The sequence below is a fragment of the Zhengella sp. genome, assembly GCF_041397485.1.
Lineage (GTDB): Bacteria > Pseudomonadota > Alphaproteobacteria > Rhizobiales > Rhizobiaceae > Zhengella.
Genome location: NZ_JAWKWO010000003.1, coordinates 498,106 through 600,438, shown reverse-complemented (window position 1 = coordinate 600,438; position 102,333 = coordinate 498,106). Strand labels below are relative to the sequence as shown.

Here is a 102,333-nt window from a genome sequence, read left to right as displayed (position 1 = left end):
TGTGGGAAGCGAACAGGCGAAGCTGGCCGGTCGTGCGCCCCCGCTCGCCGTTGAGACGGGCTGCCGGCAGGCCGGTTTCCTGCGTCCCGATTTCCGTGATGGCCGCGCCGCGCGCCTCGATCTCGTCGGCGATGGCGTTGAGGAAGGCGGCGCGCTCTTCACGCGTCGAATAGCCGTAGGACCAGAAGGCCTCTTCAGCCGCCTTTGCCGCGCGATCGACCAGATCGGGCGTGCCCACGGCGAAGTCATGCGCCGGCCCGTGCGCCGGCTCCGAGGTGAACGTGGTTTCAGTGGCGACCCAGTCGCCGGCAACGAGATGTTTGCCTGTCAGCATATGAAATTTTCCCTGTCTTTGCGTGTCACGCATCGAGGCGGAATTCGGCATCCGCCATGCCATTGAAATGTCCGTCGACGAGATAGGTGAAACCCGCTCCCGGATCCGCGGCGCGCTTCGCCTCGGAATAACCCTGCCAGGCTGTCGTCACAAGCAGGCGATCGAAATCCGTCCCCACGAAGCACGGACAGCTCGTCTGGCCGGCCGGCAATTCGTAGGTTGCGACCAGGCTGCCGTCGGGCGCGAAACCCGAAACCGAGCCGCCGCCCCAGGCCGCGTTCCACATTACCCCGTCGCCATCCATGACCGAGCCGTCGAACCAGCCCCCCAGCGGCAGGTCAGCGCCGGAGAGGAACAGTTCCGGCGCGCCCCGCGGCAGGCCGGTGGCCGGATCGAGCGCGACGCGCCAGACCTTGTTGGCCCCCGTATCGGCGAAATGGCCCACCGTGCCGTCGCGCGAAAAGCAGATGGAATTGGGAATCGAGATCCCGTCCCAGAGCTTTTGCACCTCGCGCCCGTCCGACCAGTAGATCGCGCCGGCCGCCCGTTCGGCCGTCTTGCTCATGGTGCCGATCCACAACCGGCCGGAAGGATGCACCCGCCCGTCATTGGAGCGGTTGGCGGGTTTGTCGGCCTCCAGTGCGACCAGCAGGCCGAGTGCGCCCGACGCCATGTCGCGCACATAGAGCCCGTCCTCCATGGCCAGCATCTGGCGGCCGCCGTCGATACGCGCGACCACCGATCCCATGCGCGGCAAGCAATGGGTGACCGTCTGCCCGGTGGCGAACCGGTGCTCGTGCAGCTTGCATCCGACAATGTCCAACCAGTAGGCGGTGTCGCGGGCGCGGTCGTAATGTGGCCCCTCGCCCAGTTCGCAACAGTCCGATGTCAGCTTCACCGTATTCGCCTTGACGATGGTCATCCTGGTTCCCCGCTTCGCGTCACTTGCCCCACTTGAGCGCGAGAATGTCGAGATCGCGCGCCAGATGCAGCAGGCGCTCGCGCGTGCGCGCCGACATCGGCTTGAGCGGATGGCGGACATGGTCCGAGCCGATCACCCCGCCCTCCTTCATCACCACCTTGGCGGCACGAAGCCCGCATTGCCGGTTCTCGTGGTTGATGAGCGGCAGGCAGCGCGTCCAGTGTTCAAGCGCCGCGTCGAGGTTGCCCGCCAGGTGTTCCGTGACGATCGGCTTGATCCTGTCGGGGAACATGGCCGAGGTCATCGTGCCCGTGCAGCCGGCATCCAGATCCGCCAGCAGCGTCACCGCTTCCTCGCCGTCGAACGGCCCGACGATGTGCTCGCCGCCCGCCTCGATCAACGCCGCCAGCTTGTCGGCGGCAAACGGCACCTCGATCTTGAAATAGGAAACGTTTTCCAGCTCGCGGGCCATGCGCACCAGCAGGTCGACCGGCAGGGGCGCGCCCGAAAGCGGCGCATCCTGCACCATGATGGGAATGGAGATCGCATCGCTGACCGCTTGGAAATGCTCATGGATTCCCTGCGGAGACGGGACCAGGCCGACGCCGTGATAAGGCGGCATCATCATCACCATGGCCGCGCCCATGGCCTGCGCGTCGCGTGCCCTGCGAACCACGATATCCGTGTAGAAATGGCTGATCGTCACGATCACCGGCACGCGGCCGGCCGCATGCTCCAGGCTCGCCTTCATGACGGTGGCGCGTTCCTCATCGGACAACAGGAACTGCTCGGAATAGTTGGCCAGGATGCAGATCGCGTCGACGCCCTGGTCGATCATGCAGTCGATGACCCGCTTCATGCCCTCGATATCGAGGCTTCCGTCGTCGTGAAAGGGTGTGGGCGCAACCGGGAGAATGCCGGAAAGCGGGGTTTTCATCTGTCATGTCCTTTCTGGATGAAGGTGCCGCCAGCGCATCGACGGCAGCAAGGGACTGGTCGCCAGGCGGTTCTGCCGGCAGGGAAGGCTCATCGCACCGCACCGTCATAGGCGGCGACAATGGCCCGCGCCCGTTCGCCAACGGTCGCGGCATCGTCGCCCGGCGAATAGAGCGCGGTTCCCAAGCCGAAACCGGCCGCACCGGCCGCCAGCCAGTCGCCGAAATTGTCCGCCGATGCGCCACCGACCGCGAAGACCTCGACATCGGGCGGCAGCACCGCCTTGATCGCCTTCAGCCCAGCCGGCCCGGCAAGCGAGGCAGGGAACAGCTTGATCGCTTTTGCGCCCGCGTGGATCGCGGCAAAGCATTCCGTCGGCGTGAAGGCGCCCGGCATGGAAACCATGCCATGTTCCAGCGTCCGCGCGATCACCGGCGCTTCGCAATTGGGCGAGACGACGAGCCGCCCGCCCGCCTCGCGCACATGGTCCACCTGCTCGCGCGTCAGCACGGTTCCCGCGCCGATCAGGGCCCTGTCGCCAAAGGCATCGGCCAGCCGCGCGATGCTGTTGAGCGGCCCGGGTGAGTTGAGCGGCACTTCGATCATGGCGATGCCGGCCTCGACCAGCGCCGCGCCGATCCCGGTAGCCTGCTCGGGGCGAACGCCCCTCAGGATCGCAACAAGCTTGCGCATCAGCCCATGCCCTCATCAAGCCCGGCCCGAACGGCTGCAAGGCCGGCCAGCGTCAGCGCCTCGCCATCTTCCGGCACGGCTGTCGCGCCGGCAATGTCCATCGCCGCCGCATAACGGGCAACGAGCCGGCCGGCACCGACCACATGAACGGTACCGGCCTTCCAGTAGTCACGCATCGCGGCGAGTTCCGCGCCGATCAGCAGACCGGAAAGGCGAGCCCGGCATACCGCCGGTGAGACGCCGTCGAGCAGGGCCGAAGCGCGGACCGAGAACAGGGCCGCCGTCAGGCTTCCCGGCGCGGCGATCATCTCGTCAACGGCGGCGGCGAAGGCATCGTCGTCATGCCTGTCCCCGCCCAGGGAATGGCGCAGAACGGATCGTTCGGCCATCAAGGCATGGATTTCACCGGTCATGACGGTCGAGAACGCCGTCACCCGGCCGTTGGCCAGCCGCACCCATTTGCTGTGCGTGCCCGGCATGCAGACGATGCCGTCGCTGACCCCGATGGCGGAAACGAGTCCCGCCAGTTGCGTTTCCTCGCCGCGCATCACGTCCGCCGGATCATCCTGGCAAATGCCGGGTATGATCTTCACCATGAGCCGGCTGTCGCGCGTGGGCACGGCAGTCAGCCCCGTTGCGCCGGCAGGCCGGCACGGCGCCCTGCGATAATCGGCCTCGCGCCAGCCCTGGCGCGCCCCCGCCATGCCGCATACGATCACCGGCACCGGCATGTCGCGCCCGCCGAGCCAGCCCCCGGCAAGGCGAAGCAGCGCCGCCTCGTAGGCATCCGGCCCGGAAAGCGTGCCCATGCCGTCGGCTGACGCAACGCGGTCCAGCACACGGCCTTTCGCGTCCAGCGCCCAGACCCGCAGCGAACTGGTGCCCCAGTCCACCCCGATCCAGTCCAGATCCCCGATGGCGCCTGTCTGTGCCATTGTCCTCACTCGAAAAAGGGTTCGACGGTCACGCGCCGGCCAAGCAGGAAGGCATCGGCCACATGCGCCATCGGCGAGAGATCCATGTCGATGCCGCCGGAACGCACCAGCGCCGCCATCCTGGCATAAAGCCGGGCATATTCACCGCCCAGCAGCGGATTGCTCCCATCGTCAGTTTCCTCAAGCACCGCCGATGAAGCCTGGAGATTGCCGTCGATGGCAAGCTTTGCCCCGCCTTCCGACAGGACCAGCGAGCCCTGGTCCGTTTCGACCTCCATGGTCCAGATCTGCTCGCCCTCCTGCCTGAAATCGAGTTCCGCCGTCACTGTTCCATCGGGATGGTGAAATGCTACATTTGCCGCAATCGGCGTCTCGCAATTTTCCGGAAAGAACAGCTCGCCGCCCGTCACATGGATCGGCTTGTCCAGGATCTCCGTGACGATGGAGAGCGCATTGATGCCCGGATCGAACACGCCGAGCCCGCCCGCCTGCCAGATCCATGCCTGGCCCGGATGCCACCGCCGCACATCCTCTTTCCAGATGACCTTGAGGCTTTTCAGCCGCTTGCCCTTCAGCCACGCCTTGGCAGGCGCCACCATGGCCGCTTCGCGCGAATGCCAGGTGGCATAGATCGAGACAGAGGCCTCGCGCGCCATGGCTTCCAGCACATGCGCTTCCGACAGCGACGCGCCCGGCGGCTTTTCCAGCATCACGTTTCGCCCGGCCCTGATCGCCTGCGCCGCATAGGCAAAACGCGGCACCGGCGGAAGGCAGAGCGACACCGTGCCAATGTCCGGACGCTCTTCCAGCAGGCGCCCGAAATCACGATAGGACGGCACACCGTCGACCTCGCCTTCCCGCGAGAAGGTTGCCGCCAGTTCCCACTCCGGCGAGGCCGCGATCATCGGCACATGCTGGTCGCGGGCGATCTTGCCGACGCCCAGGAGGGCGATCTTCATGCTCATGCGAATTTCCCTTGCAATTCGGCACCGCTCCGCCGGACCCGCCAGCGGCGCGTTCCCGTCAGCCCTGTTTCTGCTTGTTGTAGACGTCGAAGATGACGGCTGCGAGCAGCACGAGGCCCTTGATCATCTGCTGGTAATCGATACCGATGCCCATGATCGACATGCCGTTGTTGAGCACGCCCATCAGGAAGGCGCCCACCACCGCGCCGATGATCGTTCCCACACCGCCGGACATGGAAGCCCCGCCGATGAAAACGGCCGCGATCACGTCCAGTTCCAGTGCGAAACCGGCCTTCGGCGTTGCGGTGTTCAAGCGCGCCGCGAAGACGAGGCCGGCAATGGCCGCCAGAACACCCATGTTGACAAAGGCCAGGAAGGTCAGCCGCTCGGTTTTGATGCCCGAAAGCTTGGCCGCCTTCTCGTTGCCGCCCAGCGCGTAGACCCGCCGCCCGATCACCGTCTTTTCCGTGATGAAGGCATAGATGATCGTCAGCACGCCCATGGTGAGCAGCACGTTCGGCAGGCCCCGGAAGGTCGACAGCTTGTACATGATGAAGATCAGCGCGAACGCGACGATGGCATTGCGCGCGATGAAGAAGCTGCGCGGTTCGTCCTCGATGCCGTAAGCCTTGTTGCGCGCGCGCTGGCGCATGCCCAGCCACAGGATCACCGCGACGATGGCGGCGCCGGAAAACAGTGCCAGCACATTGACCTTGCGGGCATCGAAAATTCCCGCCAGCGTCTCGCCCAGTCCCGCCGGGAAGATGTCCGGAACGAAGCCGTTGGCGATCACCTGGAATTCCCGCGGGAAGGGGCCGACCGACTGGCCCTCCAGAAGCCAGAGCGACAGCCCGCGAAAGACCAGCATGCCCGCCAGCGTCACGATGAAGGAGGGGATTTTCCAATAGGCCACCCAATAGCCCTGGGCCGCGCCGATGAGTCCGCCCGCAACGATGCAGGTGATGATCGTGACCGACACCGGCTGATCGAAATTGACGATCATCACCGCCGCCAGCGCGCCGATGAAGCCCATCACCGAGCCGACCGACAGGTCGATATTGCCCGACACGATGACGATCAGCATGCCGAGCGCCATGATGACGATGTAGGAGTTCTGCAGCAGCAGGTTCGTGATGTTCACCGGCCGCAGCAGCGTGCCGTCCGTCACGATCTGGAAGAACACCATGATGGCGATGAGCGCGAAGAGCAGTCCGTATTCGCGCATGTGCCTGACGAGATAGGCGCCGATACCCGGGGGCTTGCCCTTCGCCATGCCAGTCTCGCCGCCGGATTCGTGAACCGCGTCCATTTCAAACTGCCTCCCGTTCTTCCGTGACGATGAGCGACATGATACGCTCCTGGCTGGCCTCCGCGGTGCTCAGTTCGCCCACGAATTCGCCCTCGTTCATGACATAGATGCGGTCGCACATGCCCAGCATTTCCGGCATTTCCGACGAGATCATCAGCACACCCTTGCCCTGCGCCGACAGCTCGTTGATGATGCTGTAGATCTCGAATTTGGCGCCGACATCGATGCCGCGCGTCGGCTCGTCGAGGATCAGCACGTCCGGTTCCGCGAACAGCCATTTCGACAGCACGACCTTCTGCTGGTTGCCGCCCGAAAGGTTGACCACCTTCTGGAAGACCGACGGCGTGCGGATGTTCATCGCGCCGCGATATTTCTCCGCGACCCGCGTTTCGGACGATTCCGAGATGACGCCGTTGCTCGAGACCGCCGGCAGGTTGGTCAGCGTGATGTTGCGCTGGATGGTCTCGTCGAGCACGAGGCCGAGCGACTTGCGGTCCTCGGTGACATAGGCAAGGCCCGCGGAGATCGCCCGGTCCACCCTCGAAACGTCCACGGGCTTGCCGCGGATCAGCACATCGCCGGAAATGTTGCGCCCGTAGGAGCGCCCGAAAACGCTCATCGCAAGTTCGGTGCGTCCGGCGCCCATCAGCCCTGCGATCCCCACCACTTCCCCTGCCCTCACGGTCAGGCCGACATCGCGGATCACCTGCCGGTCGGCATGTTCGGGATGCCAGACATTCCAGTTGCGCACTTCGAAGATCACGTCACCGGCGCGGCGCTCGCGCTCGGGGTAGCGATGCGCCATGTCGCGTCCCACCATGTCGCGCACGATTCGGTCCTCGGTGATCGCCTCGCGCCGGGCGTCCAGCGTCGAGATCGTCGAGCCGTCGCGGATCACGGTGACCCGGTCGGCGATGCGGCGCACCTCGTTCAGCTTGTGACTGATGATGATCGAGGTGACGCCCTGCGTCTTGAGTTCGAGCAGAAGGTCGAGCAGCGCCTGGCTGTCGCTTTCCGACAATGCCGCCGTCGGTTCGTCGAGGATCAGCAGCCGCACGTCCTTCGACAGGGCCTTGGCGATTTCGACGAGCTGCTGCTTGCCCACGCCCAGCTTGTCCACCAGCGTGCCCGGGGCCTCGGCCAGTCCCACTTTCCGGAGCAGCGCCTCGGTGCGCCGGAAGGTCTCGCGCCAGTCGATCAGGCCGCCAGCGGCGCGCTCGTTGCCCAGAAACAGGTTTTCGGCGATCGAGAGCAGCGGCACCAGCGCCAGTTCCTGGTGAATGATGATGATGCCGACATTCTCGCTGTCGGCAATGCCGGAAAAGGCGGCGACCGTGCCGTCATAGACGATGTCGCCCTCATAGGAGCCGGCCGGATAGACCCCCGACAGGACCTTCATGAGGGTGGATTTGCCGGCCCCGTTCTCGCCGACAAGCGCGTGGATTTCGCCTTCCTCGACGGTGAGGTTCACCGTGTCCAGCGCCTTGACGCCGGGAAAGGTCTTGGTGATCGACCGCATTTCGAGCAGCGTCGCCATGGTTCAAGCCCCGGTTTGTGGAGGATGCCGCAAGACGGCAACCCGCGCAGGAGACCCCCGCGCGGGCGCTTCATGCCTTCAGGCAGAAGCCGTCACTTGATCTGGTCCATGGTGTAGTAACCGGAATCGATCAGGATCTTCTCCCAGTTCGACTTGTCGACCGCCACCGGCTCCAGCAGGTAGGAGGGAACCACCTTGACGCCGTTGTCATAGGTCGACGTGTCGTTGATTTCCGGCTCGCTGCCCTGCAGCAGGGCATCCACCATGCCCACGGTCACGCGGGCCAGTTCGCGGGTGTCCTTGAAGATCGTGGAATACTGCTCGCCCGCCAGGATCGACTTGACCGAAGGCACTTCCGCATCCTGGCCGGTCACGATCGGCATCTTGAGGTCGCCGGAGCCGTAGCCCACGCCCTTGAGCGAGGACAGGATGCCGATGGAGAGGCCGTCATAGGGTGAAAGCACGCCATGCACCTGCTTGTCGGTGTAGTTGGCCGACAGCAGGTTGTCCATGCGCGCCTGCGCCACCGCGCCATCCCAGCGCAGTGTGCCGACCGTATCCATGCCCGTCTGGCCCGAGGGAATGGCCACATCGCCGGAATCGATCATCGGCTGCAGCACGCTCATCGCGCCGTTGTAGAAGAAATAGGCGTTGTTGTCGTCCGGCGAGCCGCCGAACAGTTCCACGTTCCATGGCTTGGTGTCGGGGAAGCGTTCCTTCAGCCCCTCGACCAGCGAGGTGGCCTGCTGCACGCCAACCTTGAAATTGTCGAACGTGGCATAATAGTCGACATTCCCGCTGTCGCGGATGAGGCGGTCATAGGCGATGACCTTGATGCCCGAGGCGGCCGCGTTCTCCAGCGCATTGGAAAGCGTCGTGCCGTCGATGGCCGCAATCACCAGCACATCGACGCCCTTGGTGATCATGTTCTCGATCTGGGCGAGCTGGTTGGGAATGTCGTCTTCGGCATACTGGAGATCGGTTTCGTAGCCGGCCTCCTGGAATTGCTTGACCATCGAATCGCCGTCGGAAATCCAGCGCGCCGATGACTTCGTCGGCATCGCGATGCCTACGGTACCCTTGTCCTGCGCCATGGCCGGGCCGGCCAGCACGCTGGCGCCGACGACAAGCGACGCCATGACGGAAATCAGTTTCCTCATCGAATTCCTCCCGAGAGAACGGCGCGCGCCGCCGTTGGTATGGGGTCAGCCATGCGCGCCATGTTGGCGGACCGTTTCGATCCGGCAGGCAGGTTAAGGACCGTACCGCTTGCATTTCAATTGCACAGATTGACAATCTGCATACCAATCCCGATAAGCAGTTGAATGCAAAATCTCGTCAACCGCCTTCAGATCCGCGATTTCCGCCTTGTCCGGGCCATTGCCGAAACCGGCCAGCTCGCGCTCGCCGCCGAACAGCTCGGCATGACACAGCCTGCCGCCTCGCGGCTTCTCGCGGCCATTGAGCGCACCATGGGCGCGCCTGCCTTCCTTCGCCATCCGAAGGGCATGTCCGTGACGCCCATGGGCGAAATCCTCGCCCGCAATGCGGTCACCCTGCTCAACGGCATGGAACAGACGGCCCGTGAAGTGGAGGCGGTGGGGGCTGGCCGCGCCGGCACCATCCGCGTCGGCTCCGTCACCGGCGGTGCCGTGGCCCATGTGGTGCCCGCCATCCAGCAACTCAAGCGCGATGCCGACCGCGCCGACATCCATATCGATGTGGCGCCGAGCGACGTCCTGATCGACGGCCTGTTGCGCGGCGACTACGATTTCGTTCTCTCGCGTGTGCCCCCCGGCACCGATGCCCGCCAGTTCATCGTCCGCCGTGGCCGGGTCGAGGTCATTCACTTCATGATTCGTCGCGGCCATCCGCTTCACCGGGCAAGAACGGTGACCCTCGATGCGCTGGAGGGCTATGAATGGGTCATCCAGGCGCCGCACACTCCCATGCGCCAGGCCGTCGAAGAGGCCTTCATCGCCAAGGGCATTTCCCTGCCGCGCGAGATCGTCAATTCCACCTCGCTGCTGGTGATGATCGCCTACCTGGCCTCCACCGATGCCATCGCCCCGGTTTCGCGGGAAGTGGCCGATCTCATCGGCGCCGGCGGTGCGGCCAGCGGCTTCGCACGCCTCGAACCGGACGAGCCGATCATCGTCAATCCCTATCACCTGATCGCACGCAAGAATCACGCGCCGAGCCCGCTTGCGGCCCGGCTCTGGGATCTCATTCGCGCGGGACTGGCCGGGGAGACCGGGGAAGCCGCCTATCCCGTCGAGGCCGCCGGCTGAGACGAGCCGGCGCCACCGTGCGTGCCCCGTCTTGGAAACCGGCGCGATTGCGGCTATGCCGTCGAGACGCTGCCGCCTTGGCCGCGAACAGGAAACCCGGCAACGAAAGGCACGCTCCTTGTCCAGGCTCGTCTACATTCTCAACGGTCCCAACCTGAACCTGCTCGGCAAGCGCCAGCCCGAGATCTATGGCCGCGAGACACTGGCCGATGTCGAGGCGCGCTGCCGCGATGTCGCCTCGTCGTTCGGCCTGGAGATCCGCCTGCTGCAATCCAATGCCGAGCATCAGATCATCGACTGGATCCACGAGGCCCGCGAACAGGCAGGCGGTATCATCATCAATCCGGCGGCCTTCACGCACACCTCCGTGGCCATTCTGGATGCGCTGAACGCCTTCGAGGGTCCGGTGATCGAGATCCATATTTCCCAGGTTCACAAGCGCGAAGCCTTCCGCCACCACTCCTATGTCTCGCACCGCGCCGATGCGGTCATGGCAGGCTTCGGCGTCGAGGGCTACGAACTGGCGGTGCGCCGCATGGGCACGCTGCTCGGCTGACCGGCGGCCGGAAACGAGCGAACACCATGGTCATTTCAGGACATACCCGCTTTCTCGCCCATCTCGGCGTGCCGACCGAAAGCTTCAAGGCGCCGATGATCTACAATCCGTGGTTCGAATCCCGTGACATCGACGCCGTGGTCGTACCCATGGGCTGCGAAGCGGAGGATTTCGCCGCCTTCCTCCCGCTCGTCTTCCGCATGCGCAACATCGCAGGCGCGCTCATCACCATGCCGCACAAGATGTCCGTGGTCGATCTGCTGGACGAGGCAAGCACGACGGTGAAGGTGTGCGGCTCCTGCAACGCCGTGCGCCGCAACGCGGACGGGCGTCTCATCGGCGACATGTTCGATGGCGAGGGCTTCGTGCGCGGCATGCGCGCCAAGGGCCGCGTCATCAAGGGCATGTCAGCGCTCGTCGTCGGCTCGGGCGGCGTCGGCTCCGCCATTGCGGCATCGCTGGCAAAGGCAGGCGCCGCGCGGCTCTGCCTCCTTGATACACGCCAGGACAGCGCGAACCGGCTCGCCGCCAGCCTGAAGGCGCATTATCCCGCCCTCGACGTCGCCACCGGCTCCGGCGATCCGGCCGGCCACGACATCGTCGTCAATGCCACCCCACTGGGCATGAACGAGGGCGATCCGCTTCCGGTGGACATGGACAGGGTCGCGCCGTCCACCTTCGTCGGCGAAGTGGTGATGAAGCAGGAGGAAACGCCCTTTCTGGCCGCCGCCCGCGCCCGCGGCTGCATGACCCAGGTCGGAACCGACATGCTGTTCGAGCAAATCCCGGCCTATCTGGAGTTCTTCGGCTTTCCCGCGGCCACGGCCGCCGAACTGCGCGCCGTCGCCACCATCCGCTACTGACGCGCAAGGCGGCCGCAGCGCAAGACGCGTACGGTTTCGCCTTTTCGCCACTGGACATCCCGGCCGGCGGATCGCAACATCCCTGCCAAAACGCCAATCGAGACCGGGTACGACCGGTCCGGTCCAGACGGGAGGCAGACCCATGAACCAGATCGACACGCAACCGGGTGAAGCAGCACGGCCCTTCGGCGCACCGCTTGGCGGCATTTCCCATGTCATCGGCCCGGTCGATGAACCGCTCTGGGAAAAGACGATCCCGCAGGTGCTGGCCGAGACGGTTGCCCGGTTTCCCGATCGCGAAGCGGCCATATTTCGCGCCCAGGGCATCCGCCGCACCTGGTCGCAATTTGCCGAAGAGGTCGATCGCCTTGCCGCCGCCTTGCTGGCGCTCGGCCTTGAGAAAGGCGACCGTGTCGGGGTCTGGTCGCCCAATCGCCATGAATGGGTGCTGACGCAATTCGCCACCGCGCGCATCGGCCTCATCCTCGTCAACATCAATCCGGCCTACCGTCTCTCGGAGCTGGAATTCGCGCTCAACAAGGTCGGCTGCAAGGCACTGGTCACGGCCGAGCGCTTCAAGACATCCGACTATATCGGAATGCTCCGCACGCTTGCCCCGGAACTGGCGGCGAGCGAGCCGGGCGGGCTTCAGGCGAAGAACCTGCCGCACCTTAAATGGGTCATCGCCATGGCCGACGACGCCGGCCCCGGCATCCTGCCCTTTCCCCGCCTGATGGCGATGGGCGGGGCGGCCGAGGCGGCGCGCCTCGATGGCATCACCGCGACGCTGGCGCCGAACGATCCCATCAACATCCAGTTCACCTCCGGCACCACTGGCGCACCGAAGGGCGCGACGCTCACCCATCGCAACATCGTCAACAATGCCCGTTTCGTCACCGGCCGGATCAATCTGACCGAAGCTGACCGGCTGTGCATTCCGGTACCGCTCTACCATTGCTTCGGCATGGTCATGGGCGTTCTGGGCTGCGTGGCTTACGGTGCGGCCATGATCTTCCCCGGCGAGGGCTTCGAAGCCGAACCGACGCTCGATGCGCTGGAAGCGGAAAAATGCACCGCCTGCTATGGCGTGCCGACCATGTTCATCGCCATGCTGGAATCGCTGAAGGCAAAGCCGCGCGATCTTTCCGCCATGCGAACCGGCGTCATGGCCGGCGCGCCCTGCCCCGAACAGGTGATGCGCCGCGTCAATGCCGACATGAACATGCCGGAAGTCACCATCTGCTACGGCATGACCGAAACCTCGCCGGTTTCCTTCCAGAGCTTCGTCGACGATCCGACCGACAAGCGCTGCGCCACCGTCGGCCGCATCCATCCGCATCTCGAAGTCAGGATCGTCAACGAGAGCGGCGAGACCCTGCCCGTCGGCGAACAGGGTGAACTGTGCACGAAGGGCTATTCCGTCATGCTCGGCTACTGGGACGAACCGGAGCGCACGGCCGAATCGATCCGCGACGGCTGGATGCATACCGGCGACCTCGCCCGCATTGACGCGGAAGGCTTCTGCACGATCACGGGCCGCGTCAAGGACATGATCATCCGTGGCGGCGAGAACATCTATCCCCGCGAGATCGAGGAATTCCTTTTCCGCCACCCCAAGGTGAGCGCGGTACAGGTTTTCGGCGTGCCGGACGAGAAATATGGCGAAATCGTCTGCGCCTGGATCATTCCGGCACCCGGCGAGACCATCGAGCCGGAGGCGATCAGGGCCTACTGCCAGGGCCAGATCGCCCATTACAAGATCCCCGCCCATGTCCGTATCGTGGAAGAATTGCCCATGACGATCACGGGCAAACCGCAGAAATTCATCATGCGCGACCAGATGACGGACATGCTGGCAAAAGACGGCTGAATCGCCTGCTGCCCGAACAGCTTGTTCCAGGTGAGAATACCGGGCCGGTTTCTGCCTGTTTTTCATGCACTGTCATGCGGCATTTGCATGGCTGATGTGCAGAAACCCTTCTTGTTGCAGCGCAGCAAAAGCGCTATCTCCGCGCCATCAACGAGAAGGAAGAAATCCCATGCTCATGAAACGGATTACATCGCTGTTCACCACCGCTCGCGCCCGCTCCACACAGGAAGCGTGGCTCGCCCAATCGGGTTCCCTGGCGGAACTGGAACGGCGTCAGCGCGAAATCCTGCGCGCTCGCTTTTCCGGCTGGTAAGCCGGACAGGCCAGAAATTCAGCCATGCGATTGACGCATGGCTGCAATGCACAATCAGCTATTGTTGCAATGCACAACAATAAGCATATTCAGCACAACGAAGCGGCGGCGACAAGTCGAAGTTTCAGCCTTCTCCTCCGGCCAATCCTCCTCCCATGGCCGGTGAGACCAGACGGCCCATCCTCCTCCCAGGGCCGTGTGCGAAAAGCGGCGTCAGCGAACCTCCTCCCTCGCTGGCGCCGTTTTCGTTTGTCCTCACCACTCCCGACCTCGTGAAAAAGAAACGCCCTGCGCTCTTGCCAAGGCGCGGTCCGCGCCTGACACTTCTGCGGTCGATGACCGGAGATTTTGCATGTTTGGCCCCTCGCGCCCGTTCGTTGCCCTGACCCCGTTCCTTCCCCTGGCCCCGTTCCTTGCCCTGGCAATGTCCGTGCTGGCGCTCGCGCCCGCCAATGCCGGCTATGTCGACGACCGATCCACGCCGGAGCGGCTCGTCGAAAGCCTGTACAACGCGCTCTCAAACCGGGAATACGCGCGGGCATGGTCCTATTTCGAAACCAAGCCGTCGCCGGATTTCGACACCTATGTCGCCGGCTTCGAAGGCACAGGGGCCGTCGATGTGCGCACCGGACCTGCCGAAGCCGATGCGGCCGCCGGCACCACCCGCTGGCATGTGCCCGTCGCCATCCGCGCCATCGGCACGGATGGCAGCGAAACGGTTTTCTCCGGCTGTTATGTCGCCCGTCTGGCCAACCCGCAGATCCAGGGCGAGCCCTACCGGCCAATGGCCTTCGAGGGTGCGCGCCTGGCCGTCGCGGATGCGCCTTTCGAAGAAGCCGTTCCGGCCACCTGTGGCATTGGCGAACCGCCCGACGCCGCCCGGCAGCGGCTGGAAGCGGTGCGCAAGCGGTTCGAAGCCGAATGGGCCGGCGCGTGCGACATGGCGGCGTCACAAGACGGACCGCAAGTCTGGCCGATCGAATACAACCACATCAGCGATGCGGCCGACGCACCCAGGCGGCGCGCCTGGCTCTATGGCTTCACCTGCCGCCACGCTGCCTACAACATCGTCGATGTCTTCTATCTGCGGGACGAGACAGAGGGGCTGCGCGCGCTTGCCTTCGCGGAACCGGAACTCGACATCCGCTACCTCGATGCCGGGTCCGCCGAACTCGATTCCATGCAGGTCATCGGCTACAAGGCCGTCACGCAACTCATCAACGCGCAATACGATCCGCAAACGCTCTCGATCACGTCCTTTGCCAAATGGCGCGGCCTGGGCGATGCCTGGTCATCAGGGAAATGGATCTTCCGTGACGGCGACTTCACGCTGGTCCGCTACGAGGTGGACCCGACGATGGACGAAGCGGATGACGGAATCCTTGTTTTCGACAAGGATTCCGCACCCTGATTCAGAATCTTCGCAACCGGCTACAACCTTTTGCAGGGATTCGCGAATTCACTCTCCGAAACCTTCGCCGGAATGGCGCGGCTCCAGCCGTATGAGGCGTGAATCGAGCACGGCCGCCTGCCGGTGAACCACCGCCTTCTGGTAGTCCGGGTTCTTCACCATGTCCACGAAGGCCTGAACGGACGGGTATTCTGCGATGAAACAGATATCCCAGCGCTCCTCGGCCGGGCCGATCAGCATCAATTCGAACGCCCCGCTCCACGCGATGCGGCCGCCGACACCCCGGAAGATCGGCCCGCTTTCCCGGCCATAGGCGGCATAGGCTTCTGCCCCCGTTGCCGCGCGGCCATCGGGATAGGCGGCCTCGTCGCGCAGGCGCACGAGGTTGAGCATGTGAATCGGACCCTCCCGGTCCATGCGGCGGAATTCGCCAAAGGTTTCGCGCGCAGGGTCGATATGGCCCGTCATGTCATGTCCTCCCGGGGATCAGTTGTTCAGCATCCAGTTCAGTGTTTCCCGCCAGTCCGTCATGCGGATGGGCGTGCCATGCGTACCCGTTTCGAAACGCACGAAGCGGGCCGGATAGTCCGGTGCCGTCTTCAGGATCGAGCGGAAAAAGGCTTCCTGGCGTTCGACGGGAAAGACCGTGTCGCGGCTGCCATGTCCGAAAAGAACCGGCACACGCGCGCGAAAGGCCGCACTGCCCGTGAACGCATCGTCCCACATGGAGCCCAGCAACATCATCCCGCCCATGCGGCGAACCACCTCGCCGTCGCGGGCCAGCCGCCAGCACAATTGCCCGCCCATGGAACCGCAGGCAAGAAAAACGCGCGCGCCCGGCGAGGCCTGGAGATAGTGGTCTGCCAGCGCCTTGACCTCTGCCGCGCCGCGGCTCTCGAAATCGGAAAGATCGAGGGAAAGATAAAGCCCGCCGGCCGCTGTCACCAGGTTCTGGACCCGGTTGAAATTGCCGCCGAACGTGTAGTCGGCAACGCCCTGGATGCGGGTGCCGCCCTGCCCGTGCAGGTAGATGACGACCAGGCTTGCCTTGCTGCGCCGCCCGGCCGCGACATGGGCAATCGACAGCCCCCCGGTCTTGAGCACGAGATCGGCCCGCTGGCTGGCGAAGGAAAGAGAGACATACTCGTCCTTCACCCGCCGTTCGGGGACCGCGTCGCGCCCGTTGATATCACGCATCTCCCGGTAATCGACAATGCGATAGGCCGGCGGCGCGCTGCCCTCCAGCAATGCCGGATAGGCAAACAGCCGGTCCTTGTGTGGCGCGAGTTCCAGCGCGCCGGCCGGAAGAACGGAAGCAAGGCACAGGACAGTGGCAAGGAAGGCAGCGCGAACCATGGCGGCATGTTGAACCAAAGGCGATTGCCGATGCAACACCCCCGCGCCGCTGTTTCCGCTGCAAGCGCCATTCCCGAACTCATTGCCGCCCCTTCGTCGTCCAGCCTTCATCGGCCCACGACGAGCCGCCCCCGGCCTTGCCGTTCAAACGACCTTTGCCTTCCGTCGACGCAGTGGTGACCGGATCGGTTGCCGCCGCCTGGGTGCCGAGGCCCATCTGCATCAGGCGAAGCTCCATCTTCAACCGCTCCACTTCCAGCGCATAGAGCTGCGAGCAGTCGAGGCGCTTGGGGCTGCGGCTCAGCGGAATGACGATCCGCCCATAGGCCGATGCCGTGGAACCGCCCGCCCCCGACGACTTCGGCGTACCGATGACGCCGACATCGAGATAGGCGCCATTTCCCGACACCGCCGAGCGGCAGGTCGTTCCGTCCGCCGCGCGCACCTCGTCCGCCCCTTGCGGAAGCTGCACACCCGGCAGGTTGAAGCCCTGGATGTTCTGAGAGATGTAATTGACGTCATCGGCCCATGCGGGCTGCACGCAAAGCGCAAGCAGCCCCGTGGCCGCGCTTGTCAAAGCCGTTTGCCAAGAAATTTTCCGCATATTTGTGCCTTGATGGTTGTGGTCTGCCCCGGAAAAGGAACGGATTCGGTACAGATCCGGACCTTGCGTTGCGCCTCGCCGTCGAACGGCACCATCACGGTGACCGGACGGGCAAACCGCGAACCGAGGGTGAAGACGGAAGGCGACGCTATCGCACCCTCGATCTCCCTGAAGTTCTGGTCATAGACCTTCACCTCGATACGGATCCGGTGCTGGTAAGGGTTCGCCGGATAGACACGCACAGCGAAGGAGTCGGTGAAACTCTGAACTTCGGCGCGCATCGGCGACATGGATTGGGCTGCGGCCGCGCACGGCAACAGCGCCAGCGCGAAGACGCCGGTCAACAGTCTGGATGTGGTCATGATTGTCCTCGATCCTGTTCGGGCGTCTTCGCCCCGGTCAGACGCTTACTCGCAGCGCAACACGACGACCGCGCGATAATTGCCGGCCTCGTAGTTTCCGGACGGCAGTGTGGCGGTCAGGTCGACATTGACATTCGTCGTGCCGTTGGCCAGTCGCGTCGCCGTGGACCCGGTAACATTGGCGGCCGTGTTCGCGCCCGACAGGTCATATTCGGAGGCGAACGTCGCCGACGAAGCGGAAGCAGGCGCCGTCGACCAGGCCGTTGGCGCTTCGGCGGTCACCGAATAGGAATTGCCGGTCACCAGCAGCGCAGCCCGGCCCGAGGTGCCGCCCGCCTCTTTCGAGCTCAACACGGTATAGGCGGAATTCGGCGTGATCGTACCGCCGGAGCCGACCGTGATGACACAGGTATCGACAATCGTACCGTTGAACGGAACATCGCCGGACGCCGCGAAAGACTGGACAGGTGCCAGAACCGCTGCAGCAACGAGAATTTTCTGGAAAGACTTCATTTTATACTCCTTTGACAGCCCTTGCGGGCATCCCGGTATGCCGGGATTGTTGACGGCATAGGAGTCGGCGCCATGAATCGGGCCCGGCTTGTCGCCGGACGTCTTCACTTTACCTGTAACCCTGCCTGCACGAAGCCGTAGTGCCGGCAGGCTTAACAAAGCCTTGTAATTCATGGTAAATAAAAGATTTACGCAGCCAGAAGAACTTTATGCTTTGTGTTTTGTTAATGTATTTCCAAAGTTCATTTAACAGAAATCGTGGATTGAACACCACCGGCGGCCGCCAGTGCTTCCGGCGTATCGACATCCGTCAGTGCCGCCGCGCCCAGATCCACGTCCCTCACCTCCAGTCCGTAAGCCTCGATCAGGTGCCGCGCGCCGGTATCGCCTTCCAGCAGCGGCACACGCGCCACCACCCGCGCCGGCAGGATGACCGGATTGCCGCGCTGTCCGCCATGGGCGGCGCGAACCACCTGCCCGCCATCATGCGCCTTCGCAAGCGCACGGATTTCCGCCGGCCCGATCCCCGGCATGTCGCCCAGCAGGATCATGACGCTTGCATCGTCCTGCGCCCGCCCGGCCAGCCCGGCTTTCAGCGATGACGCCATGCCCGTTGCGTGGTCGCGATTGTGCACGATGCGGACATCCAGCCCTTCCAGCGCCGCCGCGATGCGTTCCGCCTCGTGGCCGGTGACAACGCTCACGCTGCGCAACGCGCCCGATTCAAGGGCCGCCCGCACGGTGCGCCGGATCAGGGGCTCCCCATCGAAGACCGAAAGCAGCTTGTTGGATGGCCCCATGCGCCGCGACTGGCCGGCGGCGAGCACGACTCCGTCAATCGCCGGCACCTCCGGCGAACGCGCGCGCTCGCGCGGCTGCGGTCGGCTGGCAATTTCCATCAGCAGCCCCCCGACACCCATCCCGGCAATGATCCGGTCGGTCACCGGCAGGCCGGCCATCAGCCGGTCGAGCACCCAGTCGAAGCCATTTTCCTTCGGACTGCGCGCACAGCCCGGTGCGCCGATGACCGGCGTATCGCCGATCCAGCCCAGAACCAGCAGGTTGCCGGGATCGACCGGCATCCCGGCCCGCTCCACACGCCCGCCCGCCATGCGGATTGCTGCGGGAATGACGTCGTCGAAATCGGCCATCGCCGAAGCCCCGAAGACGATGAGAAGGTCATGGTCGCGCTTCAGGTCGCCGAGCGCCTGCGCGACCGCTCCGGCATCGTGCGCACAACGCAATTCACGGCCCAGACGCGAGCCGGAGCGTGCCAGCCGGCCCGCCGTCAGGCCAGCCGTCTTGGCAAGCACCGACGTCTTGACCGTCGGCAGTTCCGTCTGGACCAGGCCCGCAAGACGCGGCGTGTAGCCGTGAACGGAGAAGACGCTTTCACCGGATGCAACGGCTTCCGCCGCTTCCAGATGCTGCCGGGAAACCGCGAACGGAATCATCTTCACCGTCGCCACCATCTGGCCTTCACGAACGGCTGCATGGTCGGGAACGGTGGCGAGCGTGATGGCCGGGTCGATCCGGTTGATCGCGTCCACCAGCGCACGGGAGACGGTGAAGACACCGTCATGGTCGGCATGGATGTTCACCCGGCCTGTTGCAGGCGGGCGCGGCGTGCAGCCGCCGATGCGCAAGGCGCCGGCGAGGCGGGCAGCCGCTTCGTCCTCTCCGGTGTCGCCGGCGGCAAGTTGAGCGGCGATCACGGTTCCGATCCCCGCCCGCGTCAGCACCGCCTGGATTTCCGCATCGATGACCGTGCCCTTGCGCAGCCGCTTGTCACCGGCCTGAATGCCATGAGCCAGCACCGCGCCCCGGGCCTGCGCGACGGCAAGCGGACCGAACTTCACGCCGCTTCCCCCTTGGGCGCACGCGGCGCGGCCAGTCCCCTGGTCCGCAGCGCGCGGATGATCTGGGCAAGGACGGCAACCGCGATTTCCGCCGGACTGGCTGCCCCGATATCGAGTCCGATGGGTGCGGCGATCCGGTTGATCTGTTCTTCCGGGAAACCGCCCTGCGTCAGCCGTTCGACACGCCGGGCATGCGTCTTCCGGCTGCCGAGCGCACCGATATAGAAGCAATCGGCCTTCAGGGCCGCTTCCAGCGCCGGATCGTCGATCTTGGGATCGTGCGTCACAGCCGCCACTGCCGTCCAGGCGTCGAACGGCCGCTCCGGCAGCACGTTCTGCGGCCAGTCGGCATGCAGCGTCACGCCCTCGAAGCGCTCCGGGCTGGCAAAGGCGGTACGCGGGTCGATGATCTCGATGTCGAAACCGGCGATCTTCGCCATGGGGGCCAGCGCCTGCGAGATATGGACGGCACCAATCACCACGATGCGCGCCGGTGGCAGATGGACGTTGATGAAGAATTCCGCCCCGTCGGCCGTCACCATGCCCGATTTCCCCGACCGGAAGGCCCTGGCCAGGGCCTCGCCGAGTTCACCGCCCACCGGATCGCCCTCATGCACGATCCGGTCGCGCCCGTCGGCGATCGACGTCACCAGCGCCACGGCCTGCCGGGCCCGCCGCGCGGCATTCAGTTTCTTCAGGTTCAACGGATCCATGATGCGTCAGCCCAGCCGTTCCACATAAACACGGATGCGCCCGCCGCAGGAAAGGCCCACCCGCCAGGCCGTCTCGTCGGCCACGCCGAATTCCAGCATGCGCGGCTCGCCGCTCTCAAGGATGTCCATCGCCTCGGCGACAACCGCCCCTTCAACGCAGCCCCCGGACACCGATCCCTCGAAATCGGCATCCTCGTTGATGACGAGATGGCTGCCGACGGGGCGCGGCGCCGAACCCCATGTTTCCATCACCGTGGCAATGGCCACGGCCTTGCCGTCCTTCATCCAGTTTTCCGCGATGATCAGCGGATCGCGGGCTTCGTCCAGTACCGTCGTTTCGCTCATCAGGAGGCCCTCCCCGGCCCTATCCCGCAGCCACCTGCTCCACTGCCTGGAGCCAGCGCCGCGGATCGGCATCGCGCGTCCCTGCCGACCCGAGGCTGGCCACGAGATCGCCAAGGGCTTCAAGGTTGTGCACCGCGCGGAATTCGTCAACATGCGGAAGCATGGCCTTCACGCCGCGCGCGCGCGCCTCGAACCCGTCGAAGCGCAGCAGCGGGTTGAGCCAGACCAGCCGGCGGCACGACTTGTGCAGCCGCTCCATCTCCGTTTCCAGGCTGCCGATCTCGTCGCGCTCCAGCCCGTCGGTGATCAGCAGGACCACCGCGCCCTGCGAAAGCACCCGGCGCGACCACAGCCGGTTGAACGTGTGCAGCGCCTCGCCGATCCGGGTACCGCCGGACCAGTCCTTCACCAGATCGGAACATTCCGCCAGCGCCTCGTCAGGATCGCGATAGCGCATCGAGCGTGTCAGGTTGGTCAGGCGGGTCCCGAAAACGAAGGTGTGTACCTTGCGCCGCCTGGCTGTCAGCGCATGCATGAAATGCAGGAAGATGCGCGTGTACTGGCTCATCGAGCCGGAAATGTCGGCCAGCACCACCAGCGGCGGATGCACCTCCCGCGGCGAGCGGAACTTCGGCAGGATGAAATCCCCGCCCGTGCGCATGGCCGCGCGCATGGTCGCCCGCGGATCGTGCCGCCGTCCCCGCGCATCGGGCCGGAAGCGCCGCGTCTTGACCATGTCGAAGGGCATGTGCAGCGTCATCAGCGCCTGGCGTGCCTCATCCAGTTCCTTTGCCGTCATCTGGGCAAAGTCCTTCTGGCGCAGCACCTCGTTGCCTGAAAAGGTGAAACGGGCATCCACCTCGATTTCCGGCTGCTCCTGCAACGGACGGTCCTTCTCGCGGCCTTCGAACATGGCCTGCGAAACGCGGCTTTCGCCCGGTCGCTGCTTTTCCGGCTCACGGTTGGGCGCCGCCTGCGGCGAGAACATCGCGATCATCTTCTCGATCAGCTCGCGCGAGCGCCAGTAGAGCCGGAATGCCTCGTCGAAAACCGGCCGGTCCTCACGCCGCTTCACGAAGACCGCATGCAGCGTCCAGTAGAAATCATCGCGCGAACCGATGCCCGCCGCCTCCACCGCGGCGATGGCCTCCACGATGGAGGCCGGGCCGACGCGCATGCCGGCCTTGCGCAGCGTGCGCGCGAAATAGACGATATTGTCGGCGATCCGCCCGTCCGGCTTGGCGGCATTCGGCAGTCTCTTCTCGGCGGGGGCTTCGCTCATGGCATCATTCCGCGCTGGAAAGTTCCTGCTTGACCTCCTTGAGGATGCGATGGCCTTCGCCCTGCTGGATGCGCGCGATGTCGTCCTGGTATTTCAGGAGAACCCCGATCGTATCGGACACCGTTTCCGGGTCGAGCGCCACCTTGTCCAGCTCGGTCAGCGCCGAGGCCCAGTCGATGGTCTCCGCCACGCCCGGCACCTTGAACAGGTCCATCTCGCGCAGCTTCTGGATGAAGGCGACCACCTCGGCCGAAAGCCGCTGGTTGGCGCCGGGCGCCTTGCGGGCGACGATTTCCAGTTCCCGCTCGGCTGTCGGATAATCGACCCAATGATAGAGGCAGCGCCGCTTCAGCGCATCGTGGATCTCGCGTGTGCGGTTGGTCGTGATGATGACGATGGGCGGTTCGGCGGCCTTGATCGTGCCCAGTTCCGGCACGGTGACCTGGTAGTCCGACAGGATTTCCAGCAGGAAGGCCTCGAAGGCCTCGTCGGTGCGGTCCAGTTCGTCGATCAGGAAAACCGGCGCGCCGTTGATGCCCTGCTCCAGCGCCTGCAGCACCGGCCGGCGGATCAGGTGCTTTTCGGAGAAGACGTTCTTCTCCATCGCGTCGCGGTCGGTTTCGCCCGCCGCTTCGTCCATCCGGATTTCGATCATCTGGGCGGCATAGTTCCACTCATAGACCGCCGAGGAGACGTCGAGCCCTTCATAGCATTGCAGCCGGATGAGATCGCGTCCCAGCGCGCCGGCCAGAACCTTGGCGATCTCGGTCTTGCCGACGCCCGCCTCGCCTTCCAGGAAAAGCGGCCGCTTCATGCGCAGGGCGAGAAACAGCACGGTCGCCAGCGCGCGGTCGGCCACGTAGTTCTGGCTCTGGAGCAGGTCCAGCGTTTCGTCGATGGATTGTGGCTGCGTGGGCGCCTTCATGACCCTCCTCCCAGGGGGTTCGGCCGCAAGCGCATCAGGCGCGGTACGACCTGTTGAAATAGATGAGCGGATCGAGACTATCGCCCGTTGCAAGGCCTGTCACCTTGCCAAAAAGGACACGATGGGTCGCGAAGTCGCGCGCTTCCTCGACGACGCAGTCGAAGACCGCCATCGCACCTTTCAGCACCGGCGAACCGGTGGAAAGTGTGCTCCATTCGCCAAGCGAGAAGCGCTCGTCCTGGTTCATGCCGCCCAGTCCGGCAAAGGCCTGCGACAGCGCCTGATGCGGCTGCGCCAGGGTGTTGAGCGCGAACACGCCATTGTCGAAGATCGTCTGGTTGTTGGGGTTGTGGCGGTTCAGGCAGACCAGCACCGTGGGCGGATCGTCGGAGACCGAACAGGCGGCGATCACGGTGGTTCCGCGCCGCCCGGCCGGGCCGTCGCTGGTGATGAGGTGAACCTGGCCGGCAAATCGCGCCATGGCGTCGCGATAGGCCTGACCGTCAACTGGCTTTGGATGCAACAAGGAAAGAAACCCGCCCGGAACTGGTACATGAGAGCGGCCGAACCGCCCGGATAAACCCGGCTATATAGGCGCAGTGTCGGTTCATGCAAGGCAAACCGGTTGCGCCAACCCGCCCTGGGCGATAACGGTGAGCCGGAAAGCCCCTTCTGGAGCCGCAAAGTGCTGTTGCGCCGTGGATATATAGCCCTCGCCCTCGCCCTGGTGGCCGCATGCGGTCTGCCGGCACGCGCGAACGCTGCGACGATCGGCTTTGCCGCGCCTCTGTCCGGCTTCGCCGAACGCCTCGGGCGGCAGATGGAGGCGGGTGTGCGCGCCGCCGCCGCCGCCGGTCACACCATCATCGCCGCCGACACCGCCTGTTCGGCCGAAGGCGGCGAGGCGGCCGCGCGCAACATGATTTCCGAAGGTGCGGCGATCGTGGTGGGTTTCATGTGTACCGAGGCGCTGGAAGCCGCCTTGCCGCTGCTCACACAGGCCAACATTCCTGTCGTCACACCCGGTGTGCGCACCGATGCGCTGACCGACAGCCGCGAGAAGACCGGCTGGCTGATCTGGCGCACCGCACCGCGTGCCGACGCCGAACGCACCGCCGCAGGAAACATCATTCCGCGGCGCTGGCGCGCCGAGTTCTTCGCCATCGTGGACGATGGCACCATCCTGGCCCGCGAGCTGGCCGAAACCGTGCGCCTCCAGGCGGAACTGGCCGGCCTCGAACCGGTTTTCATCGATACGTTCCGCCCGCAATTGCCCAACCAGATCGGCCTTGCGGGCCGGCTGAAACGAACCGGCGCCACCCATGTCTTTATAGGCGGCGACCGGCAGGACGCCGCCATCCTGGCGCGCGACCTGGCGGAACTGGACGCGCCCATGACATTGGCGGGCGGCGAGGCACTGGTCCGCGACACATCCGATATCCGCCTGCCCCCGGGCACGCTGGCGGTCGCCATGCCCGACCCCAACGATGCGTTGCCGGACGGCATCCGCGCGAGCCTGGCCGCCGGAGGCATCGTCGCCGAAGGCTATGTCACGCCGGGCTTCATCGCCGCCTCCATCGCGCTGCAGGCCATCGGAAACGGCGCGCCTGAAACCGCGCAGGGCTGGCATGAACGCCTCGATGGCCGCACCTTCGAGACCCCCGCCGGCACGCTGGCTTTCAATGCCACGGGCGACCGCGCACAGAACCCCTACCGGCTTTTGCGTTTCAATGGCGCGGACTGGGAGATCGTCGAATGAGCGTGTTTCAGGCCGGACCGCAGAATGCGCTCACCGACATTTCGGGGCTGAAGGTCGGCAATGCCGGCGACGAACGCCTTCGTTCCGGCGTAACCGTGGTCTTGCCCGACGAACCGGTCACCGCCTCCGTCATGGTTCTGGGTGGCGCGCCGGGCACACGCGAGACCGATCTTCTCGATCCGCACAACAGCGTGGAAAAGGTTCACGCGCTCGTGCTTTCCGGCGGCTCCGCCTTCGGGCTCGATGCCGCGGCCGGAGTGCAGGCGGCGCTGCGCGAACAGGGCCGCGGGTTTGCCATCGGGCCGCATGTCATCCCCATCGTACCCGCCGCCATCCTTTTCGACCTCGCCAATGGCGCCCCGAAGGACTGGGGCCGGTTCCCGCCTTATCGAGACCTGGGATACGAAGCCGCGCAAACGGCTTCGGCGCATGTCTCCACCGGATCGGTGGGCGCGGGCCTCGGCGCGCTGACCGCCACCGTCAAGGGCGGGCTCGGCACCGCTTCCGCCCTGCTGGACGACGGCACGACGGTGGCAGCCCTGGTTGCCGCCAATCCGGTCGGCTCGCCGCTTGTCGGCGGAACACGCCATTTCTGGGCTGCACCCTTCGAAATCGGCGCCGAATTCGGCGGGCTCGGCCTTCCCGCGCCCCTGCCGGAGGATGCCGATGGCCTGCGCATCAAGTTCCGTGACATGCGCATGGAGGGCATAGAGAACACCACGATTGCCGTCATCGCCACCGATGCCGCGCTGACCAAGGCCGAATGCAAGCGCCTGGCGGTGGCCGCCCATGACGGTTTCGCCCGCGCCATCTGGCCTGTGCATACGCCGCTCGACGGCGATCTGGTCTTTTCGCTGGCCACCGGATCGCGCCCGCGCCCGCGCTCCGGCGATGCCTTCATCGACCTGTGCGCGGCGGCGTCCGCCACCATGGCGCGCGCCATCGCCCGCGGCATCCACGATGCCAGCCCGGCGGACGGCGATCTGTACCCGGCCTGGCGCACCCTTGGCCGTGGGTAACCGGGGCCGGCGCATTGTTTATCGCCCCCCTTTCTGCTAGGCGGAGCGCCAACGTGCAATCCACCCGGAAATTACCAAGATGACCCGCCCCCTCGCCATAGCGCCTTCCATTCTCGCCTCCGATTTCTCCCGCCTTGGCGAGGAAGTGCGCGATGTGATCGCACAAGGGGCGGACTGGGTGCATCTCGATGTCATGGACGGCCATTTCGTGCCGAACATCACCTTCGGCCCCGACGTCGTGAAGTCCATCCGCAAATACACCGGCGCCACCTTCGATTGCCACCTGATGATCGCGCCCTGCGATCCCTATCTCGAAGGCTTTGCCAAGGCCGGCGCCGACATCATCACCGTCCATGCAGAGGCCGGGCCGCACCTGCACCGCTCGCTTCAGGCCATTCGCGCGCTGGGGAAGAAGGCGGGTGTCTCGCTGAATCCCTCCACGCCGGAAAGCGTGATCGACTATTGCCTCGATGAACTGGACCTGATCCTGGTGATGAGCGTCAATCCGGGGTTCGGCGGACAGAAATTCATCCCCTCGGCGATCGACAAGATCGCACGCATCAAGGCCATGATCGGTGACCGGCCCATCGACATCGAGGTCGACGGCGGCGTCACCGCCGACAATGCCGAGGCCATCGCCCGCGCCGGAGCCAATGCGCTGGTTGCCGGCTCCGCGGTCTTCAAGGGCGGCACGCCTGAGGCCTACCGGGAGAACATCGCCGCCATTCGCGCTGCCGCGGAACGCGGACGCGCCTGATGAGCGCACGCGGCCGCCTGCCTTTCCTGGCGGCCCTGCGCGCCGGACGGCCGGGCTGGCGCCTCGCCGTGGCCGGGACTGCGGCCTGGGCCCTGGCGCTTGCTGCAAGTGCCGCCGCCGGCCTGGCAATGCACGGCTGGTCGTGGCCCGACATGCAGCCCGCTGTGCTTCTCTTCTTCTGTGGCGGGTTCCTGGCCTTCCCCCTGGCTGTCTGGCTTGCCGGTTTTCTCGATGCCTGGCTGGCATTCCGGCCAGGCCAGCGGTTCGCCTCCGTATTCATCCTGCTGGGCATGGGCTCCGTCGCGCTCACCGCGCTGATCTTTTCGCAGGTCTTCCGGCACTATTTTTCAGGTTTTCACGGTCCCTTTGGCAGCAAGCTCTGGCTGATCCAGACCATCTTCACCTCGGCCGCCGCCATCTACCATTTCCTGGTCATGGGTCTCAGGCTCTTCCTTCCGCTGGGCTTGCCCGCGCTTCTTCTCGCCGCCCTCTTGCTGGCCCGCCGGCCGGCATTGAGCAAAGGGCCACCCGGTGCTAACAGCACACATCCTCAAGAAAGCACGAAAGACAGGTCTCCCCGATGATCCCGCGCTATTCGCGGCCCGACATGGTCGCCATCTGGTCCCCCGAAACGAAATTCCGCATCTGGTTCGAGATCGAGGCCCATGCCTGCGACGCACTGGCCGAGATCGGCGTCATCCCCAAGGAATCGGCGAAAACGATATGGGAAAAGGGCGGTGCGGCGACCTTCGACATCGACCGCATCGACGAGATCGAACGCGAAACCAAGCACGATGTCATCGCCTTCCTGACGCATCTGGCGGAGTTCATCGGACCCGACAGCCGCTTCGTCCATCAGGGCATGACCTCGTCGGATGTGCTTGACACCTGCTTCAACGTGCAACTCGTGCGCGCAACCGACCTGCTGCTGGCCGGCATGGAAAAGCTGCTGGCAGCCTTGAGGAAGCGCGCCTTCGAGCACCGGGATACCGTCACCATCGGCCGCTCGCACGGCATTCATGCCGAGCCGACCACATTCGGCGTCAAGCTGGCCCAGGCCTATGCCGAGTTCGACCGTTGCCGCACACGGCTGCTCAACGCGCGCGAGGAAGTCGCCACCGTGGCCATTTCGGGCGCCGTCGGCACCTTCGCCAATATCGACCCGCGGGTGGAAGAACACGTCGCCGCGAAAATGGGGCTGAAGCCGGAGCCGGTTTCGACCCAGGTCATCCCGCGCGACCGCCACGCCATGTATTTCGCCACGCTGGGCGTCGTCGCCTCGTCCATCGAACGGCTGGCGACGGAGATCCGCCACCTCCAGCGCACCGAGGTGCTGGAAGCCGAGGAGTATTTCTCCAAGGGCCAGAAGGGCTCGTCGGCCATGCCGCACAAGCGCAATCCGGTCCTCACCGAGAACCTGACGGGCCTGGCCCGCATGGTGCGCGCCTATGCCATGCCGGCCATGGAGAACGTTGCACTCTGGCACGAGCGCGACATTTCCCACTCGTCGGTGGAACGGATGATCGGCCCGGACGCCACCGTGACGCTGGACTTCGCGCTTGCCCGCCTGACCAACGTGGTGGAGAACCTCGTCGTCTATCCCGAGCGGATGATGGGCAACATGGACCGCCTCGGCGGCCTCGTTCATTCCCAGCGCATCCTGTTGGCGCTCACCCAGGCCGGCGTGTCGCGCGAGGATGCCTACCGGCTGGTCCAGCGCAACGCGATGAAGGTCTGGGACAGCTATCAGCGCAGCGGACAGGCCGACGTCGATTTCCTCCAGGAACTCCTGAACGACGCCGACGTGCGCAAGGCGCTGTCCGAAGAGGAAATCCGCTCGCGCTTCGATCTGGGCTATCACACCAAGCATGCCGAGACGATCTTCCGGCGCGTCTTCGGCGCGGCGCAAGCCTGACCGGCCAGACCGTCCGCCTTCCGGGGGCCGGCGCTCAGCCGGCTTCCGCCACCGCCCGCCGGTAGAGGTGCCAGGTCGAATGGCCAAGGACCGGCAGGACGACGGCCAGACCGGCGAAGAACGGCACGGTTCCGATGACCAGCAAACCCGCCACGATGAGGCCCCACACGGCCACCGGCACCGGGTTGGCCAATGTCACCCGCAACGACGTGTCGAGCGCAGCCAGCGCGCCGGCATCCCGGTCGAGCAGCAGCGGAAACGCGACCACGCTGGTGGCAAGAACCAGAACGGCAAAGCCGAAGCCGGCCAGGTTTCCCCACAGCATGACGGAACGGCCTGCCTCCGAGGCCAGCATCATCTGCGCCATGTCGCCAAGGCCCTGCGGCTGCGTGTCGCCGAAATGGGCGCCATAAATGGCCTGCGCCGTCAGCAGCCAGGCGACGAACACCGCCAGCAGCCACACCGCCACGCCGATGATCGACGGCAGGGCCGGCGAGCGGCGCACGTCCAGCGCATGCCACCACGACGTGTCCAGCCCGGCCTCCCGCCGCCGGCTGATCTCATAGAGACCGATGGCGGCAACCGGCCCCACCAGCGCGAAGCCTGACATCAGCGGGAACAGGAGCGTCAGGATGTTCGCCCCCGTCATCCAGGCCGACAGCACGAGCCCGGCAACCGGATAGATCAGGCAAAGGAAAACGGTATGCGACGGCTTCTCGAAGAAATCGTCGACCCCGAGCCGCAAGGCCGCTTTCAGGTCGGAAAGGGTCAGTCTCCGGATTGCGGGCCGTTCGAATGTGTCATCGGCGCCCGCTACGACATGAAATCCGCTCATGGCAGCACCTCCGTTTGTCAACGACGGGTGGCTGCGGATCATGCCAGGGCCATGGGGCAGCGCACGACGCCGCAGCGCACCCCTCTGCCATGGAGTCTATCCCAGAATGCCGGTTTTTCCTAACGCAGGGTCATCAAAAGCCTGCCATGCGCTGTTCCCGCGCGAGGTGAATGCATGCCTTGCGCCGCGACGAGGCGTGCATTACATCCGCGCCCATGAAATCATCCGAATGTGAAATCCTCATTGTGCCGGGCTATAACGGCTCCGGTCCGGACCATTGGCAGTCGCGCTGGCAGGGCCGCCTTTCCAGCGCCCGTCGCGTGGAACAGGACGCCTGGAGCAAGCCCGTGCGCGAGGACTGGGTTGACCGCCTTGTCGGCGAAGTGGAACGGGCGCGCAAGCCGGTCGTTCTGATCGGTCATTCCCTGGGCGCGGCGATCTGTGTGCTTGGCGCCCGCGAGATTGCGGGAAAGGTGGCTGGCGCCTTCTTTGCTGCCCCGCCCGATACCGCCAATCCGCATATCCGCCCGAAGCACCTGATGACATTCGGCCCCTACCCGCGCGATCCCCTGCCCTTTCCCTCCGTGGTCATCGCCAGCCGCAACGATCCGTTCTGCGCCTTTGACGTGGCCGAGGACATGGCCGCGAGCTGGGGCTCGCTTTTCCTGGACGGCGGAGAAAGCGGGCATATCAATGCCGAATCCGGGCATGGACCATGGCCGGAAGGATCCATGGTCTTCGCGAAATTCCTTTCGCACCTGCGGCCCTGAAGGTCAGGCCTTGTCCATGGCCGCGCGCGCATCGGCAACCATGGCCGCCGCGCCTGCCGCCATGTAGAGCCCTTCCGTGGCGACGGCCATCAGGCGGTAGCCCATGGCGGCATATGCGGCGCAGATCGCCGGATTGATGGCATAGATGGCCGAAAGCTTGCCGCGCGCCGTCGCCTTGGCTGCGATCGCGCCGATCGCCTCCATCATGTCGTCCATCAGCGGATCGATCCGGTGTCCACCAGACCATGCGATGGAGAAATCGGACGGGCCGACAAAGACGCCGTCAATGCCATCGACATCGAGGATCGCGTCGGCGATCTCGAAGGCTTCGCGCGTTTCGATCATCGCGAAGGCCAGCGTTTGTGCATTGGCGCATTCCAGATAGGCCTGCCCGCCGGCCGCGCCGCGCCGCGCAACGCCGATGGTCGGACCCCAGGAACGCCCGCCCACCGGCGGATATTTCATCGCCGCGGCAAAGCGGCGCGCATCGTCCAGCGAATTGATCATCGGCGCGATGACCGCATCGGCGCCGAAATCCAGCGCGCGGCTGGCCATGTCGAAGCGGCCGACGGGAATACGCACGATGGCCGGCTTTCCCGCGCCGAGCACTGCCGGCAGGCAGCGCAGGACAGAGCCGTCGTCATGCCCGCCATGCTGCATGTCGAGGATCACGGTGTCGAAGGCGGTGGCTGCGACAGCCTCCATCGTCACCGGGTCGGGTATGGATGACCAGGCGCTGAGCAGGGTTTCGCCGGCGCGCAGGCGGTCGGCCAGGCTGGTGAATTTGGACATGCTTTCCTCCTCGCCGGCTCCCCCGGCATGCGGCGCCATCCTTGCAAGCAAAACGGCCGCCCGGCAAGACCGGACGGCCGCAGGAAAGGCGCGAATGGCGGCGCGCTTACTCCTTGGTGACCTGCTCGGCCGCCGTGGCCAGCAGTTCTTCCATGGTGCGCCGGATCTGGTGGTCGGACTGTTCCACGCCGGCAGCATCGAAATCGCCGCGGATCTTGCGGAACACGTCCTCGTCACCGGCTTCCTCGAAATCGGCCAGCACGACTTCCTTGGCATAGGCCTCCGCATCGGCGCCGCTCTTGCCCATCTTTTCCGCAGCCCACAGGCCCAGAAGCTTGTTCCGGCGCGCCATGGCCTTGAACTTCAACTCCTCGTCATGGGCGAACTTGTTTTCGAAAGCCTTCTCGCGGTCACTCATCTGGCTCATGGCAGCTATCCTTGTGTCTGGACGGGCCGGACGGTCCGGCCGGGCGTGATTCAAGCGATTTCAATATGGGTTTTGCCATCGCTTGGCAAAAGCCTTTTGACATGAAAACACGATCAAGGGCGCGTTTGCGCCGAATTCGGGCGGCACAAAGCGGTTGATGGCGCCAAACGCCCATTGAGCAAAAGCCGGCTTTGGTTTAGAGACCGCGACAGCAACGGTGCCGGAAAAGCGCCGCCGAAGTGATTCCGCGTTCGCGCGCCGCGCCCCTGAGCGCGCAAGGTCTTGAAGAGAAAAGCCCATGAATCGTCGCCGCCGCATCTACGAAGGCAAGGCCAAGATCCTCTATGAAGGCCCGGAGCCGGGCACGCTGATCCAGTTTTTCAAGGATGACGCCACCGCGTTCAATGCCAAGAAGCACGAGATCGTGGACGGCAAGGGCGTGCTCAACAACCGCATTTCGGAGCACATCTTCACCAATCTCAACCGGATGGGCATCCCCACCCACTTCATTCGCCGCCTCAACATGCGCGAGCAGCTGATCAAGGAAGTGGAGATCATTCCGCTGGAAGTGGTGGTGCGCAATGTCGCCGCCGGTTCGCTCTCCAAGCGTCTCGGCATCGAGGAAGGCACGGTGCTGCCGCGTTCCATCATCGAATTCTACTACAAGGCCGATGCGCTGGACGATCCGATGGTCTCCGAAGAGCACATCACGGCCTTCGGCTGGGCGTCCCCCCAGGAAATCGACGACATCATGGCGCTGGCCATCCGCATCAACGACTTCCTGTCCGGCATGTTCCTCGGCGTCGGCATCCAGCTTGTCGATTTCAAGATCGAATGCGGCCGGCTGTGGGAAGGCGACATGATGCGCATCGTGCTCGCCGACGAGATCTCGCCCGATTCCTGCCGCCTCTGGGACGTCGCCACCCAGGACAAGCTGGACAAGGACCGCTTCCGCCGCGACATGGGCGGCCTCGTGGAGGCCTACCAGGAAGTCGCCCGCCGTCTCGGCATCATCAACGAGAACGAGCCGCCCCGGTCCTCCGGCCCGGTACTCGTTTCCAGCAAGGACGACAAGGACGGCGGCTCGGTCCACTGAGCGCCGCGCCATCCCGTCAGGCAGACAAGGACGAAATCGAAGTGATCAAGGCACGCGTCACCGTCACATTAAAGAACGGCGTTCTGGACCCGCAGGGCAAGGCCATCGAGGGCGCATTGGGCACACTCGGCTTTTCCGGCGTCGGCCATGTGCGCCAGGGCAAGGTCTTCGACATCGAACTCGACCATGACGACCGCTCCCGCGCGGAAACGGAACTGAAGGCCATGGCCGAGAAGCTGCTGGCCAACACGGTGATCGAGGATTACGCGGTGGAGATCGCCTGACACCATGAAAGCAGCGGTCATCCTCCTCCCCGGACTCAACCGTGACCGCGACATGATCGCGGCACTGACGAAGATTTCCGGCACACCGCCCGTCACCGTCTGGCAGACCGACACCTCCATTCCCGACGTGGATCTTGTCGTGATCCCTGGCGGCTTCTCCTATGGCGACTACCTGCGCTGCGGCGCCATTGCCGCGCGCATGCCGGTCCTCGATGCGGTACGCGAGAAGGCGGCTGAGGGCGTGCGTGTCATGGGCGTGTGCAACGGTTTCCAGATCCTGCTGGAAGCCGGCCTCCTGCCCGGCGCGCTGATGCGCAATGCGTCGTTGCATTTCGTCTGCCGTGAAGTGAAGCTGGAAGTCGCCAATGCCGGCACGGTGTTCACCGGCGGCTACCGGCAGGGCCAGGTGATCCGCTGCCCCGTCGCGCACCATGACGGCAACTATTTCGCCGATGACGATACGCTCAGGCGCATGGAGGACAACAACCAGGTTGTTTTCCGTTACGCCGAAGGCACCAATCCGAACGGATCGGTCAATGACATTGCCGGTATCGTGAATGAAGCGGGCAACGTGCTGGGCATGATGCCCCATCCCGAAAACCTGATCGAACCGGCCCATGGTGGCGAGGATGGCCGTGCGCTGTTCGAAAGCGCCCTCGGCCTGGCCGGAGTCGCCGTATGATGCGCGCCCTGGCCGGAGCAGGACGCCGGAACCGCGGACAGACACCGTCCGCCAGGGTTCTGGCCTTCGTTCTGGCGGCAATGGTGGCGCTGCCGGTATTGCTCGCGCCAGGCCCGGCCGCGGCGCAGAAGTCGGCGCAGGTCTATTTCTTCCGCGGCTTCTTTGGCGGCGCCTTTTCCATGGGGCTGGACGGCATCGCCGGCCGGCTCGCCCAGCAGGGCATCATTGCCCGCGTCTATTCATGGCGGGAAAAGCGCGCGGCGGAAAACGACATTCTCTCGTCCACGCTCAGTGGTCCGATCGTCCTCGTCGGCCATTCCTTCGGCGCCAATGCCGCCTTGTCGCTGGCCGACCAGCTGGCCTCGCGTGGCGTGCCGATCAGCCTTGTGATCACCCTCGATCCGACATTCGACGGGCCCGTCTCGCCCTCGGTCGCCCGCTACCGCAACTATTACCTCTCGGTTGACGCGCTGGTGACGGAAGTCAACGCCTTCGGCAAGGCGCTCGAAATCCCGGACGGCATGGCGGGACGCGTGGAAAACATAGACATCCGCGACCGCGCCGACATCACCTACATTTCCGAAAGCCACTGGAACATGACCGAGAACGCGGTTCTTGCCCGCGAAGTGCACAGCCAGATCATCCAGGCCCTGAGGTAACGGCATGAACGTCAGCCGCCTTGCCCGCGCCGCACTGCCGCCACTGGCTTCGTTCCTGGCAGCATCGCTGACCGGCTGCCAGAGCGAACCGGCCGGCGGACCGTTGATCGCCACGGTCGACAATTCTGCGGCCACCGCGCTTCTCCAGAAGGTGAACGAGGAAGCCCTGACCTGCTGGATGCGCTCCAAGGACCGGGATTTCGCCGCATACCGCCTCATCCCGGAACTGGACACACGGGTCGGCAAGCCCCGCCTGCTGCTCGTTTCGGCAAAGGCCGCCCAGGGCCTGCCGCAACTGGTCATCGAGGCCCATGGCAACCCGGTGAAACTGACCACCTACGGACCGCTGACCGCGCGGCCGCTTTCCGCCCGCATCAATACCGACGTGACCCGCTGGGCCACCGGCGGCACCGGCTGCAAGGCCTGACAGGAACTGGCAGAGACAAGATGAGCATTCCCAACGATATCCGCATCACCGAAGACCTGATTGCCGCCCATGGCCTGAAGCCGGATGAATACCAGCGAATCCTGGACCTGATCGGGCGCGAGCCGACCTTCACCGAGCTTGGCATCTTCTCGGCCATGTGGAACGAGCATTGCTCCTACAAGTCCTCGAAGAAGTGGCTGCGCACCCTGCCGACATCGGGACCGCAGGTCATCCAGGGACCGGGCGAGAATGCCGGCGTCGTCGATATCGGCGACGGCGATTGCGTGGTCTTCAAGATGGAGAGCCACAACCACCCCTCCTACATCGAGCCCTACCAGGGCGCCGCCACCGGCGTCGGCGGGATCCTGCGCGACGTTTTCACCATGGGCGCACGGCCCGTCGCGGCGATGAATGCCCTGCGCTTCGGCGAGCCGGATCACCCCAAGACCCGCCACCTGGTTTCCGGCGTGGTGGCGGGCGTCGGCGGCTATGGCAATTCCTTCGGCGTTCCGACCGTCGGCGGCGAGGTGGAATTTGATTCCCGCTACAACGGCAACTGCCTCGTCAACGCCTTCGCGGCCGGCCTGGCGAAAACCGATGCCATCTTCTATTCGAAGGCCGAGGGCGTCGGCCTGCCGGTCGTCTATCTGGGCGCCAAGACAGGCCGCGACGGCGTCGGCGGGGCCACCATGGCATCGGCCGAATTCGACGATTCCATCGAGGAAAAGCGCCCCACCGTGCAGGTCGGCGACCCCTTCACCGAAAAATGCCTGCTGGAGGCCTGCCTCGAACTCATGCAGACCGGCGCCGTCATCGCCATTCAGGACATGGGCGCGGCCGGCCTGACCTGTTCGGCGGTGGAAATGGGCGCCAAGGGCGATCTGGGCATCGAACTCGATCTGGACCGCGTGCCGGTGCGCGAGGAGCGCATGAGCGCCTACGAGATGATGCTGTCGGAAAGCCAGGAGCGCATGCTCATGGTGCTGCGTCCGGAGAAGGAAACGGAAGCCAAGGCGATCTTCGTCAAGTGGGGCCTCGACTTCGCCATCGTCGGCAAGACGACCGACGACCTGCGCTTTCGCATCCTCCACCAGGGCGAGGAAGTGGCGAACCTGCCGATCAAGGAACTGGGCGACGAGGCGCCGGAATATGACCGGCCGTGGATGGAGCCCGGCCGCCATGCCCCGCTGGCCGCGTCTGCGGTGTCGGAGCCGGAGGACTATGGCGCGGCTGTCCTCGCGCTGCTGGGCTCGGCCAACGGGTCTTCGCGACGCTGGGTCTGGGAACAGTATGACACGCTGATCCAGGGCAATTCCCTGCAGATTCCCGGTGGCGATGCCGGCGTCATCCGTGTCGACGGGCACGAGACCAAGGCGCTTGCCTTCTCGTCGGATGTGACGCCGCGCTATGTCGAGGCCGATCCCTATGAGGGCGGCAAGCAGGCCGTGGCCGAGTGCTGGCGCAACCTGACAGCCACCGGCGCCATGCCGCTTGCGGCCACCGACAACCTGAATTTCGGCAATCCGGAAAAGCCCGAGATCATGGGACAGCTCGTCAAGGCCATAGAGGGCATAGGCGAGGCCTGCGCCGCGCTCGACATGCCCATCGTCTCGGGCAATGTCTCGCTCTACAACGAGACCAACGGCGTGGCGATCCTGCCCACCCCCACCATTGGCGGTGTCGGCCTGATTCCGGACTGGGGCAAGATGACCCGAATCGGCTCGTTTGCCGAGGGCGACATTCTGATCCTGCTGGGTGGCGACGGCACCCATCTGGGCCAGTCGGTCTACCTTCGAGATGTTCTGGGCGAGGCCTATGGTCCGCCGCCGCCGGTCGATCTCGCCATCGAGAAACGCAATGGCGAATTCCTGCGCTCGGCCATTTCAAACGGCCAGATCAAGGCCTGCCACGACATTTCCGATGGCGGCCTCATCATGGCCGTGGCCGAAATGTGCCTGGCAGCCGGCACAGGCGCCGATCTTGACATAGGCGAGGGGCAGGCCCACGCCCTGCTCTTCGGCGAGGACCAGGCCCGCTATGTCGTGGCCGTCGGCGCTGATCTGGCGAACTGGCTGACCATCAATGCCGAGGGCGCGGGCGTTCCGTTCCGTATTCTGGGCAAGGCCGGCGGGTCCGCGTTGACGGCGGGCTCCATCCTGTCCATATCCTTGGACGAGATGAAACAGGCGCACGAATCGTGGTTCCCGGATTACATGGCCGGTGAATTCGTCGAAGGCGCCGACGCAGCCTGAGGAGACCTGCCCCATGCCGATGGACGCCGGCGACATCAAGAGACTGATCCAGGACGCCATTCCGGATGCGCAGGTCACGATCCGCGACCTCGCTGGCGATGGCGACCACTACGCCGCCGAGGTTGTCTCGGAGAGCTTCCGCGGCAAGTCGCGGGTCCAGCAGCACCAGATGGTCTACGAGGCGCTGAAGGGCAACATGGGTGGCGTCCTGCACGCCCTCGCCCTGCAGACCTCCGCGCCGGACTGATACCCCGACCGCCATGGCGAACATCCTGTCCGATCTCGTTTCCGAAACCGTGGATGGCGCGCTGAAGGAAATCCTGCGCAAGCCGCGCCGCACGGCCCGCCGGCGCCGCAAGTCGTCCGGCATCATGGGTGCGATTGTCAGCGAGCTCGAAAAGCTGATCGTCCCGGCGAAGAAGCAGACCAGCCGCAAGGCGACCGCGCGCCGCCGCTCCAAGACCACCCGGCGGAAAGTCCGTGCGAAATCGGCGGCCCGGCGGCAAACAAGGCGCTGACCGCCATCGGTCGCCGCCTCACCCTCCTTGCGGCCCGAAGACCGCCAGGATCGGCCCGGCCGGATCCTTGCCGCCGATCACCAGTTCACCCTTTGCAGCGAAGGCCGATATCCCGCCGTCGAGAAACAGCGCATCGGGACAGCCGAATCCATCGCGAAAGGCGCGAGCAAACAGGCCAAGCGACACAGGGTCGCGGCTGATCGCGAGAACGACCATGCCATCGGCACGAACCCCGACACCGTTGCGGATGAAGCGTGACGACCCGTCCGGCAGGAAACGCGGATGCAGCGCACCGCCGATCACCAGCATCGGGCCCGATTGCGTTGCCAGGCGCGGCCGGATGCCGGCCGCGGCAAATGCCTGCGTTTCCATCACATGCGCCTCGCCGTCATTGCCAATGAAAAAGACGCCATTGGGCTTGAGGTAGAAATTGCCCTCGCCATCGGCTGTTTCCAGCGGCGCGATCTCGCGGCCCTGCTCCACATGCAGGCCGACCGGCCGCATGTCCGGGTGATACATCCCGCCATTCATGGCGATGACGGGCATTGAACCCGTGGCGGCCATGGCGCCGAGATAGGCGGCCAGCGAGCCATGGGCCGGTCCTCCCGCATCCGTCAGGGCCAGTTCGATCCGGAATTCCCGGGGATCGACCGTGCATGTGATGAACCCTTCGCCTTCATGGATGGCAAAACGGCATATGGATGGCAGCAACGGTTCGATTTCCACCTGGCTCTCCTTGACCGGACCTGACACATCGCGCGATTGCCAGCTGTAGAAGGCGGCCGCCGCGACCGACAGCATGAGCACAAGCAGCGTGGCTGCCTTCCAGGCCCTTTCAGTGCCCCGATTCATGCCTCTCGTTTGCCTTTCTCCAAGTGCCAGCGCTTGTGCCGGGACGGCAGGCACGCTATCTGAGGGGTCAGGAAACCACCGGACCTTGAATCCGGCAGGAAAAGGATAGAAGCAATGAGCGACATCAAGGAATTGATCGACCAGGAAGTGAAGTCCAGCGACGTTGTGCTGTTCATGAAGGGCACTCCGGGCTTTCCGCAATGCGGCTTTTCCGGTCAGGTTGTGCAGATTCTCGACTATCTCGGCGTCGAGTACAAGGGCATCAATGTCCTGGCCTCCGACGAGATGCGTCAGGGCATCAAGGATTATTCCAACTGGCCGACCATCCCGCAGCTCTATGTGAAGGGTGAATTCGTGGGCGGTTGCGACATCATCCGTGAGATGTTCCAGGCAGGCGAGCTGCAGCAGCACCTGTCGGAAAAAGGCATCGCCACGACGTCCGCCGCCTGACGCCACCGCGCAGGACCGCAATCCGATGCGGCGCGCCTGACCGGCGCGCCGTTTTCGTTTGATCCGTTTTTCATTCTTCAGACCGGAAGGTGCGACATGTCGCTAGCCCGCCAAACCGCCTGGCCGCTTGCCGTGGGCCGGGCCGAATTCGTGGCGGTCATGGCCGCTCTCATGGCGCTCAATGCGCTTGCCATCGACATCATGCTGCCGGGCATGCAGCAGATCGGTGCTTCGCTCGGCGTGGCAGAAGAAAACGAACGGCAATATGTCATCACCGCCTACCTGCTCGGCTTTGGCTCCATGCAGCTTCTCTTCGGCCCGCTTTCCGACCGCTTCGGCCGCAAGGGTCCGCTTCTGGCCGGCCTGACGGTCTATGTGCTGGCAGCGCTGGCCGCGGCCTACGCGCCGGATTTCCAGACACTGCTTCTGCTGCGGCTTCTGCAAGGCGCCGGCGCGGCCTCCACCCGCGTTCTTACCGTCGCCATGGTCCGCGACGTTGCCGGCGGACGCGCCATGGCGGAAATCATGTCTTTGGTTTTCATGGTTTTCATGATCATGCCGGTTGTGGCCCCGGCGCTGGGCCAGGCCATCCTGCTGGCCGGCGAATGGCACACCATTTTCCTGTTCATGGGCTTTGGCGGCGCGGCCGTGATCGCCTGGATGGGCTTGCGCATTCCCGAGACCTTGACGCCGGAAAACCGCCGCCCGGTTTCATTCGCCGCGATTGCCACCGGTTTCCGCGCGGTCGTCACCAATCGCATGTCGCTTTGGTACACGCTGGCCATGACAGCCATCCTGTCCGCACTTTTCGGTTTCATCAACACCGTGCAGCAGATCTATGTCGGCATCTACGACCTGGGCAATGCCTTCCCGCTGGTCTTCGCCCTCGTCGCAGGTTCCATGGCCTTCTTCTCCTGGCTCAATTCCCGCATCGTGCAGCGATTCGGCATGCGCCGCGTCTCGCACACCGCCTTGTTCGTGTTCCTCTCCATGAGCATGACCCTTCTTCTGCTGTCGCTGGCGGGCACCGTTCCGCTTCCGGTCTTTCTGGGCCTCTTCACGGTGGCCATGTGCGCCTTCGGCATGCTCACCTCGAATTTCAGCTCGATCGCCATGGAGCCTCTTGGCCGCGTCGCCGGCATAGCTTCCTCCGCCCAAGGCTTTTTCCAGACCACCGGCAGCGCGATCATCGGCGCGGGCATCGGCCAGTCCTTCAACGGCACGATCACGCCCGTCATGGCCGGTTTCGCCATCGTGTCGTCGGCCGCCCTCGTCTTCGTGCTGATCGCCGAAAAGGGCCGTCTCTTCACCGTCGGGCCTGCCGAGGCATGAGTCGACAATTTCAGCGATAGCATTTTCGGTGAATGCAACCAATTTCTTGTCACCAACGCACACGAAACACTCACGAGAACGTGCCTTCCCATTGAACACTGTGTTCAGTTTCATGGCTCTGCACGCAAGACGCGTGCAACCACAATCCTGATGGGAGAGACATCATGAAACATATCGGCAAGTCCGGTGCGGCTCTCGCCGCCGCTGCATTCACCCTGGCCGTTTCCGGCATGGCTCCGGCCACCGTCACCGTGGCGCATGCCGACGACGGCATGGTCAAGTGTTCGGGCGTGAACTCCTGCAAGGGCACCAGCGAGTGCGCGACGGCCTCCAACGCCTGCAAGGGCCAGAATTCCTGCAAGGGCCATGGCTTCATTTCGCTGACCAAGTCGGAATGCGAAGCCAAGGGCGGCAAGATCCTCGATAGCTGAGGAGAAAGCCGCACGGGCAGGTGGAACGCGGGGGCTTTCCACCTGCCCTTTCGAGATCCCTTGTCAGGAAAATTCGGAGCCGCCATGAACCAGGAAAACGCAAGACCCGATTACCTCGGTTTCGGCCTTGGCCTGCGCCCGCAGCACTATGCCGAAATCCTGGACGGTGAACCGGAGATCGACTGGTTCGAGATCCTCTCCGAAAACTACTTCGTGCGCGGCGGGCAACCCCTGCGCATGCTGGACCGCATCCGCGAGCGCTATCCCGTCGTCATGCACGGGGTATCCCTCTCCATCGCTTCAACCGCGCCGCTCGACATGGACTATCTCGGGCAGTTGAAGGCGCTGGCCGACCGCGTGAACCCGCGCTGGATATCCGATCACCTCTGCTGGACAGGCGTCCACGGCGTGAACCTGCATGACCTTCTGCCCGTGCCCCACACGGAGGAGGCGCTGGACCATGTCTGCGACCGGATAGCCCGCGTTCAGGACTATCTCGGCCGGCGCATCGCCATCGAGAACGTATCGTCCTATATCGAATATGCCTGCAGCGAGATGAGCGAATGGGAATTCGTGGCCGAAATGGCCCGCCGCGCCGATTGCTGGCTGCTGCTCGACGTCAATAACGTCTTTGTCTCCGGCGAGAACCATGCCTTTGACGGCAGCCGCTTCATCGATGCCATTCCGGTCGAGCGGGTCGTGCAGTTCCACCTCGCCGGACATTCGGAAGGCAATGGCCACCTGATCGACACCCATGACCAGCCGGTATGCGACGCGGTTTTCGAACTGTATGGTGAAGCGCTGCGCCGGTTCGGGCCTGTCTCCACCATGATCGAGCGCGATGACAACATTCCCCCGCTTGCCGACCTGCTGGCGGAACTGGATCGCGCCCGCGCTATCGCGCGCGATGTGCTGGGCGATGCATCGCGGGCGCGCGCCGCATGACCGGGCTTTCCCTCGCACAGTTGCAGGCTGGCATGCAGGCCGCCATCAAGGATGGCGAAGATGCCGCCCTCGACCTGATCGCGGCCCCGCCGCACAACAGCCGGGCGGACCGCCTCGCCACCTATCGCGACGCCTACCGCCTCCGGCTTGCGGGAATCCTGCGTGATGACTTCGACGCCTTGCATGCCTTTCTCGGCGACGAGCAGTTCGATCTTGTTGCCCGGGCCTATATCGATGCCTGCCCCTCTGCCACGCGCAATGCCCGCTGGTATGGCGAGCGTTTCGCCGCCTTTGCCAGCCAAACGCCACCCTGGTCTGCCCATCCCGTGATCGGCGATCTGGCCGCCCTGCAATGGGCCTTGTCCAGTGCTTTCGACGCGCCGGATGCTCCAACGGCCAGTCTTGATGACATGGCGCGCATCCCGCCGGAAAAGGCGTTGTCCTTGCGCCTCCAGCTTCACCCGTCAGTGGCGATCGTGCCAATCTCCACGAATGCCGCAGCCATCCTGGGCGCGCTGAGGCGCAATGAGGCACCGCCTGCCCCGCAACCGGAAGCGGCGGGCGCGGCGATTCTTGTCTGGCGCCTCGACATGCAGGCGCGGTACCGCTCGCTGGACGAGGAAGAGGCCATGCTGCTGCGCGAGACCATCGACGGCGCCAGATTCGGCTTGCTCTGCGAAATGGCGGCCATGATGTCCGATCCGGAAAATGCCGCCATGCGTGTCGCCGGCCATCTGCGCGGCTGGGTCGACTCCGGCCTGGTCAGCCGCTTCTTGCCAGCCGGCAGCGCCTGAACGCGCCGACGGCGAATTTGGCATTCAATCGCCCAGCAGCGTCTCGCGAATGGCGTGCCAGCTGTCCGGGTCCGGCGCGGCCAGCAAATGCCCGTCGAGATCGTCCGGCCGGTAGGGCATGCCATCCAGCTTGGCCACATGGCCGCCCGCTTCCCTGTGGGTCAGCGCACCTGCCGGATGATCCCAGGGCGTCAGCTGCGAATAGTAGGAGAAATGCATATGCCCTTCGGCCAGCATGCGGTAATCCTGCGCTGCGCAACGATAGCAGACCGGCGCTTCAAACCGCGCATGACCGGCTCCAAGGCGCACCCGCTCCTCCGGCGTTGCATTCTGCCAGGACACCGCACCGATCATCCGCGCCACGGGAAGTGCCGAAGCCGCGCGCAGCCGCCGGTCTGCCATGCCCGCCTTGCGCACGAAGGCACCGCCGCCAAGCGTGGCGATCATCGTGTCACCGCCAACCGGGTCGTGGATCACGCCGGCCACGGTCTCGCCATCCAGCACCACCGCGGCCATGACGCCGAAAACGGTCACGCCGGACGCGAAGTTGAATGTGCCATCGACCGGGTCGACGGTAACCGCCAGTCCCTCGCCGGCCCATCCGTATTTCAGGTCCGGATTGGCGGAGACGGCTTCCTCGCCAATCACCCGCACGCCCGGAAACCGGGCTTCAAGATCGGCCGTGATGACACGCTCGGCATTCACATCCGCCTCGGTCACCAGATCGGAACCGGAGGTCTTCTCCCGCACGTCGCCTTCGCCCAGCCGCCGGAAGCGCGGCAGGATTTCCTGCTGCGCGGCCCGTTCGAGGCAGTCCACGAGCCAGTCCAGATCCTTGTCGGAAAAACGCATTACTCATCCTTCGTCATGTTGGCCGCCAGTGCGGCGAAATCGAACAGGGTCCGGTCCATGAGGTGGCTCGGCCGCACATTGGCGAGCGCGCGGATCATCGTGTCCTTGCGGCCCGGCATGCGCGCCTCGATATCTGTCAGCATGGCCTTCATGGCATTGCGCTGAAGCCCGTCCTGGCTGCCACACAGATCGCAGGGAATGATGGGGAAATCCATGTGCCGCGCGAACTTTTCCAGATCCACTTCCGCGCAGAAGGACAGCGGACGCAGAACCTCCACATCGCCTTCGTCATTGACCAGCTTGGGCGGCATGGCCGCCAGCCGCCCGCCATGGAAAAGATTCATGAAGAAGGTTTCGAGGATGTCCTCGCGGTGATGCCCCAGCACCAGCGCCGAACACCCCTCCTCGCGCGCGATGCGATAGAGGTGACCGCGCCGCAGACGTGAACAGAGCGAGCAATAGGTGGCGCTTTCGGGCAGCTTGCCGGTCACCACCGAATAGGTGTCCTGGTACTCGATCCGATGCGCGATGCCATGGGCGTTCAGCCAGTCCGGCAGGATATGCTTGGGAAAATTCGGCTGCCCCTGGTCGAGATTGCAGGCCAGCAGGTCGACCGGCAGCAGCCCGCGCCATTTCAGATCGAGCAGGACGGCGAGCAGCCCATAGGAATCCTTGCCGCCCGACAGCGCGACCAGCCAGCGCTCACCGGCCCGCGCCATGGCATAATCGTCTATCGCCTGGCGCGTCAGCCGCAGCAGCCGCTTGCGCAATTTGTTGAATTCCACCGAGGTTTCGATCCGGCTGAACAGCGGATGGCAGGCAGCACCATCATCATCGTCCGGCGGGGCGTCGTTCACGCCCGATTTGTATGTTTCCAGCATGGTTTGTTTCTGTGTGCCGATACCGGCAATTGGCGGGTGGAGAAACGGCTTGCCCGTCATCGAAACCGGCAACTTATAGCAAACAGGCTTGAGAACAAGCGTTTCGCGCGCTTGCGCCCGGCCTTGAAGGGCTCGCGGCAGGCTGGGTGGCGGAATTCCCGCAAAGACAGCAGGCAGCCCTTTTTCTCCCCGCCGCCAGGGGCTATACCGGCCAGGCTTGATTGCGGCTTGCGCCGTGCGCCGGTGCGGTGCCCCGCCCGGCAGGCAAGCATGGACCTGCCTGGCCCGGCGCCGGAAAGCAGACATTCGAGGGCTCAGGGAAGGTCATGATCCCACAGCGCAATCTGTTGAGAAAATTCGCGATTTTCAGCGTCATCGGCGTCATGAACACCGGGGTCGATATCTCGATTTTCGTCTTGCTCGTGAAGCTTGGCGCCCCCGCCCTGCCGGCCAATGCGCTGAGCTGGTTCTGCGCTGTCTGCTTTTCCTATGCCGCCAACAGCCGTTTCACCTTCCGGCGCGATCCGCGCATCTCCAGGCGAAAGAGCATGCTGCGTTTCATGACCGGTTCGGCCATGATCGCGCTGCTGTTTTCCTCTGTCTCCATTGCCGGCATCGGCGACTGGATCGGCGTCGTGCCGGCCAAGATCGCCGGCACGCTCGTTGCCGTGCTGGTGAGCTTCATTGTCGCGGGATGGTCGATCGAGGGCCTGTCACGCAAGGACGGCACGGATCCCGGCCGCACCGACTGAAACGCCCCGGCACGGTTCCCGCCTACCTGGTTTCGGGCGCCCGGTAGAACACCTGAACCTGCAATGGTTCCTTCACACCGGCCTCCGCGGGCAAGTCGAACGTCATCGCTTCGCTTGCGTCAATCCGGCCAAGGAAGCGTTCCGCCCGCGCCACGCAGGTCTCCCGCGCCGCGGCGCACAGGAATGCGCCGCCGTCCCGAGCGATCATTTCCGGCGTGACCCAGTGAAAGTCTTCACGGTTGCCATCGACCGCCGCAAGAACATCGCCGCGCGCATAGAAGGCAGTACCGAAGGCCAGAATCCGGTCGCCCCCGGCGATGCGCAAAGGCGCGTCATGGAGGTCGCGATAGCGGGTCTCCACCGCTGCCGCGACAGCCCGCAGCGGATCGGCTGTATGCAGCTTGTTCCGGGAAAGCTGGCTCTCGTAGATGAACGGACTTGAAATCAGCAGGGCAGCCCCGGCGACAGCAGCGGCAATGGCCGCCTTGACACGGCCGGCCTCTGCCGTCTCCTCGTCCAGCATGGCGACCAGCACGAGCGGCAGCGGCACGAAAAACGGAATCGACCAGGGCGAGGAAACCAGCGTTCCCATTGCAAAGGCAATGACAAGCGTGAGGATCAACGGCCCTGCAGCCATGGCAAGGACCGCACGCCCCGCTCCCGAACGGGCTAGGCCGGGAAGAATGCCGAAATGAAAGACGCCGTTGCCGTCGCGCCAGCGCCGCAAGGCGGCCAGCAACAGAAGGCCCGGCAAGGCGTAGCCAATCACGGCACCCGTGAACTCCAGCAGCTTCAGCGCGACGGCGCCGGTGCCGCCGTGATCCTGCGAGGCAGCATAGACAATGGGCGCGAAATCATGGTCGATGAGCCACAGCACATGCGGCGCGAAGACAAGCAGCGCGACCACCGTCGTCACCCATGGAAGCGGCGTGCGCAAAAGCGGTCTTGCCTGACGGTCGAGCACCGTGAACAGGGCAAATGTCAGGATCATGACCGCGGAATGATACTTGGCCAGCATCGCCAGGCCGCCGCACACGCCAAGCAGAACGGCATCGGCCATGCGCCGCCGCTCCAGCATCCGCAGGTAGAACAGCAGGCACAGCGCCCAGAACGGGAGCATGGCGGCATTGGCGTTGTACTTGATCGCCAGGAACCCGAAGGCTGGCAGGAACCAGGCGACGATCACCAGGACATGCTGGTGCGCCCTGCCCATGAAATCCCGCGCGACGAGCAGGATGAGGAAAATCGCCAGGCCGGAATTGGTGGCGGAAAGCAGGTAATAGGCCCAGTCAGTCCGTGGCAGGATGCTGAACCAGGCGGCCGTGATCCAGCCGAATAGCGGCGGATGCTTGGAATAGCCCCATTGCCAGCCGATGCCCCAGGCATAGTTCTCGAGCATGTCGCCATAGGCGTCGAGATTGTACCGGGTAAACGAGGCGTAGGCAGTCCAGAAGAGCACGCCCGCGACAAGCGCGAGCACGGCCGACGGAGAGAGAGTCCTTGCCTTCATCGCCCTGGCCCCGTTGCAACCGCGCATGGTCAGGCTTGCTGCCGGATCCGTTTGTATGAGACTCCATACAAGAGAGCGGACAGGCCGGGAGGCTGACGCATCCCGGCCTGATGGTCAATCAGCGCGAATAGAATTCGACGACGAGGTTCGGTTCCATCTGCACCGCATACGGCACGTCGGCAAGGCCGGGAACGCGGTTGTAGGTGGCGACCATCTTGTTGTGGTCGACCTCGATATAGTCCGGCACGTCACGTTCGGCCAGCTGCGTGGCCTCCAGCACGATGGCGAGCTGCTTGGACTTCTCCCGCACCTCGATGACGTCGCCCGGACGGCAGCGATAGGACTGGATGTTGGTGCGCTTGCCGTTGACCATGACATGGCCGTGGTTGACGAACTGGCGCGCGGCGAAGATCGTCGGAACGAACTTGGCGCGGTAGACGATGGCGTCGAGACGCGACTCCAGCAGGCCGATCAGATTGTCCGGCGTGTCGCCCTTGCGGCGTACGGCCTCGTCATAGACGGCGCGGAACTGCTTCTCGGAGATGTCGCCGTAATGGCCCTTCAGCTTCTGCTTGGCGCGCAGCTGGACGCCGAAGTCCGACATCTTGCCCTTGCGTCGCTGGCCGTGCTGGCCGGGGCCGTATTCACGCTTGTTCACCGGGGACTTCGGGCGGCCCCAGATGTTTTCGCCCATACGGCGGTCGATCTTGTACTTGGCGGATTCGCGCTTGCTCATCGCATTCCCTTTCAAAATGTTGCACCCGGCGCTTCACGCACCGGGCGAAGGAAACACGCCCTCCTCTGGGAGCCGTTTTCGCTCCCTGACAGGGCCGCCCACGCACGCATTGCGGCAACGGCCCACGGGACATGTCAATAAAACACCGGGCATTTCGGCCCGGCGCTGGCGTGTGGTTAGTCCGGCGGGCAAGGAATGTCAAGCGCTGCGGACACCTGCCGAAGGTTGCGCGATGCCGGCGCACTTGCCACACTTGTTCCCGGGAGGTGTCCCATGACCGGAAACTATGATCCCTATGTGCCGCTCAACGTCCTCAAGCCTCTGGCCGAGGACATATGGATCGTCGACGGCCCGGTGCTTCATTGGGGCTATGGCATCCCCGTCACATGGCCGTTTCCCACGCGCATGACTGTGATCCGACTGCCCGATGGCGGCATCTGGCTTCACTCGCCCACGTATCCCGACGAACGACTGGTCGAAGAGATCGCCGCCATCGGACCGGTGTCCCATATCGTGTCCCCCAACCTCATCCACCATGTTTCCATCGCCCCGTGGGCAAGCCGATTTCCGGCAGCCCGGACCTGGGCATCGCCCGGCGTGCGCAAACGATCCGGGTTGGCGTTTACCGACGATCTGGCAGACAGTCCGCCGCCCGAATGGGTGGAAGTGATCGACCAGCGCATCGCGCGGGGCAGTTCCGTACTCAACGAGGTGGTTTTCTTCCACGTCCCGTCGCGCACACTGATCCTTGCTGACCTGATCGAGAATTTCGAGGAGGAGCGGCTGCACGGCTGGCTGGCCCGCCTGATGTACCGGCTGATCGGCGTCATGGCACCGCACGGCCGCGCCCCGCGCGACCTGCGCGCAACCTTCCGCGGCCACCACGACCGCCTGCGCCCCGCCGTCGACTGGATGATCGACTGCGACCCTGAACGCATCATCATTGCCCATGGCAAGTGGTTCGAGACCGGCGGCGCGGCGGAACTGCGCCGCGCCTTCGACTGGGTACAGCCCTGAGCGGACCCGCGCGCCATGGAAGGGTGCGCGGCCCCGCAGTCAAGAGGGACCGTGCAGGCGTCGGTCAGCCGATCTTGCCGCCGCCCTGCTTCGTCACAGCCACGACGGCGGGACGGACCGGCAGCGCAGCGTCGAAATCAGGCCAGCGCGTCGCCGGATTCTCGAAGGTTGCAAGCCCCTCGTCGCCAGGATGCTGGACGGCGCAGAAGGCCGTGGTGCCATCCGGCGAGAACAGCGGGCCGCACAGTTCCGCGCCTACCGGCACGCGGAAGAACAGCCGGGACGTGCCGCGCGCCGCGCCTTCGGTGTCGACCGCCCACAACCCGTCCGTGCGGCCGGTTTTCTTGCCCGAATTGCCGTCCGTGGCGACCCAGAGGCGGCCGTCGGCATCGATGGCGCAATTGTCCGGCATGCCGAACCAGCCATTGGCCGTGGTGGCCGACGAGAAGGTCGCGCCGACTTCCGCGATCGACGGGTCGCCGCACTTGACCAGGATCTCCCAGGTCGAGCGCGTCGCCGCGAAATCGCCATCGGCCTCGGTGATCTCGATGATGTGGCCGAAGGCATTGTTGGCGCGCGGATTGGCTGCGTTCTCGTCACCTTCCTTGCGCTTGGTGTTGTTGGTCAGCATGACGTAGACCTTGCCGGTCTTGCCATTGGGCTGGACATCCTCGGGACGGTCCATCTTGGTGGCGCCGAGGAGATCGGCGGCGCGGCGTGTTTCGATCAGCACGTCGGCCTGGCTGTCGAAGCCGTTTTCCGCCGTCAGCGGGCCTTCGCCATGGGTCAGCGGCATCCAGTCCAGCGTACCGTCATCGTTGAAGCGGGCGACGTGGAGCGTGCCCTCGTCGAGCAGGTTCATGTTGGCCGCACGGTCATCCGCGTTGAACGTGCCGGCGGTGACGAACTTGTAGACGTAGTCGAAGCGCTCGTCGTCGCCCGTGTAGAGCACGACACGGCCGTCCTTGTTGATGATGGTCTCGCAACCCTCGTGCTTGACGCGCCCGATGGCCGTGCGCTTCTTCGGCTTCGAGGTCGGGTCCATCACGTCCACTTCGACAACCCAGCCGAAGCGATTGGCCTCGTTCGGCTCTTTCGTCACGTCGAAGCGGTCATGGAACCGGCCCCACTCGTACCAGCCGGCCGGCACGCCAAGGCGCTTGTAATTGGCGGCCTCGCGGTGGCCTTCCGGCAGTTCGCCCAGGAAGTAGCCGTGGAAGTTCTCTTCCGCCATCAGGTAGGTGCCCCAGGGCGTCACGCCGCCGGCGCAATTGTTGATCGTGCCGAGCACCCTCGTTCCGGTCGCATCGGCCGCGGTCTTCACGCGGTCATGGCCGGCGACAGGCCCGCTCAGCACCATTTCCGTCATCGGCGTGATGCGGCGGTTCATCTTGCCGTCCAGCACCGGCTGCCACTTGCCATTTTCCTTGCGGATTTCGATGACCGTGCCGCCATGCGCCGCCATCTCGATGTCGACGAGGTCCTTCGTGAACTCGCCCATCTTCACCTTCTCCTTGCCTTCTGCGTCCTTCTCGACGCGGGCAAAGCCGGGGAACATCAGTTCCGCATTGGTGTATTCATGGTTGACGACCAGCAGGCCGTGATCCGGGTTTCCGTCCAGCGGGATGAAGCCGACATAGTCGTTGTTGTAGCCGAACTGGCGCGCCTGGTCGGCAGCCGTCTGGTTCATCGGGTCGAAGTCCGGCGAATCGGCGAACACCTTGTCACCCCAGCGCAGCAGGACGTCGGCGTCATAGCCTTCGGCAACATGGTGCATCTCGTCGACACCGGCTTCCACTTCCGGAAAGTTGAAGGCGCTGGCGGATGCCGCGCGCGCTTCGTCTGCCACCATGATCGCCATCGGGCTGACCGTCGCGGCAATCGCGCTGACAGCCAGCGTGCCGCGCAGGAAGGAGCGGCGCGAGAAACGGGCGTTGATGACATCGCCCATGGTCGGGTTGGCACTCGCGTTGCGGCCGATATCCTCGGATTCCTCGCGGATGTCGGTTGGCGTCTTGATGTCATGCGAATGGATCGTCATGGCTGGCCCTCTGTGTCTGTCTGGCAAATAGCTGGATCGTTCCCGCCCTGGCTGGAGCGGGAATGGCGCGACACTAGCGGCGCTCCATTACAGCGGCATGACGCGGCAACGGCTCAAGTGACGGCGTAGAACCCGAATCCGCGCATGAGGCGCGCAAGCGCCGGATCGGGATTGCCGGAGGTGAAATGGGCCATGTCCGCCAGGCCCGACCGTCCCGCGCGTTCACCCGCCCCCTGCGCTTCCCAGACGGCGAGCGCGCGCCGTGCGATGGCCTCCGAAGGGTCGATCCAGTCCACCGGCCAGGGCGCGGTCTTGCGCATCCGGTTGACGAGAAACGGGTAATGCGTGCAGGCCAGAACCACGATATCGGTGCGCCGCCCGTCCTGGTCGATGAAGCATGGCGCGATCTCGGTTCGCACCGCATCCTCATTCACGAAGCCCCTTCGCATGTAGGTCTCGGCCAGCTCCGCCAGCACCTGCGAGCCGACCAGGCGGACATGGCATTTCGATGCCCATTTGGCGATCAGGTCGCGGGTATATTGCCGCTTCACCGTGCCCGGTGTGGCGAGAACCGACACGAGCCCGCTGGCGGTGCGCTCCGCCGCCGGCTTGATGGCCGGCACAGTACCGACAAAGGCCTGGTCCGGATAGACGATGCGCAGATGGTCAATCGCCAGTGTCGAGGCCGTATTGCAGGCGATGACGGCGACATCGGGCGCAAAACGCGCCAGCAATTCACCGAACAGCGCGGTCAGGCGCGCCTTCAGCGCCGCCTCCTCCCACCCGCCATAGGGGAAGGCTGCGTCATCGGCCACGTAAACATAGCGATGGTCGGGAAGCAGTATCCGGGCCTCTTTCACGACCGAGAGCCCGCCAATGCCGCTGTCGAAGAAGAGGATCGTTCCGTTCATGCCGCCCCAAAGGCCTCTTGCCGCGCTCAGCCTTCCGGCGGCCCGTCGCCACGCTTGCGGTCGGGCGTGAACTTGTCAAGCGATGTGACGATGCCACGCAGCACATCGATCTCCGGGGCGAAGAAACCCGGCCGGGTGAAAACGGCGCGCAGGTTGTCCACCATGCGTGCCCGCTTTTCAGGCGGCCGGAAATAGCCGCGCTTGTCCAGCGCTTCTTCCAGGTAGGTCAGGAAGCTGACGAGCTGGCCCCGCCGCGCCGGTTCCATCCGGGGACCGGAGAAATTCGTCCATGTTTCGCTTTCGAGCCCGCTTTTCATCCACTCATAGCTCATCAGCAGCACGGCTTGCGCAATGTTCAGCGACGCAAAGGCCGGATTGACCGGAAAGGTGACGATTTCGTCCGCCAGGCTCACCTCCTCGTTCGACAGGCCGAAACGTTCGCGCCCGAAGAGTATGGCCGTGCGCTGACCGGCCACATGGCGCGGGCGCAGCATGCGGCAGGCCTCCACCGGCCCGCGAACCGTCTTGAACCCGTCGCGCAGGCGCGCTGTTGTCGCGAAGACGAATTCCATGTCGCCGATCGCCTCGGCCAGGGTATCGAAGACCAGAACACCGTCGATGACGTGATCGGCCTTGCTGGCCGCCGCCCGCGCCTTTTCGGAAGGCCAGCCGTCGCGCGGGTTGACCAGCCTGAGTTCGGCAAGCCCGAAATTCGCCATGGCCCGCGCGACCATGCCGATATTCTCACCCAGTTGCGGCTCCACCAGCACGACGGCAGGGCCGTCCGCTATGAGGTTCTGATGTTTGTCTGTTCCAGCCATGGCGTGGCGTTAGCCCGAAACCGCTTCCCGGTCAAAGCCTTCAGGCCCGCCCCGCCGCAAACGCGATGATTTCCGCGGCCACGCGTTCCGGCTGCTCGTGCAGGATCCAGTGACTCGCCCCGCCGATGCGCCGGATGGTCAGATCGGCCGCGAAGCGTTCAAGCCCGCTCAGGCAGGCTTGCGTCAGCGCGATGTCATCCTCGCCCCAGAGAATGAGATGCGGCATCCCGACCCGCAGCGCATCCTCCGGCATCGCCAGCAGCGGGGCTTCCACCTTGTCAGCCTCCAGGTCGGGCACGACAACGGGCGATGCGCGGTACCAGTTGAGCATCGCCTCCACCGCGCCGGTTTGCCGCCATTGCGCCTTGTAGGCTTCGCGCAGGTCGTCGCCGAGCCAGTCCGTGGCGGAGAAACCGGCCATCATGTTCATGAGCTTTTCGAAATCGTTGGCCGAAAGCAGGCTTGCCGCATCGCTGGCCCTCAGCCGGTTCATGTACTGGCTGGCCGCCCGCTGGCCCGGATCGTTGACGATGGCGTTCTGGAAACACCACGGATGCACGCCATTGGCCACGGTCAGCCGGGCAATGCGCGCTGGCTTCGCAAAGGCCATCGCATAGGCAACCGCTGAACCCCAGTCATGCCCCAGCAGATGAAATGGTTCATCCGGCGACAACCTGTCGGCAAACGCGAACATGTCGGCCACCAGGTGGCGCGTCTGGTAAGCCTCGACACCGCGCGGCTTGGGCGAGCGGTTGAAGCCACGCTGGTCCGGTGCGACGACGTGGAACGCACCGGCCAGCAGCGGCATGATGGCCTCGTGGGCAAGCCAGGATTCCGGAAAACCGTGCAGGCAGAGCAAAAGCGGCTTGTCCGCCTGCCCGGCCTCGGCATAGTGGAAAGTGCCGGCGGGCAGATCTGCCTTCGAAAACCGGATGCTCATCTCGTTTTTTCTCCCGTTTTGGCGGCACGAGCCTGTTTTGCACATATGCACCAAGAGCATGACTTTGCCTTGGCGGAAGCCGGTGCTATAGGGGCGTCAAAATCCGACCCGTCAGCACAGCGGCGCGCTGCCGCATCTCCAATACGAGGAAATAACATGGCGAAGATCAAGGTGGCCAACCCGGTTGTCGAACTCGACGGCGACGAGATGACCCGGATCATCTGGCAGTTCATCAAGGACAAGCTGATCCACCCCTATCTCGACATCGACCTGAAATACTATGATCTCGGGATCGAGAAGCGTGACGAGACCGACGACCAGATCACCGTGGACGCCGCCAATGCAATCAAGGAGCATGGCGTCGGCGTGAAATGCGCCACCATCACCCCGGACGAGGCCCGCGTCGAGGAATTCGGCCTGAAGCGCATGTACCGCTCGCCGAACGGCACCATCCGCAACATCCTGGGTGGCGTCATCTTTCGCGAGCCGATCATCTGCAAGAACGTGCCGCGCCTGGTGCCCGGCTGGACGCAGCCGATCATCGTCGGCCGTCACGCCTTCGGAGACCAGTACCGCGCCACCGACTTCCGCTTCCCCGGCAAGGGCAGGCTGACGATCAAGTTTGTCGGCGACGATGGCACCGAGATCGAGCACGAGGTCTTCCAGGCGCCGGGTTCGGGCGTCGCCATGGCGATGTACAACCTTGACGATTCGATCCGCGACTTCGCCCGCGCCTCGATGAACTACGCCCTGCAGCGCAAGGTGCCCTGCTATCTCTCCACCAAGAACACGATCCTCAAAGCCTATGACGGCCGCTTCAAGGACATCTTCCAGGAGATTTACGAAGCCGAGTTCGTCGAGAAGTTCAAGGAAGCCAAGATCTGGTACGAACACCGCCTGATCGACGACATGGTGGCGGCTTCACTGAAGTGGTCGGGCGGCTATGTCTGGGCCTGCAAGAACTATGACGGCGATGTGCAATCCGACACGGTGGCACAGGGCTTCGGCTCGCTCGGCCTGATGACGTCCGTGCTGATGACGCCGGATGGCAAGACCGTCGAGGCCGAGGCCGCGCACGGCACCGTGACCCGCCATTACCGCCAGCACCAGAAGGGCGAAGAGACCTCGACCAACTCGATCGCCTCCATTTTCGCCTGGACGCGTGGTCTGGCCCATCGCGCCAAGCTGGATGACAATGCCGAACTGGCACGTTTCGCCGACACGCTTGAGAAGGTCTGCGTGAACACCGTCGAATCGGGCTTCATGACCAAGGATCTGGCGCTTCTCATCGGACCCGATCAGCCCTGGCTGTCGACGACGGGCTTCCTCGACAAGATCGACGAGAACCTGCAAAAGGCCATGGGCTGAAACGCTAGCCTTCCTGGCTGAATGAGCAAACCGGCGCCCCAAGGCGCCGGTTTTGTTTTTTCCGCGAAAACAGTCTCGCAACCCGCGATTCCGGGCCATTTTTCGTCGAACGAAACCAATGCTCTGCGCATCCGGCAACGATGACGGACGCGCTGTCGGGCCGCACGCATTGCCCGCCGGCACGCCCCAACCGGCCCGATAAAATCAGGCTGAAAAAAGTGAGACGTTTTTCACATTTCAGTGAGATAGCACTGGAATTTATTAGCGTTTCATTGTTAATTGCGAACTGCGCGACGCGGTCACCGCACACATCCGGCCACGTCGTGAAGCGCTGCCGTTGCCACCGCCCCCGGTCTTCGGCAGCGCGCCCTTTTTGGGGCTCTTCCCAATACGAAAACGGTTGAACCGATACGCTGGACGGCAAGGAAGCGGCGCGCCACCAGATGGTCGTTGCATGTCTGACCGATCGCAAGGCGGGCCGCCGGCCAGGTCATCCCGACCGGCCGGCAATGCGCCGGCATCTTTCTGACCACGCCCTGCGGCCAAAGAAAAAGGGCGTTGTCCGAACCGGCAACGCCCCTTCGTTTTCCTTGCATGGAACCGGGAACGAACATGCGTCCCGGCGAACGCATCACCCCAGCGCAGACCGCACGGCTGCAATGGCCGCATCCGCCCTTGAAGCGTCGGGACCACCGGCCTGCGCCATGTCCGGACGCCCGCCGCCGCCTTTTCCACCCAATGCTTCAGAGGCGATGCGGACAAGTTCGACCGCCGAGAAACGGTCGGTCATGTCGGCGGTCACGGCGACCACGACGCTGGCTTTTCCGTCATCGCCCTTGCCGACAAAGACGACCACGCCGGAGCCAAGCGCCTGCTTGCCTTCATCGGCCAGTGGCTTCAGGTCGCGCGGCGAAACGCCTTCCACAACCCGGCCCATGAATTTCACGCCGGCGATGTCTTCCGCGCCGCCGCCATCCGCGGACCCGCCTCCGCCAAGCGCCAGCTTGCGCTTGGCCTCGGCCAATTCACGTTCCAGCTTCTTGCGTTCATCCAGAACCTGCTCCAAACGCGCAACGGCATCCGCCGGCGCGACCTTCAGCGCAGCCGCCATGTCACGCACCCGCCGGTCCTGCTCGTCGAGATAGCGCCGCGCGTCCTCCCCGGTCAGGGCCTCGATGCGCCGGACACCGGAGGCGACCGCGTTTTCCCCGACCACGCGGACAAGACCGATATCGCCCGTGGCACGGACATGGGTACCCCCGCACAGTTCCACCGAATAGGGCTTGCCCGCCTTTTCGCCATGCAGTCCCGTTCCCATGGAAACCACGCGCACCTCGTCGCCGTATTTCTCCCCGAACAGCGCCATCGCGCCGGCCGCAATGGCATCGTCAACCGCCATCAGCCGGGTTGTGACCGGAGCATTCTGCACCACGATCTCGTTGGCAATATCCTCGATGCGCTTGAGTTCCTGATCCGAAATCGGCTTGGGGTGGGAAAAGTCGAATCGCAGCCGGTCGGGCGCGACGAGAGAGCCTTTCTGCGCAACATGCGTGCCCAGAACCTCGCGCAATGCCTCATGGACCAAATGCGTCGCGGAATGATTTGCCCGCAAGCGTGTCCGCCGCGACGCATCGACGATCAGTTCTGCCTCTTCGCCGGTCTTTACGACACCCTCGCTCACGGTTCCGCTGTGGACGAACAGACCTTCAGCCTTTTTCTGGGTGTCGGTGACGCGAACAACGAACCCTTCGCCGGCAATCACGCCGGTATCGCCCATCTGGCCACCGGATTCGCCATAGAACGGCGTCTGGTTCACGACGACCGAGACATTCTCGCCCTCGCCTGCCCGCTCAACGGCCTTGCCGTCCTGCACCAGCGCAAGGATGACGCCTTCCGCGCTTTCCGTTTCATAACCGAGGAATTCGGTCGCGCCGAACTTTTCACGCAGCTCGAACCAGACGGTTTCGGTCCGGGCCTCGCCGGAACCGGCCCAATTGGCGCGCGCCTCGGCCTTCTGGCGGTCCATGGCGGACTTGAAGGCATCCGTATCGACACCGATGCCGCGCTGGCGAAGCGCGTCCTGCGTCAGGTCAAGCGGAAAACCGTAGGTGTCATAAAGCTTGAATGCCGTTTCGCCATCGAGTTCGCCGCCGGCCTCGATATCGCCGGTCGCCTCTTCCAGAAGCGATAGGCCGCGCGCCAGAGTCTTGCGGAAACGGCTTTCCTCCAGGCGCAGCGTTTCCGTGATCAGGTCCTTGCCACGGACAAGTTCCGGGTAGGCCTGCCCCATCTCGCGCAGCAGCGCGGGAACAAGACGCCACATCAGCGGCTCCTGCGCACCGAGCAATTGCGCATGACGCATGGCCCTGCGCATGATGCGGCGCAGCACATACCCACGCCCCTCGTTGGAGGGCAGCACGCCGTCGGCAATCAGGAAGCTGGAAGCGCGCAGGTGATCGGCAATCACCCGGTGGCTCGCGCGGAACTTGCCTTCCGCCTCCACGCCGGTCGCCTCTTCCGAAGCGCGGATCAGGGCCTTGAAGAGATCGATGTCGTAATTGTCATGCTCGCCTTGCAGCACAGCGGCAATCCGCTCAAGGCCCATGCCCGTGTCGATGGAAGGACGCGGCAGCTCCACCCGCTCCTCCTTCGTCACCTGCTCATACTGCATGAAGACAAGGTTCCAGATCTCGATGAACCGGTCGCCATCCTCGTCGGGACTTCCGGGCGGGCCACCGGGAATCTTGTCGCCATGGTCGAAGAAGATCTCCGAACAGGGGCCGCACGGACCGGTGTCGCCCATTGCCCAGAAATTGTCCGAGGTCGCGATGCGGATGATCCTGTCGTCGGAAAGACCGGCAATCTTCTTCCAGTGATCTGCTGCCTCGTCATCGGTATGGTAGACCGTGACAAGCAGCCGGTCCCGGGCAAGGCCGAATTCCCTGGTGATCAGCTCCCAGGCAAGGCGGATGGCCTCTTCCTTGAAATAGTCGCCGAACGAGAAGTTGCCGAGCATTTCGAAGAACGTGTGATGGCGGGCGGTATAGCCGACATTGTCGAGGTCATTGTGCTTGCCTCCCGCACGCACGCATTTCTGCGATGTCGCGGCGCGGTTGTAGTCGCGCTTTTCAAGTCCGGTGAAGACATTCTTGAACTGCACCATGCCCGCATTGGTGAACATCAATGTCGGATCGTTGCGGGGCACAAGCGGGCTGGAAGCAACTGCCTCATGTCCGTTTCTGGCAAAGAAGTCGAGAAAAGCCGACCGGATCTCGTTTACGCCACTCATGGTTTCCGTCCCGATAAGAAATGGTGCCCGCCGGTTGGGCGGGCTTGCTGTCATCGCCTTTTAGCTTTCGGCATCCGCACTGTCCAGAACGCTGCCCGGCCGCGCCACGGCCACCGGACGCAAAAGACCGCATGACGTCAGGACACGCCATGCAGCCTTGTCTTGCAACATCATATGCGCCTTAGGTGCCGCTGGCTTCGTCGCCCACGTCACCATCACCATCGCCGCTGTCAAGGAAGCCGTCGGCGATCAGTCCGGCATTCTGCCGAAGCGCGGTCTCGATCTCGTTGGCGACTTCGCGATTGTCGCGCAGGAACTGTTTGGCATTCTCCCGACCCTGGCCAAGCCGCTGGGAATTGTAGGAGAACCAGGCCCCGGACTTCTCGACGATGCCGGCCTTGACGCCAAGATCGATCAATTCGCCCACCTTGGAGACACCTTCCCCGTACATGATGTCGAATTCGACCTGCTTGAAGGGCGGCGCCATCTTGTTCTTCACCACCTTCACACGCGTCTGGTTGCCAACCACCTCGTCGCGATCCTTGACGGAGCCGATGCGGCGGATGTCGAGGCGGACCGAGGCGTAGAATTTCAGCGCGTTGCCGCCCGTCGTCGTCTCCGGCGAACCGAACATGACACCGATCTTCATGCGGATCTGGTTGATGAAGATCACCATCGTGTTCGAGCGCGAAATGGAAGCCGTCAGCTTTCTCAGTGCCTGGCTCATCAGCCGCGCCTGCATGCCCGGAAGCGAATCGCCCATTTCGCCCTCGATTTCCGCACGCGGCGTCAGCGCCGCCACCGAATCGACCACGAGGACATCCACTGCCCCGGAACGCACCAGCGTATCGGCGATTTCCAGCGCCTGCTCGCCCGTGTCGGGCTGCGAGATGAGCAGGTTTTCCAGATCGACGCCAAGCTTGCGCGCATAAACCGGATCGAGCGCATGCTCGGCATCCACGAATGCGCAAATGCCGCCCTTCTTCTGCGCCTCGGCCACGGTCTGGAGCGCCATCGTTGTCTTGCCCGAACTTTCCGGGCCGTAAATCTCGATGATGCGCCCCTTGGGAAGACCGCCAATGCCAAGCGCGATGTCCAGTCCGAGCGAGCCTGTCGACACCGTCTCGATCTCGACCACCTGCTCGTTCTGGCCGAGCCGCATGATCGAGCCCTTGCCGAATGCGCGTTCGATCTGCGAAAGCGCAGCGTCGAGTGCCTTTGACTTGTCCACTGATTTGTCCTCAACGAGCCGTAACGAATTCTGCGCCATGATATACACCTTGTTCCCCGACTTGAACGATCGGGCGCCGCAACGCCGTAATATTTTTGTACGCCATTTGTTCCGCCTTGACAAGGCTTTCAACATGCTGTTTTCAAAGGATGTTCAAATTTTGTTCCGAACCATCCGGATCGACATGGAACCGTTTCGTGCCTGCTGCCTGCGCGCTTCCGGCCGGCCGCCGTCCACCGGCGGGCCGATCGGCGATTCGCCGGACGCGGCGTCGCCGGCTGGCAAATGTGGGGTGGCCGCGTGACGTCGCCGTCAATCCTGCGTCTGTTTGCCGCCGGCGGCGCCCATGTCGACAGGCGCGGACGCCTTTGCGTGCCGTTCACGCCGGGCGCCTCGCATCCTGGTACCATGCGCGAGACCGTGGGCGGAGGTGCCTTCAATGCCGCCCGGGCCGCGGCCGGCCGCGGGGCGCTTGTTTCGCTTCTGTCCGCCAGGGGCGGAGACGCCGGCGGCACGAGGATCGCCGACGCCATCGCGCATGCCGGTTTGCACGATCTGGGTGCCACATTTCTCGATCGCGCATCCCCCTCCTACACCTCGGTCCTCGGTGAAGATGGCGAGCAGATCGTAGGGCTTGCCGACATGGCGCTTTACGAAACGGCATTCGACCGGCTGCTGCGCCGCAAGCGCGTGCGCGACGCGTTGAGGGAAGCGGACGCCATTCTTGCGGATGCCAACCTGCCTGCATCGGCTATGGGGCGCCTTGTCGCGCTTGCCGGAGACCGGCCGCTTCATGCCATGGCCATCTCGCCGGCCAAGGCGCTGCACTGGCGGCCGGTGCTGCGTCATGTCGCCTGCCTGTTCTGCAACCAGGCCGAGGCTGCGGCGCTCACGGGGCGCGCACCGGGCACACCGGCGCCGGCCCTTGCCGATGCCTTGTCAGCGCTTGGCGTCCGGCGCGCCATGGTGACAGCCGGTGGCGGCCCCCTGACGCTGCTCGATGCCGGACAGGTGACGACGTTGCACCCGCCCCCCGCCCGCGCGATCGATGTCACCGGTGCAGGCGATGCGTTGACAGGAGCGGCGGTCGCTGCCCTGATGCGGAACCGGAACCTGCGCGACGCTGCCATGGAAGGGCTCGCCGCCGCCGCGCTGGCGGTGGAAACCGTGGCCTCCGCTCCGGATCTGGCAGGAGCACCCTATCAGGATCGCCTGATCGAAACCCGGAGACTGAACGGAACATGACAGACCGGATATTGGATATTGCGCCGGATGTGGCCGCCGCACTGGCCGCCGGAAAGCCGGTCGTGGCGCTGGAGTCGACGATCATCACCCACGGCATGCCGTTTCCCGACAATGAGGCCATGGCGGAATCGGTGGAATCGATGGTGCGCGACCATGGCGCCACGCCAGCCACGATTGCCGTCATGGATGGCCGCCTGAAGATCGGACTTTCGGCATCCCAGCGGCGGGCGCTGGCCGGCACGAAGGGCGCCATGAAGCTCAGCCGCGCCGATCTCGCCTATGCCATGACGACCGGCGCTACAGGCGGAACCACCGTCGCCGCCACCATGATCGCCGCCGCCCGGGCCGGCATCGGGGTCTTTGCCACCGGCGGCATCGGCGGCGTTCACAAGGGTGCGGAACAGAGTTTCGACATTTCAGCCGATCTGGCCGAACTCGCACGCACGCCGGTCATCGTCGTGTCGGCCGGACCAAAGGCCATCCTCGACATACCCAAGACATTGGAAGTGCTTGAGACAAATGGCGTTCCGGTGGTTGCCTTCGGCACGCGCACCATGCCCGCATTCTGGTCGCGCAGTTCGCCCTGGGAGGCACCGCTGACCATCGACAGCGCCGACGGCATCGCCCGCTTCCAGGCCATGCGCGCGGCGCTCGGCATCGAGGGCGGAATGCTGGTCGCCAATCCGGTTCCCGAGGCTGACGAAATCCCGTCCGCCGAGATGAACCGCCATATTGCAGAGGCACAGGCAGAAGCGGAAGCAAAGGGCGTGAGCGGCAAGGCTGTCACGCCCTTCCTGCTGGCCCGGATTGTCGAACTGACCGGCGGTCGCAGCCTCGCCACCAACATTGCGCTGGTCAAGAACAATGCGCGGCTGGCCGCGGACATTGCCGCCGCGCTGGCCGGTTGAACGCGCCAGCGGCCAGGCGAAATGAAACTGGCGTGGCCGGCGGACAGGGCAGCGCGTTTCGGTCAGCCCGGCATGATTGGGTGCACCTGCGGTCCCGGCGCACCGGCCGGCCAGGGCGCGCCTGGCTGTCCGGCATTCGCTGCACAGACGGAGAAACATTAACCGGAATGAAACAAGCAACAGGATTTAATTCAAATGCGGACGTCGCCGTTAATCATTCCGCCGATTGACCGGTGACATTAGGCAAAGTTTTCCATAGGTTTGCGATCGTGTAAGCTTCAATGTCCGAAAAAGGATCCGCAGCGGTGAAAATGACGCATCGCCAGAGCAACGGTAGCCACGCGCTGGTTTTCGAACTGGTCGAAGCATTTCGTGCCTCGTCAGACGCCCTGGATGAGGCCATTGAAACCAATGATGCGGCCCGGATCACACAGATCGACAGCCACCTTTCCTCGCTTTGGCATGAACTTGTAGCCTATGAGCCGGGAACGAAGGCCGAAGCCCGTGAACTGCTCGCCTTCCTGCTATGCGAACTGGCCCCGAACGCCGGTTCGTCTTCCGTGCAAAGCGACGCGGTTTCAGGCATCCTGCGCCTTTTCGACATGCACGGGGACAATTTCCGCGGCTGAAACGGGCTGCCGCCTTCAAGGGTGCGATCTATTGCCCCTGACGCCCCGCCAGCCCCAGAAGGGCTGCCTTGTGGATCGCCTCATGCAGCGAACTGGCACCGAGCTTGCGGGTCAGCGACCGGGTCAAGGCGGTCACCGTGGTTTCCGACAGCGCCATTTCCCGCGCCAGATCGCCATAGGAGCGTCCATGGACAAGGCCTGCAATGCAGGTCAGTTCCAGCGAGGTGAGGTCCGGTCGCACAGCCCCCGCAGCCTGACGGTTCCAGATCGCGTCAAAGGTCTCGATCGTGTCGATGACCAGTCCGGGATAGCGGCTGTGCATTTCGTCGCGAACGCCGAAATACATCACCACGCTGCGGCGCGCATTCGGGTCACAGACGGGAACACAATAGCCGCCCTTCAGCCCGAACATGTTGAGCAACGTATCGAGCTGGTTGTCCAGCAGAGACGGATCGGGCGGTTCGTTCGTGCGGCAATCGAGCCCGGTGGTGAATGGAAACGGTATGTTCGTTTCTCCCAGCATGAGGAAGACCGAACATTGGGTCAGATCGCTGATCGAGCCGATCTGCGCCGCCAGGCCCTCTTCCAGGCTGTGAAAGCTCATCTTCGGGAAAATCAGTCCGCCGCGCCGCTCGCCGATATCGAGAACGGCAAAGGCCTTGAAGCCATGCGCCTGCGCGACACCCGACAGGTCGCCGTGACGGAGCGGCCGCAGCGATGGAGGGCGCTCTGTCGTTTCGGCTGCCGGTCCCGCCGGCTTGCGGGTTGTCTTGCTTCCGCCGGTGGGCGGCAACAGCCGAACGACATTGTTCATCACGGGTTTCCCTTTCGCCACCCTGCATCAGGTCGGAAATCAGAGGCCTGCCTCAAACTTCACACACGTCGGATCGCGTTTTTATACTAGATCGCTCCGGGATGGCAAAATGAAACATGGTGCCCGGACCGGCTGATTGAAGCTTTCCACCCTTTTCTTCCGCCATCGGGAAATCGCGCGAACAGGCATCAGTCTTCGCTTTCAAGCATCTCCTTGACCGTTTGCGCGAGTTGCTTGAGCGAAAAGGGCTTCGGCAGGAAACCGAATCGTGCATCTGCAGGCAGGTTCTTCGAAAACGCCTCTTCCGCATAGCCGGAAACGAAGATGAACTTTATGTCCGGCCGGCGCTTGCGCAGTTCGGTCAAGAGGGTCGGGCCGTCCATCTCCGGCATCACGACATCGGAAACCACGATGTCCACCGCCCCCTCCAGTTCCTCGAACACGTCCAGCGCCTCGATACCCGATGATGCCTCGTGCACCGTATAGCCGCGTGCGGTCAGTGCCCGCAGGCTGCCCATGCGCACCGCATCCTCGTCTTCCACCAGCAGCACCGTAGCCGACCCCGAAAGATCGGTCTGGCCCTGCTTGCCGGCGCTGGAAGCCGTCTCCCCGTCCGCCCTGGCCACCGGGGCGCCATCCGGGTCGCGCCGCTCCGCGGCCTCCGCCGGAACATGGCGCGGCAGCAGGATGGTGAACCTCGTGCCCTTGCCGACATCCGAATCGCAATAGATGAAGCCGCCCGTCTGCTTGATGATTCCATAGACCATCGAAAGCCCGAGCCCGGTGCCCTTGCCCACTTCCTTGGTGGTGAAGAAGGGCTCGAAGATCTTCTTGAGCACCTCCGGCTCGATCCCCGTTCCCGTATCGGTGACTTCGATGGCCACGAAATCGCCAGGCGCCAGGCCTTTCCAGCCGGAAGCGGCGGCCTCCCCGGCATCCATGTTGCGTGTCGCCACGGTGATCGTGCCGCCGCCCGGCATCGCGTCGCGGGCATTGACGACCAGATTGACGATCACCTGCTCGAACTGGCCCAGATCGGCCTTCACGGGCCACAGGTCGCGGCCGTGCTCCACCTTCAGGTCCACGTCGTTGCCCGCCAGGCGCGCCAGCAGCATGCGCAGATCGGCCAGCACATCGGTCAGGTTGAGCACCTGCGGCCGCAGCGTCTGCCGGCGCGAGAAGGCCAGAAGCTGGCGCACCAGCGATGCGGCGCGGTTGGCGTTCTGCTTGATGTTCATGATGTCCGGGAAGGAGGGATCGGACGCCCGGTGATTGATGAGCAGCAGGTCCGACGCCATGATGATGGCCGTCAGCACGTTGTTGAAGTCATGCGCGATACCGCCGGCCAGTTGTCCGACGGCCTGCATTTTCTGGCTTTGCGCCATTTGCGCTTCCAGCGCTTTCTGCTCGGTCGTTTCCACCGCATAGACGATGGCCGCCTCTTCCGCCTCCTCGCTGCCGGCATCCACCACGGCGTTGACATAGAAACGCATGTGCCGCTCGGGGTCTTCGGGCAGCGTGGTGTCGATCGGCGCGATCTCCGCCTTGCCCTGTTTTGCGGCGTCGAGCGCGCGGGCGAAATCGTCGCGCTGTTCCGGTGCGATCACGGCATCCAGCGTGGCATGGGCGTCCACCGTGTCACGGTCCACGATACCCGTGAACAGCGAGAGGAACGGCGCGTTGGTGCGCAGGATCCGGCCTTCCCCGTCAATGCCTGCGATTGCCATGGGAGTGGAATTGAAGAACCGGGTGAAGCGGATTTCCGCTGCCCGCGCGTCCAGTCCCGCGTGGTCGCCCTGTGCCCGGTTCAGCACGATGGACCGCGTCGGCCCGGCCCGTCCGTCGCGGCTGGCCGTCACCCGGTGCATGAAGCGCACCGGCAGCGCCTCGCCATCGTCCGTCGTGATGTCGAGATCGATCACCGCATCGCGCACGGCACCCGGTTCGGCCCTGACCGCGTTGATCTGTGCCATCCCGTCGCCGGCCACGATGGATGCCAGGGACAGCGAGCCCGGCGCGAACCGCGCGAGATCGACCCCCAGCCACGCTGCCAGCGTGGCGTTGAGATAGGTGACGCGCCCATCCGGATCCGCGGCGAAAAACCCCGCCGGCGCGTGATCGAGATGGTCGATCGCCTGCTGGAGGTCCTGGAAATAGCGCTCCTGCTCGGCGCGCTCCGCCGTGATGTCGGCAAGCTGCCAGGAGAAAAATGGCTGCCGCTGTCCCGGCATCGACACCGGCCGCACGCGCAGGCGATACCAATGCGCGCCCGGTTCCCCGCCGGGACGGATCGCCGTGGCCAGCCGGAATTCGGCATCGGCCTCCTGCCCGTCGGCAAGGCTTTGCGACAGCCGCGCCACCGGTTCCGCCGACTCCGGATTGTCCGACAGCAGGCTGCGCGGCGTCCGGATGTCGGAGATCGAGGTTGCGCCGGTAATGTCGGCATAGGCGCGATTGGCATAGATGACACGCTGCTTTGCATCCGTGACGATCATGCCCTGCGGCATGGAATCGATGAAGGCCTTGGCCAGGTCGTTGCCGGAGGCCTGCGGCGCCGCACGCACGACACCCGTGACGGTAGCGAAGAGAAAGCCCACGCCGATCATGGCCAGCAGACCGAGGAAGCCGAGCAGCAAGGGCTCACTGATGCGGTCGCGGAACACGACAAAGGCGAAGGCCGCCACGGTCAGCGCCACCGCAAACATCAGCAGCCGGGCCACCGGCCCAGGACCGGGGCCCTTGTCGATGACCGGTACCGGATAGAACTCGCCCTGTTTGTCCCGCGCCATACCTTCTGCCGTCCGCGTATGCATTTCCTGGAATCCGCCGCGCCCGATCCGGTTGGATCACATTCCGCCGCCAACCGGAAGCCCCGCCGCCGGATATGCCCGGGAAATCGCCCGAATGACGTGCATAAACAGCCATTGCCCGCGCTTCGCCCTTGCGGGCGCGCGATTGGGGCCTAATGTTCCGGTCACGGCCAAAGGGCGAAGGCCGGCAAGGAGCAGGGGAAGGAATGGCCTGATGGATTGGCTTGTCGAGACGATTGGACCGGCAGCGGCAACGGTGGTGACCTGGATGGTCGCCGTGCTGGTTGTTCTCGTGCTGCTTCTGCTGGTGCTGCGCATGCTGCGCGGGCTTTTGCCCGGCATCTATGTGCGCGGCGGCAAGAGCCGGCACCGGCTGGCCGTCGTCGATGCCGCCCCGGTCGATGCCAATCGCCGCCTCATCCTTGTCCGCCGCGACGAGGTGGAGCATCTTCTGCTGATCGGCGGCTCCGGCGACGTGATCGTCGAGACGGGCATTGGCGCGCCTGCGCTTCAGGCACAACCCGCCCCCCGCGTTCAGGAGGCGCAGAGCATCGCCCGGCAGCAGCCTTCCACCCAGCTGACAGCCCGGTCCACGCCGGCAGAGCCGCCAGCCGAGTCCATGCCGGCAGAACCGCCAGCCCGGTCCACGCCGGCAGGCGCTCCGCCGGCACCCGCGCCAAGGCCGGCACAGTCGCCAGCCCATCGCAACGCGACCGGATCTGCGCCATCGGCTGCTTCCGCCACCCCGTCACCGGCCGCCGTGGCGCGGCCGCATCCAGGCCCTGCCGGTTCCGCGGGAACCGTGACACCCGTTCCCGCTCCCCAGCCCCATACGTTTCGCGAGGCATTTCATACCCGCCGGCCGGTCGACACCGGCTCGGCCGGTGAAGTCCCCGCGCCCCTCGACATTCGCGCCACACCGCCGCAGCCATCGCCTGTCACCGCGCCCCGTCACGCCACCATGCCGGTGCCCTCTGCCGGCCACGAACGGCAAACGGATCCGCACCGGCCGGTGCGGGAGACAGCCACGCCCGATGTCTCCGGGCAAACCCGTGGCGATGACGGCGTGTCCGAAGAGGACCTGATGCGCGAATTGCAGGAGACACTGGCCCCCGTGCGCCAGTCCGCCGCGCAATCGCGGCCACAGCAGCCGGCCGCGCAGTCAAGCCGGGAAATGTCGCTCGAAGAGGAAATGTCCCAATTGCTCCAGGATCTTACCCGCGAAGGCAAAGCCTGACGAACCCGGCTCGCGATGCGCCGGGCTGGGCCGGCGGCAACCCAGGCCTTCGCTTCCGTCACGGCAAAAGAAAGGAGCGGCCACATGGACCGCTCCTGAAAAGAACAGGGCCGTGATAGCGCAATCAATCGTCGCGATAGACCTTTTCCCGCCGCTCATGGCGCTCTTGCGCCTCGATCGACAGCGTGGCGATGGGCCTCGCATCGAGACGCCGCAGCGAAATCGGCTCGCCCGTCTCCTCGCAATAGCCGTAGGTGCCCTCGTCGATACGCACCAGCGCCGCGTCGATCTTTGCGATCAGCTTGCGCTGGCGGTCGCGCGCCCGCAATTCGATGGCCCTGTCGGTTTCGGACGAGGCCCGATCCGCCAGATCGGGATGATTTTCACTTTCCTGTTGCAGCGTTTCCAGCGTTTCGCGCGCTTCGCGCAGGATGTCGTTTTTCCAGTTGATGAGCTTCTCGCGGAAATACGCTTTCTGCCGCTCATTCATGAAAGGCTCGCTGTCCGACGGCACGTAGTCCGTATCAATGAGTTCCGACATGCAATTCACCCGCTTTCCTTGACCAGAGATATGTACGCCCTTTTTCTTGCGGCAAGCCGCTAACGCGTTAACGCGAAAGATTTGCGACAAATCTTTCCACCGATAAAAAGCAAACTCTGTGCCACACTGCCTCCCACTTGCATATTGGCGCCTTTTGCCGCCCGAGAGGCCGCATACCCTCGAGCGAAAAGCGAGAACGGGCGTGCCGCCGTTCGGTCAATTGCCGCTGTTTCAGGCATGTCCGGCGAGGAATCGCCGAACTGCCGCGCACCTGCCTCGCGATTGCCGGGTGCTTTATCGCAGCAAGTTGCGAAAGACAAGACAAGCCTTTCAAATTGTTGGTTTTTTCGATGAAAATTGCACAGCGCGCACAAGAATGGAAAGGCTCGCGCAAGACCAATTGCGGCTTTTTCGCGAGGGCCTATCATCCATCCGGCCAATTGCACCGGCTTTTGGCCATTCCTAATTTGTCGGGCAGACCAATACCAGATTTTTCCGGAACGGGACAGATTTTGTGTCACATCCGGAAAGGGGCGGCTTCGCCGCGGAAGGAGCGCCGATGAGTCGGCTGTATTTGATGCGCCACGCCCGCGCGGCCTGGCCGGCGCCGGGCATGCGCGATTTTGACCGTCCGCTCGAACCGGGGGCGGAAGGCGATGCCCAGGCGATCGGCCTCGCCATGCGTGCCAACGGGCAGCGTCCGCAGAAGATCCTCTGCTCCTCCTCCCGCCGCACCCGCCAGACCTGGGAGAGGCTGGCCGACGGGCTGGAAATGGACCCGGCCGACGCCGAATACCGCGACGAACTCTACTGCAACGATGCCGCCGGCTATGTCGAAATGATACGCCGGGACGGCACAAGCGGCTCGATCCTGCTGATCGGCCACAACCCCATGCTGGAGGATCTGGCCTTCGCCCTGTCCAAGCGTGGTGGCGAGAGCGACAGCGCGACCATGGAGGACGGGTTTGCGCCCTGTGGCCTTGCCGTCATCGATTTCGAGACGCCTCTGAGCGAGATCGCCCCCGGCAAGGGGCGCCTGCGCCTGTTCATGACGCCCGAAGACCTCTGAGAACGGGCGCACCGGGGGTCGGCTTCCTTTCAAACCGCTTTTGGCACGCCTATATCCGGCGTGAGACAGGAAAGGGCAAAGTCGGCATGGCCGCTTCAATGACGACGATCACGGATGAGGCGCGCATCGCCCTCGACACGCTGGGCGACCGGCTTTCCGGCCTGGCCGACCCTTCGTTGCGCCTCGGCGTGACCGGCCTGTCGCGCTCTGGCAAGACCGTCTTCATCACCGCTCTCGTGCACAATCTGGTGCATGGCGGCCGCCTTCCCCTGTTCGAGCCGCACAAGTCGGGCCGCATCTCGCGCGCCTACCTTCAGCCGCAGCCCGACGACCAGGTGCCCCGCTTCCAGTATGAGGACCATGTTCGCGCGCTTGTGGAAGAGCGGATGTGGCCGCAATCCACCCGCGCCGTCTCGCAATTGCGCCTGACCGTCGAATACGAATCGGCCGGCGGCTGGGGCCGGCTTTTTTCCGGCGGGCGGCTTTCGGTCGACATCGTCGACTATCCGGGCGAATGGCTGCTCGACCTGCCCTTGCTGGCACTGGATTATGCCGCCTTCGCCCGCGAGTCGCTGGAGCTCGCGGCCACTCCGGTGCGCCGCGACCTCGCCGCCGACTGGCTGGCCATGGCCGCTTCGGCCGATCCCTATGCCGGGGCAAGCGAGCAGCAGGCGCAGCGCCTGACGCAATGCTTCACCGCCTATCTGCGCGCCTGCCGCGCCGATGACCGCGCCCTTTCCACCCTGCCGCCGGGGCGCTTTCTCATGCCCGGTGACATGGAAGGTTCTCCCGCCCTCACCTTCGCCCCGCTGCCGCTGGAAGCCGGCAAGGCCCTGCCGAAGGACAGTCTCGCCGCCATGATGCAAAGGCGTTACGAGGCCTACAAGACCCATGTCGTCAAACCCTTCTTCCGCGAGCACATCACGCGCCTCGACCGGCAGATCGTTCTGGTCGACGCCATGCAGGCGCTCAATGCCGGCCCGGCTGCCCTTGCCGATCTCGAACGCGCCCTGACAGGCGTCATGGCCTGTTTCCGCCAGGGCAGCGGCAATCTCCTCACCAGCCTGTTCTCGCGCCGCATCGAGCGGATCCTGATTGCCGCCACCAAGGCCGACCACATCCACCACGAAAGCCACGACCGGCTGCAGGCCATCGTGCGCCGCCTCGTCGATCGCGCCATCGAGCGCGCGCGCTTTTCCGGCGCCGAAGTGGATGTGCTGGCCATGGCCGCCGTGCGCGCCACCCGTGAAGGCACGGTGGCGCAGGGCGGCGAGACCTTGCCGGTGATCGTTGGCCAGCCCCTGGCGGGTGAACGCATCGGCACGGACGTGTTTGACGGCGAACGGGAAACCGCGGTATTTCCAGGCGACCTGCCGGCCGATCCCCGGTCAGTCTTCGACCAGGCTGACGCGGAAGCCGGCCGGAGCAACGGGGACATGCTGCGCTTTGTCCGCTTCCGCCCGCCCCGGCTGGAGCGCACCGCCGAAGGCGTGACCCTCTCCCTTCCCCACATCCGGCTCGACAGGGCCCTGCAGTTTCTCATCGGAGATCAGCTCGCATGACCGATTCCCGGCGCCGACCGGCCGCATTTTCCGTTGCGCCGGAAGAGACCGGCGAGCCATCGTCACGGTTTCAGGAAGCCCCGCCGCGCCGACAGCGCAAGCCCTCGGCCGTGAGCGGCGACGCCATGGCCCGCGTCACGCCCGAAACCGAAGACCCCTTCCTGGCGGAAGCATTGGAAGACGAGGTGGCTCCCTTGCCGCCACCGACGGCACGCGGATTTTCGCTTGCCCGGATTTTCGCCATTGCCTTCGGCCTGCTTGTGTCCCTGTCGGTCGGCCTGTGGATCGATTCGCTGGTGCGTGACCTGTTTTCCCGCGCCGACTGGCTCGGCTGGACAGCCGCGGGACTGGCCGGCCTCGCCGCCCTCGCCCTGCTCGGCATCCTGATCAGGGAAATGTTGGCGCTCGCCCGGCTTTCCGGCATCGCCCGCCTGCAGACAGATGCCGCCGACGCGCTTGTCCACCACGATACGCGCAAGGCGCGCGCGGTTGTCGCCGGCCTTCAGGTTTTGCTCAAGGACAAGCCCGAACTGGCCGCCGGCCGGGCGCTCCTGGCACGCCAAAAGAAGGAAGTCATCGACGGTCCCGACCTGCTCAGGCTTGCCGAAAGCGATCTTCTCGGGCCACTCGACGAAGAGGCAACCCGTCTGGTCGTGGATGCGGCCCGGCGCGTTTCGGTCGTCACTGCCGTCAGTCCGCGCGCAATCGTCGATCTCGGCTACGTCCTTTTCGAGGCAGCGCGCCTCATCCGGCGCATCTCCGCCGCCTATGGCGGGCGTCCCGGCACGCTTGGCTTCCTGCGCCTCATCCGCTCCGTTGTCTCGCATCTGGCCGTGACGGGAACGCTCGCGGCCACCGACAGCCTTGTCGGGCAGGTGCTCGGGCACGGCATCGCCTCCCGCCTGTCAGCGCGTCTGGGCGAGGGAATCGTCAACGGCCTGATGACGGCGCGAATCGGCCTGGCGGCCATGGATGCCTGCCGGCCCATGCCTTTCACCGCGCGCAAGAGACCCGGCCTTGGTGGCATCCTTGCAACACTGACGCGCATTTCAGGCGGACCTCCAGCGGACGCAAGCGCGGGAAAGCGGTGACGGGCTTGCGGCAGCGCCCGTATTCACGCAGTCTCAAGATGGCCGGTACAAGAAAGCCTTAACCATTCTTGGTAATCATCCGGCCCATCAGTTCCTGCCACGCCAACGGGTTTCACAATGCTCAAAAGCGCCGCCACCACCGCCGCCATTCTGCTGGCCGCCACCTCCGCCACCATGGAGGGCGCGTCCGCGTCGGACCGTGACCAGGCGTTTTTCCGTTCGCTCGCCGGTGAATGGTCCGGCCCCGGCGAGATCGTCGCCGGCAAGTACAAGGGCACCAAGTTCGTCTGCAATTTCACCGGCGAACCGCCCGCCTCCCGCGTCGGCGTGACGCTGGACGGCACCTGCCGTGTCGGCATCTTTTCCCAGAAGATGCAGGCCAGCATCGAGAAGCGCGGCCGCGGCTATCGCGGCAAGTTCCTCGACGGCGCCAAGGGCAAGGGCCTGGATGTCGTTTCCGGCAATGTCGATGGCGAGCGCGTGGTCCTGTCGCTGGTGCGCAACAAGCTGCGCGGCGCGATGCTGGCGCGCCTTTCCGGCAAGGACGCCATGAACGTGACGGTATCCGTGAAGGTGGACAAGGAAATGGTCCCGGTCATCGGCATCAGCCTCAAGCGCACCGACGCCAGCGTCACCGGCTCGGTCCGGCGATAACGTCCTTGCAAGCCGCAAGCATATGAAGCCGGCCTATGCGCCGGCTTTTTTCATGGGCAGGGGCGCGCGCCACCAGTCCGCCGCCCGTTGCAGCCGCTTCATCCCCTGCTGGTCGCATTGCGCTGCCAGCGAACCGGCCGTTGCCCCTTCCAGCATGACGTCCGGAGCGATTTCCGCCAGCGGGACGAGCACGAATGCCCGCTCACGGGCGCGCGGATGGGGAATCGTCAGCCCCGGCTCGTCCACGGGTGGACGCGCGTGGGCAAGAATGTCGATATCGATCGTGCGCGGCCCCCAGCGCAGTTTCCGCTCCCTTCGCCAGTGCTGTTCAAGGGCAAGACAGGCATCGAGCAGCGCTTCCGGCGCGAGCGACGTTTCAATCGCCGCGCAACAATTCAGGAAATCCGGCTGGTCCTCTACCCCCCATGGCGGCGTGCTGAACAGGCCGGAAACCGCCGTCACCCGCGTGTCCGCGCGATGGTCCAGCGCCTGGAGCACACCAGCCATGGCAGCTTCCACCGCGCCGACATTGCCGCCCAGGCCAAGCCATACGGCATCGGCGGGTTCACTCCTGCGGCCAGGCAACCGTCACCTCGACATGGTCCAGCACACCGGGAACCGGCGCATTGGGCTTGCGCACAGTGATCTCGGCGCGGCTGATCTGCGGAAAATGCTCGCACAGGGATTTCGCGCATTCCAGCGCCAGCGCCTCGATCAGGTAGCGCCGCTTTCCCGTGATGATCCGTTCGATGGCGGTGAAGGCCGTGCCGTAATCCACGGTATTCTCGATCGAATCGCGAACGAGGGCATTGCCGGCATCCACCGTCAGTTCCGCGTCCACGTAGAAGCGCTGGCCCAGCCTCTCCTCCTCGTCATGCACGCCGTGGCGGGCGAAGAAGGCGCAGTTCTTCATCCGGATCGTGTAGATGCTCATGAGCCTGCTTCCTTCGATTGCGGCATTTCGGCCATCATCGCATCCGCGATGCGCATCGCATCCCGATTGATTGCGACATCATGCACCCGGATTACGGCAGCGCCCTTCACGCGCAGCAGCGCCGTCGTGGCGGCCGTGCCGATATCGCGCCCGTCGCCCTCGCGCCCGGTCGCATGCCCGACGAAGCGCTTGCGCGACGTTCCGGCCAGAAGCGGGTAGCCCAGCGCGTGCAACTCGCCGAACCGCGCCATCAGCGCGAAATTCTCATGCGCATCCTTGGCGAACCCGAAACCCGGATCGAGCATGATCTGTTCCGCAGCCACACCGGCACCGGCTGCGATCTGCAAGGACCGTTCGAGGAAGAGCCGCTGGTCGGCAATGACATCGGCCAGCCGTTCGCGCTCGCGCCCCGTATGCATGATGACCAGGCCGGCGCCGGTTTCGGCTGCCAGCCTGGCGATCGCCGGTTCCCGCTGCAGCCCCCACACATCATTGACGATATGCGCTCCGGCTTCCACCGCCAGCCGGGCGGTCTGCGCGCGATAGGTATCGACGGAAATGACCGGGCCGTCCTTGCCCGACAGCGCCCGGATGACGGGGAGCACGCGCTCCTGCTCACTGGCGGCGCTGACAGGCTCGGCGCCCGGACGGGTCGATTCCCCGCCGATGTCGATGATCGCGGCGCCTTCCGCGATCATCCGCCGCGCCTGCTCCAGCGCCCGGTCCACAGCATCGAAACGCCCGCCGTCCGAAAAGGAATCGGGCGTGACATTGAGGATCCCCATCAGGATTCCCTCACGGCCCAGGCGCAGGCTGCGGCCATGGGCAAGCTGCCAGTTTCTCGATTTCATGGGACATTCCCTGACCGCCGGAAGAACTGCGGGCACCTTTGGGCGCATGACGCAGGAAAATCAATTCCTTTCGCGCCGGCCGCCGAAACCCGGCCGCATGTCAAAGCGTTTGCATTTGGTGCCGGGGCGGACCAGAGTGTTTTTACCGGGGAGCCCTTCATGCCGTTTCGACCGCTTTCATTCGCCCTTTTCCTGTCATGCCTGGCGGCCGCTCCTTGCCTGGCGGCCGAGATCAGCACGGCGAAGAAATACTACCAGATCGGCGGCGCGACCGTGCAGGAGATCCAGCGGCAGCTTGAAAGGCACGGTCCCAGGCTCGGTGGCCACAAGGGGCATCCTGCCGCCACGCGCATGGAGTTCAAGACCCGCGTCGAATATGCCGAGAAGGCAAGCGCCTGCCGCATTTCGCAAGTTCGGGTCCGCCTCGTCGCCACCATGACACTGCCGCGCTGGAAGCGCCCCGGCGGAGCATCCCCCGAAACGGCCCGGTTCTGGAACGCGCTCGACCAGGACATCCTGCGCCACGAGAACCATCACGTCGACATTGCCGCCGACCACGCCCGCAAGCTTGAACGCGCCCTGGACCGCCTGCCCGCGCGCAACCGCTGCGCGGCGCTGGAAAAGGAGGTGGGACGCGTCACCGACCGTATCATGAAAGCGAATGACGAGGCCCATGCCGCCTTCGACCGCAAGGAAGGCAATGAATTCGAACGGCGCCTCGAAAAGCTCATCGCCAGGCGCGGGCGCAGCACGAATTGAGACGAATTCGGCTGTGGGTTAGCGCCGCCGGGCCAGCCTTGCGGGTTGAACCCGCCGCGCCGGCTTGGCAACAGGAGGGATGAAACCGGGCACCGCCGATTCGCCCCCGCCCCGACGAGACAACCTGTTCGCCAATGAAGATTGACATCGACATGGGAACCGCGCCGGCCGGCGCGCCCGCGCTCATCGACCTGGAAGAACTTCTGGCCACGCGCCTGCTGGTGCAGGGCAATTCCGGCTCTGGCAAATCGCATCTGCTGCGCCGGCTTCTTGAGCAGAGCGCGCCCTGGGTGCAGCAATGCATCGTCGATCCGGAAGGGGATTTCGTCACCCTGGCAGACCGCTTCGGGCACCTGGTGGTGGATGCCAACAGGCCACTGGAGGAACTGGAGGTGATTGCCGCGCGGGTGCGCCAGCACCGCGTTTCCACCGTGCTCAATCTGGAAGGCCTTGAGATCGAGGGCCAGATGCGCGCCGCAGCGTCCTTCCTCAACGCCCTTTTCGATGCCGAGCGCGACCATTGGTATCCCATGCTTGTCGTCGTCGACGAAGCGCAGATGTTCGCTCCGGTTGCCGCTGGCGAATTCTCCGACGACGCCCGCCGTGCCTCGCTGGGCGCCATGACCAACCTGATGTGCCGTGGCCGCAAGCGCGGCCTGGCCGGCGTCATCGCCACCCAACGCCTCGCCAAGCTGGCCAAGAACGTGGCGGCGGAGGCATCCAACTTCCTGATGGGCCGCACCTTCCTCGACATCGACATGGCGCGGGCGGCCGATCTTCTGGGCATGGAACGCCGTCAGGCAGAGATGTTCCGCGACCTCAAGCGCGGCCATTTCGTCGCGCTCGGCCCGGCCCTGTCGCGCCGTCCCGTGCCCTATGTGATCGGCGGGGTGGAGACCTCGGCCCGCTCCTCCAGCCCGAAACTGATGCCCTTGCCTGAGACCCCGGCCGACGCTCGCGACCTCATCCTCAAGGATGCGGCCATGGAAGCTGCACGTCCGGTTCGCCGCGCCGCCAGGCCCGCCCCGCCACCGCCCGCCGAAGGCATTCTCGAACAGCTTGCCCGTGCCGCGGACCAGCGCGCCGCGCAGGCCGCCGCCCCCCCCCTGTCACAAGGGGAAGAGGCACCGGCCCCGGTGGATGAAGCCGAGCGCGAGGCCGGCCTTGACGCTGTCATGGCAGACCTGATGGCGGATCCCGAAGCCGGTTTTCGCACCGATGCCGAACTGTTCCAGGATTTCCTCGTGCGCTGCCGCATCCGCCGCATTCCCGGCGATGCGCCAGCCATGGGCGCCTTCAGGAACCGCCTCGCGGTGGCGCGCGCAGGCGTCGGCGCTCAGACGGCGGCCACGGGGGAATGGGCGTCGGCGGTGGCTCTGTCACGCGGACTGCCGGAAGACCTCCAGGGTGTCTTCCTGCTCGTGGCCCGCGCGGCGATCGAACAGGCGCCCTGCCCCTCGGATGCCACCCTTGCGCGGGCCTATGGCAGCCATTCCCCGCGCCGCGCGCGCCGTTTTCTGGCCTTCTTCGAGGAACACGGCCTCATCGTTCTGCGCAACGACCTCAAGGGCCGGCGCATCGTGGCTTTCCCCGATCTTCAATCGGAAACCGCACCGGGCGATCCGGAAGGTCCCGATCTTCTCGCGTCCTCGCGCACCGCCGCCGAGTGATGCATGCCGGCAGCGACGATCCGGCGGCGGATCAGGCCTGCCGTTCCGGCACGTGGACGACAAGACCGTCGAGCGCCTCGGAAACAATGATCTGGCATGAAAGCCTCGATGTCGGCTTCGGCTCATGGGCGAAGTCGAGCATGTCCTCTTCCATGGCCTGCGGCGCGCCGGTCCTTTCCAACCAGGCCTCGTCGACATAGACATGGCAGGTGGCGCAAGCGCATGCGCCGCCGCATTCCGCCTCGATTCCGGGTACGGAATTCTTGATGGCGTTCTCCATCACGGTGGTGCCGTTCTCGGCCTCGATCTCATGGCGTACGCCATCGTGGGTGACGAAGGTGATATGGGTCATGGGCCTCCGGGTCCAGTCTTCGCGTTCGTTTGGCGAACGCTCTAACCCATCAACGCCTCAAGTCAACTCGCCCGTCGCGTGCCGGCCCCGATTTCGACTCAGCGGCAGATGGCAGCGATGAAATCGCGCACGGCGCCCACCTCGCGCGCCAGCCCGGCAATCGCCCTGGCTTCCATCGGTGTGCCTTCGACGCGCTCGCAGGATGCCGCCAGCCGCATGGCGCCAATGCTGCGCGCCGATCCCTTCAGCGTATGCACAAGGCGTTTGCGCGCCGCCGCGTCGGCGGAGGCGATGGCGTCGAGCGTCAGCGCGGCCTGCTGGGCGAACATGGCCAGCACATCCTGCTCCAGCGCACGATCGCCCGATGTCTGCTTTTCCAGTTGGTCCATGTCGATGGGCCTCCTGGAGGCCTTCGGACAGGTTTCCCCGCCAGGCCGGTCAAAGGCGACATTTTCCCTTTTGCACGCTGCCATGATGCTGTCCCCGCTTTGTCCTGACAGCCTGGATGATGGCATGAAGCCTGTGGAGATCGGGTTAACGCCTGCATTTGCCACATCTTCTTCATGCTTTTGCCGGATTCGCGCCTGAAAAATCCGAACGGGAAATGCCGCTGGCCACAGGCTGTTAACCTTATGTTTAAACATTTAAGCATCGCCGCGTTTGCCGGTTTCAATTCCCTCGGTGTGCCACTACGATACGCAGTGTTGGAGTAACGTGGGGCTCGAACTGCGTCCGGAGGCAGGGACCGGATGTGTGCGACATGCAGGCGAGTCCTGCCAGAAAGAAAGTAATGCGGTATGGCGACGACACCCAAACAGACGGCTGATCTGGACCAGGCAGTGGATTCGGCGCTTGATGAAGAGCTCGACATCGACTTCGACCTCGACGCCAGCGATGTGGAGGACATCGACCTGGATCTCGGGGATTCCCTTGATGATTTCGAGGCACGGATTGATGCCGCCGCCGGCGAGATCGCATCGGCAGGCAAGAGCGCCGACGATACGGACCCGGCGGGCGGCGCTGCTGCGGCAGCCACGGCAAGTGCGGCCGCGGGTGCGGCCGCAGCCGGCGCCGTCAAGGACCGGAAGCCCGCCATCGACCCCGCCGCCGACGCAGCATTGACACCGAAGCCTTCCGCGCAGACAGATGCCGGCAGGCAGGAAACGCCACGTCAGCCCGCTGCCATCGCCGCCGCCAATGACGACCGGCAGCGCGACCACCGTGCCCTTCTCAAGGCCATGAACCGGCGCTCCTCGACGGCCATCTACTGGGTCATCGCCGGCCTTTGCGTCGTCTGGATTCTGGGCGGCATGGCGATCGGCGACATGCTGTTCTCGCCGCAGATCTGGGAAATCTCGTCGTTCCAGGAATTCGCGACCACGCCTTACGCCATCGGCCTTTCGGTCGCGATCCTTGTTCCCTGCATGCTTTTCTGGGCCTTCGGCGTCATGGTGCGCCGCGCCCAGGACATGAAGCTCGCCGCTCAGAGCATGACGGAAATCGCCTACCGGCTGGCCGAGCCGGAACATCTGGCCACCGACCGTGTGGCCACCGTGGGCCAGGCCGTGCGGCGCGAGGTCCAGGCGCTTGGCGAAGGCATAGAGCGCACGCTGGCGCGCGCCGTCGAACTGGAAACGCTCGTCCATTCGGAAGTCAACGAACTCGAACGCGCCTATTCCGACAACGAGATCCGCATCCGCACGCTGGTCGATGGCCTCGGAAACGAACGCGAGGCGGTGATTTCCCACGCCGAACGCGTGCGCTCTTCCATCTCCGGGACGCATGAACAGTTGAAGGAGGAGATGTCGCGCTCTTCCGACATCATCAAGACCAACGTGCTCGATGCCGCCCGCCAACTCGCCACCCAGATCAACCTGTCGGGCGAGAACCTTGTCAGCCGGATCAATGACAGCGGGTCTGCGATCTTCCAGACCATCGACGAGCGCACCGACGCCATCACCAACCGCATTTCCACATCGGGCGAGGCGTTCGCCAACCTGCTCGACACGCGGATCGCCACGCTGAGCGAGAGGACGGAAGCCGCTGCCGGCACCTTGTCCGCCTCCATCGACGAACGCACCCGTGCCTTGGTGGAGCGCCTGAACGAAAGCGCTGCCACGCTGACATCCGCCCTGGATGAGCGGTCCGGCAGCCTCGGCGCCGCCATCGAGGAAAAGACGGGGCGCCTGTCTTCGGTGCTCGACGAGCGCACCAGCAGCCTGTCTTCCGCGCTGGAAGAGCGGACGAATGCGCTCAATGTGATGCTGGAAGAGCGCGGCTCCGGTCTCGTTTCCCTGCTCGGCGACACGTCTGCCTCGCTGAACAGCGAATTCGACCGCCGCCTGAACGAGATCCAGGCGACGCTGGCCGAACGCGGTCAGGCGCTGATCGGCGAGTTCGAAACCCGCGCACAGGCCCTCGACACGGGAACGCAGCGGCTCAACGAGGCGCTGGAAGCCCGCGCACGCCAGATCAACGAATCCCTGCTGGAGCGTACCCGCGAGATCGCCACCACATTCAATGCCGGACGCGACGAGGTCAGCGGCCTCATCGAACAGGGCAAAACGGCCATCAGCGAAGACATGGCCGGCTTCGTCTCCAACACCGGCGCCATGCTGGACGAAAAGACGGCCGCCCTGCGCAGCCGCCTGGAGGAAAACGCCGCCACCATAGCCGCCGGCCTGGAAGAGCGGACCACGGCCATCACCGGCGCGTTCGAGGAAAAGTCGGCCATCATTGCCGACACATTCAACGAAAAGACGGCCGCCATAACCGGCGCTTTCGATGAGAAGACGACCGCCCTGACCGGTGCGCTCGACGAAAGGGCCGCGGCGATCACGGGCAATCTTGAGCAGCGCACCACGGCCATAACCAGCGCCTTCGACGAAAGGACGGCGGCCCTCACCGGTTCGTTTGACGAGAAGACGGCTGCCATTGCCAGCCGGTTCGAGGAAACCGCCGGCACCCTTTCCAGCCGGCTGGACGAAACCGCGCGCAATGCCGGCAGCCATGTCGAGGAAACCTCCGAAAAGCTGGTCTCCCGTGTGGAAGCCGCGGCCAATTCCATTCGCAACAATCTTGCCGCAACCGCAGGCTCGGTCACCGAACGGATGGTCGAAACCGCGACCGATCTCAGCAGCCGTGTCGACAGTACCGGCGCCTCTGTCACCTCACAGATCAGTGAGACCGGAAACGCCGTGACCGGCAGGTTGAGCGAGACGGCCGAGACGATCCGCATCCAGCTCGATTCGACGGCCACGGGGATCACCGGGCGGCTGGACGAAACCGCCGGTGCCATTCGCAGCCGCTTCGATACGGCAGCGGACGAAGTGACCGGCAGGCTCTCGGCGAATTCCGAGACGATTCGCCTGCGCCTCGACGAAACGGCGAGCGAAGTCGCAGGACGCCTCGACCAGACCAGTACGTCGATGGCCGGCCGTCTCAACGAGACCTTCAACCTCCTGACCGGGCAACTGGACGAGACCGCCAATCGCATGGCCATCCGCCTTGATGACGCACGCCAGCAGATCGGCGCCCTTCTGGCCGATGACATCGAGAAGGCGGCGGCGGCCCGCGACCGGCTGGCCGAGCAGCTCTCGGCCGATTTCGCGCGCACGTCCGAAAGCCGTGAGCAATTGGCCCGCTTCATTTCCGACGAGATTTCCCGCGCCGAGGCCGACCGGTCGCGCATTGCCGCCCTCATCGGAGAGGAAGTCTCGAAGATCGATGGCCACCGCCAGCAGATTCTCGACGCCATGGCGGGCGAATTCGCCCGCGCCGGCGAAGATCGCGACGCCTTCCGCGAAGCCATCTCGCGTCACCTGGAAAATTTCCAGGCTATCCGCAGCCAGATCACCGCGGATGTCGAGAAGGATGTGGAGAAGCTGGAAACCGCGTTCCTGCGCCAGTCCGGCATCATTGATGAGCGTACCTCGACCATGGAACGGGCGCTGTCGATCGGCGTGGACAATGTCCGCAAGGCGCTGGAACAAAGCGCCGGCACCGTCGCCCAGAGCCTGCGTGATCGCATCATCGAGGCGACCGCCCATCTCCAGAGCGAGACTGGCAGGAGCTTTGACGAGGCGCAGCGGCAGATCGCCGACCGCACGGCCGACCTCGAACGCGTCTTCTCCGAAGCCACGCAACGCTTCGGCGGACAGGCGGACCAGACGGTGGCCCGCGTCGAACAGGCACTCACCGATGCCGACCGCGTTCTTGCGGAAACCGTCGGCAGTTCGTCCAACGCGCTCCAGCAGCGGATCGACGCCATCATCGCCGCGCTTTCGGAAAAGGACGCCCATATCGGTGCGATGATCGAGCGCAATGCCGAGCAGGTCCGTACCGCCATCGCCGACATCGAGAACGCTTTCATGAATGTCGATGGCCGCCTTCTGGACCGGGCGACCGCGACCACCGAGCAGCTCGAGAGCCGTTCGCAGGCCATTGCCGGCATCTTCGCTGACCTGCAGTCCCGCATGGCCGGCGAAGCCGATGCCGTCGTTCAGCGTCTGGGCAACCAGATCACCGATGCGGAACGCCGGCTGGCCGATGGTGCCGAGCAGATCGCCGCGCGCCTTGGTGAAAAGGTCGCCGAATCCGAGAGCCAGTTGACCGCCAAGGCCGATGCGATCGCCGGCACGTTCCGCGCCGTCAATCAGCACATCACGCAGGGCACGAGCGACGCCGCCCGCACGATTGCGGCCAGCGCCGAGGATCTCAACGCGACACTGGCACAGCGCACGGCAGACATGTCCCGCGTCCTCGACGAGGAAGCCCGCCCGCTGGTCGAACGCTTCGCGGCGAGCGGCGATGCCATGAAGCAGACGCTGGAACAGGCGACGGCGGAGGCATCCCAGCGGCTGCGCGCCGAGAACCAGGCCCTGGTCAACGCGCTTCAGGCCCGCACGGCGGAAACACTGTCGGCCGTCGAAAGCGCCAGCACATCGCTGACCGAGAACGTCGATTCGCTGATCGGACGCCTTACCGCCTCGAACGCACGCCTCGGCCAGTTGATCGACATGGCCCGCAGCAATCTCGGCGAGGTCGACGAGCGCCTCGCCGCGACGACGGAATCCTTCTCGGCACGGGCCGAGCGGGCAGCCCAGACTTTCAGCACGTCAGCCAATATCCTGGAGACTTCGACCACCAAGCTGGGCGAACTGTCCACCGGCGCGCTCACCCAGATCGCGTCGCTGGCCCGGCGGCTGGAGGAACATGGTGAACTTCTCAACAATGCCTCCACCGTGATCGGCTCTGCCCAGGGCAATCTCGACGCCACGCTTTCGGAGCGCCGTGAAGCGCTGGAAAACCTCTCGTCCGGCCTGATTGCCAAGTCCGAGGAAATCCAGAACGCCATGCGCGGCTTCGAGGCGCTCGTTACCCGTTCCGCCAGCGCGGCCGAGGGCCGCACCCGCGACACGGCCGAGCAGATGCGCGAAGCCATCCAGCAGGTCATTGACGCCGCAACCGAGCGCTTTTCCGGCGCGACGGACGAAATCCGCCGCTCCGCCGGCGCAATCCGGTCGGAACTGGAGGCCACGCGCGAGGAATTGCGCCGCGGCGTACTCGACATGCCGGAGGAAGCCCGTGAATCGACCACGGCCATGCGCCGCGCCGTTTCCGAGCAGATCAACGCGCTCAAGGAACTGTCGGAAATCGTCACCCGGTCGGGTCGCGCCTTCGGTGTCTCGCAGCAGCCGGCTCAGCCCGCGCCGCAACCGCCGGCCCCCGCGCGCGCCGAGCGCCCTGCTCCCGCGCCCGCGCCGGCCCCGGCGCCTGCCCCGGCACCCGAGCCGCAATATCGCGCAGCGATGGACTATTCCCGCAGCGAGGCGCCTGCCCGTCCCGCAACCCCGGCACGCGAGCCTGCCCCGCAAGCAGAACAATCCGGCGGCTGGGTACAGGATCTCCTGCGCCGCGCCTCGGCTGATGAGGCACCCGCGCCGCGCCGTCCGGTGGCCGACACCCGGTCGCCGCGCCAGGTGGTCGATTCGCTGAACTCGATCTCCGTCGACATCGCCCGCGCCATCGACCACGAAGCGGCGATGGACCTGTGGAAGCGCTACTCCAACGGCGAACGGAACGTCTTCACCCGGCGTCTCTACACGCTCAAGGGACAACAGACCTTTGACGAGATCCGCAGCAAATATCAGTCCAGCGGCGAATTCCGCACCGTGGTGGACCGCTATTGCGACGATTTCGAACGGCTTCTGGCGGACGTGACCCGCAACGAGCGCGATCCCTCGGTCGCCCAAAGCTATCTCGCGTCCGAACAGGGTAAGGTCTACACCATGCTCGCCCACGCAAGCGGGCGTCTGCGCTGACCGAGGCAGACACCATCGACGAGCAATGAAAAAAGGCGGGCCTCCGGTAGCCCGCCTTTTTCTATGACTCATCCAGTGATTTGAACATCGGCGCCGGGTTGCTGGCAAAGCATCGGGCGCACCGCCCTTGTGCGCTTGCCCCGTGGCGCCCAACCCTCAGATTGCGCGCAGCGCCCATTCCACGATTTCGCCGGCCACCTGGTTGAAGGCGGCATCGAGCGCCCGCACGTAATCGCCATTCGAAGACCCCGCAAGCGGCGCCTCAGCCTCGAACACCCGCTGGCGTGCCACGACGCCGCTGCGGTCGTTCAGCAGGCGCACCGACAGCGCAACGCGCGCGCGCGGGCTTCCGCCATCGAGCAGCACTTCGAAGCTGCGCACATCCGTGATGAGCTGGTAGTCGATGGCCAGCCCTTCTCCCGGACGGCCGACACCGCGAATGCGCTCCGAGCGCTGGAAGCTCTCGATCAGCCGCGCCTGGATCACCTTCGGCAGGCGGTCGCTCCACTGCGCGCCATCCAGATAGGCGATTTCGCCGGGCGCCGGGCGCAGCATGATGTTTTCGCCATCCAGCGCCTTCAGCGCAACCGGCTCCGTGACCAGCACCTGCCGGCGCACCGTGCCAGGCCCGCTGGACGGCGGACGTGCCGCCGAAAGATCGAATGTGTCGAGCGGTTGCGGTGTGCCGCCGATGAGGGCGCAGGACGACAGCCCCACCGTCACCACGGCGGCAGCCAGGCCGCGGAAAATGCCCTTCCCGGCAAGACGAGACCTGTCAGCGCTCATTGCCGGACCCCTTCGTCCACCGGGTTACTCTCACGCTATTTACCCGGACCTGTGGAAAGGCCCGACCCCCTGTCAACACATGATTGCGCCCGGCGCACTTGTGCGCCTCCAGGGCGCAGGAGTCAACGCCGTGTTCGGCCATCGATCGTCCGGACCTCCCCTGCTCCACCGGTTATGATCCGTTGCGGATTGCGCTCCAGGTCCGTAATGGCGGATTCGATGCGGCCGATCGCCCGCCGGCCTTCCCTGACGAAGGCCTCGACATCCCTGAGGCCGGTGGTCGAGAATTGCGACAGGCCAGCGGTGATCGGGCCAAGCCGCTCGTTGAGCGTGTCCGCTACCGTGCGGAACGATCGCAGTGTCTCGCGCGCCTCGGCGAAAAGGCCCTTGCCTTCCTCGGTGTCGATCAGCCCGTCCACCTTGGACAGCAGCCCGTCGACCCGCGCCGAAGCGGCATTCAGCCGCTCCATGGTCTGGCGCGCGTCCGCGATGATCTGGTCGATATCCTCGCCCTTGCCCGCTACCCGTTCGGAGACCGAGGAAATATCCTCGCTCGCCTTGCGGAAATTGGAAACCATCACCTCGACGTCTTCCGGCTTGACCCCGGCCACGATCCGGTCCACCTGGTCGAAGGTCTGCGCCGCCTTGCCGCCAAGATCGGCCAGCGATGCGGACGCCTTCGAGACATCGGCCATGATCCTGTCCAGGTCGCCGGTCGATTCGTTGAGCCGTTTCATGAATCCGTCCGCATTGTCCACGATGCCGGCCACCTTGTCGGGATCGACCGACTTGAGCACGTCCTCGGCGGCCGCCAAAGTTGAATCGAGGCGTCCCGAAACGCCCTTCAGGCTCTCCGACAGTGAGCTGACGCTTTCCAGGAAATCATCCACGCCCTCGGCATTGTCCGCCAGGGCCTTGGAGAAGGTCTCTGCGTTTCTTGCCGTATTGGCCACCGGCCCGCCCACTTCGTCGATCACGTCCTCCAGCTTGGTGAGCATGCGGTCGGCGCGGGTCATCAGGCGCTGCGCGGTATCGGTGAGATTGCTGACACTGGACGGATTGGCGCGGATCTGGGCAATGGTTCCCTGCTCCGCGGCTTGTGCCAGAAGGTTGGGCTCGGCCGTGTTCCCGCCGCTCAGGTCGATATTGGCGGCGAAGGAAAGGCCGGCAATGACGATATTGGCGGTGGTCGATTGCGTCAGCGGCGTCAGCCGGTCCACCTTGGCCTCCGCGATGGCCAGTCCCGGCTGGTTGGGATCGATGAAGACGCGCTCCACCTGCCCCACGCGCACGCCGTTGAACAGCACCGCCGACCCGCGATCCAGGCCCGCGGCCGATCCGGGAATGAGAATTTGCAGCGGCGCGGAATCGGCATACTGGTTGGGTCGCGCCGTCCAGTAGACGAAGCCGAAGGCCGCCGCGATAAGCAACAGCGTGATGATTCCTACGGTGACGTAGTTGGCTTTCGTTTCCATCGTCTCAGGCGTCCTGTCCTGCCGGCCGCGCCACGATCTGGCGTGCCCGCTTGCCCCGGAAATAGGCCTTCACCCAAGGGTGGTCCACTTCCAGCATGCTTTCAACCGTTCCCTCCACCAGCACCTTGCGGTCGCCGAGTACCGCCACCCGGTCGCAGACCGAGAACAGGCTGTCGAGATCGTGGGTCACCATATAGACCGTCAGGCCCATCGTGTCGCGCAGGTTGGCGACCAGTTCGTCGAACTCCGCCGCGCCGATCGGGTCGAGACCGGATGTCGGCTCGTCAAGAAACACGATGGCCGGGTCCAGCGCCAGCGCACGCGCCAGCGCGGCGCGCTTGATCATGCCGCCCGACAGTTCCGACGGCTTCTTGTCGGCCGCGTCCGGTGCCAGCCCGACGAGCTCGATCTTCAGATGCGCCAGTTCGTCCATCAGCGGCCTGGGCAGATCGAGATATTCGCGCATCGGAACCTGGATGTTTTCCTTGACCGTCAGGGCGGAAAACAGGGCGCCGTGCTGGAACAGCACGCCCATGTTGGTATCGATGGCGAACTGCTCTTCCTCGTTCAGCCGGTCGAGATCATGGCCGAACAGCGTTATCGTACCCGCCTGCTTGGAATTCAGGCCCAGGATGGTGCGCAACAGCACCGACTTGCCGGCACCCGAGGCACCGACGAAACCGAGGATTTCGCCGCGTCGAACATCCAGATCCAGGTTCTCCAGCACCAGCTTGTCGCCAAAGCCGACAGTCACGCCGCGTGCGCTCAGGATCACCTCGCCCCCTTGCGCCATGGCCTTTGCATTGCCCCCGTTTGCAGCCGCCGTCATCGTCGCCTCAATAGTCGATCGCGGCGTAGAACATGGCGAACAGCCCGTCCACGACAATGACGCAGAAAATGGCCTTGACCACGGATGCCGTGACCTGCCGCCCGAGCGATTCGGCGCTGCCCTGCACGCGCATGCCCTCCATGGCGGCGATGACGCCGATGATCAGTCCCATGAAAGGCGCCTTGATCAGGCCGGAAAAGATCGTCGACAGGTCGATGCCGGTATGCATGCGCTGGATGAAGGTTTCCGGCTCGATGCCCGAATAGAACCAGGCGGTGATGATGGCACCGCCAAGAGCTGCCGCATTGGCGGCAACCGTCAGCAAGGGCATGGCGATGACGAGGGCAACAAGGCGCGGAAAGACCAGCACGCCGATGGGATTGAGGCCGATCACCGTGAGTGCGTCGATTTCCTCGCGCATCTTCATGGAGCCGATTTCGGCCGTGATCGCGCTGCCCGAACGGCCGGCCACCATGATGGCCGTCAGCAGCACGCCGATTTCGCGGAGCACGAGGATGGAGACCAGGTTGACCACGAAAATCTCGGTGCCGAAATAGCGCATCTGGAATGCACCCTGCTGCGCGATGATCGCGCCCACGATCCCCGACATCAACATGACGATCGGGATCGCACCGACGCCGACCCGGTCCAGCTGGTGAACGATGGCGGTCAGTGAAATGGCATGGCCGCGGCCGAACTTGAGCTGCGCGCCGCGGATCGTCGCCCCCAGGATATGCATGGCGAGCATGAACTGCTCCGCGAACCGGAAGACCACACCGCCGACGCCTGCGAACAGGCCGAGCAGGCCGAATCGCGCATGGCGCGCCGGCGGATGCTCGATGCCCGCCGCATCGCGCACGGCGGTCAGCAGCGTGGCGTATTCCCGCCGCGCGCCGGTGATCTCGACTGGCCTGCCGCTCTTCTGCGCCGCTGCCGCCAGCCGCTCGACCAGCCAGGCGCCGGCCGTGTCGAGATGGCCGATACCGGCAAGATCGATCACCAGCGAATCGCTCTGCTCGCGCTCCAGCCGGCGCATGGCCCTGTCGGCCGTGCCGACGCTGCGCGTCACCCAGTCGCCGCTCAGGCGCACGAGCACCGCACCGCCCTCCCGCACGGTCTCCACGACCGGAGCCGCAGGATGGCCCGCATTCGAATTCTTCACTTCTTGCCCGGACGCCTCGTTCAACATAGGAGTGTTGTAGGGCCGGTGTCCGGCCTTGTCACTTGGCATGAGCGCAGGTTGGGCAGCGCGAAGAAAGAAAACCATGACGCGTAGACTTTCCGTCACACAGGAGCGTTTTCCGATTGCCGGAACGTTCACCATTTCCCGCGGATCGAAGACCGATGCGGACGTGGTCACAGTCCATGTCGAGGAAGCCGGCGCGGCCGGCTGGGCCGAATGCGTGCCCTATGGACGCTATGGCGAGACCGTCGAGAGCGTGATGGACGAGATCGCGGCCATCGCCGATGCCGTCAGCGGCGGTCTCGACCGCACCGGCCTGATGTCCGCCATGCGGCCCGGCGCAGCCCGCAACGCCATGGATTGCGCCTTGTGGGATCTGGAATCCAAGATGACCGGCGTTCCGGCACACAGGCGCGCCTGCCGGCTCCCGCCGCGCCCCGTCGAAACGGCCTATACCGTTTCGCTTGGCCACCCGGAAGACATGGCCGACCGTGCCCGCGCCGCCGCCCATCGCCATGTCATCAAGGTCAAGGTGGGCGGCGAGGATGACATCAAGCGCCTGCACGCGGTCGCTGCCGCCGCCCCCAATTCCCATTTCATCATCGATGCCAACGAGGCCTGGACCGAGGACAATATCCGCGAAAACATGCTGGCGGCCGCCCACTACCGCGCCATCCTCGTCGAGCAGCCGCTTCCCGCCGGCCAGGACGCACTCCTGCGCGAGATTCCGCATCCCGTTCCCATTTGCGCCGACGAGAGCGTCCATACGGCAGACGATCTCGCCGGCCTGGCCGGCCTTTACGACGCCATCAACATCAAGCTCGACAAGACCGGCGGACTGACCGCGGCGCTGCATTTGCGCGATGCCGCCCACGAAATGGGCTTTGCCGTCATGGTCGGATGCATGGTGGGAACGTCCCTGGCCATGGCGCCGGCCGTCCTGCTGGCCCAGGAAGCCGAATTCGTGGATCTGGACGGACCGCTTCTGCTGGCCCGCGACCGGCACCACCCGTTGCGCTATTCCGGCTCCATCATATCGCCGCCCGAACCCGCCCTCTGGGGATAGGGCAGATCATACCGGACGCAAGGCCATGGTCAGGCTGACCGCCGGACAGGACATCAGGAGGACTTTCATGGATCTTGGCATTTCCGGCCGCAAGGCCATCGTCTGCGCGTCCAGCCGGGGGCTGGGCAAGGGCTGCGCCTGGGCGCTCGCCGAGGCCGGCTGCGAGATTACCGTGAACGGCCGCGACAAGCTGGCGCTGAATGCCACCGCCGACGAAATCCGCCAGGCGACGGGCGCCACCGTTCATGTCATTGCAGCCGACATTTCGACGCCGGACGGCCAGAAGGCCGTCCTCGACGCCTGCCCCGACCCGGACATCCTCGTCAACAACAATGGCGGCCCGCCGCGCAAGGACTTCCGCGATCTGGACCGCGGCGCCATGATCGACGGTCTCATCCAGAACATGATCACACCGCTGGAACTGATCCAGTCCGTGATGGATGGCATGGCCGGGCGCGGATTCGGCCGGATCGTCAACATCACCTCGCTGTCGGTCTACATGCCGATCGAGGGACTGGACCTGTCCTCGGGCGCTCGCGCGGGCCTGACGTCCTTCCTGGCCGGCGTGTCGCGCGGCGTGGCCGGCAAGGGCGTGACGATCAACAACCTGCTGCCCGGCAAGATGGACACCGACCGCCTGCGCGGCGGGTTTCGCATGGCTTCACAGCGGACAGGCCGCAGCGAGGACGACATCGCGGCCACCCAGGCCGCCGAAATACCGGCCCGCCGGTTCGGCAATCCGGAGGAATTCGGCAAGGTCTGCGCCTTCCTGTGTTCAAGCCACGCCGGCTACATCACCGGCCAGAACATCCTGGTCGATGGCGGGCTCTATACCAGCGCGTTCTGAGCGGCCGCAGCCGCCGGCATGACCTGCCTTCCGGACACGGCGAAACAGATTGCTGAATTCCTTGGCAATCCGTTTCGCCACATGTTTTAGAATGACCCAAGGGCATGCCTGCGGTCTTGCCGCGCCAGCCATCGTTGGCGCCGCTTCGCCAGCGCCTTCAGACAGCCGACGGGCCAGTGCATTTCGGGGAGAAAACACATGGAAAACACAAGCAACAAGGGCGATCTCGACGAGAATGCCCTCTTCTTCCACCAGTATCCTGTCCCCGGAAAGCTGGAGATCCAGGCCACCAAGCCACTTGGCAACCAGCGCGACCTGGCGCTTGCCTATTCGCCGGGCGTGGCAGCGCCCTGTCTGGCCATCCGCGACGATCCCGGCAAGGCCGCGCTCTACACCGCGCGCTCAAACCTCGTCGGTGTCGTGTCGAACGGGTCGGCCGTTCTGGGGCTGGGCAATATCGGCCCGCTGGCCTCCAAGCCTGTCATGGAAGGCAAGGCCGTCCTGTTCAAGAAATTCGCCGGCATCGATGTCTTCGACATCGAGATCGATGCGCCCGACGTGGAGCGGATGGTCTGCACCATCGAGGCGCTGGAACCGACCTTTGGCGGCATCAACCTGGAGGATATCAAGGCCCCCGAATGCTTCGAGGTGGAAGAGACGCTGAAGGAACGCATGGGCATTCCCGTTTTCCATGATGACCAGCATGGTACCGCCATCATCGTGGCCGCCGCCGTGCTCAACGGACTGGAACTGGCAGGAAAGCGGCTGGCGGATGTCAAGATCGTGACATCGGGCGCCGGCGCGGCCGCCCTTGCCTGCCTCAACCTGCTTGTCGAACTGGGCGCCAGCCGTGACAACATATGGATCACCGACCGCCACGGCGTCGCCTTCAGGGGCCGGCACGAGGAAATGGACCGCTGGAAGGAGCCCTATTGCAAGGACACGCCGATGCGTACGCTGGCCCAGGTGATTCCCGGTGCCGACGTCTTTCTCGGCCTGTCGGCGGCAGGCGTGCTGAAGCCGGAATACCTTGAGGACATGGCCGAGCGCCCGCTCATCATGGCTCTGGCCAATCCGACGCCGGAAATCATGCCGGACGTGGCACGCGCCGCCCGCCCGGACGCCATGATCTGCACCGGCCGTTCGGACTTCCCCAACCAGGTCAACAATGTCCTGTGCTTCCCCTACATCTTCCGTGGCGCGCTGGATTGTGGTGCCCGCGCCATTAACGAAGCGATGAAGCTCGCCGCCGTGCGCGCCATTGCAGCGCTCGCCCGCGAGGAAGTGTCCGACGTCGCTGCCCGCGCCTATACCGGCGACACGCCCACCTTCGGGCCGGAATTCCTCATTCCCTCGCCCTTCGATCCGCGCCTGATCCTGCGCATTGCCCCTGCCGTCGCCAGGGCGGCGGCCGAAACCGGGGTCGCCGCCCGGCCCATCACGGACATGGATGCCTATGTCGACAAGCTCAACCGCTTCGTCTTCCGCTCCGGCCTGGTGATGAAGCCGGTCTTCTCGGCCGCCAAGAAGGCAGCCGCCAAGCGCGTCATCTATGCCGAGGGGGAGGACGAGCGCGTCCTGCGCGCCGCCCAGGTCGTGCTGGAGGAAGGCATAGCGACGCCCATCCTGATCGGCCGTCCCCAGGTGGTCGAGCGGCGCCTGGGACGCTTTGGCCTGAAGATCCGGCCCGGCACGGATTTCGAACTCATCAACCCGGAAGACGATCCGCGTTACCGCGATTACGTCAATGAACTGATCGCGCGCACCGGCCGGCGTGGCGTCACCGTGGAGGCTGCCCGCACGCTGGTGCGCACCAACAACACCGTCATCGCCTGCATCGCGCTGGCCCGGGGCGAGGCCGACGCCATGATCTGCGGACTGGAAGGCCGTTTCGAGCGGCATCTGCGCCAGGTCCGCTCGATCATCGGCCTTCGCGAAGGCGTGGAGGATTATTCCGCCCTGTCCATGCTGATCTCGCAACGTGGCGTGACCTTCTTTACCGACACCTATGTGAGCGTTGATCCGACCGCCGGGGAGGTCGCGGAAATGACGCTGCTGGCCGCCGAGGAAATCCGCCGCTTCGGCATCGAGCCCAAGGCCGCGCTTCTGTCGCATTCCGATTTCGGATCCCGCGATTCGAACTCCGCCCTGAAGATGCGCAAGGCCGCGGAAATCCTGCACCGCGCCGCCCCCGATCTCGAATGCGACGGCGAGATGCATGGCGACAGCGCCCTGTCCGAAATCCTGCGCCAGCGTGTCTTTCCCCATTCCTCGCTTTCCGGCGAAGCCAATCTTCTGGTTTTCCCGGACCTTGACGCCGCCAACATCACGCTGACGACCGTGAAGACCATGACGGACGCCCTGCATGTCGGCCCTATCCTGCTCGGAACGGCGCGCCCGGCCCATATCCTGACGCCGTCGGTCACCTCGCGCGGCGTCGTCAACATGACTGCGCTTGCCGTCGTGGAGGCTTCCCAGCCGGCGCGCGACATGGTCGAGGCCGCCGAATAGGCGCCCCGGCCTGATTTCGCCCGATTTGCCGGCGAGGCTGAAAGCAGCGATTAACCTAGTCCGGTCAGGATGGCCGGACGACACCGGCCATCGTCCAGGCCGGCAGGGAGCGGCCCGTGCGTTCGACCTCGCCTTTGACCGGCCCGATAGCGGCAGCCATGCTGGCCATCGGCATTCTCGCCGTCATCCCGGCGCCCGCCGGGGCGGCGAGCCCGCTTTGCCAAAGGCTGGAAGCACGCCTGGCCGCCCTCACCGATGACAGCAGCCGTGAACCGGCAATGGCGCGGCGCTATCGCGTGGCGATCGGTGAACAGAAGCGGCAGATGCGCATCGCGCAACGGCGCGCCCGCCAGATGGGATGCGACGGTTCCGTCGTCCGCCTGCAAAGGGACGAGGCAGGCCGTTGCGCCGTCATCACCGGGTCCATCCGCTCCATGCGGGCCAATCTGGCAAAGCTGGAGCGCCAGCTTCAGGGCGCCGGACGCGGGTCGCTGGCAGCCGAGCGCCGGCGCATCCTCGCCGGCATCCGCGCCAATCGCTGCCGCGAAGCGCCGAAGCAGCGCGTGGTTCGCCGCCTCCCCGATTCCATTGCCACAGCCAGACGCGATTTCGAACTGCGCAAGCGCCTGTTCGAACCGCGCGAGGACGGCGGAAACAGCTCCGTCACCGTCCTGGAACCCGGTCTTTCGGGGTCTTTCGACGGCGGCACCTACCGCACGCTCTGCGTTCGCACCTGCGACGGCTATTACTTCCCGATGTCGTTTTCCACCACGCCGGAATTCTTCTATCGCGATCAGGATGCATGCCAGGCCATGTGCCCGGGCGTGGATGTCCGCCTCTACGCCCATCGCAGCGGCATCGAGGAACCCGAGGACATGGTCTCGCTTTCCGGCGAACCCTATACGGCCCTGCCGGCCGCCTTCGCCTACCGCGATCCCGGCTTCAAACGGCCCGGCGGATGCGCCTGCAAACCGGCGAAAAACTATGCCGTCATTGGTGGCGGTGAAACCCGGCAGGAGCCGGAGACTGATACGCCGGCCATGCCCGTTCCCCGGCCGCGACCGGACCCGGCAGCAGATCCCGAAACGGCGGCCAATGCCGCGGGCGGCCTGACGGAGGAAAGCCTGCGCAGCCTGTTGGGAAAGGAGCCCGGTACGGATGATGACGAGACGAAACGCCGGATCAGGGTCGTCGGGCCAACGTTTCTTCCCGACCCAGAAGAGGCAATAGATCTGAAAGCTCCGGGCCGGAACGCCGTCCGGTAATCGCGATGCGCAGCGGCATGAAGAGCGTGCGGCCCTTTCTGCCCGTTGCCTGCTTCACCGCATCCGTCCACGTCTTCCAGGTGGTCCCGTCCCATGGCTCCGGCGGCAGCATGCCGAAGGAAGTGCGCACGAAATCGAGGTCGTCCGGTCCGACGGTTTCGGCAGTGTCCGGCCCTTGGGTCACCACACGCCACCAATCGGCCGCCTCGTCGACACGCGCGATGTTGCCGCGCACCGCCAGCCAGAAATCCTCCGCCTTGTCCCCCGCTATGCCGAGGTTTGCCAGCCGGTCCCGCACGGCCTCGAAACGCGAGTCATGCACCAGCGCGGCATTGAGCGTGTCCAGTTCCGAAGGGTCGAATTTCGCAGCCGACTTCGATGCGCTGGCAATGTCGAAACTGTCCACCAGCGTCGCCATGTCAGGCACGGCATGCACCGCGCCGGATGTGCCGATCAGCACGGCAAGCGCGTTGACCGCCATCGGTTCATAGCCGTTTCCGGCCAGTTGGTGAACGGACAGCGCGCCGGTGCGCTTGGATAGCCCCTCCCCGCTGGCCGTCGTCAGCAGGTTGTGGTGCCCGAAGGCAGGCGCGGCAGCGCCCAGCGCCTCGAACAGCGCGATTTGCGCGCCCGTATTGGTGACATGGTCGTCGCCGCGAATGATATGGGTCACGCCCATCGCAATGTCGTCGGCCACCGATGGCAGCGTATAGAGATAGCTGCCGTCCTCGCGGATCAGAACAGGATCCGACATGGAGGCCAGGTCGACCGTTTGCGGCCCGCGGATGATGTCGTCCCAATGCACCTCGGTGCGCTTCGTGGCGAAGGGATCGCCATCGTGATTGGGCAGGAGAAACCGCCAATGCGGCTTGCGCCCCTCGCCCTCGAACGCAGCCTTTTGCGCGTCCGTCAGCTTCAGCGCCTCGCGGCCATAGACCGGCGGCAGGCGGCGTGACAGCCGGATCTTGCGCCGCCGGTCCAGTTCCTCCGTCGTCTCGTAGCACGGATAGAGCAAACCGGCCGCCTTCAGCTTTTCCGCCGCCGCGTGATGCGCCCCGGCCCGTTCCGATTGCCGCTCAACGCTGTCCGGCCTGATGCCGAGCCAGGCCAGATCCGCCTCGATCTGGTCGGCAAAGCGCCGCTCGGAGCGCGCCGTATCCGTGTCGTCGAAGCGCAGGATGAAGCGTCCGCCCTGCTGTTGCGCAAAGAGCCAGTTGAACAACGCGGTACGTGCATTGCCGATATGGATGTAGCCGGTCGGCGAGGGAGCGAAACGCACGGTAACGGTCATGGTATCTGCACCTTGGCAAGAAGGACGGGATTGCGACGGCCTACCCTTGCCCGTCGGCAAGATCAAGCGCCGCACGGGTTCGCGCCGCCAGCTTTCGCGAAACCATTGTCAGCATGCCCGCGGCAAACAGGCTGTAGACGCCCATCGCCATGATCTGCGCCGGATAGGGCACGCCCAGATCGATCAGGAAACCGGTCAGGCCAGGCCCCATGGCCGTGGCAAAGACCATGAAGGCGACAATGACCGAGCGAACCGCGCCCAGATGTTTCACACCGTAGATTTCCGGCCAGAGCGCGCCGAACAGCGTGGCGGAAAACCCGTAGGAAACGCCAAGCAGCGCCATGAAGACGAAGGCGCTCCAGACCCCTTCGAAAGCGCCAAGGAAGAAGCAGGCACCGGCCAGCGGCAGCAGGAAGCTCGGCAGCACCGCTACCGCCGAATAGCGGTCGATCAGCGCGCCGCAGATCAGCGAGAAGACGATCACCATGCCCGACATGACCGCGAAGGAGGCTGCGAAATCGGTCATGGCCCAGCCACGCAGTTCCACCAGATAGACCTGGTGGAAGAACACCGTCGTTCCGATGAAGGGTGGCGCCAGGACGCCGGTCAGCAGCAACCAGAACAGGGGATCGTGAAGCACCTGCGCGCGCGTCCAGTCCGCCACCTGCGGCTTGCGCATCACGGGATCGGAGGAATGCGGCTGGCGCTCCACCCGCACCAGCGACCAGATGGCCGGCAGCCCGACAGCCAGCAGGAACACCGCCGCCGCCACCCAGCTCATCCGCCAGCCGATCATGCCCGCCACCGCCACGAAGAGCAGCGGGAAAATGGCCTCGCCGGCATTGTGGCCGAGACTGACGAGCGACACCGCCCGGCCCCTGTTGGCGGCATACCAGCGCCCCGTCGCCGTCAGCGCGTTCTGCGTCATCATCCCCTGGCCGAACAGGCGCAGCATGTAGACCGTGACGAAGAGCAGCGCGATATGGGTGGAAAAGGCCATTGAAAGTGCCGCGGCCGCCAGCGCCGGCATGATGATGAGCGCCACCTGCGCCGGACCGTAGCGGTCCACGATGCGGCCGAGCCAGGGCAATGTCAGCGCACTGGCCAGCGTCGCGCCCATGTAGAGCGTGCCGAAACCGCCATGGCTCAGGCCGTATTCAGCCCGGATGTCGCCGGCCGAGAGCGAGATGAAGAAGGTCTGGCCGAAGGAGGAAAAGAAGGTGAGCAGGAAACAACCGCCGATCCAGCGGATATTGCGGGCGAGAAAGGAAAGAATGTCCATGCTCCCGCTATATCCCGCGGCGACATGCGGCGATAGCGCGCAAAGGCGGATTTCGGACCAATCTTTTCGAAGCGACGCAGAAGCCGGCCGCGCCGGTCAGCTCCGGTCGCGGAATCGGTTGGTGATCGGATAGCGCCGGTCGCGGCCGAAATTCTTGCGCGTGATCTTCACGCCCGGCGCCGATTGGCGCCGCTTGTATTCGGCAATGTAGAGCAGGTGCTCGATGCGATGCACCAGCGCCCGGTCATGGCCGCGTGCGACGATCGCGTCCACGCCCATCTCGTGCTCCACGAGACATTCCAGGATGTCGTCCAGAACCGGATAGGGCGGCAGCGAATCCTGGTCGGTCTGGTCGGGCCTGAGTTCCGCCGACGGTGCCTTGTCGATGATGTTCTGCGGGATGACGATGCCGGTCGGTCCGAGCGCGGTGGGCGGCACATGACCGTTGCGCCAGCGCGACAGCGCATAGACCTGCATCTTGTAGAGGTCCTTGATCGGGTTGAAGCCGCCGTTCATGTCGCCATAGAGCGTGGCATAGCCAACACTCATCTCGCTCTTGTTGCCGGTGGTCACGACCATGGAGCCGAACTTGTTGGAGATCGCCATCAGGATGGTGCCGCGCGTGCGGCTTTGCAGGTTTTCCTCCGTCACGCCCTCGTTCGTTCCTTCGAACATGTCGGAGAGCGAGGCCATGAAGCCCTGCACCGGCGCCTCGATGGGCACGATGTCGTAGCGGCAGCCGAGCGCGCGCGCGCAGGCTTGCGCATCGGCCAGCGATTCCTCCGATGTATAGCGGTAGGGCAGCATGATGCAATGCACCCGCTCCTCGCCCAGCGAATCCACCGCCAGCGCCGCGCAGATCGCCGAATCGATGCCTCCCGAAAGCCCCAGTACGACGTTCTTGAACCCGTTCTTGTCGACATAGTCGCGCAAGCCCAGCATGCAGGCCCGGTAATCGGCCTCTTCCCGGTCGGGAATGCGCGACATGGGACCGCGCTCGCAGCGCCAGCCTTCGCCCTCGCGCTTCCAGGTCGTCACCATGACCTGCGCCTCGAACTGGCTCATCTGGAAAGCCAGCGACTTGTCAGCCTGGATTCCGAAGCTGGCGCCATCGAAAACGAGTTCGTCCTGACCGCCGCAGAAATTGGCATAGAGGATCGGCAAGCCGCTTTCGATCACCTGGCGGATCACAACCTGGTGGCGCACGTCGACCTTGCCGCGGTAATAGGGCGAGCCGTTGGGCACCAGCAGGATCTCCGCCCCGCTTTCGGCAAGCGTTTCGCAGACGCCGAGATCGCCCCAGATATCCTCGCATACCGGCAGGCCGAGGCGTACGCCGCGAAAATTCACAGGCCCCGGCATGGGCCCGGGCTGAAACACGCGCTTTTCGTCGAACTCGCCGTAATTGGGCAAATCCACCTTGTGGCGCTCCGCCTTCACCGCTCCGCCGTCCAGCAAAACGACCGAATTGTGCAAGCCGGTCTCGCGCCTGAGCGGCAGGCCGATCACCACACCGGGCCCGCCGTCATCCGTTTCGCTGGCCAGGTCGCGCATGGCCCGCTCGCAGGCATCCACGAAAGCCGGCTTGAGAACCAGGTCCTCCGGCGGATATCCTGCGATGAAGAGTTCGGGAAACAGCACCAGGTCGGCGCCATGCCGGCGCGCGTCGGCTCGCGCCGCGCGGGCAAGCTGAAGGTTTCCGGAGATATCGCCCACGGTGGGGTTGAGCTGGGCGACGGCAATGCGGAGTGTATCGGGTGTCTCTGTCATGGCGAAAGGCTTAGCCCGCGTTTCCCGGATAGGCAATCCGTCCGGTTGCAATGCGGCACCCTGGCCTCAGTCGATGCCGATGGCTCGCTCGCCCTGATCCAGGATGACCGGGATGATCAGGTCTTCCTCATCGTCCAGATGCCGCATCAGCATGGCGACAAGCTGTCCGCTTTCGCCGGCATAGGCCTCGCCGGCCCGTTTCAACTGGTCGCCACCCGCCTGCATCGCTTGCAGGAGGGCGTTCGCTGCATCGGCATTGGATTGCAGCGCTGCATGAATCACATGGTGATCGCTGTCGAGAATGTCGAAGCCCCGGTCGAGGCGCGGTTCGGCGCGCCTGAAAACGGGGAAATAGTGATGATCCTCGATCTGGTGATGGCCTTCGAGCTGGCCGAGAAAGAAGTTCAGGCGCGGCACGAAGAACTGGACGAAAGCCCCTGTTTCGATTCGCTCATCGCGCCAGCCGGCGACAGCCTCGTTCAGCGCGGCTCCCAGATCGCGGAACATGCCATGGCGCTGGAGCCAGAATTGCGCCATTCCGCCCAGGTTTTCATGCCCCTGCCACGCCTCGCGCGGATAAAGCCGCAAGAGTTCGGTCAGGTCGGCGGGCAGTCCGCCGCGCGTTTCAAGTGCCGTGTCGTTCATGCCTGATTTCCGCAAGGTCTCCGGTCGCGCAACATGGTGCGTGCATCCCGCCTTTCAAGAACCTTACCCTGTGACAAGGTCATAGATGGTCACCACCCAGATGCTTGTGACGATGATGATTGTCAGCAGGACGGCGAGCGAGCCGGAATCCTTGGCAAGCTGGATGTCCTTATCGAACTCCCGCGTGATCGCGTTGCAGGTCGCCTCGATGGCGGTATTGAGCACCTCGACCACGATCAGGAAGACAACGGAAAGAACGAGCAGGAAATAGCTGTCCCACGTATCGGCGATCAGCCAGGCAACCGGGATCGCCACGATCAGCAGCATCATCTCCTGCTGCACCGCCTTTTCCGTTGCCGTCAAGCGCCGGAACGCCCGAAAGGAATTCAACAGCGCTTTCCAAAGCCTTTCCATGACACCCTGCCCGCCTGTGATTCGACGCACGGATCATGGCTTCCGCGAGCGCCGATGTCAGCGGAAAATCCAGCTGTCCCAGGCAAACATGCCGTATTGCATGTAATCGCAGGCCCGCTCGGCCTTGGCATGCTCGCCGCCCGCGCCATAGGCAAAGAAAAGCGGCATGAGGTGCTCGTCGGTGGGATGGTTCTCGGCAACGAAAGGCGCTTCGCTGGTCCAGTTCAGGATGGCCTCGCGATCGCCTTCGGCGAAACGGTCCGCGAACCAGTCCGTGAAGGCCTTCACCTTTCCCGGAAAATCCGGGTCGACGGACCGGCCGTGGCGCATCGCCCCCATGACGACGCGCAGGTTATGCGTCATGTGACCCGAACCGATCAGCAGCACACCCTCCTCGCGCAGCGACGCAAGCGCCTGTCCGAGCCGAAAGTGATAGGCGGCATCGCGGTTGGGATCGATGGACACCATGACCACGGGAATGTCGGCCTCGGGAAAACCCAGGATCAGCGTGTTCCAGACGCCGTGGTCGAAGCCGCGCTTCGGCGCGATGCGCGGTTCAAGACCGCTGTCATTGAGCATGTGGGCCACCCGCATCGCCAATTCCGGTTCGCCTGGCGCCGGGTAGACCATCTCGTAGAGTTCCTGCGGGAAACCGCCGAAATCATAAATCATTTCCGGTGCCGGGTCAGTGACGACGACAGGACCCTCGGTTTCGAAATGCGCCGACACGATGACAATGGCCTTCGTATCCGGAAAGCGCGTGTGCAGGCTTTTCAGGTAGTCGCGCGCCGGCGTGTCCTCGATCACGACATTCGGGCCGCCGTGGGAAACGAAAATGCTTGGCATGGGTGTCATGGCCGTTCTCCTTTGCCCGTCAGATAATACGGGTTGCCGGCAAGCGCGAGAAGACAATAAAAGACTTTTTGTTTCTGATTATTGAACAATCAAAACAGCAGCGCCTCCTCGCACAAACGAAAAACCGCCCGGCGCCAGGGATGCGCCGGACGGTTGACGGGAGGAAAACAGCGACAACAGGCTTATTCGGCGGCCACGGCCTCCGCCGGCGAGCGGTCGCGCTTCAGCCGCTCGGCGATCAGGAAGGCCAGTTCAAGCGACTGCTCGGCATTGAGCCGCGGATCGCAATGGGTGTGGTAGCGGTCGGACAGGTCGTCGGCCGAGATCGCGCGGGCTCCACCCGTGCATTCGGTCACGTTCTTGCCCGTCATCTCGATGTGGACGCCGCCGGCATGGCTGCCCTCGGCCTGATGCACATCGAAGAATGTCTCGACTTCCTTGAGCACGCGTTCGAAGGGACGCGTCTTGTAGCCACCGGCAGACACGGTGTTGCCATGCATCGGATCGCAGGACCAGACGACCTTGCGCCCTTCCTTTTCGACGGCACGAACGAGCCGCGGCAGATGATCGCCAACCTTGTCGGAACCGAAGCGCGCGATCAGCGTCAACCGGCCGGCCTCGTTGTTCGGGTTGAGAATGTCGATCAGGTTGAGAAGGCCGTCGGCATCCATGGACGGGCCGCATTTCAGGCCGATCGGGTTTTCCACGCCACGGCAATATTCCACATGGGCATGATCCGGCTGGCGGGTCCGGTCGCCGATCCACAACATGTGGCCGGACGTGGCATACCAGTTGCCGGAGGTCGAATCGACGCGGGTCAACGCTTCCTCGTAGCCGAGCAGCAGCGCTTCATGGCTGGTGTAGAACTCGGTTTCCGACAGGCTGCGATGATTGTCGGCCGTGATGCCGATGGCGCGCATGAAGTCGATCGTCTCGGTAATGCGCGCCGACAGCGCCTCGTAGCGGTTGCGCTGCGGGCTGTCGGAAACGAAGCCCAGCATCCAGCGATGCACGTTGTCGAGACTGGCGAACCCGCCCTGGGCAAAGGCGCGCAGCAGGTTCAGCGTCGCCGCCGACTGGCGATAGGCCATCGCCTGGCGCTGCGGATCGGGAATGCGCGAGGCCTCGTCGAAATCGATGCCGTTGATGATGTCGCCACGGTAGGACGGAAGCGTCTTGCCGTCCTTGGTTTCGTTGTCCGAGGAGCGCGGCTTGGCGAACTGGCCGGCGATGCGGCCGACCTTCACCACCGGCTTGGAGCCGGCAAAGGTGAGCACGACAGCCATCTGCAGGAAGGCGCGGAAGAAATCGCGGATGTTGTCGGCGCCGTGCTCGGCGAAACTTTCGGCGCAATCGCCACCCTGAAGCAGGAAGGCACGCCCTTCCGCCACTTCAGCCAGCCGCTTCTTCAGCGCACGCGCCTCGCCTGCGAAAACCAGCGGCGGGTAGGTGCGCAGCCGTCCCTCAACGTCATCGAGCGCAGCCGGGTCCGGATAGTCCGGCACCTGCACGATCGGCTTCGTTCTCCAGGAATCCGGGGTCCAGTTCTGGCTCATGGTCGCACCTGTCTTGGTCGGGTTTGGCTGGCCGGCGCCCGTCGCGGACGGGCTGGTGAAAATGGGTTGTCCGGTAAAGGCGGCGTGATCGGGCACCATCAGCAGGTTTTCGTCCGCCAGCGCCTTGATCTTCATGACTGCGATGGATTCATGCACCCGGTTTGGATCCATCTCCATGCGATAGATCGTCGGCTGTGAAACGCCGGCTTTCGCCGCCAGTTCGGCCTGAGACAGATCAAGCATGGAGCGGATGAACTTGATCTGTCGTCCGGTAAGGGTCGGGATATCCACGGGATTGATGCCTCTTTCCGTTCTGTTGACGGGGTTAAAGCATTCGTGAATTAAAAATTCAAGCTGTAATTTGATATGAATAGAAAATTCATTCTCGCTGAATTGCAGCCGTCAGCGCATCGAACAGCGCATGTTCCTTCCCGTCGGCCGGAACATGGCGCGGATAGACCGGCGCATGCCTGTCTTCATGGATCGGCAGGTGAAAGTCGGAGGTCTCCGCCATGAAACGCTCCAGCCCGGCACGGCCATGCATGTGCAGAAAGCCTTGCATGACCACGTCGAGATAGGAGCGCAGGATGCGCGGCGGATCGCGATGGACGGGAAGGTCGCTCATCGCCTCATAGACATAGACCGGGCAACCGGAGGGCAGCGCATGGGCGCAGGTGATCGAGCTGCTGTCTATCCGTCGCCGGTGATAGCGCCCTTCCCGCCTGTCCAGCGCCGGCAAGTTCTTGGCACTGTCGATGACAAGCAAGCCATCGCAGCCGGCTTTGTCGTCCCTCGCCACACTCAGAAGCGCAGCCGGAAAGCCCGGCATGTCCGGGCGCGGCCGCCAGTGTCGCCGCCAGCCCGTCAGCCGCGCGGGATGCGCTTCCAGATAGGACCAGCCGATGGTGGCCCGGTTGACCAGCGATCCATAGCCGAACCAGGCGACGAGCCCCTCTCCCATTCCACTTACCCCTTTTCAAGACGCCCAACTCCGCCAAACGGATCGAGGAAGCGGAACGGGCGCGCCGGCACCGGCACCTGCCCCACCAAACCAGGATATGTCCTGCCCGACCCGCCTGAAAAGGGCCAGCCCAGCCGCACAGTGAACCGGTACAATCAGAAATGCAGCGCAAATCCGGCGTCATCGCGATGCCGCGGCACGTGCCGCAAGCCTGATTGCAGCAGAACGACAGATCGCCTGCAGCCGCGACATGGATAATTCAATATGTAAAATAAACAACACTTCTAAGTCAGGATCTTTATTTATTTCTTACTTATTTTATATATTATATTTATATAATTGATGACGATCAAGGAGCAGGGGCTTTACTTGACTTAGGGTCCTTTCGGTTGAAGCCATGAAACATGCTTCAACCGAGCGAAGGAACAGTGGAGGATAAACATGAAAACCCTGCTCCGCTCGATCTTGCCGGCACTCGCCGGCTTGACGTACATGGCGGCGATCAGCGCTGCCCCGGCCGCTGCGGCGGGTCTGTCCGGCGGCCTGGCCGCAAACGTTCACGCCGCCATGCCGCACGATGCCCGAAGCGGCCCCGTTCACATGGCGCAATACATACCGCCGCCTCCCTTGGGCATGCAGCCGCCACCGCCTGCCTGGCTGGCGCCGGCACCGCAACAACCGCCGGCCTTGCTCCGCAAGAACAAGCAATTGCGCAAGAACCAGGCGGCCCCGCTTCAAGCAAAGCGCAAGAAAGTGAAGCCCGCCTGCAACATTCGCGCCTGCAAGCGCGCCTATCGCAGTTTCCGGGCCGCCGATTGCACATTTCAACCCTCTCACGGTCCGCGCAAGCTGTGCCGCAAATAGGGGCTGAGATCCCTGCCCCGCAGCCTTGCACAAGGCTGCGGGGCTTTCTGCGCTGAAAAAGCGACGGAACAACCCGCGACTGCAATCCTTGTTTGCATTCACCGGTTCATTGACAGCGATCAATTACATGCAGCTTCACTAATATTAGTCTATCCCTGATTGGCCACCTGCATCGGGCAGTCAATCGGAGATGGCAAATGTGGAGGATGGCATGAAAAAACTGACCCGCTTTCTCATTCCCGGCCTGTCCGGTCTGGCCTTGGCTGCCGCGGCCTTGCTCGTTGCGCCGGCACAAGCTGCAACACCAGGCGGAACCGCGGCGGCAGCGCTTCCGGCCTCGGCAGACACCAACATTGCCCCATCACGAAATACGGCCGAAAAAGCCGTTCAGCTTGCACAGCAGCGCCGCAGACCGCCGCGCCGTTGGCAGAGGCAGCAGTCCCGGCGCTGGCAAAGGCCGCCGCGCCGCTGGCAGAGACGGCCGCCGCCGCGCCGTTGGCGCCGTCCGCCGCCGCCGGTCTGGATGGCCCCGCCGCCGCCGCGCCGGGCATATCGCAGGCGCGCACCGGCCTATTGCAACTTCAGGGCATGCGCACGGGCCTATCGCAGCTTCCGTGCCTCGGATTGCACCTATCAGCCCTATGGCGGTGGACCGCGCCGCTACTGCACGAAATAGGTCTGGCGAAAACCTGCTCCCCGTTCAACGGGGAGCGGGAGACAAAACACGATTGGCGAACGGCTGATGCAGGCCCGCCCCCTCAGAAACGCTTGCCGTCTTTCACCCGCCAGCTCGGGGTGTACATGGTGACCAGTTCTTCCGCCGCAGACGGATGCAGCGCCATCGTCCGGTCGAAATCGTCCTTCGTCAGCCCCGCCTTGACCGCGATGCCCAGCACCTGCGCCAGTTCGCCGGCATCCGGACCCAGAACATGGCACCCGACGACGCGGCGTGTCGCGGCATCCACAACGATCTTCATGATCATCTTTTCCTGCCGTCCGGAAAGCGTGTGCCGCATCGGATGGAAGGAAGCACGGTAGACCTCCA

General features: G+C 64.6%; 100 protein-coding genes and 2 pseudogenes (1 of these 102 only partly in view). 46 read left to right on the top strand and 56 right to left on the bottom strand.

The features are described from left to right. From R3D65_RS12500 to chvE, 9 genes are all read right to left on the bottom strand, one after another. Window positions 1-334, bottom strand: a 334-nt coding sequence (locus R3D65_RS12500; RefSeq protein ID WP_371275551.1) for an aldehyde dehydrogenase family protein, incomplete at its 3' end; no start/stop codon positions are given. 25 nt (window positions 335-359) lie between these two features. Next, on the bottom strand, window positions 360-1,256 hold the full coding sequence (locus R3D65_RS12495) for an SMP-30/gluconolactonase/LRE family protein (protein WP_371275550.1): 897 nt from the start codon (window positions 1,254-1,256) through the stop codon (window positions 360-362). Window positions 1,257-1,275: 19 nt separating this feature from the next. Continuing rightward, window positions 1,276-2,193 (bottom strand): dihydrodipicolinate synthase family protein, encoded by a 918-nt coding sequence (locus R3D65_RS12490; protein WP_371275549.1) that lies wholly within the window; start codon window positions 2,191-2,193, stop codon window positions 1,276-1,278. An 89-nt stretch (window positions 2,194-2,282) separates the two neighbouring features. Next, window positions 2,283-2,885: a 2-dehydro-3-deoxy-6-phosphogalactonate aldolase gene (locus tag R3D65_RS12485; RefSeq protein WP_371275548.1), complete on the bottom strand. Its 603-nt coding sequence runs from the start codon at window positions 2,883-2,885 to the stop codon at window positions 2,283-2,285. Further along, a complete protein-coding gene (locus tag R3D65_RS12480; protein WP_371275547.1) occupies window positions 2,885-3,820 on the bottom strand; it encodes a 2-dehydro-3-deoxygalactonokinase in 936 nt (311 codons plus the stop codon). Before R3D65_RS12480 ends, R3D65_RS12485 begins: the two co-directional genes overlap by 1 nt. 5 nt (window positions 3,821-3,825) lie before the next feature. Then, on the bottom strand, window positions 3,826-4,785 hold the full coding sequence (locus R3D65_RS12475) for a Gfo/Idh/MocA family protein (RefSeq protein ID WP_371275546.1): 960 nt from the start codon (window positions 4,783-4,785) through the stop codon (window positions 3,826-3,828). A 58-nt stretch (window positions 4,786-4,843) separates the two neighbouring features. Further along, on the bottom strand, window positions 4,844-6,094 hold the full coding sequence (gene mmsB / locus R3D65_RS12470) for a multiple monosaccharide ABC transporter permease (protein WP_371275545.1): 1,251 nt from the start codon (window positions 6,092-6,094) through the stop codon (window positions 4,844-4,846). A 1-nt stretch (window position 6,095) separates the two neighbouring features. Then, on the bottom strand, window positions 6,096-7,631 hold the full coding sequence (mmsA, locus tag R3D65_RS12465) for a multiple monosaccharide ABC transporter ATP-binding protein (protein WP_371275544.1): 1,536 nt from the start codon (window positions 7,629-7,631) through the stop codon (window positions 6,096-6,098). 92 nt (window positions 7,632-7,723) lie between these two features. Beyond that, window positions 7,724-8,791 (bottom strand): multiple monosaccharide ABC transporter substrate-binding protein, encoded by a 1,068-nt coding sequence (gene chvE, locus R3D65_RS12460; protein ID WP_371275543.1) that lies wholly within the window; start codon window positions 8,789-8,791, stop codon window positions 7,724-7,726. Window positions 8,792-8,956: 165 nt separating this feature from the next. Between chvE and R3D65_RS12455 the strand changes: the two genes are divergently transcribed. The 6 genes from R3D65_RS12455 (at window position 8,957) to R3D65_RS12430 (ending at window position 14,935) form a co-directional block, all read left to right on the top strand. Then, window positions 8,957-9,922 (top strand): LysR family transcriptional regulator, encoded by a 966-nt coding sequence (locus R3D65_RS12455; RefSeq protein WP_371275542.1) that lies wholly within the window; start codon window positions 8,957-8,959, stop codon window positions 9,920-9,922. Window positions 9,923-10,040: 118 nt separating this feature from the next. Next, window positions 10,041-10,478 (top strand): type II 3-dehydroquinate dehydratase, encoded by a 438-nt coding sequence (gene aroQ / locus R3D65_RS12450; RefSeq protein ID WP_371275541.1) that lies wholly within the window; start codon window positions 10,041-10,043, stop codon window positions 10,476-10,478. 26 nt (window positions 10,479-10,504) lie between these two features. Further along, the gene (locus tag R3D65_RS12445) at window positions 10,505-11,341 is read left to right on the top strand and encodes a shikimate dehydrogenase (RefSeq protein ID WP_371275540.1); all 837 of its coding nucleotides are present in this window, start codon (window positions 10,505-10,507) and stop codon (window positions 11,339-11,341) included. A gap of 142 nt (window positions 11,342-11,483) precedes the next feature. Continuing rightward, entirely contained in the window at window positions 11,484-13,211 is a 1,728-nt protein-coding gene (locus R3D65_RS12440) for an AMP-binding protein (RefSeq protein WP_371275539.1), read from the top strand. Between the two features lie 169 nt (window positions 13,212-13,380). Beyond that, complete coding sequence (locus R3D65_RS12435) at window positions 13,381-13,524, top strand: DUF3563 family protein (RefSeq protein WP_371275538.1); 144 nt, start codon at window positions 13,381-13,383, stop codon at window positions 13,522-13,524. 352 nt (window positions 13,525-13,876) lie between these two features. Next, a complete protein-coding gene (locus R3D65_RS12430; protein ID WP_371275537.1) occupies window positions 13,877-14,935 on the top strand; it encodes a DUF1176 domain-containing protein in 1,059 nt (352 codons plus the stop codon). A 48-nt stretch (window positions 14,936-14,983) separates the two neighbouring features. On the opposite strand, the gene R3D65_RS12425 is transcribed toward R3D65_RS12430, so the two are convergent. The 11 genes from R3D65_RS12425 to R3D65_RS12375 form a co-directional block, all read right to left on the bottom strand. After that, a complete protein-coding gene (locus tag R3D65_RS12425; protein WP_371275536.1) occupies window positions 14,984-15,403 on the bottom strand; it encodes a DUF1330 domain-containing protein in 420 nt (139 codons plus the stop codon). A gap of 18 nt (window positions 15,404-15,421) precedes the next feature. Then, entirely contained in the window at window positions 15,422-16,291 is an 870-nt protein-coding gene (locus R3D65_RS12420) for an alpha/beta hydrolase (RefSeq protein WP_371275535.1), read from the bottom strand. Between the two features lie 79 nt (window positions 16,292-16,370). Beyond that, complete coding sequence (locus R3D65_RS12415) at window positions 16,371-16,868, bottom strand: hypothetical protein (protein WP_371275534.1); 498 nt, start codon at window positions 16,866-16,868, stop codon at window positions 16,371-16,373. Next, window positions 16,865-17,239: a hypothetical protein gene (locus R3D65_RS12410; protein ID WP_371275533.1), complete on the bottom strand. Its 375-nt coding sequence runs from the start codon at window positions 17,237-17,239 to the stop codon at window positions 16,865-16,867. The genes R3D65_RS12415 and R3D65_RS12410 overlap by 4 nt, the downstream gene beginning before the upstream one ends. A gap of 63 nt (window positions 17,240-17,302) precedes the next feature. Further along, complete coding sequence (locus tag R3D65_RS12405; protein ID WP_371275532.1) at window positions 17,303-17,770, bottom strand: hypothetical protein; 468 nt, start codon at window positions 17,768-17,770, stop codon at window positions 17,303-17,305. 242 nt (window positions 17,771-18,012) lie between these two features. Beyond that, window positions 18,013-19,629 carry an NTP transferase domain-containing protein gene (locus R3D65_RS12400; protein ID WP_371275531.1) on the bottom strand — a complete coding sequence of 539 codons (1,617 nt, stop codon included), beginning with the start codon at window positions 19,627-19,629 and terminating at the stop codon, window positions 18,013-18,015. Further along, the gene (locus R3D65_RS12395) at window positions 19,626-20,342 is read right to left on the bottom strand and encodes an XdhC family protein (protein ID WP_371275530.1); all 717 of its coding nucleotides are present in this window, start codon (window positions 20,340-20,342) and stop codon (window positions 19,626-19,628) included. Before R3D65_RS12395 ends, R3D65_RS12400 begins: the two co-directional genes overlap by 4 nt. A gap of 6 nt (window positions 20,343-20,348) precedes the next feature. Beyond that, window positions 20,349-20,687 carry an XdhC family protein gene (locus R3D65_RS12390; protein WP_371275529.1) on the bottom strand — a complete coding sequence of 113 codons (339 nt, stop codon included), beginning with the start codon at window positions 20,685-20,687 and terminating at the stop codon, window positions 20,349-20,351. 19 nt (window positions 20,688-20,706) lie between these two features. Then, window positions 20,707-21,969 (bottom strand): VWA domain-containing protein, encoded by a 1,263-nt coding sequence (locus R3D65_RS12385; RefSeq protein WP_371275528.1) that lies wholly within the window; start codon window positions 21,967-21,969, stop codon window positions 20,707-20,709. A gap of 4 nt (window positions 21,970-21,973) precedes the next feature. Continuing rightward, entirely contained in the window at window positions 21,974-22,894 is a 921-nt protein-coding gene (locus R3D65_RS12380) for an AAA family ATPase (protein WP_371275527.1), read from the bottom strand. A 34-nt stretch (window positions 22,895-22,928) separates the two neighbouring features. Then, entirely contained in the window at window positions 22,929-23,420 is a 492-nt protein-coding gene (locus R3D65_RS12375; protein WP_371275526.1) for a flavin reductase, read from the bottom strand. Window positions 23,421-23,519: 99 nt separating this feature from the next. On the opposite strand from R3D65_RS12375, the gene R3D65_RS12370 reads away from it, so the two are divergent. From R3D65_RS12370 to purB, 5 genes are all read left to right on the top strand, one after another. Continuing rightward, on the top strand, window positions 23,520-24,653 hold the full coding sequence (locus R3D65_RS12370; protein WP_371275525.1) for a branched-chain amino acid ABC transporter substrate-binding protein: 1,134 nt from the start codon (window positions 23,520-23,522) through the stop codon (window positions 24,651-24,653). Beyond that, complete coding sequence (locus R3D65_RS12365; protein ID WP_371275524.1) at window positions 24,650-25,672, top strand: P1 family peptidase; 1,023 nt, start codon at window positions 24,650-24,652, stop codon at window positions 25,670-25,672. Before R3D65_RS12370 ends, R3D65_RS12365 begins: the two co-directional genes overlap by 4 nt. Window positions 25,673-25,751: 79 nt before the next feature. Then, complete coding sequence (rpe, locus tag R3D65_RS12360; protein WP_371275523.1) at window positions 25,752-26,429, top strand: ribulose-phosphate 3-epimerase; 678 nt, start codon at window positions 25,752-25,754, stop codon at window positions 26,427-26,429. Next, the gene (locus R3D65_RS12355; protein WP_371275522.1) at window positions 26,429-27,013 is read left to right on the top strand and encodes a hypothetical protein; all 585 of its coding nucleotides are present in this window, start codon (window positions 26,429-26,431) and stop codon (window positions 27,011-27,013) included. Before rpe ends, R3D65_RS12355 begins: the two co-directional genes overlap by 1 nt. Next, window positions 27,010-28,344, top strand: coding sequence for an adenylosuccinate lyase (purB, locus tag R3D65_RS12350; protein WP_371275521.1), 1,335 nt, complete (start codon window positions 27,010-27,012; stop codon window positions 28,342-28,344). Before R3D65_RS12355 ends, purB begins: the two co-directional genes overlap by 4 nt. 34 nt (window positions 28,345-28,378) lie before the next feature. On the opposite strand, the gene R3D65_RS12345 is transcribed toward purB, so the two are convergent. After that, on the bottom strand, window positions 28,379-29,179 hold the full coding sequence (locus R3D65_RS12345) for a DUF2189 domain-containing protein (RefSeq protein WP_371275520.1): 801 nt from the start codon (window positions 29,177-29,179) through the stop codon (window positions 28,379-28,381). Between the two features lie 215 nt (window positions 29,180-29,394). Here R3D65_RS12345 and R3D65_RS12340 point away from each other — a divergent pair, with 215 nt between their 5' ends. Continuing rightward, a complete protein-coding gene (locus R3D65_RS12340) occupies window positions 29,395-29,949 on the top strand; it encodes an alpha/beta hydrolase (protein ID WP_371275519.1) in 555 nt (184 codons plus the stop codon). A 3-nt stretch (window positions 29,950-29,952) separates the two neighbouring features. Here R3D65_RS12340 and R3D65_RS12335 read toward each other — a convergent pair whose 3' ends face one another. The 3 genes from R3D65_RS12335 to R3D65_RS12325 form a co-directional block, all read right to left on the bottom strand. Beyond that, on the bottom strand, window positions 29,953-30,741 hold the full coding sequence (locus R3D65_RS12335) for an HpcH/HpaI aldolase/citrate lyase family protein (protein WP_371275518.1): 789 nt from the start codon (window positions 30,739-30,741) through the stop codon (window positions 29,953-29,955). Between the two features lie 106 nt (window positions 30,742-30,847). After that, window positions 30,848-31,168 carry a DUF1476 domain-containing protein gene (locus tag R3D65_RS12330; protein ID WP_371275517.1) on the bottom strand — a complete coding sequence of 107 codons (321 nt, stop codon included), beginning with the start codon at window positions 31,166-31,168 and terminating at the stop codon, window positions 30,848-30,850. A 60-nt stretch (window positions 31,169-31,228) separates the two neighbouring features. After that, window positions 31,229-31,468 (bottom strand): hypothetical protein, encoded by a 240-nt coding sequence (locus R3D65_RS12325; protein WP_371275516.1) that lies wholly within the window; start codon window positions 31,466-31,468, stop codon window positions 31,229-31,231. Here R3D65_RS12325 and purC point away from each other — a divergent pair. The 8 genes from purC to R3D65_RS12285 are packed head-to-tail and all read left to right on the top strand — an operon-like array spanning window position 31,467 to window position 37,086. Continuing rightward, entirely contained in the window at window positions 31,467-32,264 is a 798-nt protein-coding gene (purC, locus tag R3D65_RS12320; RefSeq protein ID WP_371275515.1) for a phosphoribosylaminoimidazolesuccinocarboxamide synthase, read from the top strand. The two genes, R3D65_RS12325 and purC, sit on opposite strands and share 2 nt — an antisense overlap. A gap of 41 nt (window positions 32,265-32,305) precedes the next feature. Continuing rightward, window positions 32,306-32,548, top strand: coding sequence for a phosphoribosylformylglycinamidine synthase subunit PurS (gene purS / locus R3D65_RS12315; protein WP_371275514.1), 243 nt, complete (start codon window positions 32,306-32,308; stop codon window positions 32,546-32,548). Window positions 32,549-32,552: 4 nt separating this feature from the next. Continuing rightward, window positions 32,553-33,230, top strand: a complete 678-nt coding sequence (purQ, locus tag R3D65_RS12310) for a phosphoribosylformylglycinamidine synthase subunit PurQ (RefSeq protein ID WP_371275513.1) — start codon at window positions 32,553-32,555, stop codon at window positions 33,228-33,230. Next, on the top strand, window positions 33,227-33,889 hold the full coding sequence (locus R3D65_RS12305; RefSeq protein ID WP_371275512.1) for a thioesterase domain-containing protein: 663 nt from the start codon (window positions 33,227-33,229) through the stop codon (window positions 33,887-33,889). Before purQ ends, R3D65_RS12305 begins: the two co-directional genes overlap by 4 nt. 4 nt (window positions 33,890-33,893) lie before the next feature. Next, window positions 33,894-34,316: a hypothetical protein gene (locus R3D65_RS12300; protein ID WP_371275511.1), complete on the top strand. Its 423-nt coding sequence runs from the start codon at window positions 33,894-33,896 to the stop codon at window positions 34,314-34,316. Window positions 34,317-34,336: 20 nt separating this feature from the next. After that, window positions 34,337-36,568, top strand: a complete 2,232-nt coding sequence (purL, locus tag R3D65_RS12295) for a phosphoribosylformylglycinamidine synthase subunit PurL (RefSeq protein WP_371275510.1) — start codon at window positions 34,337-34,339, stop codon at window positions 36,566-36,568. A 13-nt stretch (window positions 36,569-36,581) separates the two neighbouring features. Continuing rightward, window positions 36,582-36,815, top strand: a complete 234-nt coding sequence (locus R3D65_RS12290) for a BolA family protein (protein ID WP_371275509.1) — start codon at window positions 36,582-36,584, stop codon at window positions 36,813-36,815. Between the two features lie 13 nt (window positions 36,816-36,828). Beyond that, window positions 36,829-37,086 (top strand): hypothetical protein, encoded by a 258-nt coding sequence (locus tag R3D65_RS12285; RefSeq protein WP_371275508.1) that lies wholly within the window; start codon window positions 36,829-36,831, stop codon window positions 37,084-37,086. Between the two features lie 18 nt (window positions 37,087-37,104). Here the strand turns inward: R3D65_RS12285 and R3D65_RS12280 are convergent, their stop codons facing one another. Continuing rightward, window positions 37,105-37,938, bottom strand: coding sequence for a phosphodiester glycosidase family protein (locus tag R3D65_RS12280; protein ID WP_371275507.1), 834 nt, complete (start codon window positions 37,936-37,938; stop codon window positions 37,105-37,107). A gap of 114 nt (window positions 37,939-38,052) precedes the next feature. Between R3D65_RS12280 and grxD the strand changes: the two genes are divergently transcribed. From grxD to R3D65_RS12255, 5 genes are all read left to right on the top strand, one after another. Next, on the top strand, window positions 38,053-38,388 hold the full coding sequence (gene grxD, locus R3D65_RS12275) for a Grx4 family monothiol glutaredoxin (protein WP_371275506.1): 336 nt from the start codon (window positions 38,053-38,055) through the stop codon (window positions 38,386-38,388). Window positions 38,389-38,484: 96 nt separating this feature from the next. Beyond that, window positions 38,485-39,720, top strand: a complete 1,236-nt coding sequence (locus R3D65_RS12270; RefSeq protein WP_371275505.1) for a multidrug effflux MFS transporter — start codon at window positions 38,485-38,487, stop codon at window positions 39,718-39,720. Window positions 39,721-39,884: 164 nt separating this feature from the next. Then, entirely contained in the window at window positions 39,885-40,151 is a 267-nt protein-coding gene (locus tag R3D65_RS12265) for a hypothetical protein (protein ID WP_371275504.1), read from the top strand. A gap of 84 nt (window positions 40,152-40,235) precedes the next feature. After that, window positions 40,236-41,096 (top strand): DUF692 domain-containing protein, encoded by an 861-nt coding sequence (locus tag R3D65_RS12260; RefSeq protein WP_371275503.1) that lies wholly within the window; start codon window positions 40,236-40,238, stop codon window positions 41,094-41,096. Further along, entirely contained in the window at window positions 41,093-41,890 is a 798-nt protein-coding gene (locus R3D65_RS12255) for a putative DNA-binding domain-containing protein (protein WP_371275502.1), read from the top strand. The genes R3D65_RS12260 and R3D65_RS12255 overlap by 4 nt, the downstream gene beginning before the upstream one ends. Window positions 41,891-41,914: 24 nt before the next feature. On the opposite strand, the gene R3D65_RS12250 is transcribed toward R3D65_RS12255, so the two are convergent. Together R3D65_RS12250 and ttcA are read right to left on the bottom strand one after the other, a co-directional pair. Continuing rightward, window positions 41,915-42,742: an inositol monophosphatase family protein gene (locus tag R3D65_RS12250; RefSeq protein WP_371275501.1), complete on the bottom strand. Its 828-nt coding sequence runs from the start codon at window positions 42,740-42,742 to the stop codon at window positions 41,915-41,917. Then, window positions 42,742-43,623 (bottom strand): tRNA 2-thiocytidine(32) synthetase TtcA, encoded by an 882-nt coding sequence (gene ttcA / locus R3D65_RS12245; RefSeq protein WP_371275500.1) that lies wholly within the window; start codon window positions 43,621-43,623, stop codon window positions 42,742-42,744. The genes R3D65_RS12250 and ttcA overlap by 1 nt, the downstream gene beginning before the upstream one ends. A 326-nt stretch (window positions 43,624-43,949) precedes the next feature. On the opposite strand from ttcA, the gene R3D65_RS12240 reads away from it, so the two are divergent. Continuing rightward, window positions 43,950-44,375, top strand: coding sequence for a GtrA family protein (locus R3D65_RS12240; protein ID WP_371275499.1), 426 nt, complete (start codon window positions 43,950-43,952; stop codon window positions 44,373-44,375). A gap of 22 nt (window positions 44,376-44,397) precedes the next feature. Here R3D65_RS12240 and R3D65_RS12235 read toward each other — a convergent pair whose 3' ends face one another. Both R3D65_RS12235 and rpsD read right to left on the bottom strand, forming a co-directional pair. Continuing rightward, on the bottom strand, window positions 44,398-45,885 hold the full coding sequence (locus R3D65_RS12235; protein ID WP_371275498.1) for a glycosyltransferase family 39 protein: 1,488 nt from the start codon (window positions 45,883-45,885) through the stop codon (window positions 44,398-44,400). Between the two features lie 118 nt (window positions 45,886-46,003). After that, window positions 46,004-46,621, bottom strand: a complete 618-nt coding sequence (gene rpsD, locus R3D65_RS12230; protein ID WP_371275497.1) for a 30S ribosomal protein S4 — start codon at window positions 46,619-46,621, stop codon at window positions 46,004-46,006. Window positions 46,622-46,894: 273 nt separating this feature from the next. Here rpsD and R3D65_RS12225 point away from each other — a divergent pair, with 273 nt between their 5' ends. Then, the gene (locus R3D65_RS12225) at window positions 46,895-47,638 is read left to right on the top strand and encodes a DUF4336 domain-containing protein (RefSeq protein WP_371275496.1); all 744 of its coding nucleotides are present in this window, start codon (window positions 46,895-46,897) and stop codon (window positions 47,636-47,638) included. 64 nt (window positions 47,639-47,702) lie between these two features. Here R3D65_RS12225 and R3D65_RS12220 read toward each other — a convergent pair whose 3' ends face one another. The 4 genes from R3D65_RS12220 to R3D65_RS12205 all read right to left on the bottom strand — a co-directional run bounded on the left by R3D65_RS12220 (window position 47,703) and on the right by R3D65_RS12205 (window position 52,351). Then, a complete protein-coding gene (locus tag R3D65_RS12220; RefSeq protein ID WP_371275495.1) occupies window positions 47,703-49,679 on the bottom strand; it encodes a PhoX family phosphatase in 1,977 nt (658 codons plus the stop codon). Window positions 49,680-49,792: 113 nt separating this feature from the next. Next, window positions 49,793-50,590 (bottom strand): glutamate racemase, encoded by a 798-nt coding sequence (murI, locus tag R3D65_RS12215; protein WP_371275494.1) that lies wholly within the window; start codon window positions 50,588-50,590, stop codon window positions 49,793-49,795. Window positions 50,591-50,616: 26 nt separating this feature from the next. Next, window positions 50,617-51,411 carry an RNA methyltransferase gene (locus tag R3D65_RS12210; protein ID WP_371275493.1) on the bottom strand — a complete coding sequence of 265 codons (795 nt, stop codon included), beginning with the start codon at window positions 51,409-51,411 and terminating at the stop codon, window positions 50,617-50,619. Between the two features lie 40 nt (window positions 51,412-51,451). Further along, complete coding sequence (locus tag R3D65_RS12205) at window positions 51,452-52,351, bottom strand: alpha/beta fold hydrolase (RefSeq protein WP_371275492.1); 900 nt, start codon at window positions 52,349-52,351, stop codon at window positions 51,452-51,454. Between the two features lie 156 nt (window positions 52,352-52,507). Here R3D65_RS12205 and R3D65_RS12200 point away from each other — a divergent pair, with 156 nt between their 5' ends. After that, window positions 52,508-53,719, top strand: coding sequence for an NADP-dependent isocitrate dehydrogenase (locus R3D65_RS12200; protein WP_371275490.1), 1,212 nt, complete (start codon window positions 52,508-52,510; stop codon window positions 53,717-53,719). 631 nt (window positions 53,720-54,350) lie between these two features. Here the strand turns inward: R3D65_RS12200 and alaS are convergent. Continuing rightward, window positions 54,351-57,008, bottom strand: a complete 2,658-nt coding sequence (gene alaS, locus R3D65_RS12195; protein ID WP_371275489.1) for an alanine--tRNA ligase — start codon at window positions 57,006-57,008, stop codon at window positions 54,351-54,353. Window positions 57,009-57,189: 181 nt separating this feature from the next. Continuing rightward, window positions 57,190-58,278 (bottom strand): recombinase RecA, encoded by a 1,089-nt coding sequence (recA, locus tag R3D65_RS12190; protein ID WP_371275488.1) that lies wholly within the window; start codon window positions 58,276-58,278, stop codon window positions 57,190-57,192. Here recA and R3D65_RS12185 point away from each other — a divergent pair. The 4 genes from R3D65_RS12185 (at window position 58,277) to R3D65_RS12170 (ending at window position 61,021) form a co-directional block, all read left to right on the top strand. After that, entirely contained in the window at window positions 58,277-58,543 is a 267-nt protein-coding gene (locus tag R3D65_RS12185) for a hypothetical protein (protein WP_371275487.1), read from the top strand. The two genes, recA and R3D65_RS12185, sit on opposite strands and share 2 nt — an antisense overlap. Continuing rightward, complete coding sequence (locus tag R3D65_RS12180) at window positions 58,540-59,484, top strand: PfkB family carbohydrate kinase (protein WP_371275486.1); 945 nt, start codon at window positions 58,540-58,542, stop codon at window positions 59,482-59,484. The genes R3D65_RS12185 and R3D65_RS12180 overlap by 4 nt, the downstream gene beginning before the upstream one ends. Then, window positions 59,481-60,392, top strand: a complete 912-nt coding sequence (locus R3D65_RS12175) for a pseudouridine-5'-phosphate glycosidase (RefSeq protein ID WP_371275485.1) — start codon at window positions 59,481-59,483, stop codon at window positions 60,390-60,392. Before R3D65_RS12180 ends, R3D65_RS12175 begins: the two co-directional genes overlap by 4 nt. A 305-nt stretch (window positions 60,393-60,697) precedes the next feature. Next, window positions 60,698-61,021, top strand: a complete 324-nt coding sequence (locus R3D65_RS12170; protein WP_371275484.1) for a hypothetical protein — start codon at window positions 60,698-60,700, stop codon at window positions 61,019-61,021. Window positions 61,022-61,049: 28 nt separating this feature from the next. On the opposite strand, the gene R3D65_RS12165 is transcribed toward R3D65_RS12170, so the two are convergent. Then, window positions 61,050-61,835, bottom strand: a complete 786-nt coding sequence (locus R3D65_RS12165) for a LuxR C-terminal-related transcriptional regulator (RefSeq protein ID WP_371275483.1) — start codon at window positions 61,833-61,835, stop codon at window positions 61,050-61,052. A gap of 188 nt (window positions 61,836-62,023) precedes the next feature. Then, a complete protein-coding gene (gene cckA / locus R3D65_RS12160; RefSeq protein ID WP_371275482.1) occupies window positions 62,024-64,624 on the bottom strand; it encodes a cell cycle histidine kinase CckA in 2,601 nt (866 codons plus the stop codon). 235 nt (window positions 64,625-64,859) lie between these two features. Between cckA and R3D65_RS12155 the strand changes: the two genes are divergently transcribed. Continuing rightward, entirely contained in the window at window positions 64,860-65,882 is a 1,023-nt protein-coding gene (locus R3D65_RS12155; protein WP_371275481.1) for a hypothetical protein, read from the top strand. A 124-nt stretch (window positions 65,883-66,006) separates the two neighbouring features. Here the strand turns inward: R3D65_RS12155 and dksA are convergent, their stop codons facing one another. Next, a complete protein-coding gene (dksA, locus tag R3D65_RS12150; protein WP_371275480.1) occupies window positions 66,007-66,423 on the bottom strand; it encodes an RNA polymerase-binding protein DksA in 417 nt (138 codons plus the stop codon). 559 nt (window positions 66,424-66,982) lie between these two features. Here dksA and R3D65_RS12145 point away from each other — a divergent pair. The 4 genes from R3D65_RS12145 (at window position 66,983) to R3D65_RS12130 (ending at window position 70,799) form a co-directional block, all read left to right on the top strand. After that, the gene (locus R3D65_RS12145; RefSeq protein WP_371275479.1) at window positions 66,983-67,492 is read left to right on the top strand and encodes a histidine phosphatase family protein; all 510 of its coding nucleotides are present in this window, start codon (window positions 66,983-66,985) and stop codon (window positions 67,490-67,492) included. Window positions 67,493-67,578: 86 nt separating this feature from the next. Beyond that, window positions 67,579-69,054, top strand: a complete 1,476-nt coding sequence (locus R3D65_RS12140; RefSeq protein WP_371275478.1) for a YcjX family protein — start codon at window positions 67,579-67,581, stop codon at window positions 69,052-69,054. After that, window positions 69,051-70,145 (top strand): YcjF family protein, encoded by a 1,095-nt coding sequence (locus R3D65_RS12135; protein ID WP_371275477.1) that lies wholly within the window; start codon window positions 69,051-69,053, stop codon window positions 70,143-70,145. Before R3D65_RS12140 ends, R3D65_RS12135 begins: the two co-directional genes overlap by 4 nt. A gap of 117 nt (window positions 70,146-70,262) precedes the next feature. Beyond that, the gene (locus R3D65_RS12130) at window positions 70,263-70,799 is read left to right on the top strand and encodes a hypothetical protein (protein WP_371275476.1); all 537 of its coding nucleotides are present in this window, start codon (window positions 70,263-70,265) and stop codon (window positions 70,797-70,799) included. Between the two features lie 33 nt (window positions 70,800-70,832). On the opposite strand, the gene folK is transcribed toward R3D65_RS12130, so the two are convergent. The 3 genes from folK to folP are packed head-to-tail and all read right to left on the bottom strand — an operon-like array spanning window position 70,833 to window position 72,584. Next, complete coding sequence (gene folK / locus R3D65_RS12125) at window positions 70,833-71,384, bottom strand: 2-amino-4-hydroxy-6-hydroxymethyldihydropteridine diphosphokinase (protein ID WP_371275475.1); 552 nt, start codon at window positions 71,382-71,384, stop codon at window positions 70,833-70,835. Then, window positions 71,365-71,733 (bottom strand): dihydroneopterin aldolase, encoded by a 369-nt coding sequence (folB, locus tag R3D65_RS12120; protein ID WP_371275474.1) that lies wholly within the window; start codon window positions 71,731-71,733, stop codon window positions 71,365-71,367. The genes folK and folB overlap by 20 nt, the downstream gene beginning before the upstream one ends. Continuing rightward, window positions 71,730-72,584, bottom strand: a complete 855-nt coding sequence (gene folP, locus R3D65_RS12115; RefSeq protein ID WP_371275472.1) for a dihydropteroate synthase — start codon at window positions 72,582-72,584, stop codon at window positions 71,730-71,732. The genes folB and folP overlap by 4 nt, the downstream gene beginning before the upstream one ends. Window positions 72,585-72,743: 159 nt before the next feature. Here folP and R3D65_RS12110 point away from each other — a divergent pair, with 159 nt between their 5' ends. Further along, window positions 72,744-73,343, top strand: coding sequence for a DUF922 domain-containing Zn-dependent protease (locus R3D65_RS12110; protein ID WP_371275471.1), 600 nt, complete (start codon window positions 72,744-72,746; stop codon window positions 73,341-73,343). A gap of 134 nt (window positions 73,344-73,477) precedes the next feature. Next, window positions 73,478-75,013 carry an AAA family ATPase gene (locus R3D65_RS12105; protein ID WP_371275470.1) on the top strand — a complete coding sequence of 512 codons (1,536 nt, stop codon included), beginning with the start codon at window positions 73,478-73,480 and terminating at the stop codon, window positions 75,011-75,013. A gap of 31 nt (window positions 75,014-75,044) precedes the next feature. On the opposite strand, the gene R3D65_RS12100 is transcribed toward R3D65_RS12105, so the two are convergent. Together R3D65_RS12100 and R3D65_RS12095 are read right to left on the bottom strand one after the other, a co-directional pair. Then, complete coding sequence (locus R3D65_RS12100) at window positions 75,045-75,365, bottom strand: 2Fe-2S iron-sulfur cluster-binding protein (RefSeq protein ID WP_371275469.1); 321 nt, start codon at window positions 75,363-75,365, stop codon at window positions 75,045-75,047. 98 nt (window positions 75,366-75,463) lie between these two features. Further along, the gene (locus R3D65_RS12095; protein ID WP_371275468.1) at window positions 75,464-75,754 is read right to left on the bottom strand and encodes an Hpt domain-containing protein; all 291 of its coding nucleotides are present in this window, start codon (window positions 75,752-75,754) and stop codon (window positions 75,464-75,466) included. A gap of 408 nt (window positions 75,755-76,162) precedes the next feature. Between R3D65_RS12095 and R3D65_RS12090 the strand changes: the two genes are divergently transcribed. Further along, window positions 76,163-81,688, top strand: a complete 5,526-nt coding sequence (locus R3D65_RS12090) for a hypothetical protein (RefSeq protein ID WP_371275467.1) — start codon at window positions 76,163-76,165, stop codon at window positions 81,686-81,688. 156 nt (window positions 81,689-81,844) lie between these two features. Here the strand turns inward: R3D65_RS12090 and R3D65_RS12085 are convergent, their stop codons facing one another. From R3D65_RS12085 to R3D65_RS12070, 4 genes are all read right to left on the bottom strand, one after another. Next, the gene (locus R3D65_RS12085) at window positions 81,845-82,474 is read right to left on the bottom strand and encodes an ABC-type transport auxiliary lipoprotein family protein (protein WP_371275466.1); all 630 of its coding nucleotides are present in this window, start codon (window positions 82,472-82,474) and stop codon (window positions 81,845-81,847) included. A gap of 122 nt (window positions 82,475-82,596) precedes the next feature. After that, window positions 82,597-83,949, bottom strand: coding sequence for an MlaD family protein (locus tag R3D65_RS12080; RefSeq protein WP_371275465.1), 1,353 nt, complete (start codon window positions 83,947-83,949; stop codon window positions 82,597-82,599). A 4-nt stretch (window positions 83,950-83,953) separates the two neighbouring features. Beyond that, a complete protein-coding gene (locus R3D65_RS12075) occupies window positions 83,954-84,778 on the bottom strand; it encodes an ABC transporter ATP-binding protein (RefSeq protein WP_371275464.1) in 825 nt (274 codons plus the stop codon). 7 nt (window positions 84,779-84,785) lie between these two features. Beyond that, the gene (locus R3D65_RS12070) at window positions 84,786-85,967 is read right to left on the bottom strand and encodes an ABC transporter permease (RefSeq protein ID WP_371275577.1); all 1,182 of its coding nucleotides are present in this window, start codon (window positions 85,965-85,967) and stop codon (window positions 84,786-84,788) included. A 76-nt stretch (window positions 85,968-86,043) separates the two neighbouring features. Here R3D65_RS12070 and dgcA point away from each other — a divergent pair, with 76 nt between their 5' ends. The 4 genes from dgcA (at window position 86,044) to R3D65_RS12050 (ending at window position 91,650) form a co-directional block, all read left to right on the top strand. Then, window positions 86,044-87,027 (top strand): N-acetyl-D-Glu racemase DgcA, encoded by a 984-nt coding sequence (gene dgcA / locus R3D65_RS12065; RefSeq protein WP_371275463.1) that lies wholly within the window; start codon window positions 86,044-86,046, stop codon window positions 87,025-87,027. Between the two features lie 67 nt (window positions 87,028-87,094). After that, the gene (locus R3D65_RS12060) at window positions 87,095-87,874 is read left to right on the top strand and encodes an SDR family oxidoreductase (RefSeq protein ID WP_371275462.1); all 780 of its coding nucleotides are present in this window, start codon (window positions 87,095-87,097) and stop codon (window positions 87,872-87,874) included. 198 nt (window positions 87,875-88,072) lie between these two features. After that, complete coding sequence (locus R3D65_RS12055) at window positions 88,073-90,385, top strand: NADP-dependent malic enzyme (RefSeq protein WP_371275461.1); 2,313 nt, start codon at window positions 88,073-88,075, stop codon at window positions 90,383-90,385. Window positions 90,386-90,501: 116 nt separating this feature from the next. Beyond that, a complete protein-coding gene (locus tag R3D65_RS12050; RefSeq protein WP_371275460.1) occupies window positions 90,502-91,650 on the top strand; it encodes a DUF2865 domain-containing protein in 1,149 nt (382 codons plus the stop codon). Here the strand turns inward: R3D65_RS12050 and R3D65_RS12045 are convergent. From R3D65_RS12045 to R3D65_RS12010, 8 genes are all read right to left on the bottom strand, one after another. After that, a complete protein-coding gene (locus R3D65_RS12045; protein ID WP_371275459.1) occupies window positions 91,568-92,941 on the bottom strand; it encodes a glutamate--tRNA ligase in 1,374 nt (457 codons plus the stop codon). The genes R3D65_RS12050 and R3D65_RS12045 overlap by 83 nt on opposite strands. A 40-nt stretch (window positions 92,942-92,981) precedes the next feature. After that, on the bottom strand, window positions 92,982-94,223 hold the full coding sequence (locus R3D65_RS12040) for an MFS transporter (RefSeq protein WP_371275458.1): 1,242 nt from the start codon (window positions 94,221-94,223) through the stop codon (window positions 92,982-92,984). A 96-nt stretch (window positions 94,224-94,319) separates the two neighbouring features. After that, window positions 94,320-95,993: an NAD+ synthase gene (locus R3D65_RS12035; protein WP_371275457.1), complete on the bottom strand. Its 1,674-nt coding sequence runs from the start codon at window positions 95,991-95,993 to the stop codon at window positions 94,320-94,322. Between the two features lie 66 nt (window positions 95,994-96,059). Then, window positions 96,060-96,638 (bottom strand): hemerythrin domain-containing protein, encoded by a 579-nt coding sequence (locus R3D65_RS12030; protein ID WP_371275456.1) that lies wholly within the window; start codon window positions 96,636-96,638, stop codon window positions 96,060-96,062. Between the two features lie 63 nt (window positions 96,639-96,701). Further along, the gene (locus tag R3D65_RS12025) at window positions 96,702-97,052 is read right to left on the bottom strand and encodes a diacylglycerol kinase (protein ID WP_371275455.1); all 351 of its coding nucleotides are present in this window, start codon (window positions 97,050-97,052) and stop codon (window positions 96,702-96,704) included. Between the two features lie 57 nt (window positions 97,053-97,109). Further along, a complete protein-coding gene (locus tag R3D65_RS12020) occupies window positions 97,110-97,907 on the bottom strand; it encodes a class III extradiol ring-cleavage dioxygenase (protein ID WP_371275454.1) in 798 nt (265 codons plus the stop codon). Between the two features lie 182 nt (window positions 97,908-98,089). Then, window positions 98,090-99,754: a class II 3-deoxy-7-phosphoheptulonate synthase gene (locus tag R3D65_RS12015; protein ID WP_371275453.1), complete on the bottom strand. Its 1,665-nt coding sequence runs from the start codon at window positions 99,752-99,754 to the stop codon at window positions 98,090-98,092. An 88-nt stretch (window positions 99,755-99,842) separates the two neighbouring features. After that, window positions 99,843-100,424, bottom strand: a complete 582-nt coding sequence (locus R3D65_RS12010; RefSeq protein ID WP_371275452.1) for a gamma-glutamylcyclotransferase family protein — start codon at window positions 100,422-100,424, stop codon at window positions 99,843-99,845. Between the two features lie 759 nt (window positions 100,425-101,183). Between R3D65_RS12010 and R3D65_RS12005 the strand changes: the two are divergent. After that, a pseudogene (locus tag R3D65_RS12005) lies at window positions 101,184-101,288 on the top strand (BA14K family protein); the annotation flags it as partial. A gap of 562 nt (window positions 101,289-101,850) precedes the next feature. Beyond that, window positions 101,851-101,964 (top strand): annotated as a pseudogene (locus tag R3D65_RS12000) (BA14K family protein); the annotation flags it as partial. Between the two features lie 82 nt (window positions 101,965-102,046). Here R3D65_RS12000 and gor read toward each other — a convergent pair. After that, window positions 102,047-102,333: the end of a glutathione-disulfide reductase gene (gor, locus tag R3D65_RS11995; RefSeq protein WP_371275451.1), read on the bottom strand. Its footprint extends 1,102 nt past the window's final position; 287 of the gene's 1,389 nt are visible here — the last part of the coding sequence; its start codon lies beyond the right edge, outside the window — the gene reads right to left on this strand; its stop codon occupies window positions 102,047-102,049.

Coding starts and splice junctions, on each gene's coding strand:
- R3D65_RS12495 (WP_371275550.1), bottom strand. CDS start 1,256: ATGACCATCGTCAAGGCGAATACGGTGAAGCTGACATCGGACTGTTGC.
- R3D65_RS12490 (WP_371275549.1), bottom strand. CDS start 2,193: ATGAAAACCCCGCTTTCCGGCATTCTCCCGGTTGCGCCCACACCCTTT.
- R3D65_RS12485 (WP_371275548.1), bottom strand. CDS start 2,885: ATGCGCAAGCTTGTTGCGATCCTGAGGGGCGTTCGCCCCGAGCAGGCT.
- R3D65_RS12480 (WP_371275547.1), bottom strand. CDS start 3,820: ATGGCACAGACAGGCGCCATCGGGGATCTGGACTGGATCGGGGTGGAC.
- R3D65_RS12475 (WP_371275546.1), bottom strand. CDS start 4,785: ATGAGCATGAAGATCGCCCTCCTGGGCGTCGGCAAGATCGCCCGCGAC.
- mmsB (WP_371275545.1), bottom strand. CDS start 6,094: ATGGACGCGGTTCACGAATCCGGCGGCGAGACTGGCATGGCGAAGGGC.
- mmsA (WP_371275544.1), bottom strand. CDS start 7,631: ATGGCGACGCTGCTCGAAATGCGGTCGATCACCAAGACCTTTCCCGGC.
- chvE (WP_371275543.1), bottom strand. CDS start 8,791: ATGAGGAAACTGATTTCCGTCATGGCGTCGCTTGTCGTCGGCGCCAGC.
- R3D65_RS12455 (WP_371275542.1), top strand. CDS start 8,957: ATGCAAAATCTCGTCAACCGCCTTCAGATCCGCGATTTCCGCCTTGTC.
- R3D65_RS12445 (WP_371275540.1), top strand. CDS start 10,505: ATGGTCATTTCAGGACATACCCGCTTTCTCGCCCATCTCGGCGTGCCG.
- R3D65_RS12440 (WP_371275539.1), top strand. CDS start 11,484: ATGAACCAGATCGACACGCAACCGGGTGAAGCAGCACGGCCCTTCGGC.
- R3D65_RS12435 (WP_371275538.1), top strand. CDS start 13,381: ATGCTCATGAAACGGATTACATCGCTGTTCACCACCGCTCGCGCCCGC.
- R3D65_RS12430 (WP_371275537.1), top strand. CDS start 13,877: ATGTTTGGCCCCTCGCGCCCGTTCGTTGCCCTGACCCCGTTCCTTCCC.
- R3D65_RS12425 (WP_371275536.1), bottom strand. CDS start 15,403: ATGACGGGCCATATCGACCCTGCGCGCGAAACCTTTGGCGAATTCCGC.
- R3D65_RS12420 (WP_371275535.1), bottom strand. CDS start 16,291: ATGGTTCGCGCTGCCTTCCTTGCCACTGTCCTGTGCCTTGCTTCCGTT.
- R3D65_RS12405 (WP_371275532.1), bottom strand. CDS start 17,770: ATGAAGTCTTTCCAGAAAATTCTCGTTGCTGCAGCGGTTCTGGCACCT.
- R3D65_RS12395 (WP_371275530.1), bottom strand. CDS start 20,342: ATGGATCCGTTGAACCTGAAGAAACTGAATGCCGCGCGGCGGGCCCGG.
- R3D65_RS12390 (WP_371275529.1), bottom strand. CDS start 20,687: ATGAGCGAAACGACGGTACTGGACGAAGCCCGCGATCCGCTGATCATC.
- R3D65_RS12385 (WP_371275528.1), bottom strand. CDS start 21,969: ATGAGCGAAGCCCCCGCCGAGAAGAGACTGCCGAATGCCGCCAAGCCG.
- R3D65_RS12380 (WP_371275527.1), bottom strand. CDS start 22,894: ATGAAGGCGCCCACGCAGCCACAATCCATCGACGAAACGCTGGACCTG.
- R3D65_RS12365 (WP_371275524.1), top strand. CDS start 24,650: ATGAGCGTGTTTCAGGCCGGACCGCAGAATGCGCTCACCGACATTTCG.
- rpe (WP_371275523.1), top strand. CDS start 25,752: ATGACCCGCCCCCTCGCCATAGCGCCTTCCATTCTCGCCTCCGATTTC.
- R3D65_RS12355 (WP_371275522.1), top strand. CDS start 26,429: ATGAGCGCACGCGGCCGCCTGCCTTTCCTGGCGGCCCTGCGCGCCGGA.
- purB (WP_371275521.1), top strand. CDS start 27,010: ATGATCCCGCGCTATTCGCGGCCCGACATGGTCGCCATCTGGTCCCCC.
- R3D65_RS12345 (WP_371275520.1), bottom strand. CDS start 29,179: ATGAGCGGATTTCATGTCGTAGCGGGCGCCGATGACACATTCGAACGG.
- R3D65_RS12340 (WP_371275519.1), top strand. CDS start 29,395: ATGAAATCATCCGAATGTGAAATCCTCATTGTGCCGGGCTATAACGGC.
- R3D65_RS12335 (WP_371275518.1), bottom strand. CDS start 30,741: ATGTCCAAATTCACCAGCCTGGCCGACCGCCTGCGCGCCGGCGAAACC.
- R3D65_RS12330 (WP_371275517.1), bottom strand. CDS start 31,168: ATGAGCCAGATGAGTGACCGCGAGAAGGCTTTCGAAAACAAGTTCGCC.
- purC (WP_371275515.1), top strand. CDS start 31,467: ATGAATCGTCGCCGCCGCATCTACGAAGGCAAGGCCAAGATCCTCTAT.
- R3D65_RS12325 (WP_371275516.1), bottom strand. CDS start 31,468: ATGGGCTTTTCTCTTCAAGACCTTGCGCGCTCAGGGGCGCGGCGCGCG.
- purQ (WP_371275513.1), top strand. CDS start 32,553: ATGAAAGCAGCGGTCATCCTCCTCCCCGGACTCAACCGTGACCGCGAC.
- R3D65_RS12305 (WP_371275512.1), top strand. CDS start 33,227: ATGATGCGCGCCCTGGCCGGAGCAGGACGCCGGAACCGCGGACAGACA.
- R3D65_RS12300 (WP_371275511.1), top strand. CDS start 33,894: ATGAACGTCAGCCGCCTTGCCCGCGCCGCACTGCCGCCACTGGCTTCG.
- purL (WP_371275510.1), top strand. CDS start 34,337: ATGAGCATTCCCAACGATATCCGCATCACCGAAGACCTGATTGCCGCC.
- R3D65_RS12290 (WP_371275509.1), top strand. CDS start 36,582: ATGCCGATGGACGCCGGCGACATCAAGAGACTGATCCAGGACGCCATT.
- R3D65_RS12285 (WP_371275508.1), top strand. CDS start 36,829: ATGGCGAACATCCTGTCCGATCTCGTTTCCGAAACCGTGGATGGCGCG.
- R3D65_RS12280 (WP_371275507.1), bottom strand. CDS start 37,938: ATGAATCGGGGCACTGAAAGGGCCTGGAAGGCAGCCACGCTGCTTGTG.
- grxD (WP_371275506.1), top strand. CDS start 38,053: ATGAGCGACATCAAGGAATTGATCGACCAGGAAGTGAAGTCCAGCGAC.
- R3D65_RS12270 (WP_371275505.1), top strand. CDS start 38,485: ATGTCGCTAGCCCGCCAAACCGCCTGGCCGCTTGCCGTGGGCCGGGCC.
- R3D65_RS12265 (WP_371275504.1), top strand. CDS start 39,885: ATGAAACATATCGGCAAGTCCGGTGCGGCTCTCGCCGCCGCTGCATTC.
- R3D65_RS12260 (WP_371275503.1), top strand. CDS start 40,236: ATGAACCAGGAAAACGCAAGACCCGATTACCTCGGTTTCGGCCTTGGC.
- R3D65_RS12255 (WP_371275502.1), top strand. CDS start 41,093: ATGACCGGGCTTTCCCTCGCACAGTTGCAGGCTGGCATGCAGGCCGCC.
- R3D65_RS12250 (WP_371275501.1), bottom strand. CDS start 42,742: ATGCGTTTTTCCGACAAGGATCTGGACTGGCTCGTGGACTGCCTCGAA.
- ttcA (WP_371275500.1), bottom strand. CDS start 43,623: ATGCTGGAAACATACAAATCGGGCGTGAACGACGCCCCGCCGGACGAT.
- R3D65_RS12240 (WP_371275499.1), top strand. CDS start 43,950: ATGATCCCACAGCGCAATCTGTTGAGAAAATTCGCGATTTTCAGCGTC.
- R3D65_RS12235 (WP_371275498.1), bottom strand. CDS start 45,885: ATGAAGGCAAGGACTCTCTCTCCGTCGGCCGTGCTCGCGCTTGTCGCG.
- rpsD (WP_371275497.1), bottom strand. CDS start 46,621: ATGAGCAAGCGCGAATCCGCCAAGTACAAGATCGACCGCCGTATGGGC.
- R3D65_RS12225 (WP_371275496.1), top strand. CDS start 46,895: ATGACCGGAAACTATGATCCCTATGTGCCGCTCAACGTCCTCAAGCCT.
- R3D65_RS12220 (WP_371275495.1), bottom strand. CDS start 49,679: ATGACGATCCATTCGCATGACATCAAGACGCCAACCGACATCCGCGAG.
- murI (WP_371275494.1), bottom strand. CDS start 50,590: ATGAACGGAACGATCCTCTTCTTCGACAGCGGCATTGGCGGGCTCTCG.
- R3D65_RS12210 (WP_371275493.1), bottom strand. CDS start 51,411: ATGGCTGGAACAGACAAACATCAGAACCTCATAGCGGACGGCCCTGCC.
- R3D65_RS12205 (WP_371275492.1), bottom strand. CDS start 52,351: ATGAGCATCCGGTTTTCGAAGGCAGATCTGCCCGCCGGCACTTTCCAC.
- R3D65_RS12200 (WP_371275490.1), top strand. CDS start 52,508: ATGGCGAAGATCAAGGTGGCCAACCCGGTTGTCGAACTCGACGGCGAC.
- alaS (WP_371275489.1), bottom strand. CDS start 57,008: ATGAGTGGCGTAAACGAGATCCGGTCGGCTTTTCTCGACTTCTTTGCC.
- R3D65_RS12185 (WP_371275487.1), top strand. CDS start 58,277: ATGATATACACCTTGTTCCCCGACTTGAACGATCGGGCGCCGCAACGC.
- recA (WP_371275488.1), bottom strand. CDS start 58,278: ATGGCGCAGAATTCGTTACGGCTCGTTGAGGACAAATCAGTGGACAAG.
- R3D65_RS12175 (WP_371275485.1), top strand. CDS start 59,481: ATGACAGACCGGATATTGGATATTGCGCCGGATGTGGCCGCCGCACTG.
- R3D65_RS12165 (WP_371275483.1), bottom strand. CDS start 61,835: ATGAACAATGTCGTTCGGCTGTTGCCGCCCACCGGCGGAAGCAAGACA.
- cckA (WP_371275482.1), bottom strand. CDS start 64,624: ATGGCGCGGGACAAACAGGGCGAGTTCTATCCGGTACCGGTCATCGAC.
- R3D65_RS12155 (WP_371275481.1), top strand. CDS start 64,860: ATGGATTGGCTTGTCGAGACGATTGGACCGGCAGCGGCAACGGTGGTG.
- dksA (WP_371275480.1), bottom strand. CDS start 66,423: ATGTCGGAACTCATTGATACGGACTACGTGCCGTCGGACAGCGAGCCT.
- R3D65_RS12145 (WP_371275479.1), top strand. CDS start 66,983: ATGAGTCGGCTGTATTTGATGCGCCACGCCCGCGCGGCCTGGCCGGCG.
- R3D65_RS12140 (WP_371275478.1), top strand. CDS start 67,579: ATGGCCGCTTCAATGACGACGATCACGGATGAGGCGCGCATCGCCCTC.
- R3D65_RS12135 (WP_371275477.1), top strand. CDS start 69,051: ATGACCGATTCCCGGCGCCGACCGGCCGCATTTTCCGTTGCGCCGGAA.
- R3D65_RS12130 (WP_371275476.1), top strand. CDS start 70,263: ATGCTCAAAAGCGCCGCCACCACCGCCGCCATTCTGCTGGCCGCCACC.
- folB (WP_371275474.1), bottom strand. CDS start 71,733: ATGAGCATCTACACGATCCGGATGAAGAACTGCGCCTTCTTCGCCCGC.
- folP (WP_371275472.1), bottom strand. CDS start 72,584: ATGAAATCGAGAAACTGGCAGCTTGCCCATGGCCGCAGCCTGCGCCTG.
- R3D65_RS12110 (WP_371275471.1), top strand. CDS start 72,744: ATGCCGTTTCGACCGCTTTCATTCGCCCTTTTCCTGTCATGCCTGGCG.
- R3D65_RS12105 (WP_371275470.1), top strand. CDS start 73,478: ATGAAGATTGACATCGACATGGGAACCGCGCCGGCCGGCGCGCCCGCG.
- R3D65_RS12100 (WP_371275469.1), bottom strand. CDS start 75,365: ATGACCCATATCACCTTCGTCACCCACGATGGCGTACGCCATGAGATC.
- R3D65_RS12095 (WP_371275468.1), bottom strand. CDS start 75,754: ATGGACCAACTGGAAAAGCAGACATCGGGCGATCGTGCGCTGGAGCAG.
- R3D65_RS12090 (WP_371275467.1), top strand. CDS start 76,163: ATGGCGACGACACCCAAACAGACGGCTGATCTGGACCAGGCAGTGGAT.
- R3D65_RS12085 (WP_371275466.1), bottom strand. CDS start 82,474: ATGAGCGCTGACAGGTCTCGTCTTGCCGGGAAGGGCATTTTCCGCGGC.
- R3D65_RS12080 (WP_371275465.1), bottom strand. CDS start 83,949: ATGGAAACGAAAGCCAACTACGTCACCGTAGGAATCATCACGCTGTTG.
- R3D65_RS12075 (WP_371275464.1), bottom strand. CDS start 84,778: ATGACGGCGGCTGCAAACGGGGGCAATGCAAAGGCCATGGCGCAAGGG.
- R3D65_RS12070 (WP_371275577.1), bottom strand. CDS start 85,967: ATGTTGAACGAGGCGTCCGGGCAAGAAGTGAAGAATTCGAATGCGGGC.
- dgcA (WP_371275463.1), top strand. CDS start 86,044: ATGACGCGTAGACTTTCCGTCACACAGGAGCGTTTTCCGATTGCCGGA.
- R3D65_RS12060 (WP_371275462.1), top strand. CDS start 87,095: ATGGATCTTGGCATTTCCGGCCGCAAGGCCATCGTCTGCGCGTCCAGC.
- R3D65_RS12055 (WP_371275461.1), top strand. CDS start 88,073: ATGGAAAACACAAGCAACAAGGGCGATCTCGACGAGAATGCCCTCTTC.
- R3D65_RS12045 (WP_371275459.1), bottom strand. CDS start 92,941: ATGACCGTTACCGTGCGTTTCGCTCCCTCGCCGACCGGCTACATCCAT.
- R3D65_RS12040 (WP_371275458.1), bottom strand. CDS start 94,223: ATGGACATTCTTTCCTTTCTCGCCCGCAATATCCGCTGGATCGGCGGT.
- R3D65_RS12035 (WP_371275457.1), bottom strand. CDS start 95,993: ATGACAGAGACACCCGATACACTCCGCATTGCCGTCGCCCAGCTCAAC.
- R3D65_RS12030 (WP_371275456.1), bottom strand. CDS start 96,638: ATGAACGACACGGCACTTGAAACGCGCGGCGGACTGCCCGCCGACCTG.
- R3D65_RS12025 (WP_371275455.1), bottom strand. CDS start 97,052: ATGGAAAGGCTTTGGAAAGCGCTGTTGAATTCCTTTCGGGCGTTCCGG.
- R3D65_RS12020 (WP_371275454.1), bottom strand. CDS start 97,907: ATGACACCCATGCCAAGCATTTTCGTTTCCCACGGCGGCCCGAATGTC.
- R3D65_RS12010 (WP_371275452.1), bottom strand. CDS start 100,424: ATGGGAGAGGGGCTCGTCGCCTGGTTCGGCTATGGATCGCTGGTCAAC.